This is a genomic window from Myroides albus (genome assembly GCF_024722315.1).
GTDB lineage: Bacteria > Bacteroidota > Bacteroidia > Flavobacteriales > Flavobacteriaceae > Flavobacterium > Flavobacterium album_A.
Genome location: NZ_CP102754.1, coordinates 2673529 through 2788871, shown reverse-complemented (window position 1 = coordinate 2788871; position 115343 = coordinate 2673529). Strand labels below are relative to the sequence as shown.

The window sequence follows — 115343 nt, the reverse complement described above, 5'->3', positions numbered from 1 at the left end:
GTTTTTATCTTTCTTTATTTTTTGGTTGATTTACAGAAAGATAGATTACAAAATAAAAAGAAGTTATATCAACGTAAAAGATATCATTATAGCAATATTAGTTGTAGGTATTATGCTTGTTTTAGGCCGTGGTGGTTTACAGCATAAACCCATAAGATTAGTAGATGCTTCTCAGTACGGTGGGCTAAAAAACACAGCACTTGTCTTAAACACGCCTTTCTCTGTTATCAAGACAATGGGGAAAAGTGAGGTCTTGGAAGAAGTACAATTTTTCACTGATAGCGAACTAAATAAAGTCTTTAATCCTATACAAGAATTCAAGTATGATAGCATAAATAAAAAGAATGTTGTCCTATTAATAGTGGAGAGTTTTGGTAGAGAAACCATGCACAGAGGCTTAACTCCTTTTATGGACTCTTTAGCACAAAACAGTCATTTCTTTGAAAATGCTTTTGCCAATGGTAAAGTTTCTATAGATGCTGTACCTTCAGCTATCTCAAGCATTCCAAGTTTAATGAACAGAACCTTTATATCATCGAGCTATGCACTAAACGATGTATATACACTACCCAAAATCTTAAAAGAAAATGGTTATCACACCGCTTTCTTCCATGGAGCATATAACGGAAGTCAAAACTTTGACCAATATGCAAATGTGGCGGGATTTGATGAGTATTATGGAAAGAATGAATATCAAGGTCCAGAGGCATTCGATGGTGCATGGGGAATATTCGATGAAGAGTTCTTACAGTTTTATGCAAAAAAATTAGATGAGTTTAAAAAGCCTTTTTTTACGACTTTATTTACAATTTCATCACACAACCCCTATACCATACCTGAGAAATACAAAGGGAAATTTCCAAAGGGAAATGCTGACATTCACGAATCTATTGCCTATGCAGACTACTCCTTGAAGAAATTCTTTGAAACAGCTAAAACTAAAGAGTGGTACAACAACACAATCTTTGTTATTACAGCTGATCACACTTGCTCAGAACCCAAGGAAGACCATTGGAAAACTAATGTAGGTAAGTTCAGAGTTCCAATCCTATTTTTTGCACCTGGAGACGAAAGTCTTTCAATAGAAAAAGTAGAAAAGAACTTTCAACAGATTGATATCTTGCCAAGTTTAATGGATTATCTGCAAATTAACACCAAAATAGTTACTTATGGTAAATCGTATAAATCAGAGCAAGATTTTGTTGTTAACTACTTAGACAATATATACAACTACGAAAAAGGCGATTATTACTTAGCTTTTGATGGAAAGAAAACATTGGGATTATACAATTGGAAAACAGATCCATTACTTAAGAACAATCTAATGAATACTGAATTAGAGGTTCTAAAACAAATGGAAGATTTCATCAAAGCTTACATACAATCATTTAATTTTAGAGTAAGAAATAATCAACTTACCATAGATTAAAAATTACAACATTAACACTATCTTTATACAGCTTATATACAACGAACAATTATGCCAATAACTGGATTAGTAATAACATTTAATGAGGAAAAAAACATTGGAAAGTGTTTAGATTCATTATTTCAGTACTGTGAAGAGGTAATCATCATTGATTCAAATAGCACAGATAAAACAGTCGAAATAGCAAAGAGCAAAGGAGCAAAAGTTTATTTGCAAGCATACTTAGGTGATGGTCCACAACGAACGTATGGTTTGCAATATTGTAAAAATGACTGGATAATGAACTTAGATGCTGATGAGTTCTTAGACGAGGATGCTTTAGCATTTATTCGCAAAAAAGAATATGAAAACAGCACCTTTGATGCCTATAAATTTAGAGTCAAAAATTTCTTAGGAAACAAACTTATTAATTTCTCTGGATGGTATCCCGATTCAAAAGTTCGCTTTTTTAATAAAAAAACAGCTTTTCCTTCAGATCATATGGCTCATCAATACATTATCGCTACCAATGAAAAAAGCGTTAATGTACACATCTTGCACTATGGGTGGGAATCTTACAAACAAGTAATAGACAAGAAGAATCAATATTCTACTTGGGCTGCACAACAATTATTTGAAAAAGGAAAAAAAGTCTCGGCTTTTAAACCTATTTTAAATGGAACAGTTGCTTTTGTGAGATGTTATTTCTTCAAAAAAGGCATTCTTAACGGAATTGATGGTTTTGCATTTTCCTTAATACAATCTTTCTTTTCTTTTATGAAGTATGTCAAGTTAATCAATTTACATAGAGCAATAAAATAAATCACATAAAGTTATATTAAACAGATAGCTATTTTATAAAGTAGGGACCAAATAAAATGAAAAACAAACTAACACTTCTAATTCCAACCAAAAATGAAGAAACTAAAATTAGGGACTGCATTTTATCTGCTATTGATATAGTAGAAGAGGTCTATTTAATCGATTCTTGTAGTACGGATAAAACTGTAGAGATAGCAACAGAGTTAGGAGCAAAAGTGTTAACAAGAAAATTTGATAACTACTCCGATCAAAAAAACTGGGCTATCACACAAATAGACACAGAATGGGTTTTATTATTAGATGCAGACGAACAATTAACTGCAGAATTAAGAGAAGAAATAATCGAACTCTTTAAAAACAACAAACAAAATCAATATCAAGCTTACTGGGTTTTTAGACGTAATTACTTTTTTGAAAGACCAATTAATTATTCAGGATATCAGAATGACAAAGTAGTTCGCCTTTTTAAAAAAGATAATAGTTTTTATGTAAATAAAGTTCACGAGAATTTACAAGTGGAAGGCCAAATAGGTTTTCTAAAGAATAAACTCTATCACAATACCTATAGGGGTTTTGACTTTCACGTACAGAAATTAAGTCACTATGCAACATTACAAGCAGAAGATTACAACCTAAAAACAGGCAAGCTGACCTTCTTTCACTTTATTTTAAAACCAGGATTGCGTTTTTTAAAACACTATTTTTTAAAACAAGGTTTTAGAGATGGAATACCAGGACTTATCTTGTCATTTTTAAATGGTTATGCTACCTTTTTAAGGTATGTAAAACTGTGGATGCTTCGAAATAATATTGAAAAATAATCATAGTAAAAAAGGTTTTAGGCTTGAGTCTGAAACCTTTTTTTATACAAGCTTTTTAGCTATAGTAAAAGGCAATTTTATCTTTTTAAGTCCATTGAAACATTAATTTTTAAAATCTTATTTTTTAGTCTATTTTTGTGCATTACAACAACAACTAAATATTCTTAACGCAATGATTCATTTCTTCGAAAACCCTTCGAGAAAGTTCTACACAGTACAGGTGGAGAACAACTTATCTAATGAAGATATCCAAAAGTTAAACTGGTTATTTGGCAATGCCAAGCACATCAACGAGAAAACAATCAACGCTAAATTTGTCGGTCCACGTGCTACGATGATTACTCCATGGAGTACCAATGCTGTAGAGATTACTCAAAATATGGGAATCACTGGAATTATTCGCATTGAAGAGTTCGTAAAAGCAGAAGACTGTGAAGCATTCGATCCAATGTTATCACAAGAGTTCGAAACACTACACCAAGACATCTTTGCAATCAATATTGCTCCAGAAGCAATTAACTACATTGAGGACATCGCTAAATACAACGCACAAGAAGGTTTAGCTTTAAACGATGAAGAGATTACTTACCTAAATGACTTAGCGACTAAATTGGGACGTAAACTTACAGACTCTGAGGTATTCGGATTCTCACAAGTGAACTCAGAACACTGCCGTCACAAAATATTTAACGGTACCTTCATCATCGACGGAGAAGAGCAACCTACTTCTCTTTTCAAATTAATTAGAAAAACATCTGAGACAAATCCTAATGATATTGTTTCGGCTTATAAAGATAACGTTGCTTTTGTCAAAGGACCTAAAGTAACGCAGTTTGCTCCTAAATCGGCAGACAAACCTGACTTCTATGCAGAGACTGAGTTTGACTCTGTTATTTCATTAAAAGCAGAAACGCATAACTTCCCTACTACTGTAGAACCTTTTAATGGTGCTGCTACAGGATCTGGAGGAGAGATACGCGACCGTTTAGCTGGTGGGCAAGGTTCATTGCCGTTAGCAGGTACTGCTATCTATATGACATCATACTCTCGCTTAGAAGAAAACCGTCCATGGGAACAAGCAATGGAGGAAAGAGCATGGTTATACCAAACGCCTATCGATATCTTAATCAAAGCTTCTAATGGTGCTTCTGACTTTGGTAACAAATTCGGTCAACCCTTAATCACAGGGTCTATCCTTACATTCGAGCATGAAGAAGACGCTCGTAAACTTGGATTTGACAAAGTGATTATGCAAGCTGGTGGTATTGGATACGGTAAATTAGACCAAGCTTTAAAACACAAACCAACTGAAGGTGACCAAGTGGTCATCTTAGGTGGTGAGAACTACAGAATCGGTATGGGAGGTGCGGCAGTATCTTCTGCTAATACAGGTGCTTTCGGTTCTGGAATTGAGTTAAACGCTATCCAACGTTCTAACCCAGAGATGCAAAAACGTGCTGCTAATGCTATCCGTGCGATGGTAGAGGCTGAACATAACCCTATCGTATCTATTCACGATCACGGTGCAGGTGGACACTTAAACTGTCTTTCTGAATTAGTAGAAGAAACAGGTGGAAATATCAACTTAGATGCTCTACCTGTGGGTGACCCTACGCTATCTGCTAAAGAAATTATCGGTAATGAGTCTCAAGAAAGAATGGGATTAGTAATCGGTCAAAAAGACATCGATACTTTAGCGCGAATTGCAGAAAGAGAACGCGCTCCGATGTACACTGTTGGTGAGATTACTAATGATCACCGCTTTACGATAGAATCTAAAACAAAAGGAGATAAACCAATGGACTTCGCTATCGAAGATATGTTTGGAAGCTCTCCTAAGACAATCATGGATGATCAAACAATCAACCGTGTGTATGCTGATTTAGATTACTCTGTATCAAAAGTAGAAGAATACTTAAACCAATTGTTACAATTAGAGGCTGTAGCTTCTAAAGATTGGTTGACAAATAAAGTAGACCGTTGTGTAGGAGGTCGTGTAGCAAAACAACAATGTACAGGCCCATTACAATTGCCATTAAATAACTTAGGTGCTATGGCACTTGACTATAAAGGTAAAGAAGGTATCGCAACTACTGTAGGACACGCTCCTGTAGTAGCTATCGTAGATCCTGCTGCAGGAAGTAGAAATGCTATTGCTGAGGCTTTATCTAATATCGTTTGGGCTCCTCTTAAAGAAGGAATCAAAAACGTTTCTTTATCAGCAAACTGGATGTGGGCATGTAACAATGCTGGAGAAGATGCTCGTTTATACAAAGCTGTAAAAGCGTGTTCGGACTTTGCTATCGAATTAGGAATCAATATCCCTACAGGAAAAGATTCTCTATCCATGAAGCAGAAGTATCCTAACGATGAAGTTATCGCTCCTGGTACTGTTATTATCTCTGCTGCAGCAAACTGTACAGATATTACTAAAATAGTAGAACCTACTTTAAAGAAAAATGCTGGTTCTATTTACTATATCAACTTGTCTAAAGACAACTTCAAATTGGGTGGTTCTTCTTTTGCACAAGTATTAAACAAGATTGGTCAAGAGGTTCCTACTATCACTGATGCGGCTTACTTTAAAAATGCATTCAATGCTATTCAAGAATTAGTAACTAACGAACAAATCGCTGCTGGACACGATATCGGAAGTGGTGGTTTAGTTACTTCTCTTTTAGAAATGACGTTTGCAGATGTGAACTTAGGTGCTAAATATGACTTGACTGCTCTTAACGAGAAAGACACCGTAAAAGCATTGTTTAACGAAAACATCGCGCTTATCGTTCAAGCTAAAGACGACGCTACTTTAGAACAAGCATTAGCTGCTAAAGGAGTTGTAGCTGCTAAGATCGGTACGGTTACTACTGATGAGAAAGTATCATTCACTAATGGATCAGATCACTTCGCATTTAGCGTACCTGCTATTAGAGATACTTGGATGAAAACGTCTTATTTATTAGACCAAAAACAAACAAAGAATAACAAGGCCGCAGATCGCTATAACAACTATAAAGTACAACCTTTAAACTTCAGTTTCCCAACTCAGTTTGACGGAAAGAAACCTGTAGTTGACGCTTCTAAACCAAGACCTAAAGCAGCTATTATCCGCGAGAAAGGTAGTAACTCAGAAAGAGAGGTTGCTAATGCAATGTTCTTAGCTGGTTTTGATGTAAAAGACGTTCACATGACAGACCTTATCTCTGGTAGAGAAACCCTTGAAGATATCCAGTTTATCGGAGCTGTAGGTGGATTCTCTAACTCTGACGTATTAGGATCTGCAAAAGGATGGGCTGGTGCATTTATGTACAATGAGAAAGCAAATACAGCATTGAAAAACTTCTTTGCTCGTCAGGACACTTTATCTGTAGGTATCTGTAACGGGTGTCAGTTGTTTATGGAATTAGAATTAATCAATCCTGAGCACGAAGTACACGGTAAGATGCAACATAACGAATCTCAAAAACACGAGAGTATCTTTACTTCTGTAACTATTCAAGAGAACAACTCTATCATGCTTTCAACTTTAAAAGGAAGTACTTTAGGAGTATGGGTTTCTCATGGAGAAGGTAAATTCAACTTACCTGAGACAGAAGATAAATACAATATCGTAGCGAAGTATGCCTATGAGGCTTACCCTGCTAACCCTAATGGTTCTGACTTTAACACTGCTATGATGTGTGATACAACAGGACGCCACTTAGTAATGATGCCTCACATCGAGCGTTCATTATTCCAATGGCACTGGGCTAACTATCCAGAAGGAAGAAAAGATGAAGTTTCTCCTTGGATGGAAGCATTCGTTAATGCACGCGAGTGGATTGAAGCAAACAACGCTAAATAATCAAATAGCTTACATACAACAAAGCCTCCTAATGGGAGGCTTTGTTATTTGTATTACCTTGTTCTTGTTCACAGAGTATTTATAACAATACACTTATTTTGTGTGTCTTTGTTTTAATACAGCCTCTATGTCACTTAGCATAAAACCTTTTGCCTTTAAAAGGATTAAATAGTGGTACAATAAATCTGCTGCTTCATTCTTAAACAAATCATCATTGTCATCTTTAGCTTCGATAACTAACTCAACTGCTTCTTCCCCTACTTTTTGAGCTACCTTGTTTATACCTCTTTTGTAAAGTTGATTGGTATATGATGACTCTATATTATCATCTATTCGCTCACTGATGATTTGTTCTAATTGATAGACAAAGCCTTTGTCTGCCATTTCTCCAAAACAAGAAGTAGTTCCTGTATGACATGTTGCTCCTACTGCCTCTACGGATATCAAAAGGCAGTCCTGGTCACAGTCCGTCTTAATATCTTTGACCAATAAATAATTTCCTGAGGTTTCTCCTTTGGTCCAAAGCCTATTCTTAGTACGACTGTAGAACGTTACTTTTCCCTGTGTGATTGTCTGTTGGTAGGCCTTTTCATTCATATATCCTTGCATCAATACTTGCATAGAATCTTTATCCTGAATAATCACAGGTACTAACCCATTTCCTTTATTAAAATTGATATTTAATTTCATCTTACACTTATATTATTTGTTTTTAACGCCTGCTTTAACTCTGGTATACCTACTTCTGCATAGTGAAAAATACTCGCTGCTAAGGCACCTGTCGCTTGCGTCTGAGTGAATACCTGTGTGAAGTGTTCTATAGCACCTGCACCACCTGAAGCAATCACAGGAATATTCACTTCCTTGGCTACCTCAGCTGTAATATCCAGTGCAAAACCGTCTTTTGTACCGTCATTATTCATAGAAGTTAATAATATTTCGCCTGCCCCTAAGCGCTCTACTTCTCTTGCCCACTCTACAGTCTTAAGATCTGTTTTAATACGCCCGCCTGCACTGTATACCCACCACTCTCCATCTTCATATTTTGTATCTATAGCTACAACAGCGCACTGACTCCCTAGGGCTTGTGCTATTTCGCTAACTAGTTCTGGTCTTTTAATCACAGCAGAATTAACACTTACCTTATCCGCACCTGACCTAACTAATTCGATCGCCTGTTCTTTAGTGCTAATCCCTCCTCCTACTGTAAATGGTATATTTATCTGACTCGCGATCTCATTTACTAAACCAATTAATGTCTTTCTATTCTCGATTGTAGCAGTGATATCTAAAAAGACTAATTCATCTACGCCTTCCACTACATAGCGTTTTGCCAATGTTATAGGATCACCAGCTCGCTGTATATCAACGAAGTTAATCCCTTTGACCACCTGGCCATTCTGAATATCCATACAGGCTATTATTCTCTTCTTTAGCATAATTCACTCAACTCTTTTAAGGTTATCTTTCCTTCATAAATAGCTTTGCCTATGATTACTGCTTCACAACCTATCTCTTTTAGCTTGTACAATTCAGCTACAGTAGTTAATCCACCACTAGCGATCAACTTAACTTCTGTATTCGCTATAATCTCTTTATACAGCTCTATGGCAGGTCCGCTTAGCATTCCGTCTTTTTCTATATCAGTGACTATGGTATAAGACACCCCTCTCTGCTCATACGACTGGATAAACTCTAAAACGTCTGTATCGGCAGAGTCTAACCATCCTTGAGTCATAATCTTGCGTTGCTTACAATCTGCTCCCAATATTACTTTCTCACTTCCATAAGCATCTAACCACCTTAAGAATAGTTCTGGCTTAGTCGCTGCTATACTTCCTACAGTCACTTGCTTAGCACCGCTATTAAAAGCAGTAATGATATCTTCATCCTTCTTAATACCTCCACCGAAGTCTATCTGTAGATTGGTTTGAGTAGCTATCTCTTCTAATACCTTAGCATTCATTATTTGGCTCGACTTAGCACCATCTAGATCCACTACGTGTAGATACTCAATTCCTGCATCTTCAAACTGTTTTGCCACTTCCACTGCACTGGTATTATACACTTTAGAGGTGTTATAATCCCCCTTAGATAGTCGAACGCACTGCCCTGCTATTATATCTATCGCTGGTATAATTCTCATAATTCTAAAAAATTCTTTATTAATAGTTCTCCTACTTTACCCGACTTCTCAGGGTGAAACTGCACTGCATAGAAATTATCCTTTTGTAAAGCCGCCGAAAAAGGTTGTATATAGGTATTCACAGCAATAGTACTCTCACTTAATGTTGCGTAATAACTATGCACATAGTAAAAATCATCTGCCAATTGTATTCCTTTAAATAAAGGTCCTTTCACACTACTAAAGTTGTTCCATCCCATGTGAGGAACTATGTCTAAGGCAGGAAACAGCTTTACCTCATTATCAAAGATACCTAAACCTTCTACTCCTCCCTCCTCACTCGATTTACACAACAACTGCATTCCTAAACAAATTCCCAAAACAGGTTGTTGCAATCCTATAATTACTTTATCCAACCCCTTGTCTATTAAGTATCTCATCGCAGATGAAGCCTCTCCTACTCCTGGAAAAATCACCTTATCTGCACAGGTGAGCATCGCTAGATCATCTGTCACTATAGTCTTATACCCTAAGCGTTCTATTGCATTCTGTACAGACTGTACATTACCTGCATTGTATTTTATAATTGCGATCATAGTATACCTTTAGTACTAGGGATATTGTAATTTTCTGTCTTGCTCACTGCCATCTTTATTGCCTTAGCAAAGGCTTTGAATATAGACTCTATCTTGTGGTGTTCATTATCTCCCTCTACCTTAATATTTAGGTTACAACTCGCTGCATCAGAGAACGATTTAAAGAAGTGAAAGAACATCTCTGTAGGCATATCACCTACTTTTTCTCTCTTAAACTCAGCCTCCCATACTAACCATGCCCTTCCTCCAAAATCAATAGCTACCTGTGCTAAACACTCATCCATCGGAAGTAAGAATCCATATCGCTCTATCCCTTTCTTACTACCCAATGCTTTTTTAAAGGCTGTACCTAAGGCTATAGCAGTATCCTCTATCGTATGGTGCTCATCTACTTGCAAATCTCCTTTTACCTGAATCTCCAAACCGATATTACCATGTCTGTTCACCTGTTCTAACATGTGATCAAAAAAGGCTAATCCAGTATTAATCTTACATTCTTTAGCACAGTCTAAGTTTACAGATATATCAATAATCGTTTCATTGGTCTTTCTATATTCTTTCCCTATACGAGGCTGTTGTTTTAAAAACTGATAGATTTCTTCCCAGTCCATTGTAGACAGAGCAGCTCTATCATCCTTTAATTCATTGATATAAATAGCTTTACTCCCTAAGTTCTCTGCCAATTGTATATCTGTAAATCGATCTCCTAATACATACGAATTAGCCAAATCATAATCACCATATACATACTTACCTAACATTCCCAGCCCAGGTTTGCGCGTAGGTTTATTCTCATAGTCAAAAGAATCATCTACATAAATATCTGTAAATGTCACTCCCTCGTCTGCTAGTGTATCCAAAATAAAGTTCTGTACTGGCCAGAAAGTGTTTTCTGGAAATGAAGCAGTTCCTAGACCATCTTGATTACTAACTAATACAAGTATATAATCTAACTCTCGAGCAATTTTAGACAAACTAGATATTGACTTGGGTAAGAATACTAATTTTTCAAAACTATCTATCTGAAAGTCTTCAGGTTCTTTAATAATAGTTCCGTCTCTATCTATAAACAATACTTTCTTTTTCACGTTCTATAGCTTTTAATGCAGTTATTAATTGGTTGTTTTCCTGTGGTGTTCCTATCGAAATACGCAAAGTATTTTCTACTACTTTACTTCTATTTCTCACGATAATCTGTCTATCTATTAACTCTTGATACAGTTGATCAGCCTTGTCGAATTTAACTAAGAGATAATTAGCTTCTGAAGGATAGATAAACGATGTAATAGACAATGTACTTAATTCTCTAATCACTCTTTCTTTCTCACTTAAAAGTAGTGCTATTCTCTCTTTAAAGCCCTCGACATCCCTTAACGTTTCAATCGCAAGTTGCTGATTAACAACACTCAAATTATAAGGAGACTTCACTTTATTAAAATAGTAAAGCACCTCTTCATTCATCCATGCCATACCGATGCGTAGACCTGCCATTCCCCACCCTTTAGACAAGGTCTGTAAAATGATTAGATTACTATATTGTGACAATTTATCTAACCAAGAAGGTTCATTACTAAAATCAATATACGCTTCATCGATTATAACGATTCCTTTAAAGCGATTAAGCAATGTGACTATTGTTTCTTCACAGATTAGATTGCCAGTAGGGTTATTAGGCGAACAGATAAACATCAACTTCACAGTATCATCGTTTAGATAAGGCTCTACCATTGCTTGTTCGATCTGAAATATCTCATCTAGAGGAAGTGTAATTAGCTCTACAGCATTGATATTAGCATACACTTCATACATTCCATAGGTTGGTGTAAATACAATAGCTTTATCCTTATTGGGCTCACAGAATATACGATAGGCTAAGTCAATAGCTTCATCACTTCCATTACCTAAAAACAATTGGTCAGCACTACCTCCTTTTACCTTACTAATCACTTGTTTTAACTCAAGTTGATAAGGATCAGGATAGCGGTTCACTTTACCATAAGGATTCTCATTCGCATCTAAGAATACCTCCTTATCTCCTTTATACTCATCTCTTGCACTGGTATAAGGAGATAAGATCTTAATATTAGGGCGTACTAATTCGTTTATATTTATTTTACTATTACTCATTACTTAGTTTTTTAAGGCGAATACTAACAGCGTTTTTGTGAGCGATTAACTCCTCTGCTTCTGCCATTACTTCTATTGTTTTACCTATATTTTTCAGCCCTTGTTTTGTTAACTTTTGAAAAGTAATCTTCTTTACAAAACTATCTACAGATACCCCGCTATAGCTCTTGGCATATCCATTAGTAGGTAAGGTATGATTCGTTCCGCTAGCATAGTCCCCTGCACTCTCACATGAGTAAGCGCCTAAGAATACTGAACCTGCATTGATCACTAAGTCTATATACTTCTCGGCATTCTCTATATTCAAGATTAAGTGTTCAGGTGCATAAGCATTGCTAAAAGCAATACATTCTTCTATAGTCGATAATTCTATCATCAAGCTATTGTTCAATGTCTGTATGGCTAAGTCCTTTCGAGGTAATTCTTCTAATTGTTTTTCTAAAGCCTCTGTTACTTCACTTAACTTTTGTTTCGTTGTCGTTACCAAGACTACTTGACTATCTGTCCCGTGTTCTGCCTGTGACAACAAATCTGCAGCTATATAATCTGCATCTGCCACCTCATCAGCGATAACTAAAACTTCACTAGGCCCCGCTGGCATATCAATAGCTACACCTTCTGCCTGTACTAGCTCCTTAGCCTTAGTCACATACTGATTACCAGGCCCGAATATCTTATAAACTTGAGGAACAGTCTCTGTACCGTAGGCCATAGCAGCAATAGCCTGAGCTCCTCCTATTTTAAAAATTGTATCTATTCCTAAATATTGAGCAGCATAAAGTACTACTTCATTTACCTTGCCTTGTTTGTTACACGGTGTACACAATATCAACTCTTTACAACCTGCTAACTGAGCTGGAATAGTTAACATTAATAAAGTAGAGAATAGAGGAGCTGTTCCCCCTGGTATATAAAGTCCTACCTTTTCTATTCCCACACTCTTTCTCCAACAGTTAACCCCTTCTGTTGTTTCTACTTTTTCCTCTTGTATGATCTGAGATTGGTGAAACTTTTTGATATTAGATGCAGCTATCTTTATAGCTTCTTTTATTTCCTGACTGACTGAAGTAGTGGCTTCTTCAATTTCTTGTTTGCTTACTCTGAAGTTTTTCAGTTGTACTCCATCGAATAATGAGGTGTAATTCTCAACAGCTACATCCCCTCTATCTCTAACTTGTTTTAGTACAGTACTAATACTCTCATTTAAACTTTCTGTAGTAATAATAGGACGTTTGATCAATCCTATCCATTCCTCTTTTGTTGGTTTGTATATTGTAATCATAACTTCTTAGTTTAGTAAATCATTTTTTCTATTGGAGCTACTAAAATTCCCTCTGCTCCTAAGTTTTTTAACTCATCGATAATATCCCAAAACTGATCTTCTTGGATGACAGAGTGTAAACTACTCCATCCTTCATCAGCTAATGGAAGAATAGTAGGACTCTTCATACCTGGTAATATTGAAATGATTTGTTCCAACTTATCGTTAGGCGCATTCAATAAGATATACTTGCGTTCTTTTGCATTTAAAACGGACTTAATTCTAAACAAGAGTTTATCTAACAGCGCCTGTTTCTCAATACTTAAAGCTTTATTACTAATTAGTATTGCCTGACTATCCAGTACCTTATCTACTTCTTTAAGCCCATTAGACATTAACGTAGATCCACTACTCACGATATCACACACACCGCTAGCCAATCCAATACTAGGTGCAATCTCAACACTACCAGAAATAAACTCTATAGTAGCACTTACTCCTTGCTCTTTCAAATACTTCTCTAAAATGAATGGATATGAAGTAGCTATCTTTTTTCCTTCGAAGTATGTTATCCCAGGATAATCTACTTCTTTTGAAACAGCTAAACTTAAACGACAACTTCCGAAGCCTAAGTATTCTAAAACATTCACAGAAAGATTAGCTTCAATGAAAACATTCTCTCCCACGATACCGATATCAGCTACTTGCTGTTCTACGTATTTGGTTACATCATCATCTCGCAAGAACAATACTTCAATAGGAAAGTTTTTACTTTCGGCAATTAGTTTACCTCCACCATTGGGAAACTTAATACCACACTCTTTTAATAATTCTAGGGATTTCTCACTAAGACGTCCACTTTTTTGGATTGCAATTTTTAATTTACTCATCATATTTTAGATTATAATGTTTGAGTAAATCAATAGGAAATATAAAATAGCAATATGCTTAAAAACAAAAAATCCCGTCTGATTTACTCAAACGGGATAATTAGATATTTTGGATTCAAATACACCATATCATTACCAGCTCGTAAGAGTACAAGTAGAATGATGACGATGATGTAATTGATTAAGATACATGTCTTTTATTGTTTATTTGATAGGTCAAATGTAGGTATTATTTTCATACCCTCGACAAATATTTTTTATTTATTTCTTATACTTTTCAAACATTCGCTTCTAAAATCAATACTCAAACCCAATGAAAACAAGAAGTTTACAAGATTATTACTTTAAGTAAAAATTTGCCATTTTATCCATTGTTAGATTAAAATGTATATCTACTTCTTCAGCATTTTTACTTGTCAATGGGTAGGGAACCATATGAGTATAATTAAAAGGATAGTCTAATATATCCACTTTAATATCAATATCCCTATAAGGTCCCTTTAGCATATTTAAGGCTTCCACTGGAGGTGCTACTTCATCATTTTTTAGATTAATAGACATGATTTGACCTTGTAACTCTCTTAGCCGCACTTCACGTTCAGCTTGAAAATGATTATACCTCAACATTGTTTTAAACCAACTCTCTCCAGGATGTAATTCACATGATTGATAGTGATTTAATCTTGGTTCGGCAGCAAAGCTTGTGGTTAATAATTGTGCGAATATCTTCTGCATCATTATAGTTGCACGACCATCCATGATGTATTTTGAAACTGGGAACATACGATCTATGGTCATCCCACCACAAAAACACACCAACTTAGCCTTATCCAATATATTGTTAGGATTAGCCATCATTAAAATAATAGATAAAAACGACCCAATAGAATATCCAAAAAGATCAATATTTGCTTGAGAAGAAACAGTAGAAAAAACTCCTTTTCTAAGAGCCTTTTCCCATTCGATAAAATCGTAATAAGTCTGCAAGCCCGACCAAAACATCCGTTGAGGATGAGCCTCCATTCGCGTACTAATAGCAGCATTGACATAGCTACTATCAGAATTCTCCTTCCAATCTGCTGCTCGTTTCTGTGCAATTTCAAACATCATTTTGCGATCAGACCACTGCCAGGGTGTACGATCCATGTGGAAACTAATAGGAAATAAGACTACAGCTTTTTTTGTTCTTTTAGTTAGTTCATACGCCCAAGGTAAGTACTTATCCCATTTCTTTTCGTTAAGACCATGAAACATAACAATCACATCTTGGCAAACTTTCACATCGTTGGGTTTCACAACAATAATTTTAAAATCTAAGTTTTCCTTTACACTAAAATCTGGAACATCTAAAAGCGTATCGGTATCCGCTGTATATTTAACAAAACACTCTTGGAATTCAACCTGGTGATCTTCACAAAATAATCGCTCTGAACCTATTAATATTCCATCTGCTTTAGTGGATTTAAAAGGATACTTGTGAATCTCTATTCCCAAGTTTTCATCACAATGAAAATCACCTTGTTGATGAAAAAGTTGTTTTAATTCTTCATGAAGTTGATAGTAGTGCATTATGCTATATTTTATAAGGTGAATATCCGTTGCTATAAAGGTAAACGCTTTGACTATCAAACTTATTACAGAACTTACATAGAATATTTACATATTTAATTTTTATTCACAAAATTCGAGATTCACTATAAATCAATTACCTTTAAATATTACAAAAAACATACATTATGCTAATCCATCCCAATAGGATATTGATTATAAAGAATCTACTACCTAAACAATTCGACGGACTAACTATCTTTCCTTTTATTATCCTAAAAGATAAACAAGAGATTGATAATCACATTTTAATTCAACATGAATGCATCCATTTAAAACAACAGTTGGAATTATTGATTATCCCATTCTTTATCTGGTATGTCATTGAGTTTACCTACCACTTTATAAAGAATAAAGACTCTTTTCATGCCTATCGATGCATCAGTTTTGAAAAAGAAACCTATACACACGAAGACACAGTTAATTATTTACACAATAGAAAGAGTTATGCCTTTTTAAAATTTCTCAAATAAGGTTAAAATACTACTATATAAAAAGCCCAAAAGCAATGCTCTTGGGCTTTTCAAATCTATACTTTACTTTTTAGAACTGTCTTTTATAATCTTCAATTTCTGTTACTGTTTTAATCAATTCAGGTCCGAGATGTTTATAACCGTCATTGTTAATTAAAAAGTTATCCTCTATACGAATACCTCCAAAGTCTTTAAATTTATTGAGTTTTTCATAATTAATAAACTCCGCGTATTTCTTCTCTGCCTGCCACATCTCGATTAACTCTGGGATAAAGTAAATGCCTGGCTCTACTGTTAATACATGTCCTGCTTTTAATTCTTTTCCTAAACGAAGTGACTTAATACCAAACTGTTTTGTATCCTTAGGTTCTTCAGCGGTATATCCAACGTATTGTTCACCTAAGTCTTCCATATCGTGTACATCTAATCCCATCATATGTCCTAATCCACATTGGAAGAACATCGTATGGGCATGATTAGCTACAGCATCTTGTGCGTTTCCTTTCATCAAACCAAAATCTATTAGCCCCTGCGCTAATATCTCACAGGCTTTTAGGTGTACGTTTTTATATTTTACTCCAGCTTTAAGTTCTGCCTTAGCGCCCTCAAAAGAGTTCAAAACTATATTGTACAGATCACGTTGCTCTAATGTAAAAGTTTTATCCACAGGATAGGTGCGCGTCAAATCTGATGCATAGCCCATTGATGTCTCACACCCAGAGTCGTTTAATAACAATCTACCTGACTCAAGGGTATTCATTTTATAATGATTGTGTAATATACCCCCATTCACAGTTACAATAGAAGGATAAGCAAGCTCACAATTATGACTTCCAGCCACATGTTCGATAGCACTCACAATCTCATATTCTTTAGCTCCAGGTCTTGCCATTTGCATAGCCAATAAGTGCATTTGGGTAGAAACTTTAAGGGCACTCTCAATTTGCTCAATCTCTTGTGACTCCTTGATTTCCCTCTGTTTTACAATAGCCTGAATCATGGCCACAGAAGGTTTAAAATCTCCAAGTGAAATTTGTAGTAATTCACTTAATAAGATTTTATTTACTGATTGATAAGGTGGCAGATAATGAATAGGACGCTTAACACTTAAAGCAGTAGCCAAATAAGTAGCTAAATCTGCGTAGGGGCGAACATCTAAAACTCCTGATTTTTCACATTTATCTTTTAGTGTTTCTTGACGTCCCATCCACACAATCTCATCGATTGACATTTCATTTCCAAATACAATTGATTTATTCTCGTCTAAATCAATAATCGCTGCTAATTTTGGTTGTTGGATACCAAAGTAGTATAAAAAAGTACTATCCTGTCTAAAGTGATAGGTATTATCTTCAAAATTTACAGGGTTTTCAATATTTCCAAAGAATAACAATATACCTTTTGACTGTACATTGTTTACTAAATTTTGTCTGCGTTTTATATAAGTATCTTTATTGAACATAGTGTTGTTGTTTAAGTTTCCTAAGTTAACAACTTTATTGAATTAGATCCTCTAAAATAAGCATAAAAAAAGGCCATCTATTTCATAGAAAGCCTTTACTGTATTGTTTAGTTAAATTTATAACCAATCGAAAACTGTACTCCAAAATTCTTACTCTCGTCATCTTCAAGTTTAATGACATTTGTAACTCCAAATATTCCACGAGTCTCAATAAAGACACGATTATCAAACTCATATCCCAGACCAAAATTAACAGCAAAATCTGTTTTTTCAATCTTCTTATTTTCATAATAAGAATACCCATCAAACTTCGACTTGGTATGTAATGCAAAGCTTAGCTGCGGTCCCATTTGTAAATTAAAGCCTTTGTAGAGGTAAAACTTTGCCATAATAGGAATAGACAAATAGTTTAAAGTAACCTTACCATCAAAATTATTAGGTATAAAATCTGTTGATGTAAAATTTGCTCCTAAAGTAGAATACATCAATTCTGTTTGTAGCGAGATATTAGAAGTAACAAATTTCTCTGCAACAAAACCTATATGAAATCCAGACTTTCCTAAAAAGTCATCGTGATTAGTCAGTATTGAACGATTAAACCCTGCTTTTATACCTAAGAGTAATTTACTGTTATCCTCTTTCTTGGTTTGCTGTGCTTGTACAGAACCTAAGAGTGCCAAAGTTACAAAGCAACTAACTATTATTCTTTTCATATATGCCATTTCTTGATTATAAGGAATTCACTGGTTACTAATGTACTAAAACATCGCTAACAAACAAGATAAAATTACAAACAATAAAAAAAACAAGTATATCAATTATCAAAGAATACCCTTACATCTTGGTAAATATTGTGCTTGGCTGACACTTTTAAAAGAAACTGTGTAAAGTCATTTCTGAACAAATAACGTTTAGAGGACTTAGCAAGTAGTATTTCTTTTAGCAAGTCTACATATTGATTCATACGCTGGTGACTTGCTGTTAGATAAATATACTGCACCAACATATAATCATATTCCTTATTTGTCAAATACGGCAATTCAAAAAGCCTGTAAAGTTGTATCTCTACAATATGCCTCCACTGTTTATCATCTTGTATATTATTAATCGACAAAGCAAATCGTTCAATATATTCATCAACGTACACACCAAGTTTTTTACTATAATGAGATACCCTATGATCAAAGGCATAAAGGGTATCTAAAAAAGTTGAAAAAATCTTATAAGCAATAGGTTTATTGATATTTGCCACAACAAAAGTCTCCACTGGCTCCAAGGCAATAGTTAGTAGATCTAATATCTTTTTTATCTTAACAGCTTCTAATGTTTTTCGCTTACCAGCTACCGAGGCAATGACTTGTTCGGTGGTCTCCTTTACTTGCTCTGGTGTATAGCTAATTTCTTTCTTTCCAAAGGTAAGTAAGAACTGCTTCTCGAAAGGTTTATTCTTTTTAAACACCTCTTTTAACCAGTGCACCAAAACATCTTTGTCCATCTGTAATAACAACTCGTCGCTTTCTCTTAGCTTTGCTTTTCTACCTTTGGTTTGCTTGTTTTTGGTAAGTCGCTTTTGTTCAGTAAACTTATTTTTAATAGCCATTACCACAGCTATTTTATGCAAACAACTATCTTCTTGTACATGACAATCACAGTTCGAGGCAATAATCACCTGGTCATCCAAAACAATAGAAACATCAAAACTGTGCTGCGCATCATCAACAAAAGCAATGTATTTGCCCTTTGGATCTAACTCCAACTCTCTAACAGGGAATTTCTTAGACTTACTTAAATCTTGTCTACTTTGCTTTTTTAAAAATTCTTGAATAGTCATAATTACTTTCTTGTCAAACACACACTATACAAATCTAATCTTCCCTTGACAAATAAAAAAACACTCTGCTTAAAATACAGCAAACTTACAGTAATTAGTCTGTCCAATACTACTATAATAAACAAAAGAGGTTAACATGATATTATTCTGTCAACCTCTTTATTATATTATTGCTGGGTTTTAAACTTTTTATCCATCTATAGCAACACCATCTTCAAAGTGTCCTTCAACTAAAGAAATAGTCAAGATATGTTCGCCAAAAAGCTCTTTGTTTCCCTCATAAGTAAACTCTACTTCCTGATCTCCTGTAAAGTACAAAGACACTAATTTTATGTCTTCCATAAACTCCTCTTCTGTTATAACACTTTTCTTTGTGTAGGCATCAAACAATTCATCTGTAATCAAGCGAACACCTCTTTTATTCAAATGCTCAAAATCTTCCATTGTCTTGTTTACATCTACCAAAATCTCTTCCAAGTTATCATCTCCGTTATAAATACTTAGGATCACAGGTTGATCTTGAAAATCAATAATACACTCTAGTGTTTGCTCATCATACTCTGAAGGGATAAAATGTTCAGCTGTATATTTCATATTCCTATTGTTTTAGTTCTGCTCAAAAGTAAATATTTAATACTACTACACCCAACCTACAAGCTAATAAATATTATCAAAGGTAATATATCGTTATCCTTAGAATGAAATTACTTGTTTACAACTAAATAGAACGCTTATGTTCCCTGTCAATTAATATCTCATAACTTCAAGATAATTAGACTTATCCTTTGTGATTCTCAACTTAAAAGACAAAGTAAACCCTTTAATAACAGGATTACTAACACTTTGTTTAAATGCAAAAGAATATCCAACTCCAATATCTAACAAATTTAGCATAGTTACACCTATTTGAGGCTGTATGTGATGTGTAGATAAACGAGTTGAAATAAATGCTAAGCCATTGCTTCTTGTAAAATCTGCGTAAGGTAACCAATACCACTTATCTCGATAGGGAGTTGCCATTACACCTGCTCCTACAAAATTCCACCTTTCTCTTAATCGCGTTCCAGAAATAAAACTATATTCTAAACCAGCGTAAACTTGACTGTGAGAATTGAATTGATACCCCATATTCACAATTGGTTTATACGCTCTCCAATCACTTTGCCCAAAGCAAATACAGGTGAATAAGAGACTTAAAAAAACAAACAACTTTCTCATAACCACCCTTTTATACAATCAGCTAATTTGAATATACAATTTCTAAAAAGCAAGCTAAAAACAATACCTTTTTCTTTTATTAATCTTCAGAAAACACTTACTAATCAACAAGTCATTTAAACATATCCTCGAATGCCTTGTTAACTATATTAATTAGCTCCTGTGGAGTCATAAACTTTTGCATAAATTCCTCTAAACTTCCTTCATTAGTCACTTCTCTAAAGAAAACCTCATGATCAGTACCAAATAATGTAGGATTGTCTTGATTGGGATCGTCTATACAAATATAAAACTGATCAGGAAAACTATAACTATAAAACAACTCCATCATTTCAGGCTGTTTTAACCCTGTAGCAGAAATAATCTCAGTAAGATCTACCTCTTCTTCACGTAAAAAATCACTACTCCACTCCTCATAATCATCTGTTCCTTCCTTATAGGGTGTAAAAGGAGTTGCTGTCCAAAACATCTGCCCTCTACCTTCCTTAGTTATTACATAATAGTCTGCAATCATTTTATCGTAGAAAACTTTTCTGTCTATATTAATCAACTCTTGATGCTTGTCTATGTACTCTGCTAACCCACAGATAGGCTCTTGTTCATCTGCTTTTGCCCATGCTGTATCTTCTGGTCGCTGGTATAGTACAGTATTAAAAGTAATCGCCATTAAGTCTTCTTGTAATGACTTTCCTTTTACTTGACTAATATCTCCACCTAAAGCCTTTATTCTATCTAAAATTGCTTGTTTCATTACTATCTACTTTTGTTTTTTCTCGACAAGTGTCTTGATCTTTTTATTCAAACTTCCATCTGTATACCTATACTTCATCAATTTCTGCACGATATCTTTTGTTGAAAATTTCTCTACAATAAACTCAGCCAATCTTTCATCAGTATATCTAGGATAAACAGGAGTTTGTCCAATGCTCATAACCTTGTCTAAGTACGATGCAGCATTAAACTTACACATCTGTTCACCATAAGCCCACATTACATCTTGAGGAACATCTCTAGTTAGTACTTCCAGCATTTTCTTATAATTATGCTCTGTTTCCAGAATTGCAAAATACAACATAGAGGCTGATTTTGCATGATGAAAGTTATTTCTTAAAATACTTAAAACTTTAGTTCTAAACCTCTTAACCTCTTCCGGATCCTTTAAATACTTAATTACATAATTATAATCTTCAAGGTCATAGGTCTGAAAGAAAAGTTGCTTTTTTATGTTTGCTATACCACTTTTATCCCCATTATTCTCATAAATCTCTTCTAGTATCTCTAGATATGGCTCATTATACTCTATCTGAATATTACTCTCTATTATTTTTAAACAATACTCCTCTACTAGTTTAACATCTATATCCATTAACCCTTTTAGTAATAGCAAATTGTATTCATTCTGAAACCTAACTGGTTTAAACAATTTATAACAATCTTTTAAAACTTGTTGTTCAACAGCTATTATCAAAAAGAACAAATACATCTCTATCTCAACAACATAATTATTATCTTGATAATGCTTCATTATTTTCACTACCTCATCCCCACAAAGAGAAGTATATCTCTCATCTTTACTTTCGTATAGTTCTATAACTAATGCAGAGACTAGACTGTATTGTAAACTATTCTTAGGCTCATACAGTTGTTTCAATAAATTGATTATCGTTTTCTTGACAACATCTTGGTCTTTGACATTTAATAATGCTAATACATATCTTTCAACAAACTTATTCATATACGTATCAACTCGTTTACTTGTATAATTCACACTATACTTTAACGTAAATAGAGAAGACATTATCTTTAAATAAAGTTCTAAAGCAATAGGTTTTGTTATATTAACAACGATGTATTTATCCACTGGCTCTAATGCAAGTGAAACCAAATCTACCAGCTTCTTAATATCTTTAGTATCAGCATTCTTTCTTTTTCCAAAAACAGAAGTATAAATATCTTTCAATATTTTATCCACGATATCTACAGTATACTCAGCAATATCTTGTTTTTTAAAAGTCAATATAAACTCCTGCTCTACCTCCTTATTTTTCTTAAACAATTCAGTCAGCCATGTATATACCTCCTCCTGGCTAACATCTTGAAGTAATGCTACACTTTCGCTTACTTTCTTTTTACTCAAAGCTTTTTTCACAACAGGTTTCGTAGCAATTTTCTTCCCTTTTAAGGCATCATTTATTGCCATGAGTAGCTTAGTCTGGTGTGAACACATAACTATATTGTCAATCTCACATTCACAACTTCTACTAAGGACTTGTTTCCCCTCAATAACAATCTGTACATCATAACTTTCCTCTTTATCATCTACAAATGCTATCCAGTGTCCTTTACTCTCCTCCTCTACTTCACGTATAGATAATTGGGCTGCTTTTCTTACAGTAGCTCTTTCTACAAATTTTAATAACTGTGCTATTGTCATCTTTTACTTTTTTCTATCTACAAATATACTTACTCTTCTCACACTCTCCACTTAGGTGAACAATTCCCTGTCATCATATCTAATACATCCTCTATCTTATCTCTCCACTGAGGGACTTCATCATATACATTGCCCAATGCTGTAAGTATCTCTACCGCTCTTTCTTGTCCTCCGCCTTTCAACTTGTAATCTTTTAAGTAAGCTAATACTTCTTTTGTAAAAGCCTGTTTTTCTTCACGTACTAAATCTAAAATATACTTTCTTAATTCTACCTCTAATTGTATTTGAAATAGCAGTTCTTTTACTTGTCTGCCCAAATCCTCTATGTTGTGATAGAGAATATGATAATCCGATATACCAGACATTGTAGTAGAATGTGATGCGTCAGCCTGACGTAGATAGACTACAGGTTTGCCTTGTGCTTTAGCATATCCTGCTTCTATCCCTATACCAATTCCCTTATCTGTAGTCTCTGCAAACAAACAACAACTCTCATCAATATCCTTCATCGCTTGCATCATCATCTCTTTCTCTTGATGAAATTCAAACTTATAGTGCTCTATAAACACAAAAGGGCGATAACCTATCGTATCTATCTGATATTTTAGTTGATTCATCACTTCTCTAAGCTCCTTTTGCATAGAAAAGCTACACGAAATATATATTTGTTTCATAATACATTAAATCCTTTCAAATATATTTAAAATCCTCTTACATTCCTTAACAAAAAACAAGCAATACTACTTAAATACCCTTTTGATAATCAACAATATAACAACCTTATTCTTAAATAATAAGTATCTTTGTACAAAAATTACACTAAATGAAAAAATTAATCTTATTGTGCTTAATATCTATAAGTGCACTATTTACCTCTTGTAATAGTAGTTCCAACGATTATTGGATAGACAATCCAACAGAAGAACCTATCACTGTCTATATCGATGATACTGCTTATGATATTCCACCTGTAACTATGATACAAATTTCCTTGGAATATGGTAAACACCAACTTAAATACAACGATCAAGAAATCACTATTCACAATGGTGGTCGTGTCAATAAAGGACAAGCGATTATCAATCCTACACAGAGCACTTACATATTTTACAAACAACTATTTATAAATGAAAATGATGAACGAGCTACTGAAGAATTCATTGAATGGGCTATAGGAACACAAAGTGACTCTGTTCGTTTAAAAATAAACGATTCTATTGTGACTGTATTTATTCCTTTCAAACCTTGTAATAAGCTAATTATTGACAAACATGACTTTGATTGGAAGTATAATTTAGATGAACCTATGCCTGAAGGTTTAACCTTAACTCCCTCTATTATCACAAGAAGTAACCGCAGTCTATTAAATGACCCTAACTATCAAGCAGGGAAATTCCAAGAGACTGCTTACAAAATATTCAGAGAACAAGAATTTAAAGACTATCTTAAAACGGTGAATGATGCTACAATAGAATTCTTAGTCGAGAAAACACCTTATGCTTCATTACCAAAAGCAAAAATAGATCTAACCTTGCTAAACGATATCTCTAATCCTGAATACAAAAAAGCATTAGAGGCACAAGTACAAAAATTTAATCAATGGTTAGATGCTAAGGGAAGTAAATCTACTGATGGATTTAAAGAAGTTCTTATGGGAAGTGAACTAAACAAACTAAAATCAGAGTTTGCTAAAAAACACCCTAACGATTTTACTTTCAGTAAAGCAAGTAATGAATTTGAGGAACAAAAAAATATATTCATGAGATATCAACTTAATATTGTAGAATAATACTATATCTCAAAAACAATATTAATAAACTAAGGCTGAGTATAAAACTACTCAGCCTTAGTTTATTCTACTCTATCTGACTTAATATTCCTGTATCTCTGATACTGCCATCTCTGGATAGAATTAAAGCTTTAGATACAATCTCTGTAGTCTTAGGATCATCATCTACAAAAGGTAAGAACAAATTCCCTCTATCTTGTGTATGTACAGGCTCGATATACAAGTGTTTTCCTGGTATCAAGTGAATCACACCACTACCGACATGTAAGCTATAGGTTCCCTTAGTTCCTGTGATCACAAGATGGCGTTCTTTATACTCTATGTTTGTTAGTCTCAATAATCGTGCTGTTTCTCTGACAACAGCCATACGCATCTGTACAGTAGATAGACTAGTCTCTGGATCTACTCCTGCTACATAAGCGACACTTACTACCAAGTCCAAATCTCTCATGACCTCACTAAAGACAATAGGATTAACCTCTCTTAAGGCAATTACTTCATCGGTAGAAGCTTTAGTGAATAAGATATGTTCTAAGCTGACATAGTCTCCATAATCTGCATTGCTCCCCCCTGAATAGTCAATATAAACTTCAACGCGAATATCCTCATCAAAATACAGCTTACTGTAATTAGCATAATATTCATATTGCCAGTTTCTGGTCTTAAACAATCCTAAAGTCTGTTTATCTTTAACCTGATAGCCAGCATAACGATTAGAACTACCTATACTTGTTTCTTCTGCTTTGTTGTGTAAATACAACTCTCTAAAGACTTGCTTAAAGGGCTGTTCTATCTGTTTATCAAACAAATAAGCTTGTATGTTGACCCACTGCCCACTTTGATATAAATCATAACAATGTGCTATTACGAACTCTTCTTCCTCTTTCACCTCCATTACCTCTCCATCCATAGTAGTAAATACTCCCTCTACAAACAAACCGTAAACCTCACCACACTTTAAAACCAACTTAGTCAAGTGGTGTTTAACAATCGGGTGTAGTAACAACTTCTGCATCTCTGCATAAGAAAATACATCCTGTCTTAGCATGGCCTGCTCTAAGTTCACACGAGAGCGACTATACTGTTCTTTTAGTGCCTTCTGACGTTCTACTAAATCTATGATTTGTTCATTTTTCTTTAGTTTAGCAGGTATCGCTTTTAAAGGTTTATCCCCTTTACTTGTCACTGTCAACTCTACTTTCCCCTGATCAGATACAGTCAAAGAGAATGTATACTCATCCAATACCAATCCCTTATAATTCAACAAAATAGACTGAATCTGTACGCTCTCCATAGACCATTGAAAGCGCACTGCATCAGTATACCCTGCTGCTCTTGCGATGTTCTGCATCGCTACGTTATAGATCTTTAAGTCATTCTCTTGGCGCATAGTGCCATACTTCTTAGAACCTTTTTTAAACTGTTCTAATAACTCATATCTATCCATCAGGTCTCCTTCTCTATCTGTCTCAGATAAGGGAAACAAACCACATGCACGTACATAGTTTCTATCGCGTTTAGAGATAACCTTCGTTTTCAAGTCTTTCATAGACACCTTGCCCAAGAGTACATCCGCATACAGCTTCACACGAGTATGGCCCTCTACAGCCATAAACTTAGTTGAGTCATAAAGCATCTGCCAACGTTCTTCTCCTAATACGTGATAAAAACTAAAGAACCAATCTATATCTACTACACCTGCTTCAAATTCCTCTAACGCTATAGCAGAATAGCGTTGTATCTGTTTTTGTATCTTGTTTCGTTCTTCTTCTTGTTGGTTATCCAGCAGATGAGCGAACAGCCACCATATCGCTGACTCTATTCCTTGCCAGTTTAAGTAAGATGTGATGTACTTTATCCACTGCGGACATGCTACAGCCACTTCGATCCATTGTGCTGCACTGAAGTTTATCTCTGCTACTTGTGCATTAAACATCTCTTGAGTATCAGTACTTAGAGGTGTTGTTCTACGAATAAGTTTACTATAGATTTGGCCTAATTCCTTAATCGTGATTTGCATCTCTGCATAGTAATAAATACTCTCTTGTGAAATCCCAGCCGTTTTTACCTTATGCAATAACCCAAAGAAATACTGCATTCCTTCTATCTCCTGAAAGTCAAAGACAATATCAAATACCTTAGTCGTAGGGTTATCCCTATCCATAACCTGTTGTAAATAATACGCTTTAAACTCAACTAAGACTTGCTCTACTTTATCAGTTATAAATCGCTTTGTCAAGGGAGGTAACATTGAACTGAAATAAGTCTTTCTATTATCTATGGCAACTAAATACTGTATAAACTCATCTCGCGTAATTTCATTCTTATCACAGGCAAAAGCCATCAATTCAAAAGGCAACAGATAATAACTATCATCTGCTTTATTACAATTCAATTGACGCCAACGCAATAGTTTGAAATATGCTAAACACTGTTCTTCTGTTAAGTCCTCTATAGATATAAACTCTGCATACCAAGATAAATCTGTATAATCTACCCATGTATAGTTATACTCTTCTCCATAAACACAAGTGCGTATTTCTATATCTAAAACCTCTTGAGTAATACTGTTATAGATTGTTTTTAAACCATCTAAACAATAGGCTGTTTTTTCCCTAAATGGATACTGATAGGTTAGGCAAGTAAACACCGTTCCCATCGCATACCAATAGTTGTCATATTTAGCTGAGAGTTCATTATAAAAATAAGGTAACTTCCCTTCTAATAACGGTTTTACTAAATCTGGAACCTCTGTTTTTAAAGTAGCACAATGCAGTAAGAATAAGTCTAAAGTATCCAACTTACTATCCATGTACCACTGCTGCCATACTTCATACAGTGGGTAATCTTGGAAGTGCTGTTCTGCTGTCCATTCACCATCATCTGCATAACCATGCATCTTCGTGAAGTGCGTTGCTAAGAGTACCTTCTCTGCTTTTCCATAATTAAAATGTTCATATTCATACGTAGCATATTGTTTTATCAACTGCTCAAGACTATCTAACTCACGTACTACCTCCTCCCATTTCTTAGAAAGTCCCCAATTATGTGCAATGCGCTGACTAAATAAAGTATTCTCTTCCACTAAAGGCAATGTGATAGCACTCATCACAGTAGCATCGTATAATGCTATATCTGTATCTTGTCCTTGTTCTGCTTGACGTCCATAGTCGCGCAAGAGTACTAAGTATTCTTCTTCCTGTTTTGAATATTTAATATCCAGAGCATCTAACTGTGCAAGCCAAATACCTAACTGACGATGTATTTCATCTCTCTGAGCAAGCACCAATAGTCCTTCCATTGCGGCTAAGCGTTGATTCACATCTTCACTCAGTATCAATTGCTCTAATAGTCTATCCTTAAAATCATCTTGTCTTGAGATTAATAAACGGATAAAGTGCTGTTGTGCCTTTTTAAACTTTCTTTTAAAGTATGCTACTATTTCTTCTTCGTCTTTACTTGATAAGGTAGCGATTGCTAAAAAGCGCATACAGCCAAAGGCTATTGTTTCTTTGCGCTCTTTCAAATAAGCGAAAGCTAACTCATTTTGTACTTCATAGGTAGACTGTATCTCTCCTGTAAAACTATATCCATATCCCTGAAGCCCATATTCTTTAGCTTCAAACAACAAGACATTTAATAATTCTTCTTTAAACTCTGTAGTAAAAGTGTTTCGCTTATCAATAAACAGTCTCGCCTTTTCTGATGATTCTTCTGTTAGATACAAAAGTGAAGTCAACAACTCTTCTTTATTCAATTCAAAGCTTCTGTAGTAATCTGGTATTACACTACTCTTTAAGATAAGTGTCTCTCCACTTTTATACTGCTTATATAAGTCATAAAATACCTGATAGACCTCCTTATAATTTTCTTGTTGTATAAAATACCTTGAAGATCTGCTTCCTTCCAAATATTGGTTTATTCGGTTTAGAAGCATAGCGATAAACTCTTGATCTCTACTTGCTAATACTTTACTAAATAGAACAGACTCTACCGTATATTCATTAAAGTTAGGTAAGAACTCTAATATTACAAGCTGAAACTTGCGCTTTACTTGCTCAAATGCACTCTCTACAAAGTCAAATGCTATCTCTCTGTGTATCCACAGATAACAGTGCATCAATGCGTAAAACTCTTTTTCGTTGAATGTAGATAATTCTTTATCATCAAAATACTCATAGTGATTTATAGTATAAATCATCAACTCACATAGTCGCTTTACATTATCTTGTTTGTCATCCTCTACATGACTTCTAAAGTGGTATGCTAACTCTGTACGCACTGCTTCATAACGCACTAAGTTATAAGAGAGAATAACTTCTAAAAAATACTTTAAGTTAGCTACCTGTACATGTGATAACAACCTTGTAATATCTTGTCTAATTCCCTCTTCGCGCCCTGCATTTACAAGAATATCTTTTACCTTCTCCCAATACTTTGATTGTTTTGATGCCATTAACATCAATAAAAAAGAAGGTGTCCATCGCCCATACTCATTATCTCCATCACAGATATCCTCAACTGTTTTGCTTAATTCCATATCTCCCTTATCTAAAGCCACTGCCCATAGATAAGGAAGATAGTTAGGTAGCGAGAGGTGCATACTATACTCCACCTGCTTATGAAGTGGCAACTCTACACTATAAGAATCATAATCATAATTATCATAGAACGAAATACCATTTAACAGTCCTGAAATAACATTACATTGCTTTAAGAAAGAATGCTCTTGATTACGCCATGTCGCTTCTTTTATATCATATTGTCCTCCTAAGATATACTGATCCACTCGATCTAATAATTCCTGTACCCAAGGCGCTAACCTCTCTCCAAAAAAGTATACCAATAAAGCGTAATACTCCGTTTCTCTCCACATTCCAACAGAATTACTTACTAATATATCTACAAAACTCTCATCATAACGCGTAAACACCTTAGGGCTATAAATAGAATCTTCTGGATCACTGCTATTGCCAGTAAAATGTAGTCCTAACATAGCAATATGTGGTTCTAATTTCACACCTACATAATCCTCGCTATGCACCATCGCATAAAGCTCTTTATGCATCTCTGCGTAAGTACGGTGATCTACTTGATAGTCTCTTAGTATAGTTACAATATTATTATTCATCGGGGTCTGTTTAAAAACTAGCTTTTAAAAAATTAAGGGGAATAAAGACAAAGGCATCAGTATCATTTAAAACAATGACCTCTTCTAATGACAGCAGCTCTCTCTCTGCATAAAACAATAAGAACAACTGATCTTCATACGCCTGTATCACGCGCTGTACTTCTTCTGCTATATCGATATCTCTGTACTTCTCAGGTGACTTGAAGCGAAGTTTACTACTAAACAGAATAGTATCTAGTGCTTCTTGTGTAGTGCTTAATTGTTCTACAGTATCGCGCTGTTTGAACTTCTGTATGTGTTGCTCTACCTGCTGTATCACTACGGCACTAAGAAACTCTCTTACCGTAACTGCTTCAGTAGGCACTGCTATCACTATCGCCAGTCCCTCTACCTCATCATTTAGTCTATTCAATTGTTTGATCTGTATATTCACTTGCTTTACAGCCATAATCTCTTTCTTTTTCAAAGAGGAAAGATAAGGAATTTGAAATAAAAGTAAAAAGCAATATGTAGTGATAATTTATCACAATAGAATGAATTTCTTAAAGCAAGCAAAGGTTTTAAATCAGATGACAATCTTGCTATTGACAATTTCTACTTTATCAATACTCTCTAACCTTTTAAGAGTTCTAATAACCGTCTCTACCCTAAGACCTGTCATATCAGCAATCTGTTGTCTGGTCAGATCAATTAACAGTCGCTGATTATCATCTCCACTATGTTGGTGTGTCTTTAAATAGTTTAACAAAGTCATGATCCGATTCTCAGAGTCTTGAGTAGCTATATCAGGTGCCATAATAGACTTATAATAAAGGCGCTTTGACAAGCTTTTGTTTATTGCTAAAGAAACCTCATTATTTTCTTGCATCATCACATAGAACTCTGCTTTAGGTAGTTGAATTACTTTGGCTTGGGTAACAGCTATAGCATTAGCAGGATAACATTCGTCTATAAACAAAGGCGGTTCACCAAAACTTTGCCCTGAAGCAAATATATTCTGTATAAACTCTTTGCCATCTGCACTGTAATTATTCATTTTTACTTTTCCCAGAAGTACTTGGTAATAATGACTTGGGTAATGCCCTTCTTGGAATATTACTTCTCCTTTTTTGTATTCTTTAATTTCAGCGCTATACTGAAGTAATAATTCTACACTTATCATGTTTATTTAATTTACTCTTTGTCAAAGCTACTAATAAAGGCTAAACTAATACATTAAAAAAAGCGAAAACACAAAGGGTATTTTCGCTTTCTTAAAGTAAAAAATTAGACTAATGACGCAGGAGAAAACTCTTCATAAAAGATCTGTTGCTCATTTATATTCATGGCTTTTAAATCTCTTAACTGTTTATCTAAAAACGGACGAGGTCCACATAAATAATAATCTGCATTACTGTCAAAAGTATATTCTTTAATAGCAAATAAATCAACTATCCCCGAATAAACGCTTGCTTGAATACTTTCAGTTGGAGTTTGATCATAAAAGTAAATAGGCATTACTTGTGCACAGTTATTACTTATATAATTTAACTTATCCTTGAAGGCTTGAACCTCTTTATTTCTACAGCCGTGAATCCAAACGATATTTTCCTGAGTATTACCACTTAATTCAATTGCCTCTAACATAGATAACAAAGGTGTTTGTCCTATCCCTCCGCTAATAAACACTTTATCTCTATTATTCTCTTGTAAGACAAAATTGCCCGATGGCGAACTAATCATTATAGAATCTGCTTCATTTACATGATCGTGTAAATAATTACTAATCAGCCCATTCATATCCAATTGCTTTCCTACTTCTCTTTTTACAGATATGCGATAGTACTCGTGATTAGGAGCACATGAAATGGAATATTGTCTGATTTGCTCTAAGCCTATTTGCTCTAAAAATACCTTAACACTGATATACTGACCTGGCTGATGTAAAGCAACTAAGGCTCCATCCTTGGGAACTAAATAAAAGGAAGTAATCTCATCTGATTCTTCTACTTTGCTTTTAATGACAAACTCTTTCCATCCTACCCAATTATTCTGCTCATTCTCTTTAGCATGATAAATTTTACGTTCGTGACCTATCATGATATCAGCTAACTGTTGATAAGCTACAGCCCAGGCCTGTACAATTTCAGAAGTAGCAGCACTACCAAGAACTTCTTTAATAGAAGCTAATAGATGCGTTCCTACAATTTCATACTGTTCTGGCTGAATATGTAAACTGGCGTGTTTATGTCCAATCAAATCTACTACAGACATCAACTTTTCGGGTTGCGAAATATTCTCTGCATACCCCAACACAGCCATAGCTAAAGCCATTTGTTGTTTTCCTGCTCGTTGATTTCCCATATTAAATACATTTTTTAACTCAGGATGATGGTCAAACATTCTCAAGTAAAAATGTTTCGTCAACTCTAATCCCCTTTCTCTTAGCAACGGTACTGTTGCTAAGATTAACTGTTTTTGCTCTCCTGTTAACATGTCTTAGTTGTTTTATATTGTAAAATCAAAGTTAGAAGTTATACTACTGCCGTTCTTATGACTATAATCATAAGAAAAGTCAAAATATGTCTTACTTAGCATAAATCCACGAACAAACAATGGAGTTTTCATGACAAAAAGCCTTTAAAAAGACAAGAAAATACCCCTGACTACCATTTTTGCGAATATTTTAATCTCAAAGCCCTTCTTATATAATATATCTAAATAATATAACATTATTTAGAATGAATACAATTAAAAACAAATCAGTATTCTCCCAAATACTCAATATCCAAAATAAAAACAAAAACCTGTATATCAGCAATTTAAACCATCATTGAAAATGCTAATTTTTAACTAAATTTTAAATATTCAGATATTCAATACATTTGCATTTTATTTTAATTAAGTCTAAATAATGAAAACATTATTTCATGTAGTAAAGTCTTTATCTCATTACTTTATTTACATAAGCGTCCTGTTGATTGCAACAAATGTAGTCGCCCAGAGTTCTAAAACATTTACAGGGTTAGTATTAGATGCACATGGTAACCCTTTGGAATTCGCCTCTATCGCTCTTGACAACAACCAAGTGTATTACACTAACAGTACTGGTCACTTTTCTTTTTCAACAAGAAAAGAATTCGAACCTTTTAGTATTCACTATGCCAATAAAAAATCTATTTACATAAAGGATTTAAAAACATATCATTCTTACAATCAATCATTCACTATGATTGACTTATCCATCACCTTAGAGGAAATTAACATCACTGCTCCTATTCACAAAGCTCAATCAGGATCTAACTCTGCCATTATTATTGACAGAGAAAAAATCAGCGAAGCACAAGCTTTCAGTTTAAAAGATGTCTTAAATACTTTACCTGGTCATGCTACAGTAGCTCCTAATCTAAATACAGCACAAACTATCAATTTAAGAGGTGGAAGTTTCGACAAGTTTACAGGAGGTACTTTGCAACAAATGAATAACTCTTTTGGAGTTGCTATCATCATAGACGATGTCACTATCTCTAATGATGCTAATATGCAAACCCGTAGTTTGAATCAATTTGGATTGACTAATGCTTCTAATACAGGAAGTATCGCCAATTTAACCTATCAAGGAGTAGATTTACGCGAAATTCCAGTAGAAAACATCGAAAGCATAGAAGTTGTACAAGGGGTAGCATCAGCCAAATATGGAGAGCTTACCGATGGAGCAATCATCATTAATAAACAAGCAGGAAGAACTCCCTACAGTTTCACTACTAATATAAATAGAGGAGCCACCTCATATAGTTTGTCTAAAGGGTTTGGACTGCCAAACAAATGGGGAGCCATAAACTTATCTGTAAATTACTCCAAGAGTAATAATGACCCTCGAGATAATATCAAAGAATACAATCGCATAAATCAAAGTATACTATGGACAAAATCATTCTCATCCAATGTAAAGAATAACTTAAGTTTTAGCTTTAGTAAGAGGTTAGATGGTGTACGCGAAGATCCAGATGATCAACAAAGTCGAAAACTAAAAGCTACAGACGAATTTTTTAGATGGTCTAATCGTACATCGGTTCAATTCAATTCGCGCATTATTAAATCGTTAAATATTAACCTTAATGGTTCTTATGGAATTAGCAATACATATAATCAAGAGCGAATTAACAAAGGTCCTTTTCCAGTTGCAAACAGAGATACAACAGGGGTATACGAAGGTTATTACGTAGATGGTCGCTATATAGCTGTAGAAGAAATTCAAGGTAGGCCTTTGAGCTTAGGTTCAACACTTAATGTATCCTCTAATACCTTTGGCAACAAATTTGAACACTTAATCACTGCGGGAATTTCTCTTAATTACCACGACAATTTAGGTAAAGGAACAATCTATAAAGCAGATCAACCTCGATGGTTTCAAAACAACAACCAAAATGAACGTCCCTATGATTTCAGGAGAAATGAAGGACAAGCTGACTATGGTATCTATATCATGGACAACTTTAAATCCTATCTCTTTAATAAGCCATTAGATGGTAATATTGGTTTTCGAACAGATATTCAAAATGGAAAAGTTAGCTATCAACCGAGGGTAAATATAGCTTACCAATTAACTCCTAACAGCAGATTGACCTTAGGATATGGTATCGCGAGTAAATCTCCTTCTTTGGCACACCGCTACCCTGCTCCTATTTGGTTAGATTTCCCCCTGTTAAACTTCTTTGATGACTCGAATATTAATAACAGTTTGTACTTGGTTAAGACCGTAAAAATCGAGTCAGACAACAATCATCTTAAACCTTCTACCTCATCACAATTTGAAGTAGGATACACTTTTTCAAACAAATTCTTAACCAATAATTTCTTTGGCTACTTCAAGGATAACAAGAATGGTTTTGGTGTAAAGAAAGAGTATTTCCCAATAGATGTGCCCGAATACAGAGTTATCGGTGAGTTAGAAAAAGGCAAGCCTATCGAATATGAAGCGACTGGTAACTATAATACACTAACCAACTATAGTATACGAAGAATGACCAATAGTGTGCGTTCAAAATCTTTTGGATTTGACTGGACTGTATCTACGCAAAAGATAAAGCCTTTAAATATGTATGTGTCTTTATCTAACAGCCTTTCTTACAGTGAGTATTACGATCAAAATCCAACGTATAATGAAATTTCCGAAGAATCTTACAAACGAGATTACGGTGTGTACTATACTGTCTTTTATCCAGCCAAAACCAAGTCGCTCTCTTTGATGAGTAAACTAAGATTAACCTACCACATTCCTAAAATAGGATTTATCATAACGATGAACAGTGATATCTTTTGGTTTAGAAAAAGTTTAAATACAGAACAGAAATATGCTAATGAATATTTAGATGTTGCTATGCAACCAATTAAAGTCCAACTTCCCGAGGATATTCAACAAACTATTTCTACTGCTGGAAGTAATTATGAACAGCCAACATTCTATGTAATAAACCTCAATGCTACAAAAGAAATACGCAAAAATATAAGAATAGGAATAAACACCTATAACTTCTTTAATATCAGAATAAATAAAGAAAAAAAACTATCTGATGGAACCCGATCAGTGATCAACTACAACGCTCCATTCAGTATAACAGGATCAATATCAATTAAATTTTAACCTAAAATGAGAAACACCGTACTATTAGCTTTGGTTCTAATCATTTCAATCTTTACAACAAGTTGTAGTAAAGATGATAACTCAAGTGATTTTGCCAACACACTCAATGTCAAATTTGTTGCATCTGTATCACAAGAACATACAAATTTAACTATTCCATTAGAAGGTACAACAATAGAGTTTACCAATAGAGCTAATGGAAACAAAAACACTGTTACGCTTGACAAAAAAGGGGAAGCAACTGCAAACCTAAGAGTAGGAAACTACAATATCATTGCAAAACAAACAATGAGCAAACAGGCATTTAACCAACTCATTGATGCATCGAAAAGCAAAGAAGATAAAATCGAGGATGACAGCATCACTTTCACAGCGAATATCGACAATCTTGCTGTTAACAATGCTGATGATATTAAAATAGAACTACAAATGAATAAAACTAGTCAATCTGGCTTAATTCTAAAACAAATCTTTTATGCCGGTTCAAGTCTTCAAGATGGTTCTGGATATAGAGATCAATTCATTGAAATCTACAACAATAGTGCAGAAACAAAATATGTAGATGGAATCATGCTTGTCATGCTTCACAATACTACGAATAGACAAGCAAATGGTCCTGATGATACAAGTTACTTACCTACACGTCAATACGACTGGACTAAAGCAACTGGTAATACAGGTAAAGGAAACCTAAACAATGACTATGTTTATGCTAAAAAAGTATTGAGATTCCCTGGAACTGGAACTCAATATCCTATTGAAGCAGGTAAAAGCATGATTATTGCATCAACAGCTATAGATCATACCAAAAACTTCATCATCGGTAAACCTTCAGAATTTGTTGACCCAAACAAAACAGTTGATTTAAGCCAAGCTGATTTTGATGTTTACGTCTTAGATTATTTACAAAAAGAATATGGCATAGATATTACTCAAGCAAAATATCGCTACAACCTAAATACTTTAGGTATTGCTAAAATGGAAGTGCTAAGAGTACAACAGAGTGATTTAGCAATGCGATTTGCTACAGATGATGGAATACTATTAGTTCAATTGCCGAAAGAAGTGGCAGTAGAAACCTTCCCTACTATCAAAGCTCCAAAAAATAATGATTCAACACTGTGTTTAAGAATTCCAGTGGAATATGTTTTAGATGGAGTACAAATTAGACATTCGAAAGACAGTCGTGTTGCTCCTCGTAAAGTACCTGAATCTATTGACAGAGGTAGTACTTTTGTTCCAAATGGAACTTATTCAAGTCAATCTCTATTGAGAAAGACAAAATACAAATTAAAAAATGGCCGTCGCGTATTACAAGACACTGACAATTCTACAGAGGATTTTGTAGTCATCGAAAAGCCAATTGTTTCTAAAGGAGAAGACTCTTTCACTAATTAATTCATGAGAACACTATTTATCTTCATCACTCTATTTTTCATTCAAGTGCTAAGTGCTCAGAACTATTCTGAGCGCTTAGATCTTTGGCTTATTGAGAAAAACAAACGTTCCTATGTTCCTGAACACATTCTATTTCTCAATCAACAGCCCCAAGAGTATGGTCGTCTATCGATAGATTATACTAAAGAAAAGGGAGATTACAAGAAAAGTCAAGACTCTGAAAGCAGTAGAAAATATGCCTTCTCAGCTGAAGGATTTACAGATATAAGTAAATTCAAAGTCTATGGGAAATTCACATATGCCAAAACATTCCATGATAAACTGGCTAATGATCTAAGAGGAGTGAAAGACGAATTTAATCCCTTCTACTTCTATGCCAATCATCCAAACAATTTTCAAAACCAACAATATTTAGCCAACACGTTATTTAGTTATGAGTTAATTAAACAAAGGGTATTTGTAGGATTTGGAATAGACTTTAACTACAATTGGACAACAGGAAATAACGACCCAAGACCCGATGTAGTAAACTACTTCATACGCTATAAAGCAGATATCGCATGGCATATAAACAAACACAAAATAGGAGTAGGATTCGCTTATGGAAAGGTGACGGAGGAAAACAATATTATGTATAAAAACAATGAATACAAAAGCAGTAATAAATACAAAGAACGCTTTTTGAATATCAGTCTTGGATATGGTGATATTGTTTTGAGTGACCAAAACCTCTTATTGGATCGCAAGACCAAAGAGAATTCATACACCTTTGCTCATCATTATAAAGCAAAAAAAGTAGAAACTGCGACTCTTGTAAAAATGAGCTATTTTGACCAAAACGCAGAACTAAATAAGTATAAGCAAAGCTTTGATGTCTATAATCAATTTAAAAATGAACAACTTACTGTACAGAGTATACTTACTTTTACTCCTACAGAAAACAATCAATATCAATTAAGCCTAAAATACAACAATTACGACGGTAAAAACCTAAGACAAATAGAAGGTCTTAACTATAAAGTTGATCACTTCAATGCAAATGCTCAATTACTTGCTTCATTTTCTAAACTATGGAAGAATACTGATGTACAAATAGGTATAGATCACACTCTTTACTCTACTATTCGAAAAGATTTCGCCATAGGAGTATACAGCGAAGAAAAGCAATTATTAAACAAGATTATTTTGAATACTATAATTGATCAACCTAATCACTTTTATCAATTTAATATTACTCCCCTATACAGACTCAAGCTTGTTAATGACTTGACCATTCCTGAAACACAATACACTAATTTTACAGATCAAGTAGTCATTCCTAACTACCAATATAACAATGACAATGCCATGGGGCTACAAGGCGAAATTGGCTATGGAAACAAAACTTGGCTAAACCAATACAGTATATACTTGGGATTATCAGGACACTATCTTCAGTCAAAAGGACAAGATCGCAGTAGTATTAATCTTAGCTTAAAACTATATTTATAATGAACAGAGCTATCTATTTAGCTATCTTATTATTTTCTATTTTATTTTTTAGTTTTCATCGAATAGAAAAGCCTTATGCAGAATATCAAACTATTGAAGATTTGCGTCAAGCTTATGAAAAGCCAACGAATTTATGGCCGTCCCCTACATTAGATAGTACGGCAGTTTTCACAGAATTAGGTACTTTGCTACCTGCTCCAAGACTACGTAAAGAAGATAAGTCAAAAGCAGAATTGGGCAAAATACTCTTTTACGACCCAAGGCTATCCTCATCGAACAAAATAGCTTGTGCTACTTGCCATATTGATACTGCACATTGGGCAGACAAAGAAACCTTAGCAATTGGACATGAAGGTTTAGTAGGAACACGAAATACACCAAGCATAGAAAATGTATGGATTCAAAAAGAGCTATTCTGGGACGGAAGAGCTAATAGCCTACAAGAGCAACAAATCATGTCTATCGAAAATCACGTCGAAATGTTTCAAGATATAGATGAACTTCCCAAGAAGATTGCTGCAATAAAAGGATACAAAAAACAATTCAAAAAAGCCTACGGAACTAACAATATCACAAAGGACAAAATACTAAATGCAATTGCCTTATTTCAGCAGACCATTGTTTCTAATCCTACGCCTTTTGATAGTTTCATTGACGGTGATTACAAGCAACTATCAGACCAACAAGTTCACGGTCTACACTTGTTTCGAACCAAAGCCAGATGTATCAATTGCCACAGCGGACCTTACTTTACAGATTTACAATATCACAACCAAGGTTTTACATTCTACAAGCGGAAAAGAGAAGACTTAGGGCGATTTAACGTTACACACAAAGCCTCTGATGTTGGCAAAATGAAAACTCCTGGATTAAGAAACGTCATGCATACAGCACCGTGGTTTCACCAAGGTATTTTTCCCAATATAGAAAGCGTCATTGCTATGTATAATGCAGGTATGAATATACCCTACCGCAGAGAAGAATACAAAAATGATACTTTATTTCCTGTTACTTCCCCGTTACTTAAAAGATTGAATTTAACCAAGGAAGAACAGCAAGCAATTATAGCATTTTTAGAAGCATTATCTTCTAAACCTATGCTAATAGAAAAACCAACATTGCCAAAATAAAGTACTGTGAACTAAAAACTCACAGTACTTTATTTTTTTCACTAAGCAATACATTACTAAAACAAAAAAACAATACTTCATACCTTTGTGATTACAAAACAAATAACCAATTATTTTTTAATCACAAAGGATTTTTATCATGACCGAAATCGAAGATAATTTTGTAATTTAACTCTGTTTTTCAGCACTGTAATATTTTAAATCATGGAAAGAGTTATCAAGCTTGTTTTAGCCATCATGCTATTGTTTTGTTTGTTACAAATGCCTTATGGCTACTATTCTCTATTGCGATTTGCGTGTTTTGCAGGTTTTGGCTTCTTAGCTTATTTAGCTAAAAAGAAGGATAATGATACGGAAATGTTTATTTTTGGAGCCCTTGCGCTATTGTTTCAACCATTTTTTAAAATAGCTTTGGGAAGAGCTCTATGGAATATAGTAGATATAATCGTATCGATTAGCCTTATTTACTCCATCTTAAATCACAAAGAACCAAAAGAAAAATAATATCCAAATGTTCAAAAAACACTTCTTACTTCTCTGTCTTACCTGTACTTTATCCACTTTTAGCCAAGAAAAAACAGAAAGTGATACTCTAATTGCTTACGAGATAATCTATGTCAATAAAGAGGAGTTTGACAAACAGATTTTTTTGACAAATGTGGAATTGTTTTACGTAGAAGAAGGTAAAACTTTTTATTTAGAGGGATTTAATCACACAGGAGAAAAAACTATAATCGCCTTGAAATACGCGCAAACAAATAAGGGGATAGATTACTTTGAATTCTTCAACAATGAATATGAATTCATTAACGATGAAGAACAAGCCATTTTTTACTTTAAATCTAAATCTAAGCAAGTCAAAGACACCTCTGACTCCATGTATCGCGTAATACAGATACAAAAAAATTAGTAATCTTCGTACTTACTCTCCTTTTTGTGCTTTCTTGCGTAAAGTATAAAGGTAAAGACTTTCTACTTTCTCTCTGGCCCAAGGAGTCCTTCTCAAAAAAGTAAGTGAGGATTTAATACTTGGATCGTGTGTAAAGCAGCGGATATTAATCTGATCGCCTAACCCTTCAAAACCTCCATAATATTCTACTAATTCCTCTACTATATTTACTAACTTTTTTCTGTGTAAAGGATCTTTAGATTCCTGCATACTTCTTGTTTTTATTCTATGCAAAGATACACTTAATCTTACACCAAAAATCAGTGGCTTCCAATAAAAACCATTGTTGTGACGCACTGTATATCTCTGAACGGATGCAAGTATTTATCCAAACTACATACACTGTCTATACTTCCCTGCCCCTCAATTGTGAGCTAAGGGATACTTTCCTACAAACAAACTGGCGATCCAATTAACCATGTTGCAACTAAACACCTAATAAAGAAAAGTTTACATTTAAACAACTAATACAAAAAAGCAATAGCCATCTCCCTAAAAAAGACGTATAGCCAAACATATTAGGCCGAGGTAACTGGTATCGTTATAATAAAATGATATAAACAAGTGTACAGTTAAAAGCAGGATTATAAACAATAACTGTACAACTATATTAGGACGAGACAGAGATTTTAGGGGGTGGTCGGCTTGTGGTCGCATAGTGATCGCATAGTGGTCGCATACTATTGGGCAAAAAACATGCGACCACTATGCGATCAACTTCCCATCACCATGTGACCAATCGCTATCAGAATGCACAAAACCACTGCTCCATTTCTTTTGTCTAACAGCACAGCTTACCAAACAGCAACACAAAAAAAGTATGAAACATAAAGCCTCCACTGTTTTACTATTTTTCAATCATCAATACGCTGTGTTCAATTAGCTCTCAACAACACTATAAAAATAAAAGGTCACAAATAGACATCGCCTACTTGTGACCTAACTCATTATATAGAAATGTAGTACTGTTACTACACTTTACATACTTATTTTAAAATGTGTAAATATCCAATGTATTTCCCTGTTCAAATACAACCTCAGCGTGCCCACTTGGTGCATCATAAGGAGCTTTCTCTAAAATAGAAGGGTTAGTTGGATAAGTTCCGTCAGTATACACCATTTTTTTCCACTCTCCACCTGACTTAACATTTAATATTTTCCACTCATTTTCCATAGTTGGCTCAACAAAAACAGCTCCCTCCATCACGGTAAACTTCGTGATCAACTTATACGTTGAATCTAACAACAACATAGTACATCCACCTGAACCACAGAAATATGAACCTACAAGACTAACAAATATCTCTTTTTTTCCATCGTTGTTTAAATCTACTAGATACATTCTAAACTGGCGATCAGCTTCAGCGACCACTTTTAAATCAGCTTCAGTCAAAAACTCCGTTTTCAAGAAATCACTTACCCCTGTTGCCACTTCTGAAAGTGAAGTTTCAGCTTTTGACTCTTGTTGCTCTGTTACTACCTCTGCAGGAACTACTGTTGCTGCTTTCTGTTCTTTCTTACATGAAACAAACGCTAAACCTCCTAAAAGGATAGCAATCATACTAATTCTTTTCATACTTTAATTTTTTAATACTGACAAAGATGTATATTTAATTGATTGAACAGTGTCTTTTTAACAACAATTTGATAAACTATGCTCTCTTGCAGATTATTGCTTTCGACCAGCTATTCTCAATACATAAGCATTTCCTCTGTGGTAAAGGCCTTCGGTTAGTTCAACCTCTTTTTCCTCTAAGATATAGAAGTCAAAACCTTCAAAATCCTGCATTAATTCCACTATGCTGTATAGCATTGCAACATTACCTGGACCACCAACATTGGGATTCTCTTTTTGTTTGACTGTATGTTTTTTTTCAAAAGCCTCCACAAGGAGTACCCCACCCTTTTTTAGGTAAGTAGCTAATTGGCGGTGGTAAGCCCTTCTTCTTTCTTCTGGAAAATGGGCGTAAATTAAAGCTAAGGCATCAAACTGTTCTTCTGCATAACGCAGTTCTTCTATATCACTAACTGTATAATCAATCGATACACTGAATCGCTCTGCTAACTGTAAAGCCTTCTGTTTTGCCTGTTGACTTTGGTCAAAAGCTGTTACTTGCCATCCTTGCTTAGCTGCGTAGACTGCATTTCGTCCCTCCCCTTCAGCGGCCATAAGTATATTTCCCTTAGATTTTATATCCCTTATTACATCACTAAAAAACGCATTAGGTTCTATACCATAGGCATACGTAGCTTCACTATATCTCTTATCCCAAAATTCTTTCATTCTTATTTGCTTTTTGCTTTTGATATCTTGGCTTTTGTTCCACCATTGATGACTTGAGTATATCCTTTGTTTTCTAAAATGCGTTTGGCTTGTCCACTGCGCATACCACTTCTACAAAATACAACAATTTTACTTTGCTGAGGTAATTTGTGTAATTGCCCCTCTAACTTATCCAAAGGAATATTCACTGCACCAGGTACAGAACCACTTTTAAACTCTCCCATTGTACGCACATCTACTAAGATTGCTCCTTCTCGAATATAGTTTGCCAACTGCTCGTTATTCCCGAATCCCAATAATTTATTGATAAAACTGATCATCTCTTTATTGTTTAAAAAAGTAAAAATAGAGTTTCTATTCTAGGTTAAGTGTAACTTAGGTTACCCTGCATGAGAATATCTGGTAAAATGAGGCTTTTCAGCAAAAAGTATATGAACCATTTGGATAGGACTGTGTTTTTGGAGAAGTACTCAAACTTTGGGATTCTGGGTTTTTAAATCAGATAAAAAAAACTTACTTTAGCACAGTTTAAAATTCATATTAATCATATAACAACACGATGAAACAAGTAACTTTAAATCACATACACGAAGGTTTAGGAGCTAAGATGGTTCCTTTTGCAGGTTTTAATATGCCTGTACAATATGAAGGAGTAAATGCGGAACACGAAACCGTAAGAAACGGAGTTGGGGTATTTGATGTATCTCACATGGGAATATTCAAAATCTCAGGACCAAATGCGTTGGCATTAATCCAAAAAGTTACTTCAAATGACGCATCTACTTTAGTAGACGGTAAAGCACAATACTGCTACTTCCCAAATGAAAAAGGTGGTGTTATAGATGATATCATTACGTATAGAGTGAATGAAAGCGAATACTTAATGGTGGTAAACGCATCTAATATTGAAAAAGATTGGAATTGGGTTACTTCTCACAATGACGTAAATGCGACTTTAGAGAATTTATCAGATGGTTATTCAATTTTAGCTATTCAAGGTCCTAAAGCAATTGAATCAATGCAAAGCTTAACTTCTGTAAACTTAGCTGAGATTAAATTCTACAACTTTGTAGTTGACACTTTCGCTGGAGTAAAAGACGTAGTAATCTCTGCAACTGGATATACAGGTTCTGGAGGGTTTGAAGTTTACGTAAAAAATGAAGATATCGAAACAGTGTGGAACAAAGTGTTTGAAGCTGGTGCAAACTGGGGAATCAAACCAATCGGATTAGCTGCTCGTGATACTCTACGCCTTGAAATGGGGTACTGCTTATACGGAAATGAACTAAATGATGAGATTTCACCATTAGAAGCAGGTTTAGGATGGGTAACGAAGTTTACAAAAGATTTTATCGCATCTGACATTTTAAAAGCAGAAAAAGAAGCTGGTATTAAAAATAGATTAGTTGGTTTTGAATTGATAGGAAAGGGAATCCCAAGACACGACTACGAAATTGTAGATGCACAAGGAAATGTAATTGGAAAAGTTACCTCTGGTACACAATCTCCTACATTAGGAAAGGGAATTGGTATGGGATATGTTCCTGTAGCATTAGCAACTGAAGGTAGTCAAATCTTTATCCGCATCCGCAAAAACGATGTTGAGGCAAAAGTGGTAAAAACACCTTTTTATAAAAAATAAGACAAAGCAAATGGGAGTTTAAAAATAAGCTCCCATTTTTTTTATGATATATATGAATAATACTATATTTTTGCACTATTAAAATTAAGTAACAATTTATTATGGGAAGAGCGTTTGAATTTAGAAAAGGACGTAAGCTAAAACGTTGGTCTGCTATGGCAAAAACGTTTACAAGAATCGGTAAGGACATTGTAATGGCTGTAAAAGAAGGTGGACCGAATCCCGAAGCTAATGCTCGTCTACGCGCTGTAATACAAAATGCTAAGGCAGCAAATATGCCTAAAGACAACGTAGAACGTGCCATTAAACGTGCTACAGATAAAGATACTGAAAACTATAAAGAAGTAATCTTTGAAGGATACGGTCCTCATGGTATTGCATTCTTGATAGAAACAGCAACTGACAACAATAATCGTACAGTAGCTAATATTAGAAGTTATTTCAATAAGTGCAATGGTACATTAGGTACTCAAGGATCAGTTGAGTTTATGTTTGACCACACTTGTAACTTCCGAATTCCAGCAGAAGAAGGCAGAGATTTAGAGGAATTCGAATTAGAGTTAATTGACTTTGGTATTGATGAAATTTTCGAAGATGAGGATGGAGTAATGATTTATGCTCCTTTTGAAAGTTTTGGTGCTATCCAAAAAGAATTGGAAGGTAGAGGAATTGAGATTTTATCTTCTGGATTTGATAGAATCCCACAAGTAACAAAAGAGCTTTCTGAAGAAGAAATAGCTGATGTGGAAAAACTATTAGAGAAAATCGAAGAAGATGACGACGTACAAAACGTTTTCACTACAATGGCATAATTTTGCGACTTCGTTTGTATTAAAAAAAGACGAAATACTTATAATAGAGTATTTCGTCTTTTTTTATTCAGTCGTACTTAGTCAAATGAAATCGCTTAGGAGAATATCCAAAGTGCTTCTTAAAAGCTTTAGAGAAAGTTACAGAAGAAGAATAGCCTAAATCAAAAGCTATCTCTGCAATAGTATGATGTGCCTCTTCTAATTTCTTTATAGCGATATTCATTCTTCTATGTTGAGCATATTCAAATAAACCAAAATTGTATAAATGCTTAAACCCTCTCTTTAATTTATATTCATTTATAAAGAATAATTTAGATAGCTCCTCAGTAGTATAAAATTCGCGATAATTAAGGTCGATGAAATCTTTTATATTAGATAATACTAATTCGTCTTCTATTGTCAGCTTTACGCCTAATTGTAACTTAGAACACTCCACTCTCCCTTCCTCTTTCTCATGTAATAACACAGATATTACTTCTAACACTTTGCCTTTTATATACATCTCTTTTGCTATCCCTTTGTAACTACATGTTTTAATCTCATTTAGTAATACTAAAAGTTCTTGTGTTACTTTAATATCCTTAATTAATCTACAGGTCTGGTCATTTTTTATCGCAGTAGTAAACTCTATAATAGTCTCATCATGCTGGCTCCATTCATTAAAGAACTCTAAAGGGAGATAGATATCTATATGTTCATATATAGCATCTTTTTCAAATATAACATCCGCAATAGATCCTGTACTTAAATAAGTTAAATAACAATGAAAAGGCAAATACATATTAGGTATTCCATTTATAACATCTCTGACGATATGTTTGCCGAAAAAGAAACTTAACTCAACATACTCTATTTCTTCAAAAACATAGTGTAAGGCATAATTTTGTGTATATTTCAGATAATATTGGCGAATAACAATATCTGCAGAATCAAAAATATGATAGGTTACAAAAGTTCCTGAGTCATTAATTAATTCTTTTTTACTCTGGTTCATCTCGTTAGTTACCATATTCTCTAACTCAAAAAACTCAACGATCTGGTCACCTTTTTCCATAAAGCTACCTATTGATTACTAAACTGCTAATTTTTACTCCCTTTTGGCTAAGTCATTTCATAATATAGAGTCTACTTTTGCTTCCATATTCAAATTTATTAAATCTAAATTAATTATACGATGAAAAGATTCTTTTTAATCAACACAAGTAATAAACTCTTACTTTCAGGTCTATTATTGATCAACTTAAGTGTTTATGCCCAAGAAAAAGGAAACATCAGAGGAACAATAGTAAGCCATACTCAAGAAAAATTAGCGGGAACTACTGTTTCTTTAAATAACTACTCTTATAAAACAATATCAGATAATAACGGATATTATCTTTTAGAAAACATAGAATCAGGTAAATACCTTATCACTCTACAGTACAAAAATACAATTGCAAAAGACAGTATTATAATATCCGCAAATCAAACTACTACAAAAGATTTCATGCTATTTGATGATAACAGTGAAACTCTTGAGACAGTAGTGATTAATACTAACAAAAATATCCGCTCTTCTTCTTCTTTGCGAACAGCAGCTAACTTATTAGATGTTCCACAAAATATCCAAGTGATTGACAAAGGGTTAATGGATGATCAAATTAGTATGACAATGAGTGATGCTATTGCCCAAAATGTCAGCGGTGTAAGATCAGTATTGCATCAAGAACAGGCAAGTGCAGGAATATATGTACGGGGTTATAGTGCCAGTAACTTAAGAAATGGAATGGATATCTCTGGAAGTTTTGGTCCTATTAGAGAAGACAATACCTTCATAGAACGTGTTGAATTTGTAAAAGGACCTGCAGGCTTCATGATGGGAAATACCCAACCAGGTGGTTTCTATAATATCGTAACCAAAAAGCCAAAGGGTAGTAACAAAACGACTGTTAAAACTATTTTAGGTAGCTTTAATCTATATCGAGCAGAGGTAGATTTGGATACTAAACTAACAAAGGATGAAAAGCTTCTGTTCCGCATTAACGCAATGGCTACCAAAGCAAGTTCTTTCCAACTATATAATAAAAACAACTATTTATCCTTAGCACCTTCATTAAAATACAATATTAGTGATGATACAAATATTACCTTTGAATACATATTCAACTCTAATGAGTTTGAAGGTGGGTTTTCTAAATATGCTTATTCTAAAAAAGAGTTTAAAGAACTACCTCGCAAATTCACTTTTACTGACCCTATCGTAGACCCTACTATAGTTAAAGAACACAATGTATTTATTAATCTGAATCACAGATTAAGTGACGATTGGAATCTTACAGCCAAACTAGGCTATGTTGAAGCTACAATGGAAGGAGAAAGTTTATATTCAATCTACAACTCTATAGATGATAAGGGGAATGTACAAAGAGCTCTTTCAGTCAACGATGCTTATAACTCAGCTAAGGTTGGTCAAGTTTATATGAATGGTAAATTTAATATCACAGATAAGATTAAAAACAATGTGCTATTTGGTCTAGATATGGGACAAAAAGAGCATATGGCAGATTGGTCTCTTGTTTCTGATGCTAAAGGAAAAGCTATTCCTGTAGGTCCTTTATTTAATATCTACAATCCAGTGTATGGTAAACTTACTAAAAAAGATATTCCTACCTATGACCGTTCTCGTTCATTAAGAGAAAGAGCGGCAGGCAATATTCAAGAGTACAGCTATATCTCATTATATGTACAAGATGAGTTACTATTATTAGACGAGAAGCTTAGATTAGGATTTGGCGTACGCTATACCTCAACAGAGAAAACAACAAGTGCTTCTAAGGGAGATGTAGTAAAGAATCAAGCGTATACACCTCGCTTCAGTGTCACTTATAATATCTCCCCATCATTCTCAGCTTATGCCTTATATGATCAAAGCTTCCAAGAACAAGTTGGCCAATTAGAAAACAACAAGACAGCTGATCCTTCCAAAGGAACGAATAAAGAATTTGGATTAAAGAAAACATGGTTTGATAAAAAACTATTTACTTCATTAGCATTCTACCGAGTAGATAAAACAAATATCCTTACCCCACGTGATGCCTCTGCGAATAATCAAATCATGGTACAGAGTGGAAAAGCTACATCTAAAGGAGTAGAGTTTGACTTAAATGGACACATTACAGATGGCTTAACCTTGACAATGAACTATGCTTATACAGATGCAAAGATAACTAAAGATAATAATCCGGCTAAAAAAGGTCAGCTATTACCAGGAACTGCCAAACACAGTACAAATGCATGGCTTACTTATAGAATTCAATCAGGAACATTTGAAGGTTTAGGTTTCTCTCTTGGGTACCAATACCAAAAAGATCGTTCTCAAGCTCCTGTTCAAGCTAAAAAGTTTTTACCACACGACTATTTCACTCTTGATGGAGGAATATCATACAAAAAAAACAACTATGCATTTAACCTAATTGTAAATAATATCACAGATAGATATAATTATGTAGGTCACTTTCCAGGTGCTTGGGGATATACACACTATGGATGGAGAGCTACTACACCACTCTCCTTTAAACTGAGTTTAGCATATTCATTCTAATAAATACAATCCCTTTCTAACATAGTTTCGAAAGGGATTATTGTTTTAAAAAAGCTATTCATCAATATTCGCAATATTTAAGGTACACTGTTCAATTTTTACTATTTTTGTTCGAAAATATTCTAAGGTATGAAATGGGAAGGCCGACGAGAAAGTAAAAACGTAACGGACAACCGAGGTAAATCAGCAGCAGGAAAAACTGCTATCGGTGGAGGTCTAATTGGTATTATAGCTATGCTATTGTACATTTTTGGAGGAGATACAGGTAAGCAAATTGCACCCGTATTAGAACAATTAAATACAGGCCAACAAACTGAGCAAGTAGAAACCAGAGCACTCTCTCAAGAGGAGGTTGCCATGGGTAAGATGGTTGCTGTTATGTTTGCTGACACAGAAGATGTGTGGCATAAAGTATTCAAGGAAAATGGACTCCAATACCGCGAACCAAAGATGGAGCTATTTGACGACAAAGTAAATACAAAATGTGGAAGTGCAACAGCTGATGTAGGCCCTTTTTACTGTCCTGCAGATGAAACTGTCTATATGGATCTGCGCTTTTTTGAAGAACTTCACACTCGCTTTGGCGCAGAAAGAGGGAACTTTGCTATTGCTTATGTTATCGCTCACGAAGTAGGTCATCACGTACAAACGCTCCTTGGCACAAATAGTAAAGTACACCAAGCTCAACAAGGCTTAAGCAAGAAAGAAGCTAATAAATTATCGGTTGGTTTAGAATTACAAGCAGACTTCTACGCAGGAGTATGGACTAAGTACAATCAAAAATACCTCGAAGCCAAAGACATCGATATCGCCCTTAGTGCAGCCCAAGCTGTTGGAGATGACGCTATACAAAAAAGAGTAACAGGCCAAGTTAACCCTGACTCATTTACCCATGGTACTTCTAAACAACGCAAAGAATGGTTTATGAAGGGATATCATACTGGCGATATAAAAGAGGGTAACACCTTTGATTATATCAGATAAAAACAATTAATAATTACAAACAACAAATGGCTCTAAGCCAATGCTTTCAATGAATAACTTAAACGATATTTTAAAAAACATAAAAGAAAACGGTTATCAAATTGCTCCTTTTCAGGTAATGGGTGAAGCTTTTACTTATTATAAGCGCACTTTTCTATCTGTTATTGCGACACTGATGTTTATCATCTTTGGAACAATGTTACTTATTTCGAGTATTATCTCCAATAATTATGACTTAAACAAAGAAGATCAAAGTGTCATGCAGGAGCAATTAGCTGAGATCATGAACAACTTTTTAAATCTATTAATTACTACCCCTTATATCTACTATTATTATGTTGCAATGATCTTCTTAACAGCTATTGGAAGTATTGTCATGGCAGGTTTCTTTAAGCTCAATGCCGATGCTTCACATGGGAGGTTACCCCGTTTCTTAGGAGCATTCAAATATTTTTTAAGTATAAAAGGACTTTACGTTTTTATAGCAGCACTAATTGTTACTACAGTTTTTATGGCTATTTCTGTACCTTTTCAATTAATGGGACTAAGCATGGTTGCTCTTGCGATCAATTGGTTAGTACATACACTAACGATCTTTACTATTCCCTTAATTATTTTTGGAAACCGTAATCCGTTAGCCGCTATCAAAGACAGTATCATGGTAGTGAATAAACAACCAATTCCAATCATTTTAACGATTGTCTTGAACTACTTTTTATTGATGAGTAGTTTGTTTATTTTCTTGATTGGAATATTCTTATTTCTACCTTACTTGTTCTCAGTTTACTTTACACTGTACAAACAAGTCATAGGTTATTATCCAGAAGAAGGACAACCGAAACACTAATATAGATTCGCTAACAAATAGATAAACGGATAGAGCAAAAGCTACTATCCGTTTTTCATTATATAAAAACAACCAAACACAGAACTAAATAGTTAACCGAGCCATCCTTCTCTATCTAAACTTCTATACTGAATAGCCTCGCCTATATGGTGAGATAAGATATTACTTTGTTTATCGAATCTCCCAGTAACGAGTATAAAAGAGAGTACTATCTTAAAAAAGAGTAACTCACATGCTCATTGTTTGAGGCGTTTTGAATCAAATGTTCTTAATTAACTAGTTTGAACAACGCATTTAAAAACTATCCAACTAGACTCTACAAATTACTTATCAGCTCTAAGAGCACTTTGTTTATCAAATATCAATTTATCCTCAACAATGCGAGAGGTGTTCTTGTTAGTTACACTCCTAGATAAGCCCACCAAGCAATATCTAATATCTTACTTGTACTGTTTTGCTTCTATTGCCAATACGGCACTGCCAAAAACCTTTGTTAACATACATTTGAATATTATAATAATTTTTTCATAATTAATATAGTAACCCTCGGTAACATGAGCATACTTCAACATATTCGGCAGTTCACAGTGTAGAACTGCTCCACGAAAGGCAACACTTTTTACATTTGAAAATTAAATTTATACCTTTGCCTGCTACAAATAAAAAATATCATTTTAACCAAAGCAACTCATTGTCTTTAAATGAATTACAACAAAGACACCCAATAGTTATATTGTCAAATACTAAAGTTTGGCATTAGTATTGAGTATAATACTGTAGATTAAATCTCACCTTTTAACAATTAAAAGAATTTTTATACAAATGATAACAAATAGAAAAACGGTTTTAGTAGCACTTTCAGCTTTAATCATGATAGGAACTTTGATAGGGATAAACAGCTGTAATATAGGATCTTCAAAAACATTAGATCCTAAAGAAAATGCTCTTGCATTACCTATTATCACTGTTGATACTGCTACTGCTATTACAGTAAAAGACTATATCGGAAATATCGAAGGGAAAGTAAATGTGGAAATCAGACCACAAGTAGAGGGTATTTTGGAAAAAATATTTGTAGATGAAGGATCCTTTGTAAAAGAAGGTCAACCTTTGTTCCAAGTTGATCCACAACCATACCAAGAGGTATTAAACAATATGATCGCTACAGAAAATGTCGAGAAAGCGAAATTAAAGAATGCTAAGCTTGAAATTGACCGATTAAAACCATTAATCGACAATGAAGTAATTGCTGAAGTTCAGTTGGAAACAGCTAAAGCAAATTACGAAATTGCTCGCGCTTCTTTAGCAAAAGCTTCTGCTGCTGTTGCAAGTGCGCAAATCAACTTAAATTACACGATTATCAAAGCGCCTGTAAGTGGGTATATCGGAAGAATGCCTAAGCGTATTGGTAACTTAGTATCTAAAACTGACAAAGAGCCTCTAACTGTTCTTTCAGACGTAAGTGAAGTTTATGTATACTTTGGAATGAGTGAATCAGACTTTTTATACTTCAGTAAAGACAATCCAAATAAGGCAGATTCAACAAGTATCACCAACTCTGGTCTAATGTTGCCTGAGGTTACCTTAATCTTAGCTGATGGACATGAATACGCTGAAAAAGGGAAAGTAGATATGATTAATGGACAGGTAAACCGCACTACTGGTTCTATCTCTATTCGCGCGTCATTTCCAAATTCTAAAGACGTCATGCGTTCTGGAAATACAGGTACTGTAAAAGTGAAAGAAACTAAGCCAAGTGTCATCATGGTACCGCAGGAAGTAACTACTTCTATTCAAGATAAAACATTTGTTTACATCTTAGATAAAGAAGACAAAGTTAAGTTACAATCAATCGAAGTAGATGGAGTATCTGGTTCAAACTTTATTGTACCTACAGGTTTAGCAGTAGGAGATCGCGTAATAAGAACAGGTTTTGACAAGTTAACGGAAGGGATGTATGTAAAGCCTATCCAATAATTTAATACACAAAACAAAAACCAAACTCAAACAAATATCACCTTACAAATTAAGATAATATGTTAAAAGCCATTATAAACCGTCCTATACTTGCTACGGTAATATCGATCATGTTCGTATTATTGGGCTTAGTTGGACTTACATTATTGCCTATAACTCGTTTTCCAGAAATTGCTCCACCAAGTGTAACTGTTTCTACATCTTACCCTGGTGCCAATGCGGAAACTGTAGCACAAAGTGTCTTATTACCTATTGAGGAATCAATCAATGGGGTTGATAATATGACTTATATTAGTTCTAAATCAAGTAACAGTGGTTCTGGTACAATCAACGTATTCTTTAAAGCAGGAACAGATCCTGATCAAGCAGCCGTGAATGTGTCAAACCGCGTGAGTAAGGCTTCAAGTGATTTACCTTCGGAAGTAAACGAAAATGGTATTTCAGTAACCCCGCGTCAGAGTGGTAATATTATGACTATAAACTTTTATAGTGACCACCCTGAGGAGGTATATGACGAAACGTTCTTACAGGCCTATACTCAGATTAACATCAACCGTGAGTTACTACGTGTACCTGGAGTTGCTTCTGTAGGTCGTATTGGAGCACGTGACTACTCAATGAGAACTTGGTTAAACCCAGAGAAGCTTGCCTTGTACAGCTTAACACCTCAAGATATTATCGCTGCTATAAAAGATCAAAACTTTGAAATAGCACCTGGTAATTTTGGGGAAACTTCAGACGAAGCTTTTGAAACAGCATTAAAACACAAAGGGAGATTTAGCCTTCCTGAAGAATATGATAATATAGTAATCAAAACCAATAAAGACGGTTCTGTATTAAAGCTTAAAGATGTAGCAAGAGTAGAATTTGGCGCATCGAACGTGGGTAGTGATAACAGTGTAAACGGTTATCCTGGTCTTACCATGAACATCACCCAAACAGCAGGATCTAATGCAAGAGATATTGACATTGCTGTTCGAGAAGTATTAGAACGAGTTTCAAAAGCTTTTCCAAAGGGAATTCACTATGAGATAAGTTATTCTGTGAAGGATCAAATTGACGAGTCAATTAGTCAAGTACAACACACTTTATTTGAAGCTTTCTTCTTAGTATTTATCATTGTTTACATCTTCTTGCAAGATTTTAGATCGACGATAATCCCAGTTATTGCTATCCCGATTTCATTAGTAGGTACTCTATTCTTTATCTATTTGATGGGGTTCTCAATAAACGTGCTTACAATGTTTGCCTTGGTACTTGCCATTGGTATTGTAGTGGATGACGCCATTGTAGTTGTGGAAGCAATCCACGAAAAAATGCATCAAACTGGACTCAAAGCCAAGGAAGCTACCATATCGACGATGAGTGAAATTACCAGAGCGATTATCTCTATTACACTTGTGATGTCTGCCGTGTTTTTACCTGTTGGTTTTATGCAAGGCCCAGCTGGTATCTTCTACAAACAGTTTGCTTATACCTTAGCCTTTGCAATTTTAATTTCAGCTGTAAATGCCTTGACTCTAAGTCCTGCATTATGTGCTTTGTTTTTAAAACAACCATCAGGCGAAGAATATGCAGCTAAGAAAGAACAAAACAAATTTAAACGAGTAAGAGCTAAGTTCTTTTACTCTTTCAATACAGCTTTTGATAGCTTTACTAATAAATATGTCGAGACAATCAAAAAGCTAATTACAAACAAAAAGGTAGCTATCTCAGGTTTAGCCCTAATCATTGGACTTGGTGTATTCTTTTTATACAAAACACCATCTTCATTTATCCCAAGAGAAGATGATAGTTATATCACTTACTCTTTGGCTATGCCTCCTGGAGCATCTCTTGCGCGTACCAAAATAGTATTGGCTAAAGCTGATAGTATCTTGCAAAAGAGAACTGATATCGAAGGAATGACGGCTATCTCAGGATATAACGCTATTGATGGAAATGCCAGCCCGTCTTTCGCCGTAGGCTTTATTAACTTAAAACCTTATAAAGAAAGAGGGAAAGTAAAAAACATCGACAAGATCATGGCAGAGATCCATAGAGATTTATCTGTAATCAACGAAGCGACATTCAACGTATTCCCAAGACCAACAATTCAAGGGTTTGGTGATTTTGGAGGTATTGAGTTCGTACTTCAAGACCGTATGGGTGGTGGATTTGATGAGTTTAGTAAAATGGCTGATCAAGTAATCAGTCAACTAAATGAAAGACCTGAAATAGACAATGCGTTCACCTCTTTCAAAGCTAATTTCCCACAATACCTCTTGGAGATTGACTATGTAAAAGCAAAATCACTTGGAGTAAGCGTAAAAGATTTATTAACTACAGTTAAGAACTATTACGGACGTGTAAAAGCAGGGGACTTCAACAGATTTGGTCGTACTTATAGAGTATATATGCAGGCAGACATTGAGTACAGAGAAAGTCCGCAATCATTCAGTTCTATCTATGTGAAAAACAAAGACGGTGAAATGCTTCCTGCCAATACGCTAATCAAATTGAAAAAAGTATTAGGACCACAAACCGTAACAAGATACAACTTGTACAATGCCATTTCAATCAAGACAAATCCTGCACCAGGATATAGTACAGGAGATGCGATGAAGGCTATTGACGAGGTAACTTCTAAGATGCCAGGTAACTATTCGTACGAATACACCGGTATGTCATTGGAAGAAAAAGACTCAGGAAGTCAAGCAGTATTAATTTTTGCATTGAGTATAATCTTTGTTTACTTCTTATTGTGTGCACAATACGAAAGTTATTTATTGCCAATAGCAATTCTATTGACAGTACCAACAGGATTATTAGGAGTTGCTTTATTTGTCAATTTAGCAGGCTTGCAAAACAATATTTACGTTCAAGTTGGATTAATTATGCTAATTGGACTTTTAGCTAAAAATGCCATCTTGATTGTGGAATTTGCATTACAGCAACGCAAAAATGGTTTATCTATCTTTGATGCGGCTGTAGAAGGTGCTAAGATGAGGTTAAGACCAATCTTAATGACTTCGTTTGCCTTCGTAGCGGGATTGATTCCATTGATGTTTACTGTTGGACCTTCTGCTCAAGGTAACCACTCTATTAGTTTCTCTGCTGCAGGCGGAATGTTATTTGGAGTAGTAGCAGGTATTTTTATTATCCCAGTACTATTCTATGTTTTCCAGAATTGGGATGAAAAACTAAAAGCAAAATTTACTAACGACTAACAGAACAAAACAATCATGAATAGCGCAAATAAAATATTAAAATATACATTATACTCAGCAATGGTCACAGGAGGTTTATTAGTAACCTCTTGTGCTCCACAGTCAAAGTATAGAGCTCCTAAATTAGACGTTCCTGATCACTATAGAGGTCAAGATACTCTAACGATGGCAAGTGACTCTACAAGTATCGCAGATATTCCATGGAGAGAGTTCTTTGAAGATGAACAATTAATTGAACTAATTGACAAAGGCTTGGCTCATAACTTCGATATGTTAGATGCTATTAAAAACCTGGAAATTGCCAATCAAAGAGCAAAACAAGCAAAACACGAATGGCTGCCTTCTCTTAATGCCGATTTAGGAAATGTAAATTACCAATATAAATCTAAGAATTACTATGGTTCTGCTTCGGGGAATTACTATGACCACAAAGGCAAAGAAGCTCCTGAGAATATGTATGTAAACTCAGCTCAATATACTTCTGCCCTATCGCTAAGTTGGGAATTAGATATTTGGGGAAAAATTAGAAGTAAGAGTGCTGCAGCATTAGCGGAATACCTACAAACAACAGAGGCTACAAAAGCTGTACAAACAGAGTTAATAGCCAGTATTGTGGAAGGATACTACAACTTACTGCTTTTGGATGCACAAATGGAAGTTGCCCAAACCAACTATGATCTGACTAAAAATACACTGAAGATAGTCGAGCTTCAAAGAGATGCTGGACAAATTACTTCTTTGGCTATTCAACAAACGAAAAACCAGATGTTGGTTGCCAAAGCGTTAATTCCATCTCTAAAACAACAAATTGCCAATCAGGAAAATGCGCTTTCACTTCTAACTGGACAATTGCCAAATGAAATAGAAAGAAATACGAAACTGGCAGATGCCAAGGCGAATGAAACACTTGCTACAGGAGTTCCCTTATATATGCTAAGCCAAAGACCTGATGTTCAATCTGCCGAATTAGACTTAAAAGCGAAGAATGCTTTAGTTGGCGTAGCACAAACAAGTAGATACCCTTCTTTGTCTATTGACGTTACAGGGGGATTAAACAGTATGTTGGGCAAGAACTGGTTCAATATTCCAGGGTCGCTCTTCGGAGGTTTAATAGGTGAAGTGGCTGCTCCTATCTTCAACAAAAGAAAGCTGAAAACTGATTTTAAAGTTGCTAAGATAGAAAGAGAGCGATCTGAAATCAACTTACAGAAAACTGTTTACGGTGCAATAGCTGAAGTGACTGATGCTTTGATTAACTTACAGACCATCGACGAACAGATAGACATTGCACAAGAGCAAGTAACTACGTCAAGATTGGGAGTTAAACAATCTAACTTACTATTTAACAGTGGATATGCAACTTATATTGAGGTTATCAATGCACAAAAAAACTTGTTAGACAGTGAATTAAACTTAAATAAATTCAAACAAGCCAAATTACTATCACGTGTGAACTTATACAAAGCACTTGGTGGTGGTTGGAAATAATAAACAGTCCATCCTTTATTTATCATTCAAACAAGATAAATAAAGGCACTGTTAGAATAGCCAAACTCACAAACAACAAAACACGCCTTAAAAGACTGCTATACAGCAGTCTTTTTTTATTAGTCAATATACTAAATACACTCTTTTTTTTAATAATACACAAAGTATAACTCACCCCAAGAAGACTTGGTTGATTGCAACACAATATCGACCAGACGACTGCTATTAGTTTGCCTATCCTCTGATGAAATGCAAAAAAAAGAGAAACTACTTTGGAGCAGTTTCTCTTTTGATTCTCTATGATTAAAGGATACTATCGTATTCCTGCTTGATTCAAATAATTGTGATATCGCGCACTATTAGCATTGTGTTGTGCCAATGTTCTTGCAAACTCATGGTAACCAGGTCTATCAACACTTGCGCAAAAATAGATATAATCGTGCTCTTCTGGATTCAAAACAGCATCTATTGAAGTCTTGTCTGACATGGCAATTGGTCCAGGAGGTAGCCCTGCGTTTCTATATGTATTATATGGAGAGTCTAACTCTTTGTGTTTATTATATACGCGGTATATTTTTTGTTCAAAATCCCCTGTGTGAAGCTTATGTGCATACACAAGTGTAGGGTCAGCCTGTAATGGCATACCAATCTTTAATCTATTTAGATATGCTCCTGCCACTTTAGGTCTTTCATCTGCTTTTACCGTTTCTTTTTGTACAATAGACGCCAAAATAGAAACTTCAATTGGAGTCAATCCTATCGCCTTAGCCTTAGCCAATCGTTCTTCATTCCAAAAGCGAACATATTCACTTTGCAACTTATTTCTCAATTTAATTGGGCTAACGTTCCAATAAAACTCATAAGTATCCGGTAAAAAGATAACAAGTGCATTCTCTTGTGTGAATCCGTTGTCAGATAAAAACTTCTTATTCAAAAATGTTTCCAACAAAGCAAGACTATCTGCTTCGATTTGACTCGAAATACGACCTGCCAAATTCTCTATTCGCTCTTGATTATTGAAAGTTACTCGTGTCGGTTTATTATCTCTCAAAGCCTGAATAATGTCGTAGTTATTCATGCCATTTCTCAACTGAAATCGACCATTGATAACAAGTGCATCATAGTTTCTCTGTTCCGCAATAGTCTTGAAACTTTCAACATCTTTCAAATAAGGAGATAGCATACTCACCACTTTTTCAAAGTTGTCAGTTTCTGCAACGTAGATGTATTCCTTCTCGTTCCACCCTTCAAGATTGCTATTAAATGCCTTACCATACCAGATGTACAAATATCCCAAGAGACCAAAGGCTCCTAAAACAGCGATTAAAGTTATAATGTTCTTTACTTTCATTATTCTTGTTAAAAAATTAATTGATATAAACCTTCGTCTTTGTATTGATTTCCTTTGCGAGTCCACGCTTTTTTGATACCTACTAACTCAAAACCAGCACTTTCAAATAGGTTAATACTCGCCTTATTATCAGTAGATATATTTGCATATAACTGATTCAAATATAAGTGATTTTCTCCATATTGAATCATTAAATCTAAAGCCTCTGTACCGATGCCTTTTCCCCTTTCTTGTTCATACTGAATTACAATTCCAACACCAGCGCGGTTATTCTGAGGATCGTAATCGAATAGATCAATTAAGCCCAATGTCTTATGAGTTTCTCGATGACAAATTACCAATCTAAGTTGTTTGGCTTCGTAAATATCTTGATGGGCATTTTCTAAATATTGCTTAATGAGAAATCGACTATAAGGCGTTTGTGTATTGCTCACTTCCCATAGCTTCACATCGTTTTCAATTAAAAAAATAAACTCCAAATCTTCAGGCTCTAAAGCGCGTAGATAGATCAATTCCCCTTGAATAAACATTGTATATTAATTATTAAAAGTACCTTGGAAAACAAACTCTGCAGGTCCCGTTAAGTAAACATTTGTATAGGTATTGTCGCGTTTGTCAAAACTAATAGACAACTCCCCTCCTTCTACTTCAATGACAATGTCATTTGCATCAGCCTTTCCTTGGTGATACATGGCGATAGCTACTGCAGTGGCACCTGTTCCACACGACAGTGTTTCATCTTCAACTCCGCGTTCAAATGTTCGGATTCTAAAGCGATTCGGACCTTCTTGTTCAACAAAGTTTACATTGGTTCCAAAAGGAGCATACCTTTCGCTTTCTCTTATGGCTTTGCCTTTTACAAAAACGCCATATCTATCTAATTCACGAACCACCTCAACATGATGTGGAGATCCTGTATTTAAAAAGCTGAATTTCTTTTCTACATGAACCTTATCCACATCTATCATTTGCAAAGAAACTAATCCTTCACTACTGATTTTAGCAGTGTGCTCTCCGTCTACTGCAATAAAGCGACATTGGTTTTGAATCACACCTAAGTCCTTTGCAAAAGCGACAATACATCTTCCTCCATTACCACACATACTACTTTGCTTGCCATCCGCATTAAAATATACCATTTTGAAATCAAAATCTCTATCATTCTCCAATAGAATAAGACCATCGGCCCCTATACCAAATCGTCTGTCACACAACAACTCAATTAACTCCTGATTAGCCTTAGGAAAGTGGCTATCTCTGTTATCTATCATAACGAAATCATTACCTGTTCCCTGATATTTATAAAATTTCAACATATACTCTACGGTTTGATAAAAAGCAAATTTACAAATTAAGTTGTTAATCTCACTATGTTAAGTCTTGGTTAAACAACTTCGAAATCACTATTTCCTTTTTTATTTTTACATATCAAATCAATAAGCTTTTAGTTAATTATGAAGAAAACAATCAGTTTATTATTCCTATGCATCTTCAGTGGTGCAATAACCCTTGGAGGTTACAAATACTTTTTTGAAAATAAGTCAATTCCGACTTTAGAGCAAACTGCTAATTCAGAGCACACTCTGCCGTTAAAAACCTCTTCCATTGCTGGTAGTGCTGCACCGACAGATTTCACTCAAGCAGCAGAAAACACAGTAAATGCTGTTGTTCACGTTAAGAATTTGAGTTATACACGCACCAGAAGTAATTCGCTACTGGAATTCTTTTACGGATACAAGGGAGAAACACAAGCTCAAGTAGGAATGGGTTCAGGAGTAATCATCACAGAAGATGGCTATATCGTAACCAATAATCACGTAATAGCTAATGCTTCAGAACTTGAGGTGACCTTAAACGACAACCAGACCTATAAAGCAAAGCTTATTGGTACAGACAAACAAATGGACATTGCTTTATTAAAAATAGAAGCAGATAAGAAACTACCGTACTTGGTATTTGGAGATTCGGATAACCTAAGACTTGGAGAATGGGTCATCGCTGTAGGTAATCCATTTAACCTTACCTCTACTGTGACCACGGGTATCGTATCAGCTAAAGCACGTAACCTATCCAAATCAGGTATTCAATCCTTTATACAAACAGACGCAGTAATCAACCCAGGTAATAGTGGTGGTGCCCTTGTTAATACCCGAGGAGAACTTATAGGTATCAATACAATGATTTCTTCCAATACTGGTTCGTACGTCGGATATGCTTTTGCTGTCCCGTCCAATATTACCAAAAAAATAATTGAAGATTTATTAGAATATGGCGATGTGCAACAGGCCGTGTTAGGTGTTTCAGGTCTTGAACTAAACAACCTTATAGCAAAAGATCTAAAGATCGAACAAACGCATGGTTTTTACATACAAGATGTAGTAAAGCAATCCGATGCTGAAAAGGTAGGCTTAACTAAAGGTGATATCATCACGCAGATCAATAGCAAGCCAATCAAAACTTTTGTAGATATAAAATCCATTCTAAACACCAAAAGACCACAAGACAAAGTAGAAGTTACCTACATTAGAAATGGTCAGAGCAAAACAGATATGGTCGCGCTTATCAAAGCACAATCCCAACAAGTAAGTTACAATGGTTTTGAATTTGAAGAAATAACTGAGCAAGAAAGAGAAAGGCTTAAGATCAATTACGGTCTAAAAATCACTAAAGTAGACAACCCTAATTACGCACCATATAAAGACGAACTTGAACAAGGGATACTCCTATCTATAAATGGGCAAAGAGTACAAAACACTGCCCAAGCTAAAATGCTATTCGACAAAATAGTAAATTCACAAAAAATAAAGCTTGAAGTTATTAGTTCTTCGGGTGAACTAATAAGAATACTGCTTTAAATCCAAATAATCATTTAAAAGACTTCGAAAGAGGTCTTTTTATTTTTAACTCTTGATTTATTCGACAAAAAAGCAGACTTTTGCACTAATTTTATACAACACAATCTTATAATGAAAAATACAAGTTTATACGAAAAGGAATTGGCTTTTCAAGCAGATCGCAGAAAAGCATGTGTAGAGTTCATCAAAATCGTTAGCGATTTATGGTATGATAAATCTATTGAACTTTTAATGTTCCGCAATCAACTAATTGACCGTAGTGTTAGCGACATTATTAATCTTCATGAGTATGCTGCAAAATTTGTAGGAAAACCAATTAACATTTTCGACTCTGTAGAAATCGCTAAAGCTATTCAACAAGCTGATTTACCGCCTTCAAGAATAGATATCGGAAGACTGACTTACGAATACCACTTAGAAGACAATAAACACAATAATGCTTTAGGTTTCGTTGTAAGTAAATTAAAAGATGCTAAAGAAACTGAACAAATCGTACCAAAAGATGTTGTATTATATGGATTTGGACGTATTGGTCGTTTATTAGCTCGTGAATTAATGAATAAAATTGGTAAAGGACAACAAATGCGTCTTAGAGCAATTGTAACTCGTGATAAAAACGATCCAATTCTTTTAGAAAAACGCGCTTCTTTACTTAAATATGACTCAGTACACGGTGACTTTGAAGGTTCTGTAATCGCTGATCATGAAAACAATGCTTTAATCATCAATGGTACAACAGTACACATGATTTCTGCAGGTTCTCCAGAAGAAATTGACTATACACAATACGATATTGACAATGCTTTAATCATCGATAATACTGGTGCTTTTAAAACAGATGAAGATCTAAAACGCCACTTGTCATCGAAAGGTGCTTCTAAAGTATTGTTAACTGCTCCTGGTAAAGGTGTTCCAAACATCGTTCACGGAGTAAATCACACAGAATACGATCCAGCTCAAGTAGATATTTGGTCTGCAGCATCTTGTACTACAAATGCTATTACACCTATCTTAAAAGTAATGGAAGACAACTTCGGTGTGGTAAAAGGACACTTAGAGACAATCCACGCTTATACAAATGACCAAAACTTAGTAGACAATATGCACAAAAAATACCGTCGTGGTAGAGCTGCTGCACTAAACATGGTTATTACTGAAACAGGTGCTGGAAGCGCTGTTGCTAAGGCTTTACCTTCTTTAGCTGGTAAATTAACTTCAAATGCTATCCGTGTACCGGTTCCTAACGGATCATTAGTGGTATTAAACTTAGAAGTAGAAAAAAATACTACAGTTGAGGAGTTAAACGAAACAATGCGCAAGGCTGCTCTTAATGGTGATTTAGTAGAGCAAATCAAATATTCAATCAACAACGAACTTGTATCATCTGATATTGTTGGTACTTCGGCTCCATCTATCTTTGATAGTAAAGCTACAATTGTATCAGCAGATGGTAAAAACGTTGTAATGTATGTTTGGTATGATAATGAATATGGTTACAGCCATCAAGTTATTCGCTTAGCTAAATACATCGCTCAAGTTAGACGTTATACTTACTATTAATAGATAGAAGTCATTCTATTACAAAAAATAGTTCAGTTAAAAAGCTGAACTATTTTTTTTGTTATAAACTGTTTCTAAAAATGGTGTTACTAATCAAAATGAAGTGCATAAAAAAAGTCCTACTTTAAACAGTAGGACTTTGATATTTAATTAAGAATACATCTTTTCTCTTAACTCTTTTACTTTTGGATCATCTAAGTAATCGTCAAAAGTCATATATCTATCAATTACACCATTTGGAGTTAATTCTAAAATACGAGTACCAACCGTCTGAGCAAACTCATGGTCATGCGTCGTTAATAGAATAGTCCCCTTAAAGTTCTTCAACGTATTGTTGAATGCTGTAATAGACTCCAAATCTAAGTGGTTAGTTGGCTCATCTAACATCAATACATTAGCTCTCATCATCATCATACGAGATAACATACAACGTACCTTTTCTCCTCCTGATAACACACGCCCAGTTTTAAGCGCTTCCTCTCCAGAGAAAATCATCTTTCCTAAGAAACCACGTACATAAACCTCATCTCTTTCTTCTTCTGTTTTAGCCCATTGGCGTAACCAGTCTACTAAAGTTAAGTCGTTATCAAAAAACTCGTGGTTTTCTACTGGCAAATAAGATTGAGTAGTAGTAATACCCCATTCAAACTTCCCTGCATCTGCTTGTTTATTTCCATTCAAAATTTCATAAAAAGCGGTTGTAGCACGAGAGTCTTTAGAAATAACAACTAACTTATCTCCTTTAGCCATGTTCAGATTCACATCCTTGAACAATACTTCTCCATCTACAGAAGCAGCAAGTCCTTCGATATTCAAGATTTGATCTCCTGCCTCTCTATCTTGATCAAAAATAATAGCAGGGTATCTTCTTGATGATGGTTTAATATCATCTAATTTTAATTTGTCAATCATTTTCTTACGAGAAGTAGCCTGTTTAGACTTTGCTACGTTCGCACTAAAACGACGAATAAACTCTTCCAATTCAGCCTTTTTCTCCTCTGCTTTCTTGTTTTGTTGAGCTCTTTGTTTAGCCGCTAATTGACTTGACTCGTACCAGAAAGTATAGTTACCAGAATAGTGGTTAATCTTACCAAAGTCAATATCAGATACATGCGTACACACAGCATCTAAAAAGTGACGGTCGTGAGACACAACAAGAACTGTATTTTCGTAATGAGCTAAGAAATTCTCTAACCAACCAATTGTCTCAAAATCCAAGTCGTTGGTAGGCTCATCCATGATCAACACGTCTGGATTACCAAATAAAGCCTGTGCTAATAATACACGTACCTTTAATTTAGCATCCATTTCCGCCATTGTCGTATAGTGAAACTCTTCGTTGATTCCCAAGTTAGATAACATAGTAGCTGCATCAGATTCAGCGTTCCATCCGCCCATCTCATCAAAGCGAATTTGCAACTCACCTATTCTATCAGCATTTTCATCTGTATAGTTTAGGTAAAGCTCATCCATCTCTTTCTTTACATTATACAAATCCTTGTTACCCATCATTACAGTCTCTAAAACTGTATACTCGTCAAACATATTGTGGTTCTGGTTAAGAACAGACATACGCTTTCCTGGTTCTAAAGAAACATGTCCTGATGTAGGATCTATCTCTCCAGATAATATTTTTAAGAATGTAGATTTACCAGCACCATTAGCACCAATAATCCCATAGCAGTTACCTTGTGTAAAAGTTACATTAACTTCGTCAAATAAAACTCGTTTACCAAACTGAACTGACAGATTCGAAACTGTTAACATTATTATCTATTGATTTAAATTGCCGACAAAATTAATAAAATTATCCCACATATAAGATTAATTCTCAATACTTCCTTAATATCGCATTTTAACAGCTTGTTAACGACGATTGCCAACATGAAAACTTACATTTGCTATAGCGCGCATTTTAAAAGACCAATTTAAGAGGCTTTTTATAACAATGAATATTCAAACTATAAGTAAAAATATATTTTTTGCTGTAATACCTATTACACTATCTGTTACTTCTTGTCAACCCAAATTTGACGATAGTGATTACAGTGCCTATTTTCAGGGTGAAATAGTAAACCCCAACAGTGACTATGTCTTATTTTGCAAAGACAATGAGGTCTTAGATACACTCTATTTAGACCAGCACAACAAGTTTTCACATAAGTTTGATTCATTGACTCCTGGGATGTATATCTACAGACACAGACCCGAATTTCAATATGTTTACTTGGACAAGAATGACAGTTTAAACCTTCGTTTGAATACTCGTGATTTTGACCATTCTATTATTTTTTCTGGACGTGGAGCTGAAAAGAATAATTTCTTGATGGCTTTAAACATGAAAAATCTTGTGGACGAAAACTATAAATACGAGAATTACGACTTGGAACCAGGAGCATTTCTTCGCAAGCTTGATTCAACGCACGCAGCAAGAACAACCTATTACCTTAGAAGTAAAACACTCATTGGGTGGTCTAATGACTTTGACATTTATGCTAAAGCAAAATTGGATTTACACTTTTTTGCTCAAAAGGAAATATACCCTTTAGCTCACTACATTAGAACAAATCAAGATATACGTCAAAATTTACCAGAAGATTACTACAGTTTTAGAAAGAAAATCAACTTCAACGAGGAAAGATTGATCAGTTATTCTTCTTATACCCGATACCTATCCATGATGCTTAACTCAGTTACCAATGAAACTGAAATTGATTTTGACGCATCGAGAAAATTTGATAAGAACATTGAAAAACTAAATATAGTAGATACTTTAATCAAGAATAAAAAAGTCAAAAATGCTATTTTAGACAATATTGCCTTTATATACTTATTAGAAGATCAGAACTTAAACAACAATGACAAGTTCTTAGACCGATACTTCGAACTTTCTACAGATAAATCACAGCACGGGGAGATTATACAAATCCAAGAAGCTGTTCAAAATCTCAAATACGAAAAACGCTTGCCAAATGTTCCCTTAGTAAATACTGATGGAATACCGGTAGAGGTAAATAATATAATAAGCAAACCAACCTTAATGTTTGTCTGGACCAAAAACACACTTGGTCACGCAGATGGTGCACACAGAAGAGCAATGCAGTTATTGGATCAAAATCCAGATATACAAATTATCTCTGTTTGCATTGATGGAGAGCACACTGAGTGGGTAAAGTTTGTCAGCAAGTATAAACATGCTAATTTAATTGAATTAAGGAGTACAGATTTTAATCAAATGAAAGACAAGTGGATCATTACAAAAATCCAAAGAAGTATTGTCTTAAACGCAGATGGTACAATTAAAAATGCATTTGTCAATATCTTTGACCGAAATATTGCAACAACGATAAAAGAAAAAAAGGAAGATTAATCTTCCTTTTTTCTTTTATAAACGTTTGATTAACTACTTTTTTTGCCAAAAAAGCTCAAGGGTTTTACTAACTCACTGTTCTGTATTTTGACAAACACAGGATAAATTGAAATACTTTACCCCACAAAAATTCTTTACATCAATGGCTTACCACCAAATTCTCGAAAGTACTCTATTTTACTTAAAAACATAGCTGCCATTTTCTCCGCTCTCCACTTCGCCTCATCGGCAATCTTACCTTCATATAGCTCATCAACTGTACCGTTAAAGATTACTTTCCAAGTTTCGAAATGCTCAGTATTCACTGGTAACTGAGCGTGAGGAGGAAAAGGCTTACCTCTATAAGTGTATTCCTCTAATAAAATAGTCTGCCAAAAGCTGTACATTTTCTCCAAGTGCTCTGGCCATTTCCCTTCTAACTTACTATTAAAAATAGGCCCTATCATTTCATTTTCTTGTACTCGTCCATAAAAGGTATCGACAAGTATCTTGATATCTTCTAAAGTTTCTATATCCTTTTTCATCTTAAATTGCTTAATTTTACAAAAATTGTTCCAATTGAAAAAACTGTTTGCTAAGTACTTATTATGATTACAATTTCAATCTTAGGAGCTGGTAAAGTAGCTCATCATCTTATTCTAAATATCTTAGAACAAGACAACCTAACACTGCAACAAGTGTATGCACGAAGCAAAAACAAAGTTAACGACTTAGTTTCTGAGAATCAAATAATAACAGACATCAATTTGCTAAAGCCTGCAGATATTTTTATCATTGCAGTCAGCGATGATGCTATTGCAGAAGTGTCCAATGCCATTCCTTTTGACAATGCCTTTGTAGTTCATACTTCAGGTACACAGTCAATGGATATTATACAGAAAACAAACCGCAAAGGAGTACTTTATATGTTGCAAACCTTTTCGTATGACAAAGAAGTTGACTTTTCCAAAATGCCTTTTTGTTTAGAAGCGGCTAAACCTACTGACTTCAAACTACTGGATAAAATTGCCATTTGTTTCTCTGAAAAAGTATACAAGATTAGCTCTGAACAAAGAAAAGTAATTCATTTAGCGGCAGTATTTGTAAACAACTTTACTAATCACCTATGCACTTTGGCTGAAGACATCTGTAAGAAAAACAGCGTTCCCTTTGACATTCTCAAGCCACTAATAGCGGAAACTGCTGAGAAACTACAAGTACTTTCTCCAAAAGAAGCACAAACAGGACCTGCAGCAAGAAAGGATATAGGCACGATTGACAGTCATCTTCAAATGCTTGAAGGAACAAACGAAAAAGAAATTTATCAATTAATAACTAATTCAATACTAAATAGATAATGTCAAAACACTTCAAAGAAATAATGAATGACATCACTACGTTTATTTTAGACGTAGATGGTGTACTTACAGATGGTTCAGTACACGTAGCACAAGATGGCAACTTACTTAGAGTGATGAGTATCCGAGATGGGTATGCAATCAAAGCAGCAATCGAACACGGTTATAACGTATTTATCATCTCAGGAGGAAATAACGAAGGTGTACGCATTAGATTGCAAAACTTAGGAGTTAAAGACATACACATGAGTGTATCTAATAAAGTTGAAGTATTCGATCAACTTCTTGCTAAATACAACCTTAACGCTGAAAACGTAATGTATATGGGTGATGACATACCAGACTACCACGTTATGCAAAAAGCGGCTCTACCTACTTGCCCACAAGATGCAGTACCAGAGGTAAAAAGTGTAGCTAAATACATTTCGCATGTCAATGGAGGAAAAGGCGCAGTAAGAGAAGTCATCGAACAAGTGATGAAAACACAACAAAAATGGTTTCAGCACTTTGATGCTAAATACGATTAATTAATTCACGCGAATGTTATCACAAATATTTAAAGATTACAATATTGTACTTGGTTCAAACTCACCAAGGCGAAAACAATATATGCAAGACTTGCAAATTCCTTTTACAGTAAGAGCATCGGATATTGATGAAACGTATCCAAGTACACTGCAAAGGGAAGCTATTACGGACTTTATCGCTAATGCAAAATCTCAAGCGATTCCACTATTGGCTCACAATGAAATAATCATTACTAGTGATACCACAGTTTGGAATAATCATACCTCTTTAGGAAAACCTGTAGATCGTCAAGAGGCCTACACCATGATAAAGGGGATGTCTGGTAAACAACACGAAGTAATAACATCTGTGTGTCTAAGAAGCAAGAACAAAATCAAGATATTTAATTGTATTACTAAAGTTGATTTTATCGAATTGTCTGATGAGGCTATCTACTTTTATATAGATACATACAAACCCTATGACAAAGCTGGCGCTTATGGTATTCAGGAGTGGATTGGGCTTATAGGAATCTCTAAAATTGACGGTTCATACACCAATATCGTAGGATTACCTACAACAGAATTAGTACAAGAATTGATCGCTTTTATAAAAGAATAATATGCTACACATTTATTATCCGAAAATAGTTATTACAGCAATAATCATTATACTTTATTTTCCTTGTCGAAAATTAGTATCGTATATCATACGCTCCTTTTCTAACAAAGAGAAGCGTAAAGACAACAGAGTTATTTTGGTCATAAGATTATTCAATACACTCTTATTGGTTTTGTTTCTGATACTAATCTTAACCATTTGGGGAGTACAGCCCGAAAACTTTATGCTTACACTGACATCGGTATTTACAGTAATAGGTGTAGCGATGTTTGCTCAATGGTCTTTGCTAAGTAATATAACAGCAGGAATACTCTTATTCTTTTCATTTCCATTTAGAATTGGAGATGTAATACGAATACAAGATAAAGATTTTCCAATTGAAGGAACTATTACAGATATAAAAGCATTCTGTACAATAATAATTTCCAAAGAAAACGAAAAGATCTCTTATCCCAACAGTTTACTGCTACAGAAAGGGATTGTCATTGTTTCAAAAGAAGAATCTGAAGAAAATTTTCCTACAATATAAAATATTGGCATAGAAATTGTTTTTAAGCTAAACGGTTTTAATAGTCAAATGGTAGTGGTTAAGGCTAGTTATGGACCCTTTCTGTAACTAGCTTTTTTTGATTTTTGATTTGAAACTTTTTCATAACAATTTAATATTTATACTGTTTAGAATACCCCCATTATTCTAAAGTAAAAAGCGAAGTTTGTCTTTACATTCTTCGCTTTTTTATTGTTAAAACATAAATACTTAGTAAGGCCCTTACAAATATCAGGTTACCTACACAGAGTAAAGATCAAGCCTAAAGTAATGTTCAACTTACAAAATAGCTTCCTTAAATCCCATTACTTCAATGCGGATTAACTTTAACAGTAAAAGGTTCCACAACAATACGAGCATTTCATTAAAGCAATTCACGATTTAACTATTGTGTATACTAAGTTCATTGATACTCTTAATACGCTTATTTTACATCATCACAAAGTCACTCCTTAAATCTACTTTTTGTTCCTTTAAAAGGGAATAATGTAAAAGTTACACACCGGCATATCAGACGACATCTACTACAAGAATGCCCCAATTAAGTATTTAGGATAGAAAATTGACAACAAGACACACCGTAAAGATTGACAACACTCCTTTTCTAACTTAACAACAAACTTCCCTGTTTTGCCATTGCCTACTAACAATATGCAAAAAAATAGCCCAATCCTTTGGTTAAGGGATTGGGCTATATATTTCTTCAACGATGCATTGCTTTAGTCATGAGCAAATGGCAAACTCCATTTATACTTAACTGATAGCGCACGAATAATCATGATTGTACCAGCCGTAGCAATGTAAATCACATCCTTCTGCAATTGAAAATAATGTAAAAAGTAATACATCCCCCCACCTAAAATACAAGCAGTTGCATATATTTCTTTTCTAAAGATAATTGGAATCTTATTGGCTAAGATATCCCTAATTACCCCACCGAAACAAGCGGTAATTGTCCCTAAAGTAACGCAGATAACGGGGTGTAGCCCAATCCTCATTCCCTTTTCGATACCAATAAGAGTAAAGACAGCTATACCAATAGTGTCAAATAAAAATAGCGAATAGCGAAGCACATTGAATTTCTTGTAAAATACAATAGCCATGGCAACCCCAATAAGTGTAACGTAGAAATAACTCAAGTTAGTCAACCACATCACAGGAGTAAACCCAATCATCATATCCCGAATGGTTCCGCCTCCTATGGCTGTTGCAAATGCCAATATGGTCATTCCAAAAAGATCTAACCTACGTTCACGACCAGCCAATGCGCCGGAAATAGCAAATGCTAAGGTTCCGAGCAAGTCTAAAATCTCGAAAAAACTAAACATTAAATGAATAAAAAATTAAATTCTTGCAGTTAAATAATTGTAGTCTTTCAGTACTACTTCAATAAATTCTTGATTACTGTAGTGCTTAACATCGACAGACATAACCTCTGTTACTTTATTGACTAATTTGCGAAGCAATCGAGAATCTCTGTTTTTCTTATACAAAAGGTAAGTATCTTTGATAATGCGCAAATCATTATCTGAGAGATTCAAAACTTGATTATAGACAGGAACGTAAGTATCCTCAACTTCTTGAAAGATCGTAGCTGAGAAATCCGTTCTTTCCTTATAAATTATAACGGCAGTACCTGCTAACATATCCCCTAACCTTTGGTTTTTCTTTGAAAAAGACATTGAAACAAGACCAATCAATGCACTAAAACTGTAAATATCAACCAGGTTCATAATCCATCGAATAGCATAATCCATAATTGTGGCTTGATAACCATCTATTTTAATCACACGTATTTTGGCTATCTTTTTACCAGGAGTAAACCCTTGTAGCACAATTTCAAAAAATAATGTATAAAAAATTACAGGAGCATATAACACAATAATTATTGCCATCTGTGACCAACTATCCATTACATTGTCAAACAAATAAAAACCATCGAATAACTTTATGATTAGAACAATATAGCACACTTTAAACAAAGTATCTAAAAAAAAAGCCATCACTCGGCTACCAACTTGAGCACTTTTAAACTCTAATTGTATATGTTGTGTTGTATTTATTGTTAAATTAGCCATAATATTTCAAAACATTTTCACTTCATGCGAGAAGTTGCTTTTATAAAACAAAATAAAGATCAATGGTTAGCTTTTGAAAAAACGATATTTTCAAATCAAACTCAAAAACCTGATTTCTTAGCGGACATGTACATTCAGATAATGAATGACTTATCATACGCGCAGACTTTTTACCCTAAAAGTAAAGTTACGCAATATCTAAACAATTTAGCTGCACAAACTTATCAAAAAATTTACAAACTAAAACGCATTGAAGAGAATAGAATTTCATATTTTTTTAAGACAGAAGTTCCATTAACGATATACCAATACAGAAATTACTTAAAATTCTCTGTTTTAGCCTTTTTAATTATTACGGCCATTGGAGTGATTTCTGCGCATTATGATTTAAACTTTAGTAGAGCTATTTTAGGTGATAGTTATGTAAATATGACCCTTAACAATATAGAGAGTGGCGATGTTATGGGGGTTTATAAATCTGGAAGTAATTGGGGGAGTTTTATTAGTATAACTGCAAATAACCTTAACGTTGGACTGCGTTTTTTTGTTTATGGTGTATTTGGCGGAATTGGAACGTTATTTTTTCTATTCCAAAATGCGATCATGCTAGGAACATTCCAATATCTATTTGTACAACACAATGCTTTTATGGATAGCTTCAGAGGTATTTGGTTACATGGAGCGATGGAAATAACAGCGATGGTTATCGAAGCTTTTGCAGGTTTTATTTTTGGTGGAAGTTTACTGTTTCCAAAAACATTTTCGAGAATGAACTCTTTTAAAATCGGCTTTAAAGCTGGGTTCAAAATATTTATAGCGACAATTCCCTTTACTATTGCAGCCGGGTTTATTGAAGGATATATAACAAGATATGCCAAAGAGATGCCCGATATCATTAATTACTTGATTATTTTCGGAACCTTGGGAATAATTGTTTATTACTTTTTTATTTATCCTTACAAGGTACATCGAAAACTTAATCCTCTACACTAACCTAACTATTACAAGATTGAAAATGAAATGTGTGATAACACTACAGCATAATTAAACTTGTTTGTGAGACACAAAATCATTTAGACTAATACGCAAAGCACAGCACATGAATAGTAAATTAATCAATATATATATCTTTTTTAGTTGTCTTATTCTAACTATACCCTATGGCTATAGTCAGCAAGTAGAAACTTATCTTGATTCCATAGCAGAAAAACCATATGGAGTAATTGGCCAAAAAGAATCAAAACCATGGACATACGACCTACCCCTAACAGTAGATACGGATTCTGCTCTTACTTTAAGGAAATTTAGAAGTGACTACAAAAAGAGATATTTAGAAGATAAGGATTTCCAATATGATGAATCCTTAGTTGTCCGTGACAATTTCTTACAAAAAATATTAAAAGCAATAAATGAGTTCTTCGACAATATTTTTGGAAATAGAACGATCACTCATAACGATGTATCTAACGTTGTAACAGGGATGAGAATATTGGGGATATTAGTATTTTTCCTTATTGTTTACTATGTCATAAGAGCATTTATACAAAAAGATATTTATTGGGGATTCAAACGCAAAGGCAAGGACTTGCAATTTAAACTGCAAAATGCTGAGAATGATATTGAAAATGCTGATTTCCCTACATTGATAAAAGAAATGATTCAGCGAAAGGAATACAGAATTGGTATTCGCTTTTATTATTTATGGCTACTACAACATTTACAAGAACAAAACATCATTCAATGGCATGTGGACAAAACAAATACGGATTACTTACTGGAGATAAAGAATATCGAAACTAAAGAACAGTTTCAATATTTGTCTTATTTATACAATCACATTTGGTATGGAGAACACCTTATCACTGAAGAAGAATTCAACAAAGCCAAAGCAGCTTTTGACTTAACATTAAAACCAGGTAAAAATGAATAGTGCTACTAAAAAATTTATTATAGCAATTGTCGTAGTTATTGGACTGGTTGTAATCTTCAAAAAAAATCAAAAGCCACCCATTAGCTGGGAGGAGTCTTATAGTGTTACGGATAAGAATCCATACGGAATGTATATTCTAAATAAAGAAATTGACTTTTTATTTCCCAAGAATAAATTAAAACACGTAGGTCCAAAAACCTATACTTTCTTATCTCAAGAACGCTATGACACCAATGTAAAAACATCATTGATTAGTATCCGAAATCAAACTAATTTTGACGTTTATTTATTGGATCAACTCCTTGATTACGTTGAAAAAGGAAATACAGCTTTAGTATTTGAAAGGCTTGGCTCTGAAAGTTTAGCTGAATCCTTAAAAATTCACATTGTATCACCCGAAATAAGACAATATAAGAAAGACAATTACACCTTAGAGTTAACAAATAAGAATAATAATACTTCACGCTTTACCTTTGAGAACAATAACAGCAACGTATTTAAAATAAGTGACAGTGTCAAAAACAAAGTAAAAGTATTGGGATATAAAACGTTATTAGACGGCCAAAAACATCCTAATTTGATTGAGTACTCTTATGGAAAAGGTAAAATTATTTTGGGGACTGACTCAACTATCTTTACCAATTACAATATGTTAAAGAGTAATAATCACCTATACATTCAAGGTGTACTTTCTTATCTACCAGAGGATAGAATAACTTACTTTGTTACCGATAAGGACAGTGATTCACCTTTTAGTGATGATGATTCAATACTGAGCTTTATACTGAGAAACAAAGAACTTAGATGGGCGTGGTACCTTTGTCTAACCACCTTAATTGTCTTTGTCGTCTTTACAGCTAAACGCAAGCAACGAGTAGTACCTATTATAGTACCATTAACCAATACTACAGTAGATTTTACTAAGACAGTATCAAACCTGTATATTCAAAATAAAGATTATAGCGATATCATAAATAAGAGTATTATCTACAACTTAGAAAAGATCAGAAGGCTATATTGGATAGACACTTCCAAATTAGATGAAAAATTTGTAGAGTCTTATCATATCAAGACAAATAAGGATAGAAAGGATATTGTAGCCTATGTCAATTTTGTCAACGCATTTAGAAAAGCTAAATATGGGGCAAGTGAATCCGATTTAATAAAATTTAATAAACTTACAGAAAAAATAATTGACTAATTACACTATGGAAAACATACAAGAAAATACAGAAAACTTACAGTTTGAATCGCGTTTAGATTTGAGCTTATTGACACAAAAAGTTCAAGCGATCAAGCAAGAAGTTGCAAAAGTAATCGTCGGACAAGACAAGACAATTAATCAAATCTTAGCTTCGCTTTTATCAAATGGCCATATCCTCTTAGAGGGAGTTCCGGGAGTAGCCAAGACATTATCTGCTAAACTTATTTCGCAAACCATTAATATGGGCTTTAGTCGTATTCAGTTTACTCCGGATTTAATGCCTTCAGATATTCTTGGTACTTCGATCTTCAATGTTCAAAACAGTCAATTTGAGTTCAAAAAAGGACCTGTTTTTTCCAATATGATTCTGATTGACGAGATTAATCGCGCGCCAGCAAAAACGCAAGCAGCCTTGTTTGAGGTAATGGAAGAAAGACAAGTTACAATTGATAGTCACACCTATAAGATGGACCAACCTTTTATAGTTATTGCAACACAGAACCCTATCGAACAAGAAGGAACCTATCGATTACCCGAAGCACAACTTGACCGTTTCTTGTTTAAAATCAATATTGAATATCCGAATTTGGAAGAAGAAATTCAGATTATTGAAAAAGAACACACATTAGTGGATCAAACAAAATTGGAAAAAATTGACAAGGTAATCCAACCAGAGGAATTAGTAGCGTTTCAGAAATTAGTCAAACAGATTATTATCGAAAAGAACCTCATGGAGTACATTGCAAAAATTATTGCCAATACACGTACTAATCCCCTTTTATATTTGGGAGCATCTCCAAGAGCCTCTATTGCCATTTTAAATGCATCAAAGGCATTTGCAGCCTTAAATAACCGTGACTTTGTCACTCCTGAAGATATTAAAGAAGCAGTATACCCAGTTCTACAGCACAGGATTATTGTTTCTCCAGAAAGAGAGATGGAAGGCATGACAGCCAAAGACATTATTTATCAAATCGTAGAATCGATAGATATTCCAAGATAATTAAAAAGCATTGTATGTTGGATTTACTTAAACGATTATACCTTTTAAAAGGAGTATATATAGGCTTTGGAGTAATTATCTGCCTGTTCGTCATATCCTTTTTTGTACCAGTCCTCTACGATTTGGTATGGATATTACTATGGCTTTTCTTAATTGCAATATTGTCCGATATAATGGCTCTATTTTTAGGTAATAACAAAATAGTAGCTGAGAGAACACTACCTGAACGCCTGTCAAATGGAGATGAAAATCCAATAAAAATAGCTGTACAAAACAAATACACTTTTTCGATAGACTGTCAAATTATTGATGAAATCCCCTTTCAATTTCAAAAGCGAGATTTCACTATAAAACAAAGGATTAAAAGCAATGAAAAACAAAATTTTCAATACGCCTTAATTCCCAAAAAACGCGGAGTTTATCAATTCGGCAAACTTAATATTTTTGTTAATTCACCTTTAAAGTTAGTTGCAAAAAGATACACATTCTCAGACAAACAGAACTTGGCCTGCTATCCTTCTTTCATTCAAATGCAGAAGTACGACTTAATAGCTTTTTCTAAAAACAAATTTGCCTTTGGTTTAAAGAAAATACGCAAAATTGGTCAGACTACGGAATTTGAACAGATTAAGGAATATGTCATCGGAGATGATATACGCACTATCAACTGGAAAGCGACAGCTAAGCGAAATGAGTTAATGGTCAACCAATTTTTGGATGAAAACACAGAGAATGTTTACTGTATCCTGGACAAAGGTCGAACCATGCAAATGCCCTTTAATGGAATGACCTTATTAGATTATGCTATCAATTCAACTTTAGCATTGTCCAATGTCATCATTAAAAAAAATGACCGCATCGGTATGATGACTTTCTCGAATAAAGTAGAAAACAAAATTTTGGCTGAAAACAAAAAAAGTCACTTAACCAAAATAATAGAGCAACTCTACAGTATAGAAACAAACTTTAAGGAAAGTGATTTTGGATTGATTTACAACCAAATAAAATACAATATCACACATCGCAGTTTAATTATCTTATATACAAACTTCGAATCCCTATCGAATTTGAATAGACAGTTAAAGTACCTTAGAGCCATTGCTAAAAGTCATTTGTTATTAGTGGTCTTTTTCGAAAACACAGAACTTACAAAGCTTGCCAATAAAAAGGCATTAAATACCGATCATATATTTGACAAAGTTATCGCAGAAAAATTTAACTTTGAAAAGCGTTTAATCGTCAACGAACTTACCAAATACGGTATCATGTCTGTCCTAACCAAACCAGATGAATTGTCGATAAACACAATAAACAAATACCTCGAAATCAAGGCAAAAGGAAAGTTATAATATGATTACTAAAAAGATAGAAAGTCCTCAAAACAGCTTTATAAAAAGCATTGTACAACTGCAAGAAAAGTCAAAAAACAGACGACAATCTGGTACATTTTTAATTGAGGGCCTTCGAGAAATAGAATTAGCTACAAAAGGAAACTATCAAATAAACACTATTTTGTATCAAGCTGATATTATTTCTCTTGACCAATTAAAGCCATATCTGAATCAATCTACAGAATTAATAGAGATATCTAAAGAGGTCTATCAAAAACTTGCCTATCGAGATACCACAGAAGGAGTCTTGGCTATTGCACGAACAAAACAACTGAGCCTATCCGATTTAAAATTGTCAGATAACCCAGTTATTCTTGTAGCTGAAGCTACCGAAAAACCAGGGAATATAGGAGCAATATTGCGCACAGCTGATGCTGCAAATATAGATGCTGTTATCATCGCGAATCCCAGAACGGACCTGTACAATCCAAACGTCATTCGCTCAAGTGTAGGTTGCGTGTTTACCAACCAAATAGCCATGGCAAGTACAGAAGAAGCTATTGCTTTTTTAAAGCAAAAAAATATAGCCATTTATTGTGCTACTCTACAAGATTCGACCAGTTATCACACAAGAGATTACACCTCTGCAACTGCTTTTGTAGTTGGTACTGAAGCTACAGGACTTACACAGCCCTGGAGAGAGGCCAGTACTAAGAATATTATTATTCCAATGAGTGGAGAAATTGACTCCATGAATGTTTCAGTTGCGGCGGCGATTTTATTGTTTGAAGCAAAAAGACAAAGGGACTTTAAATAAAAACAAAAAAGCGATGAAGATCTCATCGCTTTTTTTGTGCCTTTCCAATACTATCACAATGAACTACTCTATAGATAATCTCAATGCAAATTCAGCATCCGAAAAGAGACAATGTAGAATAAGTGCTTATAATCCAAAAGGGACGATAGACCTATAAACGACAACTCATTTTACAAAATAAGTCAGCATTAGTAATACAAACATGCCATAATCCGGTTTTAGAGTTAATGAAGATTCAATGAAATAGCATTGCGTTGCGATATTGGGCTAACTCGGATTTTGAATTAATGATACTCATTCACAACTATAGACCCGAGGACACTTCAATATACACTATTCTCTAAATCACTAAGATGGTCGAAAAAAGAAAGCAGCCATAAAAAGCAGATTCCCATGCTTAATTAAGGGGGATTCCTTGCACTTTCTTGGGGATTTCTTGCAGTTTGCTTGGGGTTTACTGGTCAAAAGCGCGGTTTTCTCGAAGAAAGGTGCAAGAAAGGCGCAAGAAAAGTACCAGATACTCGCAATCTATCTCTTATCAGATGAGCACAAAGTGATAAGTAGCCCTTCCTATTATAAGTGTAAGTAATAGATCATCTACCTACCAGTTTTTAAAAGTGATATTCTGTTTCTTGTCAATTTGATTTTTAATAAACGTCGCCATTACTTCACGGATTCTGACAAAAAAGTAAAAATTAAATTACTGCTATTAGTGGGTAAAATACAGTTGAAGAAAAAAGTGCATACGCAAACGATACAAGAGTAAATTAAAGATTATACGAGAAATAGTATATCCCAAACACAGATTCCTCCAAGCATACTAATCACAACATCCCAATTAAAGATAGACAACTAACTTAAATCAAACACGTATAAGGATAGTGCCACAAACATTGCTCACCCTCCCGCTCTATTCCTTCCATTGTAACATCACCTTATTGTGCAGACACTTGATCTCAAGTAAAAATCACCAAACATCATAAGAGAAAAGCTAAATAAAATAATGAAGAAACAGAATTAAAGAGCAATTGCAATTATTTATAACGCAATAGAAATATCTATTGACAATACATAGAAAGTCAAATACAAAATCTTCAATTTAATCTTATATTTGTAAGAAGATTAACAATCTAAAAAAATTGCTACCCCCTATCAAATTACAAACCTACTTTTTCTATTTTCCCTTGGTAAAATAGATTCAAAAGCGTTTTTTTCATTTGGGAGATCAAAAAACTGAAAAAACTACGGCCAGTATAATAACTTTTAACAGTTGTCATACTAAGGCTAATTTGATTTTTTCATATATTTAATACAATATACAAACTCATTTAAGTGCTATTATTTTTATGACAGAGGAAGAGATTGAATTAGAGAACAAAGCGATTGCAAAAGAGTACAAAGAGTTACTGAAAATTAGTTATCAGACACTAAATGATGAAGATAAAAAACTAATTCGCAAAGCATTTGATGTTGCAGTAGAGGCGCACAAAGATCAAAGACGTAAATCAGGTGAAGCATATATCTTCCACCCTATTGCTGTGGCTAAAATAGTTGCCTCAGAGATTGGGTTGGGAGCCACTTCTATTGCCTCTGCATTAATGCATGATGTAGTAGAAGATACGGATATCACAGTCAAGCAAATTGAAGAATGGTTCAATCCTAAAATAGCTAAGATAGTTGAAGGTTTAACTAAAATGGCTTTATTAGAACCAGACCCGCATATTTCTATGCAAGCGGAAAACTACCGCAAGATGCTATTGACTTTAAATGATGATGTTCGCGTTATCCTAATTAAGATTGCCGACCGTTTGCACAATATGCAGACGATGGAGAGCATGGCAGACTACAAACAAGCTAAGATTGCTTCAGAAACCCTGTATATTTATGCCCCCCTTGCCCATCGTTTGGGGTTATTTAACATCAAAACTAAGTTAGAAGATCTCGGTTTAAAATATACTGAACCCCGTATATACAAGGATATTGTAAACAGAATGCAAGAATCTAATGAGGAGCAGCTTGCCTATATCAAATCAGTAACGGATATACTGAAAGAATCATTAGATGAAGAACAAATCGAGTATTCGATGAAGGGAAGACCTAAGTCGATTTACTCCATACGCAGAAAAATGAAGGCTCAAAATGTAACTTTTGATGAAGTATACGACAAATTTGCCCTTCGAATTATCTATAAATCAACACCACACGATGAAAAATTCATTGCGTGGAAAATATATTCCATTGTAACTGATCACTTTAGACCCAGCCCAAACAGGCTAAGGGATTGGATTTCTGCTCCTAAATCTACTGGTTATGAGGCCTTGCACATTACAGTGATGGGACCAAAAGGTAGATGGGTAGAAATACAGATTAGAAGTGAGCGAATGGATGAAATTGCAGAGAAAGGATATGCAGCTCACTATAAATACAAGCAGGGAATCACAGAAGAAAACAGCTTAGACAAGTGGCTTAACCAATTGAAAGAGGCCCTTGAAAATGCAGAGACAGATGCTGTAGACTTTGTAGAAGACTTCAAGTTAAGTTTATACGCAAAAGAGATTTACTTGTTTACGCCAAAAGGAGAGATTAAATCCCTTCCAAAAGGAGCGACTGCTTTAGACTTTGCCTTTTCTATTCACTCAGAAGTAGGCTTGAGAACAAGGGGAACACGCGTAAATGGACGATTGGTTCCTTTGAATCACGTTTTAGTAAGTGGTGATCAAGTAGAAGTTATCACCTCAGAAAGTAAAAAACCAAGTGTCAGCTGGTTAGACTATGTCACAACCTCAAGGGCGAGAAATAAAATAAAAAGTGCTTTAAATGAAGACACTAAGAAGATTGCCGATGATGGAAAAGAGCAACTACAGCGCAAGTTAAAACACCTTAAGGTGAATATGGATGAAAAAGTGATCAACGAAATGGTTGTTCACTTTAAACTAAAAACCAGTCAAGACCTGTTTTATCGCATTGGAGCTGGAGTGATAGACAATACACAGCTAAAAGAATATGCTTCTAACCGAAATAACACACTGTTTAATTTCTTCAAGAAGACTATTAAAAGAGCCCCTTCTATCCCTGCTATCAACAATGAAAGCAGCGATACTAAAACGCCTGACTTATTAGTATTTGGCAAAGAAAAAGAGAAATTAGACTACAAGTTAGCAACCTGTTGTAATCCAATCGCAGGAGATGACGTATTTGGATTTGTAACAATAAATGAAGGAATCAAAGTACATCGTACAGATTGTCCAAATGCCATCAGCATGCGTTCAAATTACGCTTATCGCATCATGAATGCACAATGGGTAGATTCTTCAACAGCAGCCAACTTTGAAGCGACAATTAATATCACAGGATTGGACTCAGCTGGACTTACTACAGAGATTACCAAAATAATCATGGAGAGTAAAGTGAGTAATATCAGAAGTATCTCATTAAGCGAAGATGCAGGAATATTTAAGGGATCAATCACTGTAATTGTACCAAATAATGATATTCTCAAGAAAATGATCAATAATATTAAAAAGATCGAAGGAATAGAAAAAGTAAGTAGAGTCAATCCAAATTAGGCCTTGAACAAGTCTAAACTAAGAGAAAGTACACTTTATAAGTTTTAAAAATGTATTTTTGAAAGATAAAAATAAGTAATAATTATAGCGACATAAATGTTCAATATGTAGTTTTATACAATTAAAAATAAAAATAGCTATATATTTGCAACTAAGTTATTTTTGATATGGGAAGTGAAAAAAATCAAGAAATAGTTAAGAACGTATTTACAAAGTTCTTAGAAGAAAAAGGACATCGTAAAACACCTGAAAGATTTGCTATTCTACAAGAGATCTACGATAGTGAAGAACATTTTGATATTGAGTCTTTGTATATCAAAATGAAAAATAAAAACTATCGCGTAAGTAGAGCAACTCTTTACAACACGATTGAAATCCTATTAGAATGTGGCTTAGTAAGACGTCATCAATTTGGTCAAAACCAAGCGCACTATGAGAAGTCTTACTTTGATAAACAACACGATCACATTATTATCACTGATACAGGTGAAGTAGTAGAATTTTGTGATCCGCGTATACAAACGATTAAAAAAACGATAGAAGATATATTCAATATCGAAATTCACAATCACTCTTTATACTTCTACGGAACAAGAAAGAAAACCGAAGAAGCTACACAAGAAGGTTCTGAAAGCACAAACAACTAATAAAAGAACATTTAACAACACAAACAATGACTGTAGATTTACTACTAGGCCTACAATGGGGCGATGAAGGAAAAGGTAAAATCGTAGACGTTTTAACCTCTAAATATGATATCATTGCTCGTTTTCAAGGTGGACCAAATGCGGGACACACTTTAGAATTTGACGGAATCAAACACGTATTAAGAACGATTCCTTCTGGAATATTCCACAAAAATGCAATCAATATTATTGGAAACGGAGTTGTTATCGATCCTGTTGTTTTCATCAAAGAAATTGAAGGTCTGGAGAAATTTAACATCGATATTTATAGTCGATTACTGATTTCAAGAAAGGCACACTTGATATTGCCAACACATCGTTTACTTGACGCTGCTTCTGAAGCTGCAAAAGGAAAAGCTAAGATTGGTTCTACATTAAAGGGAATTGGTCCAACTTATATGGACAAAACAGGTAGAAACGGATTAAGAGTTGGAGATATTGAATTAGTAGACTTCAAAGATAGATACCGCACTTTAGCTGACAAACACGAAGCTATGATAAAGTTTCACGATGTGGACATGCAGTATAACCTCAAAGAATTAGAACAAGAATTTTTTGAAGCAGTAGAGCAACTTAAAAAATTAACCTTTATTGATAGTGAACATTATATCACACAAGCACTCAAAGAAGGTAAATCTATCTTAGCAGAAGGTGCACAAGGTTCTCTTTTAGATATAGACTTTGGAACATATCCTTTTGTTACTTCATCTAATACAACTGCTGCTGGAGCATGTACAGGTTTAGGTGTTCCTCCAAATAAAGTTAAAAACGTATTTGGTATATTTAAAGCTTATACTACTCGCGTTGGTAGTGGTCCCTTCCCTACTGAATTACACGACGAAATAGGTGCAACAATGGCAAATGTAGGTCGTGAATTTGGATCAGTTACTGGAAGAGCAAGACGTTGTGGTTGGTTGGATTTAGTAGCTCTTAAATATGCTGTTGAAGTAAATGGGGTTACTGAACTTTACATGATGAAAGGCGATGTATTATCTGGATTTGACACTTTAAAGATTTGTACAAAATACAAATACAATGGTCAAGAAATAGAACACCTACCTTTTAACATTGAACCAGAAAACGTTGAGCCAATTTACGTTGAGAAAAAAGGTTGGAAAGCAGACTTAACAGGAATGACTTCATACGAAGAATTACCTATAGAATTAAAAGAGTATATTGAGTTCATTGAAAAAGAACTTGAAGTACCTGTAAAAATAGTATCTGTAGGTCCTGATAGAACACAGACAATCATCAAATAAATGATATATAAAAAACACTTCCTTTCGGAAGTGTTTTTTGCTTTAATAGGCTATGTTATAATTTATTCATAACTAAAATCTTTGTTCACATTTTTTACTTAAATTTGAAAAAAATTTTAGACTTGAGAGCAATACATATTTCATTTATACTTTTACTCTTCACTTTCATAAGTTTCAGCCAAACTCCTAATAAGAATAAAATCATTATTCACCATGCTGATCGATCAGATATCAATGAGGAACTTTTGCCTAATGCAGTTATTTTGACAGGTAATATCCTTGCTGAACACGATGGTATGACTATGCGCTGTAATAAAGCTTATTACTTCAAAAATGAAGAATATCTAAAACTATTTGGCAATGTGCATATTGTCCAACAGGACACATTAATTATGGACAGCAAATATGCTGAATATAACGCAATAAATGGTTTTGCTTATGCTCAAGGCGATGTAGAGCTTCGCAGTCCTGACTCAACTCTTGTCACAGATACACTAAAATTTGACAGAGGTCAAAACCTTGTGTATTACGATAGTTATGCAAAAATTACAAATAAGGGAAATGTCTTAGAAAGCAATAAAGGGAAATACTTTTCAAATGAAAAGAAATTTCAATTTTTCAATGCAGTAAAGATCACTACAGAAAAGGGAACAATAGTAAAATCAAACCACTTAGATTATTATGAAGTACCAGAACATGCTTATGTGTTCGGTCCATCTACTATTACGAGTGAGGAAGATTTTATATACACGGAAAATGGCTTTTATGACGTTCAACAAGATTTAGGAAAACTCTTAAAGAATTCCTATATATGGTATGATAAGAGAAAATTAGAAGCCGACTCGATCTACTATGCAAAATTACAAGACTTTGCTTCTGCTTCCTATAATGTGCGAATAACTGACACTGTTAATAGAGCTGTCATAACAAGTCATTATGCTGAAATGCACAAAGCGAAAGATTCTATTTTCGTTACTAAAAAACCATTAGTAAAAAAAGAAAACGAACCCAAAGACACTCTTTATCTCCACGCTCCAATTATAACGCTTACTGGCAAAGAGAAGCAAAGAGTCATTAAGGCATATCAAGGTGCGAGAATACTCAGAGATAGTATGAGTGGTAAAGCGGATTCTATACACACAAGCGAGCTGACTGGAATAACTAAAATGATCGGTAAGCCAGTACTTTGGAATGGAGAAAGTCAACTCTCAGGTAAGTTAATTCACTTGCTTAGCAATGTTGAAACGCAAAAGATGGATTCATTAAAAGTATTAGAGGATGCTTTTGTTATCGAGAGAGATACTATTGGCGATGGATTTAATCAAGTCAAAGGTGTGAACTTATATGGCAAATTCCAAGACAATAAACTCAATGAAATAGACGTAATCAAAAATGCCGAAATTGTATATTATATGTACAATGAGAAAAATGAGTTCGTAGGTATAGACAAAGGTATTTGCAGTCACATTAACGTTACATTTGAAGAAAACAAAATTGCTACTGCTTCGCGAATTGTCGCACCTACAAGTACCCTTTACCCAGATGATTTTTTACCTACAAATGCAAGAAAACTAAGGGGATTTTTATACAGAGGTGATGAAAAGATTACGGGTCTACAAAATATCTATTCTCAAGAAGAATTAGACAAAGAAAAACTATTACTTGAAGAATTAAAATCTAAGAAACACATCTATGACTTGCCAATGGCAATTCAAGCCGAAACATTAGAAGCAGAATCTACGGGTGAGAACCTATTAGATCGATCTCCAAGAAAAACCGATAGTAGTACTAATGTAAGTAGCCCATCGCCTACTTCAAAAGCGATAAACACAAAGAAAGAAGAAAAAGATTTAAACAAATTCTCTGAGCAAAAGAAAGAGCAACCTAAGATGTTGAAAAAAGAAGAAAAAGCACCAGAGAAAACGCTAAAGTTAAAATAAGATAAGATTAGATCATGAAAACTGATTTTTACAAATACCAAGCACAAACTTCGCCTAATCCAATAGGTATGCAAGTGGCTTATGCTAAAGGTTCTTATATATACGACATTAACAACAAACCCTATTTAGACTTTGTAGCAGGAGTATCTGCTTGTACTTTAGGACATCAACACCCGAAAGTAAATCAAGCAATAAAAGATCAATTAGATAAATATTCTCACGTAATGGTTTATGGAGAATATATACAAGATCCTGCAGTAGAGTTTTGTAAATTATTAGCAGAGAATATCCCTGCTCCTTTAAACAAAACATACTTGGTTAATTCAGGTACAGAAGCTACAGAAGGAGCTCTAAAATTAGCTAAAAGAGTAACGGGAAGAAGTCAATTGATATCTTGCTTTAATGCCTATCATGGAAACACAATGGGATCTATGAGTGTAATGGGATTTGAAGAAAGAAAAAGGGCTTTCCGCCCCCTATTACCTGATGTAGATTTCATACACTTTAACAATGTAGATGATTTGCAAAAAATAACTACAAAAACTGCTGGAATTATCTTGGAAACTATTCAAGGTGGAGCAGGATTTGTAGAACCGTTTGACGGTTTTCTTACAAAAGTAAAACAGCGTTGTGAAGAAGTTGGGGCATTAATGATTGTAGATGAGATTCAACCTGGTTTTGGTAGAACAGGGAAACTATTTGGATTTCAAAATTACGATGTTGTACCAGATGTTATAGTCATGGGAAAAGGTATGGGTGGTGGAATGCCTGTTGGAGCATTTACTGCAAGTGACAAACATATGGATATGTTATATGACAATCCAAAATTTGGTCATATTACTACCTTCGGTGGTCACCCAGTTATTGCAGCGGCAAGTCTTGCAACATTAAAAGAGCTGGTAGAGACAGACATCATGGAGCAAACCCTTGAGAAAGAAAAGCTATTTCGAAAACTACTTGTACACCCACTTATTACAGAAATACGTGGACGAGGTTTGATGTTAGCTCCAATGACACTAAGTGCAGACATTACCAATAGAGTCATCATTAAGTGTCAAGAAAAAGGAGTTATCCTATTTTGGTTGTTATTTGAAGGAAAAGCAATACGCATAACACCACCGCTAACGATAAGCGAAACGGAAATAGAACAAGGATGTGCTATGATAATCGAAGCACTTGATGAAGTACAAAAAGAATTAGGACTTTAATACCTATATTAAAAAAGACAAAACAAAATGCATTTAGATAACGAAGAGGAAGAGTACAGAATGACTTTATCTCGTTTTGAATCAATGTTAAAGACGAATAAAGTACTATTTTTCGACTCTGAAGAATTTGAAAGTATTATTCTTCATTATTTGGATTCAGGTAAATTGACCCTTGCTAAAAAAGCACTTAAATTAGGTCAAGAACAACACCCAAATTCTACAAGTTTAAAATTAGTAGAAGTTGAACTGCTTATATTTCAAAATAAATTAGAAGCAGCAGATAAGTTATTAGATCAAATAGAGGAGATAGACCCTACAAACGAAGAAGTGCACATCCAAAGATCAACAGTTTATTCGAAGAAAGGCAATCACCTCGACGCAATAGAATCTTTAAAGAAAGCATTGAAGCTAACAGAGGATTTAGCTGATGTGTACTCTCTTTTAGGGATGGAATACTTGTTAGTAGATGAAATTGAATTAGCTAAAGACAGTTTTATTCAGTGTTTAGAAAATGACGAAGAAGATCAATCAGCACTTTACAATGTGATCTATTGTTTTGATTTTCTATCAGAAAACAACGAAGCAATTGATTTCTTAACTGCCTATATTGACAGAAAACCGTACAGTGAAATTGCTTGGCATCAATTGGGAAGACAATACTTTGCTTTAAAGAATTACAAAAAAGCTGTTTGGGCATTTGAATATGCTACTTTAATTGACGATCAATTTTTGGGAGCTTACCTTGAGAAAGGGAAATCTCTTGAAAAACTTAAAAAATACAAAGAAGCTATAGAGAATTATGTCGTTACACTGGAATTAGATGATCCTACTTCTTATGTGTTATTGCGTATAGGTAGTTGTTATGAAGACTTAAACAACTTCCCTCAAGCTATGGAATATTATAAAAGAGCAGTTCACGAAGATCCATCATTAGACAAAGGATGGCTTTCCTTAACTGACTTATCCATCAAAGAGGAAAAGTACGACAAAGCTTTAATGTACTTACAGAAAGCGATTAATATCGATGAATTCAACGATAAATACTGGTTGAGATATGCTGTCTTAAACAAAACACTTCTGGACTTTAAAGAGGCAGAAAAAGGGTATAAAAAAGCAGCAGAGTTAGGCAGCCATATTATGGAGCATTGGATAGGTTGGGCAGATACCTTATATGTTTTAGGTGACTATGAAGAGGCTATCAACAAACTTTTACAAGTAATAGACTTTGAAGCTGATAATGCTGATATTTTATACAGACTCTCAGTATTGTTCTTTACGATAGAGAATTACGATAAAGGATCAGAGTATTTAGAAATAGCCTTAACTAAAAACTTTGAAAAGAGAGAAATCATCAAAACCTACTTCCCTATTCAATGGGAAAGTCCGTTTGTTCAAAACACAATTAGAAAATTTACCAAACAATAAATTACAAAAGAGCGTCCCGAAAAAGGTTCGCTCTTTTTTATTGCTGAGTCACATAAAATAACTAACTATGCATAAAGGTTATAATAACTAATTTTTATAAAACACACCTTATGACAAGACGCTTTGGTTTAATCGGTAAGAATATAGATTATTCGTTCTCAAGAAATTACTTTGACAAAAAGTTTGAGCGCGAGAAATTAAAAAACAACACCTACGAAAACTTTGACATTGATACAATAGATCTGTTTTCTACAGCTGTAAAAACACAAAAAGACATTTGTGGTTATAACGTAACCATCCCTTATAAACAAGATATTATTTCACATTTAGATAGTTTGTCAAAGACTGCCAAGAAAATAGGCGCAGTCAACACAATTAGAGTCACTAAAAAAGGTAATCTAAAAGGATATAATACAGACTGGTACGGATTTTATCACTCTCTAAAACCACTGTTGAAGTTTCATCATAAACGCGCATTAATATTGGGTACAGGTGGAGCAAGCAAAGCAGTAAAATACGCTTTAAAAAAACTAAATATTAAATATTTACAAGTCAGTAGAACCAAAACTGATAAAACAATAACATATAGTGAAATAACAGCTGAACTAATGCAAAAATACACCATTGTTATTAATACAACTCCCTTAGGTACATCACCAGATATACAAAATAAACCAGCATTAGACTACAGCTTATTCTCCCCAAGACACATTGCCTATGACCTAATCTATAATCCAGAACAGACAAGCTTTATGCATCATGCCAAACAACATGGAGCTATTGTCAAAAATGGATATGAAATGTTAGTGCTTCAAGCTGAAAAAGCATGGAAAATATGGAATAGATAACAAAAGTAAATAATAGATAAAAATATTCTTGCTATTGAATGTCAACAAAATTGATAAAAACAACAAGGTTGCAGTTTTTAGATTGAAATTTAATAAAACGCAAAGGATATAGCTAAAATACATTAGCAGTAAACACCTATTTTACAAGGTTATTTGTTTTTTTTTTGCTAAATTTGGTAAGAAGGTATATTACTTTAATTAATTAATTGTTAAACTATAAGCATCTTAATTATGTTAAATCACGAGACTGATAACCTGCACAAGCCAGCAGACGGACCAAACCAGGAATCCAATAGTAACAAGGTTGTCCAAACTGATAAAGAAAAGGCTTTAGATTCCATTAATGCTTCTAATGCGGAAGAGAGCGAAGATCATGCAGTACATGAAGCGAATCACATTCCCTTAGAAAATTATGAAACTTTCGATTTAGAAAAACTAACTAAGGAACTTCATAAACTAACAAGACTGCACAAGGTAACTGAGATCAAAGACCATGCAGAAGAAATTAAAAAAGTATTTACACGTAAGTATGCTGATTTAATCGAAGAAAAAAAAGAAGCTTTCTTTGAGGAGAATCCCGATGCGAATGATTCAGATTTTGAGTTTAACTTACCAATTAAGCACGAATTTGAAGAATATTACGAGGAATATCGAGAAAAGAAAAATACCTACTTCAAACAATTGCAAGACTCTTTGAATACAAACTACAAAAAGAGACTAAGCATTATCGAGCAATTAAAAGACCTTGTAGATAATAAAGAAACAATAGACGATGCTTTAAAACAATTAAATGATCTAAGAGATCAATGGAAAAACGCTGGAGCTATACCTAAGGATAAATATAATCACCTTTGGAATAATTACCATTTTCACATTGAGCGCTTTTACGATCAATTGCATTTAGATAGAGAATCAAGAGATCTTGACTTCAAGCACAATTTAGAACAAAAGCAGAAGATTATAACAAGAGCTGAGGAGTTATTACAAGAAGAAGATATTGTAAAAGCTTTTAGAGAACTACAAACTCTACACCGTATCTGGAGAGAGGAAATAGGACCTGTTGAGCGTGAATATAGAGAACAAATTTGGGATCAATTCAGTGAAATTACAAGACAATTACACGAAAAACGCGAATCATTATTAGATAAACTAAGATTAGTTGAAAGACAAAACTTAGCACAAAAAGTAAATATCATCAGTGAGATAGATAAAATCTCTAAGCTTCCTATTACTAATCACAATCAGTGGCAGAAAGAAATTGGCAAAGTAGAAGAACTTAGAAATAGATTCTTTTCTATAGGTAAAGTACCTGCTGAGAACAATGATGAAGTTTGGGATTTATTCAAATTAGCAACGCGTAATTTTAATGCAGAGAAAAACACTTTCTACAAGACATTAAAAAAAGAACAACAAGAGAACTATGCTAAGAAAGTGGCTCTAATAGAGAAAGCCAAACAATACAAAGACAGTGAAGATTTTCTCAAGGCTACTCCTATTATGAAGAAAATACAGAATGATTGGAAAGAAATTGGACATGTCCCAAGAAAATATTCTGATCAGCTTTGGAAAGAATTCAGAGATGCCTGTAACCACTACTTTGATCGTTTACACTCAATCAAAAATCAAGAGAATCAAGAAGAACAAGATGCTTACAATAAGAAAAAGGAGTATTTAGATCTAATGAAAACTTTTGAGTTATCGGGAGATCATAAAACCGATTTATCTGAGATTAAAAACCATATCAACAATTGGAAAACCTTAGGTAGAGTTCCTCAACATAAGCGTTTTATTGAAGGTAAATTCAACAAAATTCTCGATAGCTTATTTGAAAAATTAAATCTAAGCAGAAGAGAAATGGAAGCGGTTAAATTCAATAATCGATTGGAAACTATTTTAGAGACCAACGACAAGAGAAAGCTGCAAGGTGAAGCTATCTTTATCCAACGCAAAATTGAGGAGATTAATGGCGATATATTGCAGTTAGAAAACAACTTGGCTTATATTCAAAACCCTTCTGAAAGCAATAGTTTTGTAAAAGAAGTTCGCAAGAATATCGATAAATTAAAAGATGATCTAAAAATTTGGACAGACAAATTAGATCAAATTAAACATATTGGAGAAGACGATAGTAATAACGAATAGAGTTATCTGATTATCTTGTCAAAGACAAAAAAAGCATTCCAAGGAATGCTTTTTTTGGCATATGCATCACCCACAATGCCATACAAAAAAAGGAGCTGTCTATAGACAACTCCTTTTTCTTATCATATTCTAAAACAAATACTCTTAGTTTGATTTAGCCTCTAAAGCTTTTAATTTATCGTTCATTTCCAATGCGCGATAAATATTCTTTAAAGTTTGAACAGCCTCTTGATTATTTGGATTAATTGAAATCACTTTTTCTAAGTCATTCATTGCATCTCTATAAATCCCGTGCTTTTGTTTAAGCAGTTCCTCGTATTGCTTATTTCCAGCAGCATTTAAAGGAAGGTTATTCATTTTATTAGTAATCTCTTCGTCTGGTTGAAGTTTTAAAATTGCAAGGTTTAAATATGCATTCTCTGATTTAGGATTAATGCGAAGAGCTTGCGTATAATACTCTTTTGCCTCTTTGTATTTACCAGCTTGGTAGCTAGTTACTCCTAAGTTATACAACAATACATCATCGTTAGGATTTTTAGCTAAAGCTGCTTTAGCTAACTCCTCATATTTCCCCATATTATTAGATTTTAAATATAAATCCATATGAGTTAACAACAAATTCATATCATCAGGATTAGCCGCACGAGCAGCAACGATAGCTTTCTCTGCTTCATCGTATTTACCCTCTTGATAATAAATCAGAGCTAAGTTCTTTACAATTTCTGGTTTTTTAGAATCCTCTTTTACAAACTTAGGGTCAGTATGTGTTCCTTGCTTAACCATAAGGTCACGCATTTTTGAATCATTACCAAAACTTTGAACTTGACCAGAAGCTTTCTCTACAGCTGTATAATATGATTCAGATCCATTATAATCTAAATCAATTAATTGTTCGTAATGCTTCACAGCTGTTTCGTAATCTTTTGCATTAATAGCTGTAGAAGCAGCGTAATATAAATAGATTGTGTCTGTAGGATTCAACAAAAATGCTTGATTAAAACGTCTTGAAGCCCCTTTATAGTTTTGTGAACCATTGTCTTCAATTGCTTGATTAACAACTTTAGTTGCTACAGCTTTAATTTCCTCGTCAGCTTGTTTTACAATTTTACTGTTCTTATTGGTTTCAAATTCATTAACTTTTTTAAATGAATTTAAAATAAGTTCCACGTTAGCATCAACGTTTTTATCTTGTTCGATTTGTTGATAAGCCAAGTTACCTTGTAAAGCGTAATAAGTAGCTTTTTGTTCATTTGTAGCAGAACCCAGTACTGCTTCAACATTCTTAAGTGCAGCTTGTGCCTCAGTTAAGTTTCCTTTTTTCACTGCTTTTTCAGCCTCTTTAAGTTCTTTTTTCTGAGCGAAAGAAGCCCCTGAAATCATTAAAGCAGATAATAGATAAACATACTTTCTATTCATCTTTTTATAGTTTAAAGTGTTTAATTCAATTATTCTTCAGTGTTTTGATCATCTGACACTGTATCAATTTGATCTTCTATGTCCGTAAAATCAATATCCTCAATATCTTCATCGTCCTCTTTCATCACTTTACAAACAGCAGCAATCGAGTCATTTCCTTTGATATTAATTAATCTAACACCCTGAGTTGCACGCCCCATAACTCTTAAGTCAGAAACACGCATACGGATAGTTAAACCAGATTTATTAATAATCATAAGGTCATCAGCATCAGTCACAGAATTAATAGAAACGAGTAAACCAGTTTTATCCGTGATATTCATGGTTTTAACACCTTTACCTCCACGGTTAGTTTCTCTATATTCATCTAATGCAGAACGCTTACCATATCCATTTTCAGAAACAACAAGAATTTCACTGTTCAAATCACTAACAGAGATCATTCCGATTACTTCATCCTTGTCATCAGCTAAAGTGATTCCACGAACACCAGAAGCAGTTCTTCCCATTGGACGAGTTTTCTCTTCATCAAAACGAACAAGTTTACCTGAACGTACAGCAATTAATACTTTACTCTTACCATCAGTCAATTTAGCTTCTAACAATTCATCATCTTCTTTGATAGTGATTGCCATAATACCATTTTGTCTTGGTCTTGAGTACTGCTCTAAAGGAGTTTTCTTAACTTGTCCTTTTTTAGTTGCCATAATCACAAAGTGATTATTGATGTATTCTTCATCTTTCAAATCCTGAGTACAGATAAATGCTTTTACCTTATCATCTGACTCAATATTAATCAAGTTTTGAATAGCTCTACCTTTACTTGTTTTTGTTCCTTCAGGAATTTCATAAACTCTCATCCAGAAACATTTTCCTTTTTGAGTAAAGAATAGCATATATTGATGATTAGTTGCCACATACATATGCTCTAAGAAATCTTGATCACGAGTACCTGCAGACTTCTGTCCAACTCCTCCTCTGTTCTGAGTTTTATATTCAGAAAGTGGTGTTCTCTTAATATAACCAGCGTGAGAAATAGTAATCACTACTTGCTCATCGGCAATTAAATCAGTAATACTAACATCACCTCCAGCATATTCGATTTGAGAACGACGTTCATCGCCATATTTATTTTGAACTTCAACAAGTTCTTCTTTAATCAAGTCCATTCTCATTTCTTTACTTGCTAATAAAGCTCTTAAATGGTTGATTAATTCCATGATTTCTTCATACTCAGCACGCAGTTTGTCTTGCTCTAGTCCAGTTAATTGACGAAGACGCATTTCAACAATTGCACGAGCTTGAATTTCACTTAGACTAAAACGCTCAATTAATTTAGCTCTTGCTTCATCAGCATTTTTAGACCCTCTAATCAAAGCAATTACTTCATCAATATTATCCGAAGCAATGATAAGTCCTTCTAAAATATGAGCTCTCTCTTCAGCCTTTCTCAATTCAAATTCAGTACGGCGAGTAACCACATCATGTCTATGCTCAACAAAGTGATAAATCAAATCCTTTAGGTTCAGCATCTGTGGTCTACCATCTACTAATGCAATATTATTTACACTAAAAGACGATTGCAATTGAGTATACTTATAAAGTGTATTTAAAACAATATTAGGTACAGCATCACGCTTAAGAACATAAACAATACGCATACCTTTTCTATCAGATTCATCGCGGATTGTAGCAATACCTTCAATCTTCTTCTCGTTAACAGCTTCAGCAGTTTTCTTAATCATTTCTGCTTTGTTAACTTGATAAGGAATCTCAGTTACAATAATACACTCTCTTCCATCTACTTCCTCGATATTAGCTTTAGCTCTCATGACAACACGACCACGACCAGTTTTGAAAGCTTCTCTTACTCCTTCGTATCCATAGATAATACCTCCGGTTGGAAAATCAGGAGCTTTGATGTGATTCATTAACTCATCAATCTCAATATCGTTATTGTCTATATAGGCCAATATACCATCAATAACTTCAGATAAGTTATGAGGAGCCATATTAGTAGCCATACCTACAGCAATACCAGAAGCACCATTCACTAATAAGTTAGGAATTCGCGTAGGCATAACCTTAGGTTCTTCTAAAGTATCATCAAAGTTAAATTGGAAATCAACAGTTTCTTTATCAATGTCAGCAAGAATCTCTTCTGAAATCTTTCTCATTCTCGCCTCAGTATAACGCATAGCTGCAGGGCTATCACCGTCTACTGATCCAAAGTTCCCTTGTCCATCAACAAGTAAATAACGCATACTCCAGTCTTGAGCCATACGTACCATAGTGTCATACACTGAGCTATCTCCGTGTGGGTGATACTTACCTAGAACCTCCCCTACAATTCTTGCAGACTTTTTGTGGGCTCTATTAGATAATACCCCCAATTCATACATTCCAAATAATACTCTTCGATGAACAGGTTTTAAGCCATCTCTAACATCTGGAAGAGCACGAGAAACAATAACTGACATTGAGTAATCAATATAAGCAGATTTCATTTGCTCTTCTATGTTAATAGGAATCAACTTTTCTCCTTCAGACATAAGTATATAAAATTAAAATTCTCAAATATTAAACGTGCTAATATACAGAATTAATAGCTTTATACCATGTTTTTTCTTTAGTATTTCAGAGAAAAACATACAGTTTATACATTTTTCAAAAAAACATATTTCGCTGCTTTTTTAATATCTTTTTTTTCACCATATTAGCTATTATGTCAGTATATTTTAGTAGGTATGCTTTTTGCAATTATACTGTACAATAAATATTCACCTATTTAATATTATAAAAAATGGACGATAATTTTTCACAAGAAGTTAAAGATGTAATTTCTTACAGTAAAGACGAAGCCTTAAGACTTGGTCATGACTTTATTGGTACAGAGCATCTTATATTAGGGCTACTGAGAGTTGAACAAGGTGAAGCATCAAATATTTTAAACAATTTAGATATAGATGTAGATTTTCTACGACATAAAATAGAAGCTTTAAATCCAAATACAACAGGTCAAAACCCTTTAAATGAAAAGGCTTCCCTGCATTTAACTAAACAAGCAGAAAGAGCACTTAGGCTAACTTACTTAGAAGTTAAGCTATTTAAAAACAACGAGATAAATACAGCTCATTTGCTATTGTGTATTCTAAAAAACAGTGATGATCCTACAGCTCAAATACTAACCAAACTTAAAGTTACGTACGATGCTGTAAAACAAGAATACTTAAGTCAACAAGACGCTACAGGTATCTTTGATCAAGAGGACATCACAGAACAACCAAAAGCAGAAACTTTTGATGAAGAAGGACAAGATGACAGTAAAAACACTGACAAAACTGACAGCTCTTCTACAAAAACATCTAAGCGTACAAAAACTCCAGTATTAGATAATTTTGGTAGAGATTTAACTGAAATGGCTGAGAATGGAAAGTTAGATCCTGTTGTTGGCCGTGATAAAGAAATAGAGCGTGTGTCACAAATTTTAAGTAGACGCAAAAAAAACAACCCGCTTTTGATTGGAGAACCTGGAGTTGGTAAATCTGCTATTGCTGAAGGACTTGCTTTGCGCATTATTCAAAAGAAAGTATCAAGAGTTCTATATAACAAACGAGTTGTAACACTTGATTTAGCAAGTTTAGTTGCGGGAACAAAATATAGAGGTCAGTTTGAGGAGAGAATGAAAGCAGTGATGAATGAGCTTGAAAAAAATGATGATATTATTCTTTTCATTGATGAAATTCACACAATTGTTGGTGCTGGTGGAGCTACTGGTTCTTTAGATGCCTCTAATATGTTTAAACCTGCTTTAGCTCGTGGTGAAATTCAATGTATTGGTGCAACTACTTTAGATGAGTTTAGACAACATATCGAAAAAGATGGAGCTTTAGAAAGAAGGTTTCAAAAAGTTATTGTTGAACCTACAACCGTAGATGAGACAATCATTATCTTGAACAACATTAAAGAAAAATACGAATCTCATCACAATGTAACTTATACACCCGAAGCAATCGAGGCTTGTGTGAAGTTAACTAACAGATACATGAGCGATAGATTCTTACCTGATAAAGCTATTGACGCTCTTGACGAAGTTGGTTCACGTGTTCACATTACAAATATCAATGTACCACAAAATATTCTTGACTTAGAAAAACGACTTGAAGAAGTTCGTGAAGAAAAGAATGAAATGGTCAAAAAACAAAAATACGAAGAAGCTGCAGGCTTAAGAGACGATGAAAAACAATTAGAAAAAGACTTAGCTTCTGCACAAAACAGCTGGGAGGAAGACGTTAAAACTAATAAGATTACCGTTACTGAAGATGATGTTGCTGATGTTGTTTCTATGATGACAGGGATTCCAGTTAATAGAATTGCTGAAAAAGAGATTACTAAACTGGCAAATCTACCACAGTTAATAAAAGGTAAAGTAATCGGACAAGATGAAGCTGTTAGCAAAATAGCAAAAGCAATACAAAGAAATAGAGCTGGTTTAAAAGACCCTAACAGACCTATTGGTTCTTTTATATTCTTAGGCCAAACAGGGGTAGGTAAAACGCAATTAGCTAAAGTGATTGCTAAAGAAATGTTTGATTCTGAAGAGGCTTTATTGCGTATCGACATGAGTGAATACATGGAGAAATTTGCTGTATCTAGATTAGTAGGTGCACCTCCAGGTTATGTAGGATATGAAGAAGGTGGTCAACTAACTGAAAAAGTAAGAAGAAAACCTTACTCTGTTATTTTATTTGATGAAATTGAGAAAGCACATCCAGATGTATTCAACACCTTATTGCAAGTTCTTGACGATGGACACTTAACTGATAGCCTTGGTAGAAAAGTTGATTTTAGAAACACAATCATTATCATGACTTCTAACATAGGTGCACGTCAATTAAAAGACTTTGGACAAGGAGTTGGATTCGGAACGCAAGCCAGAAAAGAACAAACCGATCAAAACTCTAAATCAGTTATCGAAAATGCGCTTAAAAAAGCCTTTGCTCCAGAGTTTTTAAACAGAATCGATGATATCGTTGTTTTCAATGCACTTGAGAAAAGTGATATCGATTTAATTATTGATATAGAGTTATCTAAACTTTACAAGCGAATTGAAGATCTTGGCTACACACTTACATTGAGTACGGAAGCTAAAGATTTTATCGCCGAGAAAGGTTATGACAAACAATATGGAGCAAGACCTCTTAAAAGAGCTATTCAAAAGTACATTGAAGACCCTCTTGCTGAAGAAATTGTAAATTCGAAGATTTCCTTAGGTGATAATATATCAATGAACCTGGGAGAAAATAAAGAAGAATTAAAAATATCAATTGATACTGAAAAAAATAAGCCTACTAATTAGTAGGCTATTTTTTTATATAACTATCTAAGGATTCCTACTTTCATCTACTTTTGGTCTATTTAGCAATTAGAAACGGTAATCTAAACACAATTCCTTTCCCTATTTCAATATAAAAAACACTTAGGTAAATCCACTTCCACAAATGATTACCTATCTATTGAAAAGACTAAATCGTAAAACACAATATATTAAAGAGTTAAATTTTACTATTTTTTTACATACAGATATAAAAGCATTATATTTATTGTACTACATTCGCAACATAATATCATTATATGTTAGATAAAGTTATTGTTGGTAGTGAAGAGTGGTGCTCTTTTCCTACTTTTAAAATTCCTGCAATTAAAGCTCGAGTTGATTCTGGAGCGAAAACTTCTGCATTACACGCAGTTAATATTATTCCATTTGAAAAGGATGGAGATAAATGGGTAAAATTCGACATCAATCCTCTTCAAAACAATGGGAAAACAATCATTAGTTGTGAAGCTAAAGTAATTGATAAAAGAATTGTAAAAAGCTCTAGTGGATCAAGAGAATCGCGCTATGTTATTCGCACTGACATCGTGTTAAATGAAACTCCTTGGGAAATAGAACTTACACTAACAAATAGAGATTCGATGGGATACCGCATGCTTCTTGGAAGAGAAGCGATGAGTGGTAAAATATTAGTTGATCCTGAAAAACACTTCTTATTAGGTCAACCAACTTCTGAAAAACTCGATGAATACTACAGTAAAAATAAAGTTGATAGAAAAGGACTTAGAATAGGGCTGTTAGCAAGTAATCCTGAATTATACAGCAATAAGAGAATTATTGAAGCAGGGGAATTAAGAGGTCATGAAATGCACTTTCTTAATTTAAAGTACTGTTATATGAAATTAGATGCGAATCAGCCAGAAATTCACTATCGTGGAGGTCGAGTACTTAATGACTTTGATGCTGTGATTCCAAGAATTCGCCCAAGTATGACATACTACGGATGTGCCTTAACTAGACATTTCGAGTCCCTAAAAGTATACAGTTTGAATAGTGCTGCTGCAATTGCACAATCAAGAGATAAACTTTTTTCACTACAGTTGCTCCTAAATAACGGTATTGACATTCCCACTACAGGGTTTGCCAATTCTCCTTTAGATACTAATGATCTAATCAAAATGGTTGGGGGAAGTCCTTTAATAGTTAAATTACTGGAAGGTACACAAGGTAAAGGTGTTGTACTCGCAGAAACAAAGAAAGCCGCAGAAAGTGTTATTAATGCTTTTAAAAGTTTAAATGCCAATATTCTTGTTCAAGAATTTATAAAGGAGGCCAATGGTAAAGACATCAGATGCTTTGTTGTTGATGGTAAAGTAGTAGCTGCAATACAACGAGAAGCAGTGCCTGGAGAATTTAGAGCCAATATCCACTTAGGAGGTACCGCATCGATAATTAAAGTTACACCAGAGGAGAAAAGAATCGCCATCAAAGCAGCTAAGGCAATGAACCTTAAAGTTGCTGGAGTAGATATTATTAGATCAGCAAAAGGTCCTTTATTACTTGAAGTTAACTCCTCACCAGGATTAGAAGGTATAGAAGGCGCTACTAATAAAGATATTGCCTCTGAAATGATTAAAGCAATAGAGAAACAAGTAAAATGGTAAATTAAAAAGGTAGTGATAGTTAATTTAGCTATCACTACTTGTTTAAAATTGTATAGATATGAACCCAAGTACAAACGGTTGGATTAATAAATACATAGCAGAAATAGACAAGTACAACATATTTAGTGCTACTAATATTGATCTATTAGTTGAAGAAATAAGAGCTATTGGGTTTAGTTTCGGAATAATCGATATTAACGCCCTACCCTCTATATTCAAGGAGTTTAAATATACACAAGAAGAACTATCAAAAATCACAGTTCTACAGTTATTTTACAAAGTTTACCAGATCAATAGCAATTCTGCCGATCCAAATGCCTTTATAGAAAAAGTCATCGAGTTTTACACCTTGTTAATACCCCACAAAAACAATTACTTATCTTCTTTCTTTCAAGATAAAAATGCTTATGCTAAACTTGAAAATATCTTTACAATGAGGTGGAAAGAACATTTCTTTTCTAACTCAAAATCAAATGATTTTATACTCAATAAGATAATTCTTTGTTCTGATGTAATTAGCTTCGAACACTTTTTAAACAACCCTGATCAAGTAAAACCTAAAGCATTTAGTCAAAACTTTATTGGTACACTGATTGCCCTTTTACTGCAATTCAAACAAAATAAAGAAATTAAAAACGAGCAAGACCAAAGTCTTATTGCATTACTATCAAGATCCATTGATTCCTTAGAAGATTTTAAATTTCAAAAAACTACAAGCATTTTAGAAGCGAATTGCCTTGCGGATTTTATAATCTGTAATTCATGGAATAATACAACTAAGAAGGTAGAACTACCAAAATTAGAACAGATACCTTTTAGTCTATTAGATATCAATCAACATATCTACTCGTTAAGCAAGCACAAGTTTGAAGAATTTGTTGTGAAACACAATAGCGAATACCACTTTTATAAGTCCACAACTTTATTCAACAATATAATCACTAACTCAAGTAATAATATCGAGCTCCTTTTGAGTAGAAACAAAACGCGTTTGGTAAAAGAAATTCAAAAAAATAAGCAATTGATGAAATTACTTATGGATTCTACTTACCGCGATTTAAATTCGCAGGAGAAAAAAGTTGTAAAAAAGCAGACCATCGAAGTTATTAAAACCATACCTTCTTTAGCTATCTTTTTATTACCAGGAGGTACAATCATTTTGCCTATTATCCTTAATTTTATTCCCTCTCTCCTACCGAGTTCATTCAATGAAAATTTAGAGGAGGATTAAATCTTTTTAAAACGCAATTGATAAACCTCATCAAGGTCTTGATTATTGGTAACATTAACCTCTAAATCTGTCACATATCCAGAATTGAGTCCATAAACCCATCCGTGTATACTTAGATCCTGTTGTCTTGCCCATGCACCTTGTACAATTGACGTCTTTGCCAAGTCATAAACTTGTTCCTGAACATTCAATTCTACAAAGCGATTAAATCGTACAACTTCATCATCTATCTGATCAAGCTCGACATTGTGTAGTCTGTAAACAGTTTTTATATGGCGAATCCAGTTATCTATCAAACCATAAGATTCATTCTTCATTGCTGCTAAAACACCTCCACATCCGTAATGTCCACATACTATAATATTAGTCACTTTGAGAATATTCACAGCATAATCTAAAACACTCAACATATTCATGTCTGAATGAATGACCATATTGGCAATATTTCTATGGACAAACACATCCCCAGGTTCTGCACCAATAATTTCATTTGCAGGAACACGGCTATCCGAACATCCAATCCACAATACAGGTGGTGTTTGTCTTTCAGACAAACGCTTGAAATAATTTGGGTTGATAGCTAACTTCTCCTCAACCCAAGCTTTATTATTCTCAAGTATTTTTAAATAAAAATCATTGTGTTTCAAAACAACTATTTTTTTACAAACATTTCCTTTACAAAATCTACTTCTCCAGTTTCCACCTTATAAAACGCACCTACAATACCAATCTCTCCTTGTTCATACATTTGTTTTAAAACGGTACTTTTATTGAGAATGTGATCGATGGTATACTCAACATTGTGAAAAGCTACTTTATCCACAGCTTCCTTAGAATGAATATCTAAATCTTTATTGTTTTGTTTTACATACTCAATAGAAGGTTTAACCTTCGCTAACAAATCAGTTAAATGCCCCAATTCTGTTCCGTGACAAGCACCAGTAATTGCCCCACAATGAGAATGCCCCAATACAACAATTAACTTAGAACCTGCAAGCTTACAAGCAAACTCCATTGAACCGATTATATCGTTGTTCAATACATTTCCTGCAATACGAGTACTAAATATATCACCTAATCCTTGATCAAATATCAATTCTGCCGAAGTTCTGCTGTCTATACAGCTTAAAATAATAGCAAAAGGAAACTGATTAGCTTGTGTGTCGTTAACTTGCTCTAATAAGTTACTATGAGCCTTTAAATTAGCAACAAAACGTTTATTTCCTTCTTTTAGAAATGACAATGCTAACTCTGGTGTTAAAGACTTTTGATCCTCTATATTGTGTAATCTCATTACTTAATTGTTTTCAATTCTATAATTTGATAGCAAATGTAGGGAAAAATACACCCTAAAATATATTATTCGTATTTTAGTTTGTAATTTTTACCGATTATGCAATATATCAATATTTTTACTTCACATATTCAAACCATCTTTTCTATTTACTTTTAATATTAAATTGCTTTGCGAAATAGAAGTAAGAAAATCAACAATAGTTAACAATAATATAAATTGTAAAAAAAATTGCATTGATACTAAAATAGTTAATACATTTGCATCACAATAAACAGGAGGAAAAATTTGAACTGATTGCAACCTCGGTAAAAAATGCTAAAGCAGAAGTGTATTTATCTCCCCTTTAGCCATTTCCTCTATTTTTTACAACTTTAAAAATAATAATTACTATGGCTTATTACTTTACATCCGAATCTGTAAGTGAAGGACATCCTGATAAAATTGCAGATCAAATTTCTGATGCTCTAATTGACAATTTCTTAGCTTTTGACTCTGAATCAAAAGTAGCTTGTGAAACATTAGTTACTACTGGTCAAGTTGTTTTAGCAGGAGAAGTTAAGTCTAAAACTTATCTTGACGTTCAACAAATTGCAAGAGATGTAATCCAACGTATTGGATACACCAAAAGTGAATATATGTTTGAGGCAAACTCGTGTGGAATATTATCTGCAATACACGAACAATCAGCAGATATTAATCAAGGAGTTGACCGTGCATCAAAAGAAGATCAAGGAGCTGGGGACCAAGGGATGATGTTTGGTTATGCAACAATAGAGACAGAAGATTATATGCCTCTTGCATTAGACTTATCACACAAATTATTACAAGAATTAGCAGGTTTAAGAAGAGAGCAAAAGCAAATCACTTATCTTAGACCTGATGCAAAAAGTCAAGTGACTTTAGAATATGACAATAATAACAAACCAGTTCGCATTGTCACTATTGTACTTTCTACTCAGCATGATGACTTTATCAAACCAGTAGATAAGTCTGCTGCTGCAAAAGCTGACGCTGAAAAACAAATGCAATCTATTATAGAAAAGGATATCATTGATATTCTTATTCCAAGAGTACTTGCAAAGTATCCACAATATCAATACTTATTTGAAAACGCCGACATTGAATACCTAATCAATCCTACAGGTGTTTTTGTTATTGGAGGACCTCACGGGGATACTGGATTAACTGGAAGAAAAATTATCGTTGATACTTATGGCGGTAAAGGAGCTCACGGTGGTGGAGCATTCTCAGGAAAAGATCCAAGTAAAGTAGATAGAAGTGCCGCATACGCAACACGTCATATAGCTAAAAACTTAGTTGCTGCAGGTGTTGCCGATGAAGTACTTGTTCAAGTTTCTTATGCCATCGGTGTAGCTAAGCCTACTGGAGTTTATGTAAATACTTATGGTACTTCTAAAGTTAACTTAACCGACGGTGAAATTGCCAAGAAAGTAAGTGAACTATTTGACCTAAGACCATACTTTATCGAAACAAGCTTAAAACTGAGAAACCCTATTTACAGTGAAACGGCTGCTTATGGACATATGGGAAGAAAACCACAAGTCGTTACTAAAACTTTCACTCGACCAGGTGGAGATGTAAAAGAGATTCAAGTTGAACTATTCACTTGGGAAAAATTAGATAGAGTTGAGGATATCAAAAAAGCATTCAATATATAAATTGAATTACATACATCAGTATAAAGGGAGCTGCTAATGCAGTTCCCTTTTTTTATATCTATTACATATAATGGTCACTTTGCTCATGGGGTAAAAGTCCATGATTATCTTATTCATCGATTAAAAAAAGACTAACACACAAAGAACAATCTAATAAAAAAGCCTTGTAAGTAGCATTACTTACAAGGCTTTATTTATAGTGCAAAAGCTTAATTACTTCAACAAAGAGTCTAACTCAACTCTAAACTTAGAACTGTTCCAATCTGCTGCCCTAAACTTTCTTACAACAATATTACCCTTTTTATCTATGACATAAGTCGCAGGAATAGACTTTGAAAAAAGCATTACTGGCGTATTAGCTACTTCATAGAATACAGGCAATGAATAATTGTACTTATCCTGAAAAACCTTAACCTTATCTTTATCTTCATTTGTGATAAACATAAAGACTACTTTATCTTTATAGTCATCATACAATTCTTGAAAACTTGGTTTTTCTGCTATACAAGGAGGACACCATGTTGCCCAAAAATTAACAATTACAACTTTGCCATCCAAATCAGAAAAGTCGACCTTATTTCCTTGACTATCTAAGACCTCCCAACCATTGTAAACTACTTTCTCAAAATCACTTTCATTTTCCAATGATGGACTCATGGCGACTAATTGATTAACCCACACTTTAACACTTGTTCCCAAAGGCGTAAAAAGGATAACAATTAATATTCCAAAAAAAAGGATATTTGATAATAGTCGAAGTTTACTTTTCTTTTCTTTCATTTTCTCATCTTGTCAAAACCAAATATAATCAATAATTCAAATAAAATCATCTATAAACTTAAGCAAACACTGTTTTTCTATTTATTTTAACATAATTATTTATTTATATAAAATAATGCCTGATTATTATTTAATAGATATGTAAAACCTATTCATCTTTAAACATATCCTCGAATTTCACATTCTTTTTTCCAGGTAAAACAAGGTTTAAAACAATACCAATGATTGAGGCAAGTGCCATCCCCTCTAATGAGAACGCTTCTCCGATGTGAATTGCTGCGCCTCCAATTCCAATAATCAAAATAACAGAAGAAATAATTAGATTTCGCTTTATCTTAAAATCTACATTGTTTTCAACTAACATACGCAATCCGCTTGATGCAATAATTCCAAATAACAAAATAGATACTCCACCCATTACTGGAGCTGGTATAGTACTTAACAAAGCCGCTACCTTTCCACAGAATCCAAAAATAATTGCAAAACATGCAGCACCTATAAACACATAGATACTAAATGCACGTGTTATAGCAAGCACACCTATATTCTCTCCATAAGTAGTATTTGGTGGTCCTCCTATCAATGAAGCCAACATAGTGGCTACTCCATCCCCTAACATACTCTTATGTAGTCCAGGATCCTTTATTAAATCTTTACCTATCACTTTACTCAATACTAACTGATGTCCAATATGTTCAGCAATCGGCACAATAGCCACTGGCAACATTAACAAAATAACATACCAAGATATAGAAGGAGTATAATCAACAAATGGAAGCATAAACTCTGGTACTTCTATCCAATGAGCCTCTATTACTTTGGTAAAATCGACCACCCCCATAATTGCTGCAAATGAATATCCTCCAATAATACCAACCAAAACAGGTATAACACTTAAGAACCCTCTCGTAAAAATCGCAGTAATAATAGTAATCGCAAGTGTCACTAATCCTATGAGAACATAAGTTAAATCATACTCTCCACTTGGATTGTTCGTCACCATACCTACCGCTGTATTGGCTAATCCCAACCCGATTACCATAATTACCGGGCCTACTACAATAGGTGGCAACAATTTCATCAACCAACCTGTACCTGCTTTTGAAATTAACAATGCCACTAAAGAGTAAACTACCCCCACTAAAAAACTCCCAACCAAAAAACTTCCCACAGGCATACCTGATGCAGGATCTGCCTCTAATAATTTAAGAGCTATAATCGGGTTAATAAAAGCAAAAGAACTCCCCAAATAAGAAGGCACTCTCCCTTTTGTTATAACAATAAAAGCTAATGTACCTATCCCACTTGATATAAGGGCTATTGCGGGATTCATTCCTGTCAAAGTCGGCACCAAAACAGTAGCGCCAAACATGGCAAATAAATGCTGAATACTCAATAGGATCCACTGTCCTAACTTTGGTTTCTGATCAATTGCCAAAACAATCTTCTTATCGTCTAATTCACTCATGTTGTGTTATTGTGTATTTATAACCGCAAAATAACTATAAAATACAGTGTCGTACAAAAAATACTATAATAATATCAGTACTATCACAGTAATAAATAACAATTTTATCAAAAATTTGAAAATAAACTAATACTCTGAGACCTTTCAAAACATTCTATCTACTTACAATTATCGTTTTATTTTGTTCTTGTAGTTCAAGGCAGATAGTTTTAAATAAAGAAGTATTTAAAGACAATAAAAAAATAGCTGTTACAATATATAAACCAAAAGTCCATGTTCTAAAAAGTGGAGCACAAGGTTTGTTAGATATGGCTCTTACATCTCAAACAAAGTTCAAAAAAGGATTAGAACAAATAGATAGCATTTACAAACCTATTATTTATACAGCTATAAATAATGAGATAAAGAAAAAGTACGATTCTATTAATAAGGAATATATTTTTATAAAAATATCAATGCTCTTCCTGTAATACACAAAGCAGAAACAACAGAATTAGACTACGATTATATAAGAAAGAAAGAAATAAATATAATGTAAATCAAATTCAAGAAATTGATTTACACTATGGACTTACGGTCAATTACTATGGTTTTATCGTAGTAGGAAAAGAATTATTTATTAACATTACCTCTACCATAACAGACCTGAATAATAATATTGTCACACAAAAATATCACAAAAAGAATATCAATAAATTCAAGAAAAAATGGAAAGTAGGAGATTATGACTTACTAAAATCATCCATTAATGAATGTCTTTTAGTAGCTAAAAAAGACTTTATAAATCAATTTTAATAAAACAAAAAGAGTACCCAATAGGATACCCTTTCTGATTATAGTAGATATATTAATATCTATTTACCTGCTGCAATTAAGTTTAATGCAGAACCTGCTTTAAACCATTCTATTTGACTTGCATTATATGTGTGATTAGCTTTAATCACGTCTTTAGAACCATCTGCGTGTACAAACTCTAATGATAATTGCTTACCTGGGGCGAACTCAGTTAAGTCTAAGAAGTTGATAATGTCATCCTCTTGAATTTTATCATAATCTGCTTCATTAGCAAACGTTAAAGCTAACATACCTTGTTTCTTTAAGTTTGTTTCATGAATACGTGCAAAAGACTTCACTAAAACCGCTTTAACGCCTAAGTGACGAGGCTCCATAGCTGCGTGCTCACGTGATGATCCCTCACCATAGTTTTGATCTCCTACTACGATTGTCGGAATACCAGCCGCTTTATAAGCTCGCTGCACAGCAGGTACAGCTCCATACTCTCCTGTGAGTTGATTCTTAACTTTATTTGTTTCATGATTAAAAGCATTCTCAGCCCCGATCAACATATTGTCCGAAATATTATCTAAGTGGCCACGGAAACGCAACCAAGGACCTGCCATAGAGATATGATCCGTAGTACATTTACCAAAAGCTTTGATTAGCAATTTAGCTCCAGTAATATTCTTTCCATCCCACGGAGTAAACGGTTCTAACAACTGAAGGCGATTAGATGCTGGGTTTACTTCCACTACGACATTTGAACCGTCAGCAGCTGGTGCTTGATAACCTGGATCTTCTACATCAAATCCCTTAGTTGGCAATTCGTCACCAGTTGGAGGAAGTAATTTTACCTCTTGACCTTCATCGTTTATTAAAGTATCTGTGATAGGATTAAAACTTAAATCTCCAGCAATAGCTAATGCAGCTACCATTTCTGGCGAAGTTACGAAAGCATGCGTATTTGGGTTACCATCTGCACGTTTAGAGAAGTTACGGTTAAACGAATGCACAATCGTGTTTTTCTCTTGCTTATCTGCTCCTTCACGATCCCATTGACCAATACATGGTCCACAAGCATTTGTAAATACTTTAGTCCCCATCTTCTCAAAAGTCTCAATGATACCATCTCTTTCGATCGTATAACGTATTTGTTCAGAACCTGGGTTAATACCAAACTCTGCCTTAGGAGTGATTCCTTGAGCTACTGCTTGTTCTACAATAGAAGCCGCTCTAGACATATCTTCATAAGAAGAGTTTGTACATGAACCTATTAGTCCCCACTCTACTTTTAATGGCCATCCATTAGCTTGAGCCTCCTGTTTCATTTTCGATACAGGGGTTCCTCTATCAGGAGTGAAAGGCCCATTAATATGCGGTTCCAATTCTGATAGGTTAATCTCAATCAATTGATCAAAATACTTTTCTGGATTAGCGTACACATCAGCATCAGCTGTTAAGTGCTCAGCTACCTTATCAGCAGCATCGACTACATCTTGACGGCCTGTAGCAGCTAAATATCTTCTCATTGAATCATCGTATCCAAATGTAGAAGTAGTCGCGCCTATCTCAGCTCCCATATTACAGATAGTACCTTTACCAGTACATGACATAGAAGTAGCCCCTTCACCGAAATACTCTACGATAGCTCCAGTTCCACCTTTCACAGTTAGAATGTCAGCTACTTTAAGGATAACGTCTTTAGGTGCTGTCCAACCATTTAACTTTCCAGTTAATTTCACACCTATTAATTTAGGAAACTTCAATTCCCAAGCCATACCAGACATTACATCTACTGCATCAGCTCCACCTACACCGATAGCTAACATACCTAGACCACCAGCATTAACTGTATGTGAATCTGTACCTATCATTAATCCTCCTGGGAAAGCATAGTTCTCTAGCACAATTTGGTGAATAATACCTGCTCCTGGCTTCCAGAAACCAATACCATATTTATTAGATACAGATGACAAGAAATTAAATACTTCTGAAGATTGATTCTGTGCAACTTGCAAATCAGTAGAAGCTCCAACTTTTGCTTGAATCAAGTGATCACAGTGTACTGTAGTTGGTACTGCCACTTTATCTTTTCCAGCATGCATAAACTGTAGTAATGCCATTTGTGCTGTTGCATCTTGACAAGCTACTCTATCTGGCGCAAAATCCACATAGTCTTTTCCTCTTTCAAATACTTGAGAAGGACTCCCTTCCCATAAGTGCGTGTACAAAATCTTTTCTGTTAGTGTCAAAGGACGCCCTACTAACTCTCTCGCTTTCTCCACGTGAGCAGGCATCTTTGCATACACTTTCTTAATCATTTCTATATCAAAAGCCATAGTAAAATACTTTTATTTACAAATTTATATTTACACCCAATTTAATATATTTTAAGGCTTATAAATTCTATATAAATGTTAAAACAATATATTTAAAATGATTCTACTTAAACAAAGTAGATTTGCAAGGAATACCCAAATACAAAGTATAAAGACGACATGATAACAAAAAAATAGATGTGTATTTTGTTTAAATTTGAATAAATCATTGATAGTAAGAGTTACTCTAACTCCACTACTATCTAAATACACAAAACAAAACATTTAGATAAGCCAATACTATGTACAAACATCTTTTTAAAGCAGCCTTAAATTGGATAGCGCCCGACAAGCAAAAAGAGTCAAACAAAAAGGTGTATGCCAAAAGTCACACTATCAAAATAGAGGGAAAAGATATTTTAGCTATTTCAGCAGCCAAAGCCTTTAAAGGAGATCCTAACTTGCTAAATCCAGAAGATTTACTATTGAGTGCCATTACCTCTTGCCACATGATGTCTTATCTGTATGTATGCCAACAACACAATATAGAGGTGCTTACTTACGAAGATAATTCACAAGCTACATTGGTACTAAATGATGATGGCAGTGGACGTATAACTAAAGTAGTTTTAAATCCGATAATACGCATCAAAGATGAATCGCAAAAAGAATTAGCCCTACAACTGCATACCCAAGCCAATAAACTTTGTTTTATTGCTAATTCTTGCAATTTTGAAATAGAGCATCATGCACAATGTTTCAGTTAAAACAAGCATCATATTATAATCAAGTATATCATAAAAAAAGCGAGGTAGTCTGTATGGACTACCTCGCTTGGTATATATAAATACTATTTAAATTACTTAGTAGGAATTGGCTTAAACTTAGTTAAGTTAATTCCTTCTACTGAAGCTTTATATTCTTCGATAGTTGGTATTCTTCCTAAGATAGCAGATAATACTACTACTGGTGTAGAAGCTAATAAAGATTCTCCTTTTTTGCGTTCTGAATCTTCTACTACACGTCCTTGGAATAAACGAGTAGATGTAGCCATTACAGTATCACCTTTAGCTGCTTTCTCTTGGTTCCCCATACATAAGTTACAACCAGGGCGCTCTAAGTACATAATGTTTTCATACTCTGTACGAGCATTGCTTTTTGGCAACAAGTCACTGAACTCAAATCCTGAATATTTTTGTAAGTATTCCCAATCTCCTTCAGCTTTCAACTCGTCGATGATGTTGTAAGTCGGAGCAGCCACTACTAATGGAGCATTAAACTTAACTTCACCACTTTGTTTTTCAATGTTTTTAAGCATTTGAGAAACAATCTTCAAGTCGTCTTTATGTACCATACAAGAACCTACGAAACCTAAGTCAACTTTTTTGTTGTCTCCATAGTAAGAAAGCTCTCTAATTGTATCGTGTGTATAGCGTTTAGAAACATCTTCGTTATTTACATCTGGGTCAGCAATCATTGGCTCCTCGATAATATCTAAGTCAATCACTACCTCAGCATAATACTTAGCATTAGCATCTGGAGTTAAAGCTGGTTTTTCACCTGATCTAATCTCTTCGATACGCTTATTAGCCTTGTCAATCAAGCCTTGAAGCACTTGATTTTTATTATCCATACCTTTCTCAATCATGATTTGGATACGGCTTTTTGCTATTTCTAATGATTCAATTAAAGTATCGTCTTGAGAAATACAGATAGATGCTTTAGCTTTCATCTCTGCAGTCCAGTCTGTAAATGTAAAGGCTTGGTCAGCAAGAAGAGTTCCGATATGTACTTCGATAATTCTTCCTTGGAATACGTTCTCTCCTGCGAATTGTTTCAACATTTGAGATTGTGTAGCATGCACCACGTCACGGAAATCCATATGTGGTTTCATAGTTCCTTTGAAAGTAACTTTAACTGACTCTGGAATTGGCATTGAAGCCTCACCTGTAGCTAGAGCTAAAGCAACTGTTCCTGAATCCGCACCGAAAGCAACTCCCTTAGACATTCTCGTATGTGAGTCACCACCGATAATAATAGCCCAATCGTCAATTGTAATATCATTCAATACTTTGTGAATAACGTCAGTCATAGAATGGTATTCACCTTTAGGGTCACGTGCTGTAATTAAACCGAAGTCGTTCATAAACTTCATCAATTTAGGGATATTAGCCTGCGCTTTTTTGTCCCATACAGAAGCAGTGTGACATCCAGATTGGTAAGCTCCATCTACAATAGGAGAAATAACTGTAGCAGCCATTGCCTCTAACTCTTGAGCAGTCATAAGACCAGTTGTATCTTGAGACCCAACGATATTAACTTCTACACGTACATCAGATCCAGCGTGTAATACTTTTCCTGGAGCTACTCCTACTGCATTTCTATTGAAGATTTTCTCTACAGCTGTAAGTCCTTGTCCTTCCACAGAAACTTCTTTTGAAGGAGCAAATACTGTTGGAGCTGTTATACCCAATACTTTTGCAGCGAAAGTTTGAATTTTTTTACCAAACACGATAGCATAAGAACCACCTGCTTTGATAAACTCCATTTTTTGTGGAGTTAAGGCTTTAGAAATATCGATAAGCTCTTTTTCTCCGTTATAAAGTTTTTTTGTCTTTGTATTAATTGTCAATACAGTTCCTGTTGCTACAGAGTAAACTTCCTCTAAGATAGGCTCTCCTTTTTCGTTAAGGACAACTTTTCCATTTGCGTCTGTTTTCTTTACCCAGTTCTTAAGGTCAATTCCGATACCTCCTGTTACATCCACAGTCGTTAAGAAAATAGGAGAAATTCCATTTGTACCTGCTACAATTGGAGCAATATTAACGAAAGGTACATAAGGACTTGCTTGTTTACCTGTCCATAATGCTACGTTATTCACACCTGACATTCTAGAAGACCCCACTCCCATTGTTCCTTTTTCCGCGATTAACATCACGCTTTTACCAGGATGAGCTGCTTGTAGCGCTTTAATCTCTTGTTGAGCCTGAGGAGTGATCATACACTGTCCATGAAGTTCACGGTCAGAACGAGAGTGAGCTTGGTTACCTGGAGATAATAAGTCTGTAGAGATATCCCCTTCACCAGCGATGAAAGTCACTACATCTATTTTCTCAGCCACTTCAGGAAGTTCAGTAAAGAACTCTGCTTTAGCATAGCTCTCTAAGATATCCTTAGCAATAGCATTACCAGCTAAGAAAGCCTCTTTTAGACGTAATGTATCTGCATCGTATAAGAACACTTGTGTCTTAAGTACTTTAGCAGCTTCTAAAGCGATAGCTTCATCATTACCTAATGCTAAATCTAAAAGAACCTCGATAGAAGGACCTCCCTTCATATGAGATAATAATTCGAAAGCAAAAGCTGGAGTAATTTCTTTTACTACAACCTCACCTAAGATAATTTCTTTTAAAAACTTTGCTTTAACACCAGCAGCACTTGTAGTGCCAGGTAAAACATTATAAATAAAAAGCTTAAGAGAATCCTCATGGTATTCGTTCTCAGCATCTTTTACTTGTGCTATAACTTCACTTAATAGTTCAGCACCGTCAATTGGCTTAGGGTTAAGTCCTTGATTTTTTCTTTCTTCAATCTCGTTGATGTAATCCTTATAAAGGCTCATAATTAATCTCTATTAAATTTAAGGCTGACTGATTAAATACAACTTGTTAATCAACCCGTAAAACATTATTCCTAATTAGTTATCATACAAGACAATTTCATTTCTCAAACAAAAGGTAAACGGACTACTTTTAAAACTTAGCATAACTGTGATTTCTCTACTTAAATAACATTGTATTAAATAAAATAAGTTTCGATTAAGAAACTCATATCACTCTTGCTTTAAGTGATTCAAGACCAATTAACTTTTAATCTAAAAAAGAGTTGTACTGGTATTTATTTTTGTCATCACAAATTTAATCAAACTTCTTTATTTTCAAAAATTTTTAATCAAACCCTCAAAACCAAAAATTATTATTTATAAAGATTCTATTTTGATGAATAAAACTCAGTACTTTTAATAATTAAAACCATTTTATTTGATATTAATTCTTTTTTAATGGTTAAAATAGGATTTTGTAAAATTTACCCTTTATTTTATAAAAAAACGACATTTCAGCCTATTGCTAAAATGTCGTTTTCTTTATCTCAGATTATTAAATTCTTATTTTTTGACCCAATTATTACGGAATTTACAATCGCGAAATTCACCTTGGATATTGATATAAGCATCATTTAGCTTCTTAGATATCCATTTTTGAAGTTCTTCTCCTTGTTTTTTATTCAATGCAAGGTTTCTAATCTTCGTATAATCTTCCGCAAAATCCATTTTATGTGATGGATACTTTTTATTTATCGTAACAATGCGGTAAGTTTTTTCTTGTTTGTGAAAATCGTACTTAATCGCTGGTTGAGATACTTCTCCTTCTCCAAGATTAGCAACTAACTGATACAATTCTCTATCATCCATATTATTTAACTCGAAACGCGGATCCATTGTCATCTGATCTCTCATAATACCGCCGTTTTGCTTGGTATCTTTATTATCTGAAGACGCTGCTGCTGCATCGGCAAAACTAATTTCTTTATTGACAATTTTCTCGCGAATCCCCTCGATTTTTTTCTTTGCTTCTTCTAAAGCCTCATCTGTAGGTTTTGGTACCAAGAGAATATGTCTCAAATCTAAATTCTGACCTCTAATTTTCTCTAAATAAATGATATGATATCCGAACTCAGTTTCAAATGGTTGTGAAATTTCACCTTCTGCTAAACTAAAAGCAACTTCTTTAAACTCTTTTACAAATGGCGACTTCTTTGTTATAGAATAAAATCCTCCATTTGTTGCGGACCCCTTATCGTCTGTAAATAATACAGCCTTACTAAAAAAGCTCGCCCCGTTCTCTAAAACATCTCTACGCATTTCATTTAAACGGTCAATTACTTTTTGTTTTTGCTCTTTTGAAACCTCTGGTCTGACAACAATTTCTGCAATCTCCACTTCATCTCCAATCATTGGCAATTCATCCTCAGGAATAGATTTGTAGAACTGACGCACTTCTTCTGGAGTGATAGTTACTTTCTCTACAATGTGCTTTTGCATATTCTGAGTTAATTTATTCTGCTTTACAATCTCAAAAAAGTACTCGCGAAATTCTTCTTCATTCTTTTTGTTGTAAAACTTCAAGATGCGATCCATCGATCCTACTTGCTCTACCATCCCATTAATCTGTTCAGACATAAAAGTAGTTACCTCTGCATCTGGAACATCTAAACTATCTTGCAACGCTTGGTGAGCATATAACTTATCCTCTAATAATTTTTCAAATAATTCACAGCGAGATAAACTTCCCACAGGGATATTCTGTGCTTTTAACTCCAATAATGTTTTGTCAATTTCAGAATCTAAAATCACATATTTACCAACTACTCCTACTACTCCATCAATCTTTCTCTTTTGAGTATTGGCTGATTGACCTTGGGAAATACCAACAAAAGACAATGACATAGCTAAAGCCAATAATGTCTTCTTATTAAAAAATCTCATACCTCTTATTATTTTTTGCATCTTTTATAATATCTTCTTGTATCTGTTTCATTAATTCTACTTTGCGGTCATTAATAATTAATGATCTCAATGATTTTTTTATAAACTCGAAAGGAATGATTCCCCCTTTGGGGATTACAGACTTCACACGTACAAAATATGTACTTGATTCAGCGCTATATTCAAAACTGTAATTCGAACGTAAAAAATCCCTCCTATTTTCTAATGTAATAAACGGCAATCTTTCGTAAATATTACCTACTTCAATCCACACATCGTCATTTAGAAAATAAGACTTCATCTGCAAAGATAAATTTTCTAATGAATTAATCTCACTTGACTTTGTAGAATTAAACTTTCTCTTAATAGTTGCAAAGTTTGTATTGTCATTTAATACATTCACGTAGGCCAACTGAACCAACATATCATCTACTAAAAAATTACTCTTATACGATTCGTAATACTCCTTTAACTGATTATCTGATATAATGGTGTCTATCTTATTCTGCACTAATAGCTCCAAATAAGCCTTTATAGATAAATCAGATTTAAAGTTCTCTACCAACTGATCGATTTCCACGACTTTATCTTCTGGTAAATTTAACTGTGCTGCTTCGATTAACAGTTGCTTTGTAGCCCATTTATCAATAAAACGATGTACAAAAGCAAGACTATCTTTGCCAGTTACCTTTACGGGAACAATATCTTCTAATTTATCTTTTGCCAAATAAGTATTGTTTACTCGAGCAGCCATATTATTCTTTGTTTCTGCATCCTTGCCATCACATGAATAAGCAACTAATGCTGAAAGAGATAAAAAGCACAACTGCAGGCATTTCTTTTTAAATTTAGTCATTTCCAAATACAATAGTTTTATTGTTTTAAAATTCAATCTTACAAAAATAACGAAATACTTTACTTATATATACTTTAGAGGCTTGAGTATTTAAAAATAAACCAAATTCTCTTTCTAAACCTTTTTTTCACTTTCACC

Annotated in this window: 89 protein-coding genes (1 of these 89 running past the window's edge); 46 read left to right on the top strand and 43 right to left on the bottom strand. The window is 34.3% G+C overall.

Annotated elements, in window-relative coordinates; translation table 11 throughout:
- The 4 genes from NWE55_RS12610 to purL form a co-directional block, all read left to right on the top strand.
- On the top strand, positions 1-1429 hold the 3' portion of the coding sequence (locus NWE55_RS12610) for an LTA synthase family protein (protein ID WP_258204134.1). The gene continues 434 nt to the left of window position 1, outside the view; only the last 1429 of its 1863 coding nucleotides appear in the window; its start codon lies off the left edge, out of view; the stop codon is at positions 1427-1429.
- Positions 1430-1480: 51 nt separating this feature from the next.
- Positions 1481-2230, top strand: coding sequence for a glycosyltransferase family 2 protein (locus tag NWE55_RS12605; protein ID WP_258204133.1), 750 nt, complete (start codon positions 1481-1483; stop codon positions 2228-2230).
- 56 nt (positions 2231-2286) lie between these two features.
- Positions 2287-3051: a glycosyltransferase family 2 protein gene (locus NWE55_RS12600; RefSeq protein ID WP_155091265.1), complete on the top strand. Its 765-nt coding sequence runs from the start codon at positions 2287-2289 to the stop codon at positions 3049-3051.
- A gap of 172 nt (positions 3052-3223) precedes the next feature.
- Entirely contained in the window at positions 3224-6895 is a 3672-nt protein-coding gene (purL, locus tag NWE55_RS12595; protein ID WP_258204132.1) for a phosphoribosylformylglycinamidine synthase, read from the top strand.
- Positions 6896-6988: 93 nt separating this feature from the next.
- Here purL and hisIE read toward each other — a convergent pair whose 3' ends face one another.
- The 9 genes from hisIE to NWE55_RS12550 all read right to left on the bottom strand — a co-directional run bounded on the left by hisIE (position 6989) and on the right by NWE55_RS12550 (position 15463).
- On the bottom strand, positions 6989-7585 hold the full coding sequence (hisIE, locus tag NWE55_RS12590; RefSeq protein WP_155091263.1) for a bifunctional phosphoribosyl-AMP cyclohydrolase/phosphoribosyl-ATP diphosphatase HisIE: 597 nt from the start codon (positions 7583-7585) through the stop codon (positions 6989-6991).
- Positions 7582-8334 (bottom strand): imidazole glycerol phosphate synthase subunit HisF, encoded by a 753-nt coding sequence (hisF, locus tag NWE55_RS12585; protein ID WP_258204131.1) that lies wholly within the window; start codon positions 8332-8334, stop codon positions 7582-7584. The genes hisIE and hisF overlap by 4 nt, the downstream gene beginning before the upstream one ends.
- Positions 8328-9041: a 1-(5-phosphoribosyl)-5-[(5-phosphoribosylamino)methylideneamino]imidazole-4-carboxamide isomerase gene (hisA, locus tag NWE55_RS12580; RefSeq protein WP_155091261.1), complete on the bottom strand. Its 714-nt coding sequence runs from the start codon at positions 9039-9041 to the stop codon at positions 8328-8330. The genes hisF and hisA overlap by 7 nt, the downstream gene beginning before the upstream one ends.
- Complete coding sequence (gene hisH, locus NWE55_RS12575; RefSeq protein WP_155091260.1) at positions 9038-9616, bottom strand: imidazole glycerol phosphate synthase subunit HisH; 579 nt, start codon at positions 9614-9616, stop codon at positions 9038-9040. Before hisH ends, hisA begins: the two co-directional genes overlap by 4 nt.
- Positions 9613-10704, bottom strand: coding sequence for a bifunctional histidinol-phosphatase/imidazoleglycerol-phosphate dehydratase HisB (gene hisB / locus NWE55_RS12570; protein WP_258204130.1), 1092 nt, complete (start codon positions 10702-10704; stop codon positions 9613-9615). Before hisB ends, hisH begins: the two co-directional genes overlap by 4 nt.
- On the bottom strand, positions 10676-11743 hold the full coding sequence (gene hisC, locus NWE55_RS12565) for a histidinol-phosphate transaminase (protein WP_155091259.1): 1068 nt from the start codon (positions 11741-11743) through the stop codon (positions 10676-10678). Before hisC ends, hisB begins: the two co-directional genes overlap by 29 nt.
- Positions 11736-13025 carry a histidinol dehydrogenase gene (hisD, locus tag NWE55_RS12560; RefSeq protein ID WP_160339229.1) on the bottom strand — a complete coding sequence of 430 codons (1290 nt, stop codon included), beginning with the start codon at positions 13023-13025 and terminating at the stop codon, positions 11736-11738. The genes hisC and hisD overlap by 8 nt, the downstream gene beginning before the upstream one ends.
- Positions 13026-13036: 11 nt before the next feature.
- Entirely contained in the window at positions 13037-13894 is an 858-nt protein-coding gene (gene hisG, locus NWE55_RS12555; RefSeq protein ID WP_258204727.1) for an ATP phosphoribosyltransferase, read from the bottom strand.
- 339 nt (positions 13895-14233) lie between these two features.
- Positions 14234-15463, bottom strand: a complete 1230-nt coding sequence (locus tag NWE55_RS12550; RefSeq protein WP_258204129.1) for a DUF6051 family protein — start codon at positions 15461-15463, stop codon at positions 14234-14236.
- 167 nt (positions 15464-15630) lie between these two features.
- Here NWE55_RS12550 and NWE55_RS12545 point away from each other — a divergent pair, with 167 nt between their 5' ends.
- Positions 15631-15975 carry a hypothetical protein gene (locus NWE55_RS12545; RefSeq protein WP_258204128.1) on the top strand — a complete coding sequence of 115 codons (345 nt, stop codon included), beginning with the start codon at positions 15631-15633 and terminating at the stop codon, positions 15973-15975.
- A gap of 70 nt (positions 15976-16045) precedes the next feature.
- Here NWE55_RS12545 and NWE55_RS12540 read toward each other — a convergent pair whose 3' ends face one another.
- The 8 genes from NWE55_RS12540 to NWE55_RS12505 all read right to left on the bottom strand — a co-directional run bounded on the left by NWE55_RS12540 (position 16046) and on the right by NWE55_RS12505 (position 23594).
- Positions 16046-17437: an aminopeptidase P family protein gene (locus NWE55_RS12540; protein ID WP_258204127.1), complete on the bottom strand. Its 1392-nt coding sequence runs from the start codon at positions 17435-17437 to the stop codon at positions 16046-16048.
- Between the two features lie 107 nt (positions 17438-17544).
- Positions 17545-18150, bottom strand: coding sequence for a porin family protein (locus tag NWE55_RS12535; RefSeq protein WP_160339227.1), 606 nt, complete (start codon positions 18148-18150; stop codon positions 17545-17547).
- Positions 18151-18251: 101 nt separating this feature from the next.
- A complete protein-coding gene (locus NWE55_RS12530) occupies positions 18252-19268 on the bottom strand; it encodes a hypothetical protein (protein ID WP_258204126.1) in 1017 nt (338 codons plus the stop codon).
- A 189-nt stretch (positions 19269-19457) separates the two neighbouring features.
- Positions 19458-19862: a DUF2262 domain-containing protein gene (locus NWE55_RS12525; RefSeq protein ID WP_258204125.1), complete on the bottom strand. Its 405-nt coding sequence runs from the start codon at positions 19860-19862 to the stop codon at positions 19458-19460.
- Positions 19863-20015: 153 nt separating this feature from the next.
- Entirely contained in the window at positions 20016-20486 is a 471-nt protein-coding gene (locus NWE55_RS12520; protein ID WP_258204124.1) for a hypothetical protein, read from the bottom strand.
- A 112-nt stretch (positions 20487-20598) separates the two neighbouring features.
- Positions 20599-21237, bottom strand: coding sequence for a hypothetical protein (locus NWE55_RS12515; RefSeq protein ID WP_155091251.1), 639 nt, complete (start codon positions 21235-21237; stop codon positions 20599-20601).
- 6 nt (positions 21238-21243) lie between these two features.
- On the bottom strand, positions 21244-22920 hold the full coding sequence (locus NWE55_RS12510) for a hypothetical protein (RefSeq protein ID WP_155091250.1): 1677 nt from the start codon (positions 22918-22920) through the stop codon (positions 21244-21246).
- Between the two features lie 38 nt (positions 22921-22958).
- On the bottom strand, positions 22959-23594 hold the full coding sequence (locus tag NWE55_RS12505; protein WP_258204123.1) for a hypothetical protein: 636 nt from the start codon (positions 23592-23594) through the stop codon (positions 22959-22961).
- Positions 23595-23743: 149 nt separating this feature from the next.
- Here NWE55_RS12505 and NWE55_RS12500 point away from each other — a divergent pair, with 149 nt between their 5' ends.
- Positions 23744-24709, top strand: a complete 966-nt coding sequence (locus NWE55_RS12500) for a hypothetical protein (protein ID WP_258204122.1) — start codon at positions 23744-23746, stop codon at positions 24707-24709.
- Between the two features lie 67 nt (positions 24710-24776).
- Here the strand turns inward: NWE55_RS12500 and NWE55_RS12495 are convergent, their stop codons facing one another.
- The 4 genes from NWE55_RS12495 to hmpA all read right to left on the bottom strand — a co-directional run bounded on the left by NWE55_RS12495 (position 24777) and on the right by hmpA (position 32315).
- On the bottom strand, positions 24777-29840 hold the full coding sequence (locus NWE55_RS12495; protein ID WP_258204121.1) for a DUF4132 domain-containing protein: 5064 nt from the start codon (positions 29838-29840) through the stop codon (positions 24777-24779).
- Positions 29841-29850: 10 nt separating this feature from the next.
- Complete coding sequence (locus NWE55_RS12490) at positions 29851-30288, bottom strand: hypothetical protein (RefSeq protein ID WP_160339222.1); 438 nt, start codon at positions 30286-30288, stop codon at positions 29851-29853.
- A 117-nt stretch (positions 30289-30405) separates the two neighbouring features.
- Positions 30406-31002, bottom strand: a complete 597-nt coding sequence (locus NWE55_RS12485) for a Crp/Fnr family transcriptional regulator (RefSeq protein WP_155091245.1) — start codon at positions 31000-31002, stop codon at positions 30406-30408.
- A gap of 104 nt (positions 31003-31106) precedes the next feature.
- On the bottom strand, positions 31107-32315 hold the full coding sequence (hmpA, locus tag NWE55_RS12480) for an NO-inducible flavohemoprotein (protein ID WP_155091244.1): 1209 nt from the start codon (positions 32313-32315) through the stop codon (positions 31107-31109).
- A 418-nt stretch (positions 32316-32733) separates the two neighbouring features.
- Here hmpA and NWE55_RS12475 point away from each other — a divergent pair, with 418 nt between their 5' ends.
- From NWE55_RS12475 to NWE55_RS12450, 6 genes are all read left to right on the top strand, one after another.
- Positions 32734-35463: a TonB-dependent receptor gene (locus tag NWE55_RS12475; protein ID WP_258204120.1), complete on the top strand. Its 2730-nt coding sequence runs from the start codon at positions 32734-32736 to the stop codon at positions 35461-35463.
- A gap of 6 nt (positions 35464-35469) precedes the next feature.
- Positions 35470-36861, top strand: a complete 1392-nt coding sequence (locus NWE55_RS12470; protein WP_258204119.1) for a DUF4876 domain-containing protein — start codon at positions 35470-35472, stop codon at positions 36859-36861.
- 3 nt (positions 36862-36864) lie between these two features.
- Positions 36865-38352, top strand: a complete 1488-nt coding sequence (locus NWE55_RS12465; RefSeq protein WP_258204118.1) for a DUF6850 family outer membrane beta-barrel protein — start codon at positions 36865-36867, stop codon at positions 38350-38352.
- Positions 38352-39482 (top strand): cytochrome-c peroxidase, encoded by a 1131-nt coding sequence (locus NWE55_RS12460; RefSeq protein ID WP_258204117.1) that lies wholly within the window; start codon positions 38352-38354, stop codon positions 39480-39482. Before NWE55_RS12465 ends, NWE55_RS12460 begins: the two co-directional genes overlap by 1 nt.
- A 204-nt stretch (positions 39483-39686) precedes the next feature.
- On the top strand, positions 39687-39986 hold the full coding sequence (locus NWE55_RS12455) for a DUF6804 family protein (protein WP_160339221.1): 300 nt from the start codon (positions 39687-39689) through the stop codon (positions 39984-39986).
- A 7-nt stretch (positions 39987-39993) separates the two neighbouring features.
- Entirely contained in the window at positions 39994-40392 is a 399-nt protein-coding gene (locus NWE55_RS12450) for a hypothetical protein (protein ID WP_258204116.1), read from the top strand.
- A 12-nt stretch (positions 40393-40404) separates the two neighbouring features.
- Here the strand turns inward: NWE55_RS12450 and NWE55_RS12445 are convergent, their stop codons facing one another.
- The 4 genes from NWE55_RS12445 to NWE55_RS12430 form a co-directional block, all read right to left on the bottom strand.
- Entirely contained in the window at positions 40405-40641 is a 237-nt protein-coding gene (locus NWE55_RS12445; protein WP_258204115.1) for a VF530 family protein, read from the bottom strand.
- Positions 40642-41422: 781 nt separating this feature from the next.
- Entirely contained in the window at positions 41423-42007 is a 585-nt protein-coding gene (locus tag NWE55_RS12440) for a COG3650 family protein (RefSeq protein ID WP_258204114.1), read from the bottom strand.
- A 93-nt stretch (positions 42008-42100) separates the two neighbouring features.
- Entirely contained in the window at positions 42101-42715 is a 615-nt protein-coding gene (locus tag NWE55_RS12435; protein ID WP_258204113.1) for a class I SAM-dependent methyltransferase, read from the bottom strand.
- Positions 42716-42717: 2 nt separating this feature from the next.
- The gene (locus tag NWE55_RS12430; protein WP_160339219.1) at positions 42718-43035 is read right to left on the bottom strand and encodes a rhodanese-like domain-containing protein; all 318 of its coding nucleotides are present in this window, start codon (positions 43033-43035) and stop codon (positions 42718-42720) included.
- 239 nt (positions 43036-43274) lie between these two features.
- Here NWE55_RS12430 and gcvT point away from each other — a divergent pair, with 239 nt between their 5' ends.
- Positions 43275-44357 (top strand): glycine cleavage system aminomethyltransferase GcvT, encoded by a 1083-nt coding sequence (gcvT, locus tag NWE55_RS12425; RefSeq protein ID WP_258204112.1) that lies wholly within the window; start codon positions 43275-43277, stop codon positions 44355-44357.
- Between the two features lie 101 nt (positions 44358-44458).
- Complete coding sequence (locus NWE55_RS12420; RefSeq protein WP_155091232.1) at positions 44459-45169, top strand: YebC/PmpR family DNA-binding transcriptional regulator; 711 nt, start codon at positions 44459-44461, stop codon at positions 45167-45169.
- A 67-nt stretch (positions 45170-45236) separates the two neighbouring features.
- On the opposite strand, the gene NWE55_RS12415 is transcribed toward NWE55_RS12420, so the two are convergent.
- Complete coding sequence (locus tag NWE55_RS12415) at positions 45237-46223, bottom strand: helix-turn-helix transcriptional regulator (RefSeq protein ID WP_258204111.1); 987 nt, start codon at positions 46221-46223, stop codon at positions 45237-45239.
- Between the two features lie 120 nt (positions 46224-46343).
- Between NWE55_RS12415 and NWE55_RS12410 the strand changes: the two genes are divergently transcribed.
- The 6 genes from NWE55_RS12410 to NWE55_RS12385 all read left to right on the top strand — a co-directional run bounded on the left by NWE55_RS12410 (position 46344) and on the right by NWE55_RS12385 (position 57254).
- On the top strand, positions 46344-48749 hold the full coding sequence (locus NWE55_RS12410; protein WP_155091230.1) for a TonB-dependent receptor: 2406 nt from the start codon (positions 46344-46346) through the stop codon (positions 48747-48749).
- A 129-nt stretch (positions 48750-48878) separates the two neighbouring features.
- A complete protein-coding gene (gene ypfJ, locus NWE55_RS12405) occupies positions 48879-49733 on the top strand; it encodes a KPN_02809 family neutral zinc metallopeptidase (protein WP_155091229.1) in 855 nt (284 codons plus the stop codon).
- Between the two features lie 49 nt (positions 49734-49782).
- Entirely contained in the window at positions 49783-50580 is a 798-nt protein-coding gene (locus NWE55_RS12400) for a hypothetical protein (protein WP_155091228.1), read from the top strand.
- An 822-nt stretch (positions 50581-51402) separates the two neighbouring features.
- Positions 51403-52557 carry an efflux RND transporter periplasmic adaptor subunit gene (locus NWE55_RS12395; protein WP_155091227.1) on the top strand — a complete coding sequence of 385 codons (1155 nt, stop codon included), beginning with the start codon at positions 51403-51405 and terminating at the stop codon, positions 52555-52557.
- 59 nt (positions 52558-52616) lie between these two features.
- Positions 52617-55766, top strand: a complete 3150-nt coding sequence (locus NWE55_RS12390) for an efflux RND transporter permease subunit (protein WP_155091226.1) — start codon at positions 52617-52619, stop codon at positions 55764-55766.
- A 15-nt stretch (positions 55767-55781) separates the two neighbouring features.
- On the top strand, positions 55782-57254 hold the full coding sequence (locus tag NWE55_RS12385) for an efflux transporter outer membrane subunit (protein WP_155091225.1): 1473 nt from the start codon (positions 55782-55784) through the stop codon (positions 57252-57254).
- Positions 57255-57567: 313 nt separating this feature from the next.
- Here NWE55_RS12385 and mltG read toward each other — a convergent pair whose 3' ends face one another.
- Genes mltG through dapF form a run of 3 tightly spaced genes read right to left on the bottom strand, consistent with a single transcriptional unit; the run spans position 57568 to position 59921 of the window.
- Entirely contained in the window at positions 57568-58605 is a 1038-nt protein-coding gene (gene mltG, locus NWE55_RS12380) for an endolytic transglycosylase MltG (protein ID WP_155091224.1), read from the bottom strand.
- An 8-nt stretch (positions 58606-58613) separates the two neighbouring features.
- Positions 58614-59135 (bottom strand): GNAT family N-acetyltransferase, encoded by a 522-nt coding sequence (locus NWE55_RS12375; protein ID WP_155091223.1) that lies wholly within the window; start codon positions 59133-59135, stop codon positions 58614-58616.
- A gap of 6 nt (positions 59136-59141) precedes the next feature.
- On the bottom strand, positions 59142-59921 hold the full coding sequence (gene dapF, locus NWE55_RS12370; RefSeq protein ID WP_155091222.1) for a diaminopimelate epimerase: 780 nt from the start codon (positions 59919-59921) through the stop codon (positions 59142-59144).
- 138 nt (positions 59922-60059) lie between these two features.
- Here dapF and NWE55_RS12365 point away from each other — a divergent pair, with 138 nt between their 5' ends.
- Together NWE55_RS12365 and NWE55_RS12360 are read left to right on the top strand one after the other, a co-directional pair.
- The gene (locus NWE55_RS12365) at positions 60060-61460 is read left to right on the top strand and encodes a trypsin-like peptidase domain-containing protein (protein WP_155091221.1); all 1401 of its coding nucleotides are present in this window, start codon (positions 60060-60062) and stop codon (positions 61458-61460) included.
- A gap of 111 nt (positions 61461-61571) precedes the next feature.
- Positions 61572-63020 (top strand): glyceraldehyde-3-phosphate dehydrogenase, encoded by a 1449-nt coding sequence (locus tag NWE55_RS12360; RefSeq protein WP_155091220.1) that lies wholly within the window; start codon positions 61572-61574, stop codon positions 63018-63020.
- Positions 63021-63170: 150 nt separating this feature from the next.
- On the opposite strand, the gene NWE55_RS12355 is transcribed toward NWE55_RS12360, so the two are convergent.
- Positions 63171-64787, bottom strand: a complete 1617-nt coding sequence (locus tag NWE55_RS12355; protein WP_160339214.1) for an ABC-F family ATP-binding cassette domain-containing protein — start codon at positions 64785-64787, stop codon at positions 63171-63173.
- A 181-nt stretch (positions 64788-64968) separates the two neighbouring features.
- Here NWE55_RS12355 and NWE55_RS12350 point away from each other — a divergent pair, with 181 nt between their 5' ends.
- On the top strand, positions 64969-66390 hold the full coding sequence (locus NWE55_RS12350) for a TlpA family protein disulfide reductase (RefSeq protein WP_258204110.1): 1422 nt from the start codon (positions 64969-64971) through the stop codon (positions 66388-66390).
- 134 nt (positions 66391-66524) lie between these two features.
- On the opposite strand, the gene NWE55_RS12345 is transcribed toward NWE55_RS12350, so the two are convergent.
- The gene (locus NWE55_RS12345) at positions 66525-66914 is read right to left on the bottom strand and encodes a group III truncated hemoglobin (protein ID WP_155091217.1); all 390 of its coding nucleotides are present in this window, start codon (positions 66912-66914) and stop codon (positions 66525-66527) included.
- Between the two features lie 63 nt (positions 66915-66977).
- Here NWE55_RS12345 and NWE55_RS12340 point away from each other — a divergent pair, with 63 nt between their 5' ends.
- The 4 genes from NWE55_RS12340 to NWE55_RS12325 are packed head-to-tail and all read left to right on the top strand — an operon-like array spanning position 66978 to position 69384.
- On the top strand, positions 66978-67727 hold the full coding sequence (locus NWE55_RS12340; protein WP_155091216.1) for a Rossmann-like and DUF2520 domain-containing protein: 750 nt from the start codon (positions 66978-66980) through the stop codon (positions 67725-67727).
- Positions 67727-68254: a KdsC family phosphatase gene (locus NWE55_RS12335; RefSeq protein ID WP_155091215.1), complete on the top strand. Its 528-nt coding sequence runs from the start codon at positions 67727-67729 to the stop codon at positions 68252-68254. The genes NWE55_RS12340 and NWE55_RS12335 overlap by 1 nt, the downstream gene beginning before the upstream one ends.
- Before the next feature lie 13 nt (positions 68255-68267).
- The gene (locus NWE55_RS12330; protein WP_155091214.1) at positions 68268-68855 is read left to right on the top strand and encodes a Maf family nucleotide pyrophosphatase; all 588 of its coding nucleotides are present in this window, start codon (positions 68268-68270) and stop codon (positions 68853-68855) included.
- 1 nt (position 68856) lies between these two features.
- Entirely contained in the window at positions 68857-69384 is a 528-nt protein-coding gene (locus tag NWE55_RS12325; RefSeq protein ID WP_155091213.1) for a mechanosensitive ion channel domain-containing protein, read from the top strand.
- A 737-nt stretch (positions 69385-70121) separates the two neighbouring features.
- Here the strand turns inward: NWE55_RS12325 and NWE55_RS12320 are convergent.
- Both NWE55_RS12320 and NWE55_RS12315 read right to left on the bottom strand, forming a co-directional pair.
- Positions 70122-70730, bottom strand: coding sequence for a trimeric intracellular cation channel family protein (locus NWE55_RS12320; protein ID WP_155091212.1), 609 nt, complete (start codon positions 70728-70730; stop codon positions 70122-70124).
- A 15-nt stretch (positions 70731-70745) separates the two neighbouring features.
- Positions 70746-71480: an RDD family protein gene (locus tag NWE55_RS12315; protein ID WP_258204109.1), complete on the bottom strand. Its 735-nt coding sequence runs from the start codon at positions 71478-71480 to the stop codon at positions 70746-70748.
- 24 nt (positions 71481-71504) lie between these two features.
- Here NWE55_RS12315 and NWE55_RS12310 point away from each other — a divergent pair, with 24 nt between their 5' ends.
- The 14 genes from NWE55_RS12310 to NWE55_RS12245 all read left to right on the top strand — a co-directional run bounded on the left by NWE55_RS12310 (position 71505) and on the right by NWE55_RS12245 (position 90839).
- Positions 71505-72473, top strand: coding sequence for a stage II sporulation protein M (locus tag NWE55_RS12310; RefSeq protein ID WP_258204108.1), 969 nt, complete (start codon positions 71505-71507; stop codon positions 72471-72473).
- 106 nt (positions 72474-72579) lie between these two features.
- Positions 72580-73410 carry a DUF4129 domain-containing protein gene (locus tag NWE55_RS12305; RefSeq protein ID WP_258204107.1) on the top strand — a complete coding sequence of 277 codons (831 nt, stop codon included), beginning with the start codon at positions 72580-72582 and terminating at the stop codon, positions 73408-73410.
- Positions 73403-74611: a DUF4350 family protein gene (locus NWE55_RS12300; protein ID WP_258204106.1), complete on the top strand. Its 1209-nt coding sequence runs from the start codon at positions 73403-73405 to the stop codon at positions 74609-74611. The genes NWE55_RS12305 and NWE55_RS12300 overlap by 8 nt, the downstream gene beginning before the upstream one ends.
- A gap of 7 nt (positions 74612-74618) precedes the next feature.
- On the top strand, positions 74619-75617 hold the full coding sequence (locus tag NWE55_RS12295; protein WP_258204105.1) for an AAA family ATPase: 999 nt from the start codon (positions 74619-74621) through the stop codon (positions 75615-75617).
- A 14-nt stretch (positions 75618-75631) separates the two neighbouring features.
- Positions 75632-76966: a DUF58 domain-containing protein gene (locus NWE55_RS12290; RefSeq protein ID WP_155091206.1), complete on the top strand. Its 1335-nt coding sequence runs from the start codon at positions 75632-75634 to the stop codon at positions 76964-76966.
- Between the two features lies 1 nt (position 76967).
- Positions 76968-77765: a TrmH family RNA methyltransferase gene (locus NWE55_RS12285; RefSeq protein WP_258204104.1), complete on the top strand. Its 798-nt coding sequence runs from the start codon at positions 76968-76970 to the stop codon at positions 77763-77765.
- A 1346-nt stretch (positions 77766-79111) separates the two neighbouring features.
- Positions 79112-81331, top strand: a complete 2220-nt coding sequence (locus tag NWE55_RS12280) for a RelA/SpoT family protein (protein ID WP_155091204.1) — start codon at positions 79112-79114, stop codon at positions 81329-81331.
- A 167-nt stretch (positions 81332-81498) separates the two neighbouring features.
- Positions 81499-81978 carry a Fur family transcriptional regulator gene (locus tag NWE55_RS12275; protein ID WP_155091203.1) on the top strand — a complete coding sequence of 160 codons (480 nt, stop codon included), beginning with the start codon at positions 81499-81501 and terminating at the stop codon, positions 81976-81978.
- A 26-nt stretch (positions 81979-82004) separates the two neighbouring features.
- Positions 82005-83276 (top strand): adenylosuccinate synthase, encoded by a 1272-nt coding sequence (locus tag NWE55_RS12270; protein ID WP_258204103.1) that lies wholly within the window; start codon positions 82005-82007, stop codon positions 83274-83276.
- A 104-nt stretch (positions 83277-83380) separates the two neighbouring features.
- Entirely contained in the window at positions 83381-85216 is a 1836-nt protein-coding gene (locus NWE55_RS12265; RefSeq protein WP_258204102.1) for an OstA-like protein, read from the top strand.
- Between the two features lie 14 nt (positions 85217-85230).
- The gene (locus NWE55_RS12260; RefSeq protein ID WP_258204101.1) at positions 85231-86424 is read left to right on the top strand and encodes an aspartate aminotransferase family protein; all 1194 of its coding nucleotides are present in this window, start codon (positions 85231-85233) and stop codon (positions 86422-86424) included.
- Positions 86425-86451: 27 nt separating this feature from the next.
- Positions 86452-87849: a tetratricopeptide repeat protein gene (locus NWE55_RS12255; RefSeq protein WP_258204100.1), complete on the top strand. Its 1398-nt coding sequence runs from the start codon at positions 86452-86454 to the stop codon at positions 87847-87849.
- Positions 87850-87959: 110 nt separating this feature from the next.
- A complete protein-coding gene (locus NWE55_RS12250) occupies positions 87960-88697 on the top strand; it encodes a shikimate dehydrogenase family protein (protein WP_258204099.1) in 738 nt (245 codons plus the stop codon).
- Positions 88698-88928: 231 nt separating this feature from the next.
- Entirely contained in the window at positions 88929-90839 is a 1911-nt protein-coding gene (locus NWE55_RS12245; protein WP_258204098.1) for a DUF349 domain-containing protein, read from the top strand.
- A gap of 144 nt (positions 90840-90983) precedes the next feature.
- Here NWE55_RS12245 and NWE55_RS12240 read toward each other — a convergent pair whose 3' ends face one another.
- Positions 90984-92255: a tetratricopeptide repeat protein gene (locus NWE55_RS12240; RefSeq protein WP_155091196.1), complete on the bottom strand. Its 1272-nt coding sequence runs from the start codon at positions 92253-92255 to the stop codon at positions 90984-90986.
- A 29-nt stretch (positions 92256-92284) separates the two neighbouring features.
- The gene (gene gyrA, locus NWE55_RS12235; RefSeq protein WP_258204097.1) at positions 92285-94807 is read right to left on the bottom strand and encodes a DNA gyrase subunit A; all 2523 of its coding nucleotides are present in this window, start codon (positions 94805-94807) and stop codon (positions 92285-92287) included.
- Between the two features lie 251 nt (positions 94808-95058).
- Between gyrA and NWE55_RS12230 the strand changes: the two genes are divergently transcribed.
- From NWE55_RS12230 to NWE55_RS12220, 3 genes are all read left to right on the top strand, one after another.
- Positions 95059-97614 carry an ATP-dependent Clp protease ATP-binding subunit gene (locus NWE55_RS12230; RefSeq protein WP_258204096.1) on the top strand — a complete coding sequence of 852 codons (2556 nt, stop codon included), beginning with the start codon at positions 95059-95061 and terminating at the stop codon, positions 97612-97614.
- 275 nt (positions 97615-97889) lie between these two features.
- The gene (rimK, locus tag NWE55_RS12225; RefSeq protein WP_155091193.1) at positions 97890-99254 is read left to right on the top strand and encodes a 30S ribosomal protein S6--L-glutamate ligase; all 1365 of its coding nucleotides are present in this window, start codon (positions 97890-97892) and stop codon (positions 99252-99254) included.
- A gap of 58 nt (positions 99255-99312) precedes the next feature.
- The gene (locus NWE55_RS12220) at positions 99313-100485 is read left to right on the top strand and encodes an LETM1-related biofilm-associated protein (protein ID WP_258204095.1); all 1173 of its coding nucleotides are present in this window, start codon (positions 99313-99315) and stop codon (positions 100483-100485) included.
- On the opposite strand, the gene can is transcribed toward NWE55_RS12220, so the two are convergent.
- Together can and NWE55_RS12210 are read right to left on the bottom strand one after the other, a co-directional pair.
- The gene (can, locus tag NWE55_RS12215) at positions 100482-101132 is read right to left on the bottom strand and encodes a carbonate dehydratase (RefSeq protein ID WP_155091191.1); all 651 of its coding nucleotides are present in this window, start codon (positions 101130-101132) and stop codon (positions 100482-100484) included. The genes NWE55_RS12220 and can overlap by 4 nt on opposite strands.
- Before the next feature lie 5 nt (positions 101133-101137).
- Positions 101138-101779, bottom strand: coding sequence for a carbonic anhydrase family protein (locus NWE55_RS12210; protein WP_155091190.1), 642 nt, complete (start codon positions 101777-101779; stop codon positions 101138-101140).
- Between the two features lie 392 nt (positions 101780-102171).
- Between NWE55_RS12210 and metK the strand changes: the two genes are divergently transcribed.
- Complete coding sequence (metK, locus tag NWE55_RS12205) at positions 102172-103461, top strand: methionine adenosyltransferase (protein ID WP_155091189.1); 1290 nt, start codon at positions 102172-102174, stop codon at positions 103459-103461.
- A gap of 213 nt (positions 103462-103674) precedes the next feature.
- Here metK and NWE55_RS12200 read toward each other — a convergent pair whose 3' ends face one another.
- From NWE55_RS12200 to NWE55_RS12190, 3 genes are all read right to left on the bottom strand, one after another.
- Positions 103675-104241 carry a TlpA family protein disulfide reductase gene (locus NWE55_RS12200; protein ID WP_155091188.1) on the bottom strand — a complete coding sequence of 189 codons (567 nt, stop codon included), beginning with the start codon at positions 104239-104241 and terminating at the stop codon, positions 103675-103677.
- 148 nt (positions 104242-104389) lie between these two features.
- Entirely contained in the window at positions 104390-105709 is a 1320-nt protein-coding gene (gene uraA, locus NWE55_RS12195) for a uracil permease (protein WP_155091187.1), read from the bottom strand.
- An 854-nt stretch (positions 105710-106563) separates the two neighbouring features.
- Positions 106564-108825 carry an aconitate hydratase gene (locus NWE55_RS12190; protein ID WP_155091186.1) on the bottom strand — a complete coding sequence of 754 codons (2262 nt, stop codon included), beginning with the start codon at positions 108823-108825 and terminating at the stop codon, positions 106564-106566.
- Between the two features lie 281 nt (positions 108826-109106).
- Between NWE55_RS12190 and NWE55_RS12185 the strand changes: the two genes are divergently transcribed.
- The gene (locus NWE55_RS12185; protein WP_155091185.1) at positions 109107-109571 is read left to right on the top strand and encodes an OsmC family protein; all 465 of its coding nucleotides are present in this window, start codon (positions 109107-109109) and stop codon (positions 109569-109571) included.
- A gap of 92 nt (positions 109572-109663) precedes the next feature.
- Here the strand turns inward: NWE55_RS12185 and NWE55_RS12180 are convergent, their stop codons facing one another.
- From NWE55_RS12180 to NWE55_RS12170, 3 genes are all read right to left on the bottom strand, one after another.
- Positions 109664-112426, bottom strand: a complete 2763-nt coding sequence (locus NWE55_RS12180) for a bifunctional aconitate hydratase 2/2-methylisocitrate dehydratase (protein ID WP_155091184.1) — start codon at positions 112424-112426, stop codon at positions 109664-109666.
- A 543-nt stretch (positions 112427-112969) separates the two neighbouring features.
- Entirely contained in the window at positions 112970-114349 is a 1380-nt protein-coding gene (locus tag NWE55_RS12175) for a peptidylprolyl isomerase (RefSeq protein ID WP_155091183.1), read from the bottom strand.
- Positions 114336-115205, bottom strand: a complete 870-nt coding sequence (locus NWE55_RS12170) for a hypothetical protein (protein ID WP_155091182.1) — start codon at positions 115203-115205, stop codon at positions 114336-114338. The genes NWE55_RS12175 and NWE55_RS12170 overlap by 14 nt, the downstream gene beginning before the upstream one ends.
- Positions 115206-115343 lie beyond the last annotated feature (138 nt).

Bases quoted from the DNA above. Each gene is read 5' to 3' on its own strand.
- NWE55_RS12605 (WP_258204133.1), top strand. From the start codon at position 1,481: ATGCCAATAACTGGATTAGTAATAACATTTAATGAGGAAAAAAACATT.
- NWE55_RS12600 (WP_155091265.1), top strand. From the start codon at position 2,287: ATGAAAAACAAACTAACACTTCTAATTCCAACCAAAAATGAAGAAACT.
- purL (WP_258204132.1), top strand. From the start codon at position 3,224: ATGATTCATTTCTTCGAAAACCCTTCGAGAAAGTTCTACACAGTACAG.
- hisIE (WP_155091263.1), bottom strand. From the start codon at position 7,585: ATGAAATTAAATATCAATTTTAATAAAGGAAATGGGTTAGTACCTGTG.
- hisF (WP_258204131.1), bottom strand. From the start codon at position 8,334: ATGCTAAAGAAGAGAATAATAGCCTGTATGGATATTCAGAATGGCCAG.
- hisA (WP_155091261.1), bottom strand. From the start codon at position 9,041: ATGAGAATTATACCAGCGATAGATATAATAGCAGGGCAGTGCGTTCGA.
- hisH (WP_155091260.1), bottom strand. From the start codon at position 9,616: ATGATCGCAATTATAAAATACAATGCAGGTAATGTACAGTCTGTACAG.
- hisC (WP_155091259.1), bottom strand. From the start codon at position 11,743: ATGAGTAATAGTAAAATAAATATAAACGAATTAGTACGCCCTAATATT.
- hisD (WP_160339229.1), bottom strand. From the start codon at position 13,025: ATGATTACAATATACAAACCAACAAAAGAGGAATGGATAGGATTGATC.
- hisG (WP_258204727.1), bottom strand. From the start codon at position 13,894: ATGAGTAAATTAAAAATTGCAATCCAAAAAAGTGGACGTCTTAGTGAG.
- NWE55_RS12550 (WP_258204129.1), bottom strand. From the start codon at position 15,463: ATGCACTACTATCAACTTCATGAAGAATTAAAACAACTTTTTCATCAA.
- NWE55_RS12545 (WP_258204128.1), top strand. From the start codon at position 15,631: ATGCTAATCCATCCCAATAGGATATTGATTATAAAGAATCTACTACCT.
- NWE55_RS12540 (WP_258204127.1), bottom strand. From the start codon at position 17,437: ATGTTCAATAAAGATACTTATATAAAACGCAGACAAAATTTAGTAAAC.
- NWE55_RS12535 (WP_160339227.1), bottom strand. From the start codon at position 18,150: ATGAAAAGAATAATAGTTAGTTGCTTTGTAACTTTGGCACTCTTAGGT.
- NWE55_RS12530 (WP_258204126.1), bottom strand. From the start codon at position 19,268: ATGACTATTCAAGAATTTTTAAAAAAGCAAAGTAGACAAGATTTAAGT.
- NWE55_RS12525 (WP_258204125.1), bottom strand. From the start codon at position 19,862: ATGAAATATACAGCTGAACATTTTATCCCTTCAGAGTATGATGAGCAA.
- NWE55_RS12520 (WP_258204124.1), bottom strand. From the start codon at position 20,486: ATGAGAAAGTTGTTTGTTTTTTTAAGTCTCTTATTCACCTGTATTTGC.
- NWE55_RS12515 (WP_155091251.1), bottom strand. From the start codon at position 21,237: ATGAAACAAGCAATTTTAGATAGAATAAAGGCTTTAGGTGGAGATATT.
- NWE55_RS12510 (WP_155091250.1), bottom strand. From the start codon at position 22,920: ATGACAATAGCACAGTTATTAAAATTTGTAGAAAGAGCTACTGTAAGA.
- NWE55_RS12505 (WP_258204123.1), bottom strand. From the start codon at position 23,594: ATGAAACAAATATATATTTCGTGTAGCTTTTCTATGCAAAAGGAGCTT.
- NWE55_RS12500 (WP_258204122.1), top strand. From the start codon at position 23,744: ATGAAAAAATTAATCTTATTGTGCTTAATATCTATAAGTGCACTATTT.
- NWE55_RS12495 (WP_258204121.1), bottom strand. From the start codon at position 29,840: ATGAATAATAATATTGTAACTATACTAAGAGACTATCAAGTAGATCAC.
- NWE55_RS12490 (WP_160339222.1), bottom strand. From the start codon at position 30,288: ATGGCTGTAAAGCAAGTGAATATACAGATCAAACAATTGAATAGACTA.
- NWE55_RS12485 (WP_155091245.1), bottom strand. From the start codon at position 31,002: ATGATAAGTGTAGAATTATTACTTCAGTATAGCGCTGAAATTAAAGAA.
- hmpA (WP_155091244.1), bottom strand. From the start codon at position 32,315: ATGTTAACAGGAGAGCAAAAACAGTTAATCTTAGCAACAGTACCGTTG.
- NWE55_RS12475 (WP_258204120.1), top strand. From the start codon at position 32,734: ATGAAAACATTATTTCATGTAGTAAAGTCTTTATCTCATTACTTTATT.
- NWE55_RS12470 (WP_258204119.1), top strand. From the start codon at position 35,470: ATGAGAAACACCGTACTATTAGCTTTGGTTCTAATCATTTCAATCTTT.
- NWE55_RS12465 (WP_258204118.1), top strand. From the start codon at position 36,865: ATGAGAACACTATTTATCTTCATCACTCTATTTTTCATTCAAGTGCTA.
- NWE55_RS12460 (WP_258204117.1), top strand. From the start codon at position 38,352: ATGAACAGAGCTATCTATTTAGCTATCTTATTATTTTCTATTTTATTT.
- NWE55_RS12455 (WP_160339221.1), top strand. From the start codon at position 39,687: ATGGAAAGAGTTATCAAGCTTGTTTTAGCCATCATGCTATTGTTTTGT.
- NWE55_RS12450 (WP_258204116.1), top strand. From the start codon at position 39,994: ATGTTCAAAAAACACTTCTTACTTCTCTGTCTTACCTGTACTTTATCC.
- NWE55_RS12445 (WP_258204115.1), bottom strand. From the start codon at position 40,641: ATGCAGGAATCTAAAGATCCTTTACACAGAAAAAAGTTAGTAAATATA.
- NWE55_RS12440 (WP_258204114.1), bottom strand. From the start codon at position 42,007: ATGAAAAGAATTAGTATGATTGCTATCCTTTTAGGAGGTTTAGCGTTT.
- NWE55_RS12435 (WP_258204113.1), bottom strand. From the start codon at position 42,715: ATGAAAGAATTTTGGGATAAGAGATATAGTGAAGCTACGTATGCCTAT.
- NWE55_RS12430 (WP_160339219.1), bottom strand. From the start codon at position 43,035: ATGATCAGTTTTATCAATAAATTATTGGGATTCGGGAATAACGAGCAG.
- gcvT (WP_258204112.1), top strand. From the start codon at position 43,275: ATGAAACAAGTAACTTTAAATCACATACACGAAGGTTTAGGAGCTAAG.
- NWE55_RS12420 (WP_155091232.1), top strand. From the start codon at position 44,459: ATGGGAAGAGCGTTTGAATTTAGAAAAGGACGTAAGCTAAAACGTTGG.
- NWE55_RS12415 (WP_258204111.1), bottom strand. From the start codon at position 46,223: ATGGAAAAAGGTGACCAGATCGTTGAGTTTTTTGAGTTAGAGAATATG.
- NWE55_RS12410 (WP_155091230.1), top strand. From the start codon at position 46,344: ATGAAAAGATTCTTTTTAATCAACACAAGTAATAAACTCTTACTTTCA.
- ypfJ (WP_155091229.1), top strand. From the start codon at position 48,879: ATGAAATGGGAAGGCCGACGAGAAAGTAAAAACGTAACGGACAACCGA.
- NWE55_RS12400 (WP_155091228.1), top strand. From the start codon at position 49,783: ATGAATAACTTAAACGATATTTTAAAAAACATAAAAGAAAACGGTTAT.
- NWE55_RS12395 (WP_155091227.1), top strand. From the start codon at position 51,403: ATGATAACAAATAGAAAAACGGTTTTAGTAGCACTTTCAGCTTTAATC.
- NWE55_RS12390 (WP_155091226.1), top strand. From the start codon at position 52,617: ATGTTAAAAGCCATTATAAACCGTCCTATACTTGCTACGGTAATATCG.
- NWE55_RS12385 (WP_155091225.1), top strand. From the start codon at position 55,782: ATGAATAGCGCAAATAAAATATTAAAATATACATTATACTCAGCAATG.
- mltG (WP_155091224.1), bottom strand. From the start codon at position 58,605: ATGAAAGTAAAGAACATTATAACTTTAATCGCTGTTTTAGGAGCCTTT.
- NWE55_RS12375 (WP_155091223.1), bottom strand. From the start codon at position 59,135: ATGTTTATTCAAGGGGAATTGATCTATCTACGCGCTTTAGAGCCTGAA.
- dapF (WP_155091222.1), bottom strand. From the start codon at position 59,921: ATGTTGAAATTTTATAAATATCAGGGAACAGGTAATGATTTCGTTATG.
- NWE55_RS12365 (WP_155091221.1), top strand. From the start codon at position 60,060: ATGAAGAAAACAATCAGTTTATTATTCCTATGCATCTTCAGTGGTGCA.
- NWE55_RS12360 (WP_155091220.1), top strand. From the start codon at position 61,572: ATGAAAAATACAAGTTTATACGAAAAGGAATTGGCTTTTCAAGCAGAT.
- NWE55_RS12355 (WP_160339214.1), bottom strand. From the start codon at position 64,787: ATGTTAACAGTTTCGAATCTGTCAGTTCAGTTTGGTAAACGAGTTTTA.
- NWE55_RS12350 (WP_258204110.1), top strand. From the start codon at position 64,969: ATGAATATTCAAACTATAAGTAAAAATATATTTTTTGCTGTAATACCT.
- NWE55_RS12345 (WP_155091217.1), bottom strand. From the start codon at position 66,914: ATGAAAAAGGATATAGAAACTTTAGAAGATATCAAGATACTTGTCGAT.
- NWE55_RS12340 (WP_155091216.1), top strand. From the start codon at position 66,978: ATGATTACAATTTCAATCTTAGGAGCTGGTAAAGTAGCTCATCATCTT.
- NWE55_RS12335 (WP_155091215.1), top strand. From the start codon at position 67,727: ATGTCAAAACACTTCAAAGAAATAATGAATGACATCACTACGTTTATT.
- NWE55_RS12330 (WP_155091214.1), top strand. From the start codon at position 68,268: ATGTTATCACAAATATTTAAAGATTACAATATTGTACTTGGTTCAAAC.
- NWE55_RS12325 (WP_155091213.1), top strand. From the start codon at position 68,857: ATGCTACACATTTATTATCCGAAAATAGTTATTACAGCAATAATCATT.
- NWE55_RS12320 (WP_155091212.1), bottom strand. From the start codon at position 70,730: ATGTTTAGTTTTTTCGAGATTTTAGACTTGCTCGGAACCTTAGCATTT.
- NWE55_RS12315 (WP_258204109.1), bottom strand. From the start codon at position 71,480: ATGGCTAATTTAACAATAAATACAACACAACATATACAATTAGAGTTT.
- NWE55_RS12310 (WP_258204108.1), top strand. From the start codon at position 71,505: ATGCGAGAAGTTGCTTTTATAAAACAAAATAAAGATCAATGGTTAGCT.
- NWE55_RS12305 (WP_258204107.1), top strand. From the start codon at position 72,580: ATGAATAGTAAATTAATCAATATATATATCTTTTTTAGTTGTCTTATT.
- NWE55_RS12300 (WP_258204106.1), top strand. From the start codon at position 73,403: ATGAATAGTGCTACTAAAAAATTTATTATAGCAATTGTCGTAGTTATT.
- NWE55_RS12295 (WP_258204105.1), top strand. From the start codon at position 74,619: ATGGAAAACATACAAGAAAATACAGAAAACTTACAGTTTGAATCGCGT.
- NWE55_RS12290 (WP_155091206.1), top strand. From the start codon at position 75,632: ATGTTGGATTTACTTAAACGATTATACCTTTTAAAAGGAGTATATATA.
- NWE55_RS12285 (WP_258204104.1), top strand. From the start codon at position 76,968: ATGATTACTAAAAAGATAGAAAGTCCTCAAAACAGCTTTATAAAAAGC.
- NWE55_RS12280 (WP_155091204.1), top strand. From the start codon at position 79,112: ATGACAGAGGAAGAGATTGAATTAGAGAACAAAGCGATTGCAAAAGAG.
- NWE55_RS12275 (WP_155091203.1), top strand. From the start codon at position 81,499: ATGGGAAGTGAAAAAAATCAAGAAATAGTTAAGAACGTATTTACAAAG.
- NWE55_RS12270 (WP_258204103.1), top strand. From the start codon at position 82,005: ATGACTGTAGATTTACTACTAGGCCTACAATGGGGCGATGAAGGAAAA.
- NWE55_RS12260 (WP_258204101.1), top strand. From the start codon at position 85,231: ATGAAAACTGATTTTTACAAATACCAAGCACAAACTTCGCCTAATCCA.
- NWE55_RS12255 (WP_258204100.1), top strand. From the start codon at position 86,452: ATGCATTTAGATAACGAAGAGGAAGAGTACAGAATGACTTTATCTCGT.
- NWE55_RS12250 (WP_258204099.1), top strand. From the start codon at position 87,960: ATGACAAGACGCTTTGGTTTAATCGGTAAGAATATAGATTATTCGTTC.
- NWE55_RS12245 (WP_258204098.1), top strand. From the start codon at position 88,929: ATGTTAAATCACGAGACTGATAACCTGCACAAGCCAGCAGACGGACCA.
- NWE55_RS12240 (WP_155091196.1), bottom strand. From the start codon at position 92,255: ATGAATAGAAAGTATGTTTATCTATTATCTGCTTTAATGATTTCAGGG.
- gyrA (WP_258204097.1), bottom strand. From the start codon at position 94,807: ATGTCTGAAGGAGAAAAGTTGATTCCTATTAACATAGAAGAGCAAATG.
- NWE55_RS12230 (WP_258204096.1), top strand. From the start codon at position 95,059: ATGGACGATAATTTTTCACAAGAAGTTAAAGATGTAATTTCTTACAGT.
- rimK (WP_155091193.1), top strand. From the start codon at position 97,890: ATGTTAGATAAAGTTATTGTTGGTAGTGAAGAGTGGTGCTCTTTTCCT.
- NWE55_RS12220 (WP_258204095.1), top strand. From the start codon at position 99,313: ATGAACCCAAGTACAAACGGTTGGATTAATAAATACATAGCAGAAATA.
- NWE55_RS12210 (WP_155091190.1), bottom strand. From the start codon at position 101,779: ATGAGATTACACAATATAGAGGATCAAAAGTCTTTAACACCAGAGTTA.
- metK (WP_155091189.1), top strand. From the start codon at position 102,172: ATGGCTTATTACTTTACATCCGAATCTGTAAGTGAAGGACATCCTGAT.
- NWE55_RS12200 (WP_155091188.1), bottom strand. From the start codon at position 104,241: ATGAAAGAAAAGAAAAGTAAACTTCGACTATTATCAAATATCCTTTTT.
- uraA (WP_155091187.1), bottom strand. From the start codon at position 105,709: ATGAGTGAATTAGACGATAAGAAGATTGTTTTGGCAATTGATCAGAAA.
- NWE55_RS12190 (WP_155091186.1), bottom strand. From the start codon at position 108,825: ATGGCTTTTGATATAGAAATGATTAAGAAAGTGTATGCAAAGATGCCT.
- NWE55_RS12185 (WP_155091185.1), top strand. From the start codon at position 109,107: ATGTACAAACATCTTTTTAAAGCAGCCTTAAATTGGATAGCGCCCGAC.
- NWE55_RS12180 (WP_155091184.1), bottom strand. From the start codon at position 112,426: ATGAGCCTTTATAAGGATTACATCAACGAGATTGAAGAAAGAAAAAAT.
- NWE55_RS12175 (WP_155091183.1), bottom strand. From the start codon at position 114,349: ATGAGATTTTTTAATAAGAAGACATTATTGGCTTTAGCTATGTCATTG.
- NWE55_RS12170 (WP_155091182.1), bottom strand. From the start codon at position 115,205: ATGACTAAATTTAAAAAGAAATGCCTGCAGTTGTGCTTTTTATCTCTT.